This is a genomic window from Streptomyces sp. NBC_00400, from assembly GCF_036048035.1.
GTDB lineage: Bacteria > Actinomycetota > Actinomycetes > Streptomycetales > Streptomycetaceae > Streptomyces.
In genome coordinates, this window is the sequence record NZ_CP107940.1 from 801,074 (window position 1) to 912,691 (window position 111,618).

At 69.7% G+C, this 111,618-nt stretch carries 104 protein-coding genes and 10 pseudogenes (1 of these 114 running past the window's edge); 65 read left to right on the forward strand and 49 right to left on the reverse strand.

Features of this window, described 5'->3' with window-relative positions:
- The first annotated feature begins 146 nt into the window (after positions 1-146).
- From OHS81_RS03575 to OHS81_RS03590, 4 genes are all read left to right on the forward strand, one after another.
- On the forward strand, positions 147-1,115 hold the full coding sequence (locus OHS81_RS03575) for a hypothetical protein (protein WP_328382341.1): 969 nt from the start codon (positions 147-149) through the stop codon (positions 1,113-1,115).
- Positions 1,112-2,224, forward strand: coding sequence for an NAD(P)/FAD-dependent oxidoreductase (locus OHS81_RS03580; RefSeq protein ID WP_328382343.1), 1,113 nt, complete (start codon positions 1,112-1,114; stop codon positions 2,222-2,224). The genes OHS81_RS03575 and OHS81_RS03580 overlap by 4 nt, the downstream gene beginning before the upstream one ends.
- 99 nt (positions 2,225-2,323) lie before the next feature.
- Positions 2,324-3,382, forward strand: a complete 1,059-nt coding sequence (locus OHS81_RS03585; protein ID WP_328382345.1) for an AMP-binding protein — start codon at positions 2,324-2,326, stop codon at positions 3,380-3,382.
- On the forward strand, positions 3,382-4,743 hold the full coding sequence (locus tag OHS81_RS03590) for an aldehyde dehydrogenase family protein (protein WP_328382346.1): 1,362 nt from the start codon (positions 3,382-3,384) through the stop codon (positions 4,741-4,743). Before OHS81_RS03585 ends, OHS81_RS03590 begins: the two co-directional genes overlap by 1 nt.
- Before the next feature lie 46 nt (positions 4,744-4,789).
- On the opposite strand, the pseudogene OHS81_RS03595 reads toward OHS81_RS03590, so the two are convergent.
- The 5 genes and pseudogenes from OHS81_RS03595 to OHS81_RS03615 form a co-directional block, all read right to left on the reverse strand.
- Positions 4,790-5,410, reverse strand: a pseudogene (locus tag OHS81_RS03595) (histidine phosphatase family protein); the annotation flags it as partial.
- A 135-nt stretch (positions 5,411-5,545) separates the two neighbouring features.
- Positions 5,546-6,427: an LLM class F420-dependent oxidoreductase gene (locus OHS81_RS03600; protein WP_328382348.1), complete on the reverse strand. Its 882-nt coding sequence runs from the start codon at positions 6,425-6,427 to the stop codon at positions 5,546-5,548.
- 404 nt (positions 6,428-6,831) lie between these two features.
- Entirely contained in the window at positions 6,832-7,980 is a 1,149-nt protein-coding gene (locus OHS81_RS03605) for a DUF475 domain-containing protein (RefSeq protein ID WP_328382350.1), read from the reverse strand.
- A 48-nt stretch (positions 7,981-8,028) separates the two neighbouring features.
- Positions 8,029-8,302 (reverse strand): annotated as a pseudogene (locus OHS81_RS03610) (TerD family protein); the annotation flags it as partial.
- Positions 8,303-8,617: 315 nt separating this feature from the next.
- Positions 8,618-9,490, reverse strand: a complete 873-nt coding sequence (locus OHS81_RS03615) for an aldo/keto reductase (protein WP_328382352.1) — start codon at positions 9,488-9,490, stop codon at positions 8,618-8,620.
- 280 nt (positions 9,491-9,770) lie between these two features.
- On the opposite strand from OHS81_RS03615, the gene OHS81_RS03620 reads away from it, so the two are divergent.
- Genes OHS81_RS03620 through OHS81_RS03630 form a run of 3 tightly spaced genes read left to right on the forward strand, consistent with a single transcriptional unit; the run spans position 9,771 to position 12,032 of the window.
- Complete coding sequence (locus OHS81_RS03620) at positions 9,771-10,922, forward strand: hypothetical protein (RefSeq protein WP_328382354.1); 1,152 nt, start codon at positions 9,771-9,773, stop codon at positions 10,920-10,922.
- 7 nt (positions 10,923-10,929) lie between these two features.
- Entirely contained in the window at positions 10,930-11,850 is a 921-nt protein-coding gene (locus OHS81_RS03625; protein WP_328382356.1) for a phosphotransferase family protein, read from the forward strand.
- A 44-nt stretch (positions 11,851-11,894) separates the two neighbouring features.
- Positions 11,895-12,032, forward strand: a complete 138-nt coding sequence (locus OHS81_RS03630) for a hypothetical protein (RefSeq protein ID WP_328382358.1) — start codon at positions 11,895-11,897, stop codon at positions 12,030-12,032.
- Between the two features lie 177 nt (positions 12,033-12,209).
- Here the strand turns inward: OHS81_RS03630 and OHS81_RS03635 are convergent, their stop codons facing one another.
- A complete protein-coding gene (locus OHS81_RS03635; protein ID WP_328382360.1) occupies positions 12,210-12,458 on the reverse strand; it encodes a hypothetical protein in 249 nt (82 codons plus the stop codon).
- Between the two features lie 296 nt (positions 12,459-12,754).
- Here OHS81_RS03635 and OHS81_RS03640 point away from each other — a divergent pair, with 296 nt between their 5' ends.
- A complete protein-coding gene (locus OHS81_RS03640; RefSeq protein WP_328382362.1) occupies positions 12,755-13,633 on the forward strand; it encodes a COG4705 family protein in 879 nt (292 codons plus the stop codon).
- A 21-nt stretch (positions 13,634-13,654) separates the two neighbouring features.
- Here OHS81_RS03640 and OHS81_RS03645 read toward each other — a convergent pair whose 3' ends face one another.
- The 4 genes from OHS81_RS03645 to OHS81_RS03660 form a co-directional block, all read right to left on the reverse strand.
- On the reverse strand, positions 13,655-15,046 hold the full coding sequence (locus OHS81_RS03645; protein WP_328382363.1) for a sensor histidine kinase: 1,392 nt from the start codon (positions 15,044-15,046) through the stop codon (positions 13,655-13,657).
- The gene (locus OHS81_RS03650; protein WP_328382365.1) at positions 15,043-15,705 is read right to left on the reverse strand and encodes a response regulator transcription factor; all 663 of its coding nucleotides are present in this window, start codon (positions 15,703-15,705) and stop codon (positions 15,043-15,045) included. The genes OHS81_RS03645 and OHS81_RS03650 overlap by 4 nt, the downstream gene beginning before the upstream one ends.
- Positions 15,706-16,187: 482 nt before the next feature.
- On the reverse strand, positions 16,188-16,715 hold the full coding sequence (locus tag OHS81_RS03655; RefSeq protein WP_328382366.1) for a hypothetical protein: 528 nt from the start codon (positions 16,713-16,715) through the stop codon (positions 16,188-16,190).
- Positions 16,716-16,792: 77 nt separating this feature from the next.
- Entirely contained in the window at positions 16,793-17,635 is an 843-nt protein-coding gene (locus OHS81_RS03660) for a COG4705 family protein (protein WP_328382368.1), read from the reverse strand.
- A gap of 348 nt (positions 17,636-17,983) precedes the next feature.
- Here OHS81_RS03660 and OHS81_RS03665 point away from each other — a divergent pair, with 348 nt between their 5' ends.
- Together OHS81_RS03665 and OHS81_RS03670 are read left to right on the forward strand one after the other, a co-directional pair.
- Complete coding sequence (locus tag OHS81_RS03665) at positions 17,984-18,199, forward strand: hypothetical protein (RefSeq protein WP_328382370.1); 216 nt, start codon at positions 17,984-17,986, stop codon at positions 18,197-18,199.
- 184 nt (positions 18,200-18,383) lie between these two features.
- On the forward strand, positions 18,384-18,917 hold the full coding sequence (locus OHS81_RS03670) for a DUF1648 domain-containing protein (RefSeq protein ID WP_328382372.1): 534 nt from the start codon (positions 18,384-18,386) through the stop codon (positions 18,915-18,917).
- Between the two features lie 236 nt (positions 18,918-19,153).
- Here OHS81_RS03670 and OHS81_RS03675 read toward each other — a convergent pair whose 3' ends face one another.
- Together OHS81_RS03675 and OHS81_RS03680 are read right to left on the reverse strand one after the other, a co-directional pair.
- Complete coding sequence (locus OHS81_RS03675; RefSeq protein ID WP_328382374.1) at positions 19,154-19,618, reverse strand: ABA4-like family protein; 465 nt, start codon at positions 19,616-19,618, stop codon at positions 19,154-19,156.
- A complete protein-coding gene (locus OHS81_RS03680) occupies positions 19,615-20,520 on the reverse strand; it encodes a hypothetical protein (protein ID WP_443058648.1) in 906 nt (301 codons plus the stop codon). The genes OHS81_RS03675 and OHS81_RS03680 overlap by 4 nt, the downstream gene beginning before the upstream one ends.
- 230 nt (positions 20,521-20,750) lie before the next feature.
- Here OHS81_RS03680 and OHS81_RS03685 point away from each other — a divergent pair, with 230 nt between their 5' ends.
- The gene (locus tag OHS81_RS03685; protein ID WP_328382377.1) at positions 20,751-21,404 is read left to right on the forward strand and encodes a MerR family transcriptional regulator; all 654 of its coding nucleotides are present in this window, start codon (positions 20,751-20,753) and stop codon (positions 21,402-21,404) included.
- A 340-nt stretch (positions 21,405-21,744) separates the two neighbouring features.
- Here OHS81_RS03685 and OHS81_RS03690 read toward each other — a convergent pair whose 3' ends face one another.
- Both OHS81_RS03690 and OHS81_RS03695 read right to left on the reverse strand, forming a co-directional pair.
- On the reverse strand, positions 21,745-22,035 hold the full coding sequence (locus OHS81_RS03690) for a hypothetical protein (RefSeq protein WP_328382378.1): 291 nt from the start codon (positions 22,033-22,035) through the stop codon (positions 21,745-21,747).
- Entirely contained in the window at positions 22,032-23,213 is a 1,182-nt protein-coding gene (locus tag OHS81_RS03695) for a ParA family protein (protein ID WP_328382380.1), read from the reverse strand. The genes OHS81_RS03690 and OHS81_RS03695 overlap by 4 nt, the downstream gene beginning before the upstream one ends.
- Here OHS81_RS03695 and OHS81_RS03700 point away from each other — a divergent pair.
- Positions 23,137-23,871, forward strand: coding sequence for an alpha/beta hydrolase (locus OHS81_RS03700; protein ID WP_328382382.1), 735 nt, complete (start codon positions 23,137-23,139; stop codon positions 23,869-23,871). The two genes, OHS81_RS03695 and OHS81_RS03700, sit on opposite strands and share 77 nt — an antisense overlap.
- Before the next feature lie 76 nt (positions 23,872-23,947).
- The gene (locus OHS81_RS03705) at positions 23,948-24,562 is read left to right on the forward strand and encodes a LysR family substrate-binding domain-containing protein (RefSeq protein WP_328382384.1); all 615 of its coding nucleotides are present in this window, start codon (positions 23,948-23,950) and stop codon (positions 24,560-24,562) included.
- Positions 24,563-25,025: 463 nt separating this feature from the next.
- Here the strand turns inward: OHS81_RS03705 and OHS81_RS03710 are convergent, their stop codons facing one another.
- The 4 genes from OHS81_RS03710 to OHS81_RS03725 form a co-directional block, all read right to left on the reverse strand.
- Positions 25,026-25,760: a dienelactone hydrolase family protein gene (locus tag OHS81_RS03710; protein ID WP_328382386.1), complete on the reverse strand. Its 735-nt coding sequence runs from the start codon at positions 25,758-25,760 to the stop codon at positions 25,026-25,028.
- Between the two features lie 707 nt (positions 25,761-26,467).
- On the reverse strand, positions 26,468-27,451 hold the full coding sequence (locus tag OHS81_RS03715; RefSeq protein ID WP_328382388.1) for a quinone oxidoreductase family protein: 984 nt from the start codon (positions 27,449-27,451) through the stop codon (positions 26,468-26,470).
- Between the two features lie 44 nt (positions 27,452-27,495).
- The gene (locus OHS81_RS03720) at positions 27,496-28,365 is read right to left on the reverse strand and encodes a helix-turn-helix transcriptional regulator (RefSeq protein ID WP_328382389.1); all 870 of its coding nucleotides are present in this window, start codon (positions 28,363-28,365) and stop codon (positions 27,496-27,498) included.
- A gap of 307 nt (positions 28,366-28,672) precedes the next feature.
- On the reverse strand, positions 28,673-29,356 hold the full coding sequence (locus OHS81_RS03725; RefSeq protein WP_328390881.1) for a DUF7691 family protein: 684 nt from the start codon (positions 29,354-29,356) through the stop codon (positions 28,673-28,675).
- Between the two features lie 344 nt (positions 29,357-29,700).
- Here OHS81_RS03725 and OHS81_RS03730 point away from each other — a divergent pair, with 344 nt between their 5' ends.
- Positions 29,701-30,240, forward strand: coding sequence for a GNAT family N-acetyltransferase (locus OHS81_RS03730; RefSeq protein ID WP_328382390.1), 540 nt, complete (start codon positions 29,701-29,703; stop codon positions 30,238-30,240).
- Positions 30,241-30,384: 144 nt separating this feature from the next.
- Here the strand turns inward: OHS81_RS03730 and OHS81_RS03735 are convergent, their stop codons facing one another.
- Positions 30,385-30,516 (reverse strand): hypothetical protein, encoded by a 132-nt coding sequence (locus OHS81_RS03735; protein ID WP_328382392.1) that lies wholly within the window; start codon positions 30,514-30,516, stop codon positions 30,385-30,387.
- Positions 30,517-30,596: 80 nt separating this feature from the next.
- On the opposite strand from OHS81_RS03735, the gene OHS81_RS03740 reads away from it, so the two are divergent.
- The 3 genes and pseudogenes from OHS81_RS03740 (at position 30,597) to OHS81_RS03750 (ending at position 32,117) form a co-directional block, all read left to right on the forward strand.
- Positions 30,597-30,839, forward strand: a complete 243-nt coding sequence (locus tag OHS81_RS03740; RefSeq protein ID WP_328382394.1) for a DUF6207 family protein — start codon at positions 30,597-30,599, stop codon at positions 30,837-30,839.
- Between the two features lie 174 nt (positions 30,840-31,013).
- A pseudogene (locus tag OHS81_RS03745) lies at positions 31,014-31,178 on the forward strand (IS5/IS1182 family transposase); the annotation flags it as partial.
- Positions 31,179-32,117, forward strand: a pseudogene (locus OHS81_RS03750) (Tn3 family transposase).
- Positions 32,118-32,194: 77 nt separating this feature from the next.
- Here OHS81_RS03750 and OHS81_RS03755 read toward each other — a convergent pair.
- The gene (locus OHS81_RS03755; RefSeq protein WP_168482631.1) at positions 32,195-32,884 is read right to left on the reverse strand and encodes an SDR family oxidoreductase; all 690 of its coding nucleotides are present in this window, start codon (positions 32,882-32,884) and stop codon (positions 32,195-32,197) included.
- A complete protein-coding gene (locus tag OHS81_RS03760; RefSeq protein ID WP_328382396.1) occupies positions 32,881-33,783 on the reverse strand; it encodes an NAD(P)H-binding protein in 903 nt (300 codons plus the stop codon). Before OHS81_RS03760 ends, OHS81_RS03755 begins: the two co-directional genes overlap by 4 nt.
- 69 nt (positions 33,784-33,852) lie before the next feature.
- On the opposite strand from OHS81_RS03760, the gene OHS81_RS03765 reads away from it, so the two are divergent.
- The gene (locus tag OHS81_RS03765; protein WP_328382398.1) at positions 33,853-34,662 is read left to right on the forward strand and encodes a LysR family transcriptional regulator; all 810 of its coding nucleotides are present in this window, start codon (positions 33,853-33,855) and stop codon (positions 34,660-34,662) included.
- Between the two features lie 141 nt (positions 34,663-34,803).
- On the forward strand, positions 34,804-35,031 hold the full coding sequence (locus OHS81_RS03770) for an IPT/TIG domain-containing protein (RefSeq protein WP_328382400.1): 228 nt from the start codon (positions 34,804-34,806) through the stop codon (positions 35,029-35,031).
- Positions 35,032-35,423: 392 nt separating this feature from the next.
- On the opposite strand, the gene OHS81_RS03775 is transcribed toward OHS81_RS03770, so the two are convergent.
- Positions 35,424-35,642 (reverse strand): hypothetical protein, encoded by a 219-nt coding sequence (locus OHS81_RS03775; RefSeq protein ID WP_168482627.1) that lies wholly within the window; start codon positions 35,640-35,642, stop codon positions 35,424-35,426.
- A 678-nt stretch (positions 35,643-36,320) separates the two neighbouring features.
- On the reverse strand, positions 36,321-36,926 hold the full coding sequence (locus OHS81_RS03780; RefSeq protein ID WP_328382403.1) for a hypothetical protein: 606 nt from the start codon (positions 36,924-36,926) through the stop codon (positions 36,321-36,323).
- Between the two features lie 152 nt (positions 36,927-37,078).
- Between OHS81_RS03780 and OHS81_RS03785 the strand changes: the two are divergent.
- The 3 genes and pseudogenes from OHS81_RS03785 to OHS81_RS03795 all read left to right on the forward strand — a co-directional run.
- A pseudogene (locus tag OHS81_RS03785) lies at positions 37,079-37,294 on the forward strand (protein-L-isoaspartate O-methyltransferase); the annotation flags it as partial.
- Between the two features lie 171 nt (positions 37,295-37,465).
- Complete coding sequence (locus tag OHS81_RS03790; RefSeq protein ID WP_328382404.1) at positions 37,466-37,735, forward strand: hypothetical protein; 270 nt, start codon at positions 37,466-37,468, stop codon at positions 37,733-37,735.
- A gap of 170 nt (positions 37,736-37,905) precedes the next feature.
- Positions 37,906-38,454, forward strand: a complete 549-nt coding sequence (locus tag OHS81_RS03795) for a hypothetical protein (RefSeq protein WP_328382406.1) — start codon at positions 37,906-37,908, stop codon at positions 38,452-38,454.
- 26 nt (positions 38,455-38,480) lie between these two features.
- Here the strand turns inward: OHS81_RS03795 and OHS81_RS03800 are convergent, their stop codons facing one another.
- Positions 38,481-39,440, reverse strand: a complete 960-nt coding sequence (locus tag OHS81_RS03800; protein WP_328382407.1) for an NADPH:quinone oxidoreductase family protein — start codon at positions 39,438-39,440, stop codon at positions 38,481-38,483.
- Positions 39,441-39,598: 158 nt separating this feature from the next.
- Here OHS81_RS03800 and OHS81_RS03805 point away from each other — a divergent pair, with 158 nt between their 5' ends.
- The 4 genes and pseudogenes from OHS81_RS03805 (at position 39,599) to OHS81_RS03820 (ending at position 42,580) form a co-directional block, all read left to right on the forward strand.
- On the forward strand, positions 39,599-40,000 hold the full coding sequence (locus tag OHS81_RS03805; RefSeq protein WP_328382408.1) for a winged helix-turn-helix transcriptional regulator: 402 nt from the start codon (positions 39,599-39,601) through the stop codon (positions 39,998-40,000).
- Between the two features lie 2 nt (positions 40,001-40,002).
- Positions 40,003-40,131: pseudogene (locus OHS81_RS03810) on the forward strand (TetR family transcriptional regulator); the annotation flags it as partial.
- A 56-nt stretch (positions 40,132-40,187) separates the two neighbouring features.
- Positions 40,188-40,985 (forward strand): annotated as a pseudogene (locus tag OHS81_RS03815) (HAD-IC family P-type ATPase); the annotation flags it as partial.
- A 749-nt stretch (positions 40,986-41,734) separates the two neighbouring features.
- Positions 41,735-42,580 carry an NAD(P)H-dependent flavin oxidoreductase gene (locus OHS81_RS03820; RefSeq protein ID WP_328382410.1) on the forward strand — a complete coding sequence of 282 codons (846 nt, stop codon included), beginning with the start codon at positions 41,735-41,737 and terminating at the stop codon, positions 42,578-42,580.
- Between the two features lie 285 nt (positions 42,581-42,865).
- Here the strand turns inward: OHS81_RS03820 and OHS81_RS03825 are convergent, their stop codons facing one another.
- Positions 42,866-43,216 carry a three-helix bundle dimerization domain-containing protein gene (locus tag OHS81_RS03825; protein ID WP_328382412.1) on the reverse strand — a complete coding sequence of 117 codons (351 nt, stop codon included), beginning with the start codon at positions 43,214-43,216 and terminating at the stop codon, positions 42,866-42,868.
- Positions 43,206-43,526 carry a hypothetical protein gene (locus tag OHS81_RS03830; RefSeq protein ID WP_328382413.1) on the reverse strand — a complete coding sequence of 107 codons (321 nt, stop codon included), beginning with the start codon at positions 43,524-43,526 and terminating at the stop codon, positions 43,206-43,208. Before OHS81_RS03830 ends, OHS81_RS03825 begins: the two co-directional genes overlap by 11 nt.
- A 196-nt stretch (positions 43,527-43,722) precedes the next feature.
- On the opposite strand from OHS81_RS03830, the gene OHS81_RS03835 reads away from it, so the two are divergent.
- From OHS81_RS03835 to OHS81_RS03845, 3 genes are all read left to right on the forward strand, one after another.
- Positions 43,723-44,376 carry a VOC family protein gene (locus OHS81_RS03835; RefSeq protein ID WP_328382415.1) on the forward strand — a complete coding sequence of 218 codons (654 nt, stop codon included), beginning with the start codon at positions 43,723-43,725 and terminating at the stop codon, positions 44,374-44,376.
- On the forward strand, positions 44,361-44,873 hold the full coding sequence (locus OHS81_RS03840; RefSeq protein WP_328382417.1) for a hypothetical protein: 513 nt from the start codon (positions 44,361-44,363) through the stop codon (positions 44,871-44,873). Before OHS81_RS03835 ends, OHS81_RS03840 begins: the two co-directional genes overlap by 16 nt.
- A 125-nt stretch (positions 44,874-44,998) precedes the next feature.
- On the forward strand, positions 44,999-45,259 hold the full coding sequence (locus tag OHS81_RS03845; RefSeq protein ID WP_328382419.1) for a MazG nucleotide pyrophosphohydrolase domain-containing protein: 261 nt from the start codon (positions 44,999-45,001) through the stop codon (positions 45,257-45,259).
- A 379-nt stretch (positions 45,260-45,638) separates the two neighbouring features.
- Here the strand turns inward: OHS81_RS03845 and OHS81_RS03850 are convergent, their stop codons facing one another.
- Both OHS81_RS03850 and OHS81_RS03855 read right to left on the reverse strand, forming a co-directional pair.
- The gene (locus OHS81_RS03850; protein ID WP_328382420.1) at positions 45,639-46,727 is read right to left on the reverse strand and encodes a response regulator; all 1,089 of its coding nucleotides are present in this window, start codon (positions 46,725-46,727) and stop codon (positions 45,639-45,641) included.
- Positions 46,720-46,956 (reverse strand): hypothetical protein, encoded by a 237-nt coding sequence (locus OHS81_RS03855; RefSeq protein ID WP_328382422.1) that lies wholly within the window; start codon positions 46,954-46,956, stop codon positions 46,720-46,722. Before OHS81_RS03855 ends, OHS81_RS03850 begins: the two co-directional genes overlap by 8 nt.
- Before the next feature lie 107 nt (positions 46,957-47,063).
- On the opposite strand from OHS81_RS03855, the pseudogene OHS81_RS03860 reads away from it, so the two are divergent.
- A pseudogene (locus OHS81_RS03860) lies at positions 47,064-48,434 on the forward strand (alanine--tRNA ligase-related protein); the annotation flags it as partial.
- A gap of 219 nt (positions 48,435-48,653) precedes the next feature.
- Here the strand turns inward: OHS81_RS03860 and OHS81_RS03865 are convergent.
- The 4 genes from OHS81_RS03865 to OHS81_RS03880 all read right to left on the reverse strand — a co-directional run bounded on the left by OHS81_RS03865 (position 48,654) and on the right by OHS81_RS03880 (position 51,179).
- The gene (locus OHS81_RS03865; RefSeq protein ID WP_328382424.1) at positions 48,654-49,229 is read right to left on the reverse strand and encodes a hypothetical protein; all 576 of its coding nucleotides are present in this window, start codon (positions 49,227-49,229) and stop codon (positions 48,654-48,656) included.
- 475 nt (positions 49,230-49,704) lie between these two features.
- Positions 49,705-50,172 (reverse strand): hypothetical protein, encoded by a 468-nt coding sequence (locus OHS81_RS03870; RefSeq protein WP_328382426.1) that lies wholly within the window; start codon positions 50,170-50,172, stop codon positions 49,705-49,707.
- A gap of 128 nt (positions 50,173-50,300) precedes the next feature.
- Entirely contained in the window at positions 50,301-50,672 is a 372-nt protein-coding gene (locus OHS81_RS03875) for a recombinase family protein (RefSeq protein WP_328382428.1), read from the reverse strand.
- Positions 50,673-50,756: 84 nt separating this feature from the next.
- Positions 50,757-51,179: a YjbQ family protein gene (locus tag OHS81_RS03880; protein ID WP_328382430.1), complete on the reverse strand. Its 423-nt coding sequence runs from the start codon at positions 51,177-51,179 to the stop codon at positions 50,757-50,759.
- 145 nt (positions 51,180-51,324) lie between these two features.
- Between OHS81_RS03880 and OHS81_RS37345 the strand changes: the two genes are divergently transcribed.
- On the forward strand, positions 51,325-51,414 hold the full coding sequence (locus OHS81_RS37345; protein WP_361135822.1) for a putative leader peptide: 90 nt from the start codon (positions 51,325-51,327) through the stop codon (positions 51,412-51,414).
- Between the two features lie 196 nt (positions 51,415-51,610).
- Here the strand turns inward: OHS81_RS37345 and OHS81_RS03885 are convergent, their stop codons facing one another.
- A complete protein-coding gene (locus OHS81_RS03885) occupies positions 51,611-51,802 on the reverse strand; it encodes a hypothetical protein (RefSeq protein WP_328382432.1) in 192 nt (63 codons plus the stop codon).
- Positions 51,803-51,884: 82 nt separating this feature from the next.
- Here OHS81_RS03885 and OHS81_RS03890 point away from each other — a divergent pair, with 82 nt between their 5' ends.
- From OHS81_RS03890 to OHS81_RS03910, 5 genes are all read left to right on the forward strand, one after another.
- Positions 51,885-52,808 (forward strand): ABC transporter permease, encoded by a 924-nt coding sequence (locus OHS81_RS03890; protein WP_328382434.1) that lies wholly within the window; start codon positions 51,885-51,887, stop codon positions 52,806-52,808.
- A complete protein-coding gene (locus OHS81_RS03895; protein ID WP_328382436.1) occupies positions 52,781-53,722 on the forward strand; it encodes an ABC transporter ATP-binding protein in 942 nt (313 codons plus the stop codon). Before OHS81_RS03890 ends, OHS81_RS03895 begins: the two co-directional genes overlap by 28 nt.
- A 220-nt stretch (positions 53,723-53,942) precedes the next feature.
- Entirely contained in the window at positions 53,943-54,992 is a 1,050-nt protein-coding gene (locus tag OHS81_RS03900; RefSeq protein ID WP_328382438.1) for an ABC transporter substrate-binding protein, read from the forward strand.
- A 1-nt stretch (position 54,993) separates the two neighbouring features.
- The gene (locus tag OHS81_RS03905) at positions 54,994-56,199 is read left to right on the forward strand and encodes an LLM class flavin-dependent oxidoreductase (protein ID WP_328382439.1); all 1,206 of its coding nucleotides are present in this window, start codon (positions 54,994-54,996) and stop codon (positions 56,197-56,199) included.
- Between the two features lie 153 nt (positions 56,200-56,352).
- Positions 56,353-57,609, forward strand: coding sequence for an NAD(P)-binding domain-containing protein (locus tag OHS81_RS03910; protein ID WP_328382441.1), 1,257 nt, complete (start codon positions 56,353-56,355; stop codon positions 57,607-57,609).
- 524 nt (positions 57,610-58,133) lie between these two features.
- Here OHS81_RS03910 and OHS81_RS03915 read toward each other — a convergent pair.
- Positions 58,134-59,438, reverse strand: a complete 1,305-nt coding sequence (locus OHS81_RS03915; RefSeq protein WP_328390883.1) for an MFS transporter — start codon at positions 59,436-59,438, stop codon at positions 58,134-58,136.
- A gap of 133 nt (positions 59,439-59,571) precedes the next feature.
- Here OHS81_RS03915 and OHS81_RS03920 point away from each other — a divergent pair, with 133 nt between their 5' ends.
- The 5 genes from OHS81_RS03920 (at position 59,572) to OHS81_RS03940 (ending at position 65,106) form a co-directional block, all read left to right on the forward strand.
- Positions 59,572-60,351, forward strand: coding sequence for a (Fe-S)-binding protein (locus OHS81_RS03920; RefSeq protein ID WP_328382443.1), 780 nt, complete (start codon positions 59,572-59,574; stop codon positions 60,349-60,351).
- Positions 60,348-61,910 carry a lactate utilization protein B gene (locus tag OHS81_RS03925; RefSeq protein WP_328382445.1) on the forward strand — a complete coding sequence of 521 codons (1,563 nt, stop codon included), beginning with the start codon at positions 60,348-60,350 and terminating at the stop codon, positions 61,908-61,910. Before OHS81_RS03920 ends, OHS81_RS03925 begins: the two co-directional genes overlap by 4 nt.
- Positions 61,907-62,596, forward strand: a complete 690-nt coding sequence (locus OHS81_RS03930) for a LutC/YkgG family protein (RefSeq protein ID WP_328382447.1) — start codon at positions 61,907-61,909, stop codon at positions 62,594-62,596. Before OHS81_RS03925 ends, OHS81_RS03930 begins: the two co-directional genes overlap by 4 nt.
- A 305-nt stretch (positions 62,597-62,901) precedes the next feature.
- Positions 62,902-64,185, forward strand: coding sequence for a hypothetical protein (locus tag OHS81_RS03935; protein ID WP_328382449.1), 1,284 nt, complete (start codon positions 62,902-62,904; stop codon positions 64,183-64,185).
- Between the two features lie 15 nt (positions 64,186-64,200).
- Entirely contained in the window at positions 64,201-65,106 is a 906-nt protein-coding gene (locus OHS81_RS03940) for a hypothetical protein (protein ID WP_328382451.1), read from the forward strand.
- Here OHS81_RS03940 and OHS81_RS03945 read toward each other — a convergent pair.
- Together OHS81_RS03945 and OHS81_RS03950 are read right to left on the reverse strand one after the other, a co-directional pair.
- Positions 65,000-65,584 carry an NUDIX hydrolase gene (locus OHS81_RS03945; protein WP_328382453.1) on the reverse strand — a complete coding sequence of 195 codons (585 nt, stop codon included), beginning with the start codon at positions 65,582-65,584 and terminating at the stop codon, positions 65,000-65,002. The genes OHS81_RS03940 and OHS81_RS03945 overlap by 107 nt on opposite strands.
- A 116-nt stretch (positions 65,585-65,700) precedes the next feature.
- Complete coding sequence (locus OHS81_RS03950) at positions 65,701-66,111, reverse strand: Lrp/AsnC family transcriptional regulator (protein WP_328382454.1); 411 nt, start codon at positions 66,109-66,111, stop codon at positions 65,701-65,703.
- Here OHS81_RS03950 and OHS81_RS03955 point away from each other — a divergent pair.
- Positions 66,089-66,414: pseudogene (locus tag OHS81_RS03955) on the forward strand (SMP-30/gluconolactonase/LRE family protein); the annotation flags it as partial. The gene OHS81_RS03950 and the pseudogene OHS81_RS03955 sit on opposite strands and share 23 nt — an antisense overlap.
- An 84-nt stretch (positions 66,415-66,498) precedes the next feature.
- On the opposite strand, the gene OHS81_RS03960 reads toward OHS81_RS03955, so the two are convergent.
- Positions 66,499-68,316, reverse strand: a complete 1,818-nt coding sequence (locus OHS81_RS03960; RefSeq protein WP_328382456.1) for an ABC transporter ATP-binding protein — start codon at positions 68,314-68,316, stop codon at positions 66,499-66,501.
- A 173-nt stretch (positions 68,317-68,489) separates the two neighbouring features.
- Between OHS81_RS03960 and OHS81_RS03965 the strand changes: the two genes are divergently transcribed.
- Complete coding sequence (locus OHS81_RS03965) at positions 68,490-68,975, forward strand: MarR family winged helix-turn-helix transcriptional regulator (RefSeq protein WP_328382458.1); 486 nt, start codon at positions 68,490-68,492, stop codon at positions 68,973-68,975.
- A 32-nt stretch (positions 68,976-69,007) separates the two neighbouring features.
- Positions 69,008-71,423 (forward strand): annotated as a pseudogene (locus OHS81_RS03970) (FAD-binding and (Fe-S)-binding domain-containing protein).
- Here the strand turns inward: OHS81_RS03970 and OHS81_RS03975 are convergent.
- Positions 71,413-72,783 (reverse strand): alpha-amylase, encoded by a 1,371-nt coding sequence (locus OHS81_RS03975; RefSeq protein ID WP_328382460.1) that lies wholly within the window; start codon positions 72,781-72,783, stop codon positions 71,413-71,415. The pseudogene OHS81_RS03970 and the gene OHS81_RS03975 overlap by 11 nt on opposite strands.
- Positions 72,784-73,116: 333 nt before the next feature.
- Here OHS81_RS03975 and OHS81_RS03980 point away from each other — a divergent pair, with 333 nt between their 5' ends.
- Positions 73,117-74,583, forward strand: a complete 1,467-nt coding sequence (locus OHS81_RS03980) for a Gfo/Idh/MocA family protein (RefSeq protein WP_328382462.1) — start codon at positions 73,117-73,119, stop codon at positions 74,581-74,583.
- 65 nt (positions 74,584-74,648) lie between these two features.
- Here the strand turns inward: OHS81_RS03980 and OHS81_RS03985 are convergent, their stop codons facing one another.
- Positions 74,649-76,118 carry a cation:dicarboxylate symporter family transporter gene (locus OHS81_RS03985; protein WP_328382464.1) on the reverse strand — a complete coding sequence of 490 codons (1,470 nt, stop codon included), beginning with the start codon at positions 76,116-76,118 and terminating at the stop codon, positions 74,649-74,651.
- 194 nt (positions 76,119-76,312) lie between these two features.
- Positions 76,313-77,080, reverse strand: coding sequence for a hypothetical protein (locus OHS81_RS03990; RefSeq protein ID WP_443058649.1), 768 nt, complete (start codon positions 77,078-77,080; stop codon positions 76,313-76,315).
- Positions 77,081-77,310: 230 nt separating this feature from the next.
- Between OHS81_RS03990 and OHS81_RS03995 the strand changes: the two genes are divergently transcribed.
- Positions 77,311-79,113 carry an ABC transporter ATP-binding protein gene (locus tag OHS81_RS03995; protein ID WP_328390885.1) on the forward strand — a complete coding sequence of 601 codons (1,803 nt, stop codon included), beginning with the start codon at positions 77,311-77,313 and terminating at the stop codon, positions 79,111-79,113.
- Entirely contained in the window at positions 79,110-80,891 is a 1,782-nt protein-coding gene (locus tag OHS81_RS04000; protein WP_328382468.1) for an ABC transporter ATP-binding protein, read from the forward strand. The genes OHS81_RS03995 and OHS81_RS04000 overlap by 4 nt, the downstream gene beginning before the upstream one ends.
- 252 nt (positions 80,892-81,143) lie before the next feature.
- On the opposite strand, the gene OHS81_RS04005 is transcribed toward OHS81_RS04000, so the two are convergent.
- Positions 81,144-81,935: a metal-dependent hydrolase gene (locus OHS81_RS04005; protein WP_328382470.1), complete on the reverse strand. Its 792-nt coding sequence runs from the start codon at positions 81,933-81,935 to the stop codon at positions 81,144-81,146.
- An 855-nt stretch (positions 81,936-82,790) separates the two neighbouring features.
- On the opposite strand from OHS81_RS04005, the gene OHS81_RS04010 reads away from it, so the two are divergent.
- The gene (locus tag OHS81_RS04010) at positions 82,791-85,304 is read left to right on the forward strand and encodes a DEAD/DEAH box helicase (protein ID WP_328382472.1); all 2,514 of its coding nucleotides are present in this window, start codon (positions 82,791-82,793) and stop codon (positions 85,302-85,304) included.
- A gap of 52 nt (positions 85,305-85,356) precedes the next feature.
- On the forward strand, positions 85,357-86,226 hold the full coding sequence (locus OHS81_RS04015; protein WP_328382474.1) for an acyl-CoA thioesterase: 870 nt from the start codon (positions 85,357-85,359) through the stop codon (positions 86,224-86,226).
- Here OHS81_RS04015 and OHS81_RS04020 read toward each other — a convergent pair.
- Together OHS81_RS04020 and OHS81_RS04025 are read right to left on the reverse strand one after the other, a co-directional pair.
- The gene (locus OHS81_RS04020; protein WP_328382476.1) at positions 86,157-87,056 is read right to left on the reverse strand and encodes a DUF6397 family protein; all 900 of its coding nucleotides are present in this window, start codon (positions 87,054-87,056) and stop codon (positions 86,157-86,159) included. The two genes, OHS81_RS04015 and OHS81_RS04020, sit on opposite strands and share 70 nt — an antisense overlap.
- A gap of 79 nt (positions 87,057-87,135) precedes the next feature.
- The gene (locus OHS81_RS04025; protein WP_129292890.1) at positions 87,136-87,543 is read right to left on the reverse strand and encodes a roadblock/LC7 domain-containing protein; all 408 of its coding nucleotides are present in this window, start codon (positions 87,541-87,543) and stop codon (positions 87,136-87,138) included.
- 165 nt (positions 87,544-87,708) lie between these two features.
- Here OHS81_RS04025 and OHS81_RS04030 point away from each other — a divergent pair, with 165 nt between their 5' ends.
- Positions 87,709-88,137, forward strand: coding sequence for a PPOX class F420-dependent oxidoreductase (locus OHS81_RS04030; protein ID WP_328382480.1), 429 nt, complete (start codon positions 87,709-87,711; stop codon positions 88,135-88,137).
- Positions 88,138-88,205: 68 nt separating this feature from the next.
- Here the strand turns inward: OHS81_RS04030 and OHS81_RS04035 are convergent, their stop codons facing one another.
- The gene (locus tag OHS81_RS04035; protein ID WP_328382482.1) at positions 88,206-88,820 is read right to left on the reverse strand and encodes a GTP-binding protein; all 615 of its coding nucleotides are present in this window, start codon (positions 88,818-88,820) and stop codon (positions 88,206-88,208) included.
- A gap of 305 nt (positions 88,821-89,125) precedes the next feature.
- On the opposite strand from OHS81_RS04035, the gene OHS81_RS04040 reads away from it, so the two are divergent.
- Positions 89,126-89,749 (forward strand): class I SAM-dependent methyltransferase, encoded by a 624-nt coding sequence (locus OHS81_RS04040; RefSeq protein WP_328382484.1) that lies wholly within the window; start codon positions 89,126-89,128, stop codon positions 89,747-89,749.
- Positions 89,750-89,852: 103 nt separating this feature from the next.
- Here the strand turns inward: OHS81_RS04040 and OHS81_RS04045 are convergent, their stop codons facing one another.
- Together OHS81_RS04045 and OHS81_RS04050 are read right to left on the reverse strand one after the other, a co-directional pair.
- Positions 89,853-90,746, reverse strand: a complete 894-nt coding sequence (locus tag OHS81_RS04045) for an oxygenase MpaB family protein (RefSeq protein WP_328382486.1) — start codon at positions 90,744-90,746, stop codon at positions 89,853-89,855.
- 36 nt (positions 90,747-90,782) lie between these two features.
- Positions 90,783-91,172 carry a hypothetical protein gene (locus OHS81_RS04050; RefSeq protein ID WP_328382488.1) on the reverse strand — a complete coding sequence of 130 codons (390 nt, stop codon included), beginning with the start codon at positions 91,170-91,172 and terminating at the stop codon, positions 90,783-90,785.
- A gap of 89 nt (positions 91,173-91,261) precedes the next feature.
- Here OHS81_RS04050 and OHS81_RS04055 point away from each other — a divergent pair, with 89 nt between their 5' ends.
- Positions 91,262-92,044, forward strand: a complete 783-nt coding sequence (locus OHS81_RS04055; protein WP_328382489.1) for a hypothetical protein — start codon at positions 91,262-91,264, stop codon at positions 92,042-92,044.
- A gap of 193 nt (positions 92,045-92,237) precedes the next feature.
- Here the strand turns inward: OHS81_RS04055 and OHS81_RS04060 are convergent, their stop codons facing one another.
- Complete coding sequence (locus OHS81_RS04060; RefSeq protein WP_030077786.1) at positions 92,238-92,420, reverse strand: hypothetical protein; 183 nt, start codon at positions 92,418-92,420, stop codon at positions 92,238-92,240.
- 147 nt (positions 92,421-92,567) lie between these two features.
- On the opposite strand from OHS81_RS04060, the gene OHS81_RS04065 reads away from it, so the two are divergent.
- The gene (locus OHS81_RS04065) at positions 92,568-95,666 is read left to right on the forward strand and encodes a DEAD/DEAH box helicase (protein WP_328382491.1); all 3,099 of its coding nucleotides are present in this window, start codon (positions 92,568-92,570) and stop codon (positions 95,664-95,666) included.
- Complete coding sequence (locus OHS81_RS04070) at positions 95,663-97,069, forward strand: SWF or SNF family helicase (protein WP_328382492.1); 1,407 nt, start codon at positions 95,663-95,665, stop codon at positions 97,067-97,069. The genes OHS81_RS04065 and OHS81_RS04070 overlap by 4 nt, the downstream gene beginning before the upstream one ends.
- A gap of 109 nt (positions 97,070-97,178) precedes the next feature.
- Here the strand turns inward: OHS81_RS04070 and OHS81_RS04075 are convergent, their stop codons facing one another.
- A complete protein-coding gene (locus OHS81_RS04075) occupies positions 97,179-98,099 on the reverse strand; it encodes a LysR family transcriptional regulator (RefSeq protein ID WP_328382494.1) in 921 nt (306 codons plus the stop codon).
- Positions 98,100-98,350: 251 nt separating this feature from the next.
- On the opposite strand from OHS81_RS04075, the gene OHS81_RS04080 reads away from it, so the two are divergent.
- The 10 genes from OHS81_RS04080 to OHS81_RS04125 all read left to right on the forward strand — a co-directional run bounded on the left by OHS81_RS04080 (position 98,351) and on the right by OHS81_RS04125 (position 110,104).
- Positions 98,351-98,446, forward strand: coding sequence for a putative leader peptide (locus tag OHS81_RS04080; protein ID WP_328382496.1), 96 nt, complete (start codon positions 98,351-98,353; stop codon positions 98,444-98,446).
- Positions 98,447-98,716: 270 nt separating this feature from the next.
- Positions 98,717-99,880, forward strand: coding sequence for a dimethylsulfone monooxygenase SfnG (gene sfnG, locus OHS81_RS04085; protein WP_328382498.1), 1,164 nt, complete (start codon positions 98,717-98,719; stop codon positions 99,878-99,880).
- A gap of 46 nt (positions 99,881-99,926) precedes the next feature.
- Positions 99,927-100,481: an NADPH-dependent FMN reductase gene (ssuE, locus tag OHS81_RS04090; RefSeq protein WP_328382500.1), complete on the forward strand. Its 555-nt coding sequence runs from the start codon at positions 99,927-99,929 to the stop codon at positions 100,479-100,481.
- 144 nt (positions 100,482-100,625) lie between these two features.
- A complete protein-coding gene (locus OHS81_RS04095) occupies positions 100,626-101,831 on the forward strand; it encodes an SfnB family sulfur acquisition oxidoreductase (RefSeq protein ID WP_328382502.1) in 1,206 nt (401 codons plus the stop codon).
- A 161-nt stretch (positions 101,832-101,992) separates the two neighbouring features.
- Positions 101,993-103,156, forward strand: a complete 1,164-nt coding sequence (locus OHS81_RS04100; RefSeq protein ID WP_328382504.1) for an LLM class flavin-dependent oxidoreductase — start codon at positions 101,993-101,995, stop codon at positions 103,154-103,156.
- Between the two features lie 149 nt (positions 103,157-103,305).
- Positions 103,306-106,467: a glycoside hydrolase family 2 TIM barrel-domain containing protein gene (locus OHS81_RS04105; RefSeq protein WP_328382506.1), complete on the forward strand. Its 3,162-nt coding sequence runs from the start codon at positions 103,306-103,308 to the stop codon at positions 106,465-106,467.
- Positions 106,468-106,602: 135 nt separating this feature from the next.
- Positions 106,603-107,523, forward strand: coding sequence for a homocysteine S-methyltransferase (mmuM, locus tag OHS81_RS04110; protein WP_328382508.1), 921 nt, complete (start codon positions 106,603-106,605; stop codon positions 107,521-107,523).
- A 141-nt stretch (positions 107,524-107,664) separates the two neighbouring features.
- Positions 107,665-108,462, forward strand: coding sequence for a basic amino acid ABC transporter substrate-binding protein (locus tag OHS81_RS04115; protein WP_328382510.1), 798 nt, complete (start codon positions 107,665-107,667; stop codon positions 108,460-108,462).
- 20 nt (positions 108,463-108,482) lie between these two features.
- Positions 108,483-109,268: an amino acid ABC transporter permease gene (locus OHS81_RS04120; protein ID WP_129298223.1), complete on the forward strand. Its 786-nt coding sequence runs from the start codon at positions 108,483-108,485 to the stop codon at positions 109,266-109,268.
- Positions 109,265-110,104 carry an amino acid ABC transporter ATP-binding protein gene (locus tag OHS81_RS04125; protein WP_328382514.1) on the forward strand — a complete coding sequence of 280 codons (840 nt, stop codon included), beginning with the start codon at positions 109,265-109,267 and terminating at the stop codon, positions 110,102-110,104. The genes OHS81_RS04120 and OHS81_RS04125 overlap by 4 nt, the downstream gene beginning before the upstream one ends.
- A gap of 30 nt (positions 110,105-110,134) precedes the next feature.
- On the opposite strand, the gene OHS81_RS04130 is transcribed toward OHS81_RS04125, so the two are convergent.
- Complete coding sequence (locus OHS81_RS04130) at positions 110,135-110,983, reverse strand: hypothetical protein (protein WP_328382516.1); 849 nt, start codon at positions 110,981-110,983, stop codon at positions 110,135-110,137.
- A 133-nt stretch (positions 110,984-111,116) separates the two neighbouring features.
- On the opposite strand from OHS81_RS04130, the gene OHS81_RS04135 reads away from it, so the two are divergent.
- Positions 111,117-111,618 carry the 5' portion of an acetylxylan esterase gene (locus OHS81_RS04135; protein WP_328382518.1) on the forward strand. Its footprint extends 467 nt past the window's final position, so 502 of the gene's 969 nt are visible here — the first part of the coding sequence; the start codon lies at positions 111,117-111,119; its stop codon lies beyond the right edge, outside the window.

Genomic DNA, 111,618 nt, shown 5'->3' on the forward strand with positions numbered 1-111,618 from the left:
GCCCTCCCATTGCCGTCAGCCGAGGTGCGCGGATTGAACACACCCAACCAGATGGTCGCCATGATGACGCAGGAAACCGACTCCGTCCGTGACTCTATCGCAGAGAAATAGCAGCCACGACATCTCACCGAACGAAGGGGAAAGCCTTGACTGAAACATTTTCCGGTCGCCATGTCGAGATAGCCTGGCCCGACCTGGGTATCACCGTGACCGCGGAACTCGACGGCCGCAACACTGAACTTGCCGACGCACTGTGGGAGGCGTTGCCCTACCAGAGCCTGCAGGGACACGCGCTGGTGGCGGGGCAGCATCTCTATCACGCGGCACCGATCCCGTCGCTTCTGCATCTGTCCGCGTCCACGCGGATCGCAGATCGACGCGAGGCGCCCGATGGGACCGTATTCTGCTCCGCGCTACAGCATTTAGGCATCAAGTACGGCGCGTTAACCGAACCGATGCCGGCATCCCCGGTGGGCCGGATCCGGCAGGAAGATATGCCCGCACTACTGGAGGCCGGGCAGGCGATCTGGGATTCGGTCTATTCGACGAAGAAGCCGATCCTGGCGGAGGTCCGCAAGGCGGGAACAGAAGGCGGCCACCGTATTCCGCAATTGACCGCCTCAGATCCCGACGCGAATCGTCTCATCCACGACGTGTACACCGCGACCGAGCGTGCTTGGCTGTCCGGACCACAGGAGCTCGTTGATCTCCACGAAGGGGTGATCCCTTCCGGGGCAGGCAGTTTTGAGACGGTGTTGCCCACACTGTTGTTCGTCAACGGTGAGACCCGCCCGCTGGGGTATGCCACCTACGGTGGTCTGGTCCGGGCCGCGGTCCAGGACATGCCGATGGATTCATTGCGTCACATGACGCGCCTGCTGGTCGGTCTTCCGGCCGAGTTCCTGGGCTACTGCGGCCTGGAGCAGCTTTGGAGCTTCACCCAGCGCTTCCTGACCTGCCTCGACCAGCTCGATCGCGACGATTTCCTGAGTGTGGTGAGCCAGCTGGCCCTCTACGTCAACTGTTTGGGCGGTTGGAATCTGCACCTGTACCCGTGGGACACCGCAGATCACCTGCGCCAACTGCGCCCCGATGCATTGGTCCGCCAGTCGTGAGCCAACTGCCCGAACGCACGGACGCCGTCGTCATCGGCGGGGGCGTCATCGGCAACTCAATAGCGTGCCGGCTAGCCGAAGCAGGCGTCGGTACCGTCCTGCTGGAGCGTGGCGCGCTCGGATCGGGATCGTCCGGGACCACTGCGGGCGTTGTCCGTACCTACTTTCCCGGCAACCCTCTCATCAGCAGCCTTGCCGTCCGGAGCCTGGCGGCTTACCACGCCTTCACCGAACGGACCGGAACCGACCTCGGCTTGAAGCGTATCGGCCTCCTCGTGCTGTTCACCGACGAACACCAGGTGCAGGACTTCCGGGATACCCAAGCTGCCCAGCAGGCAGCTGGAGTGGACGTCGAACTCGTGACCGCTGCTGAAGCGGCGCGGCTCAACCCGCTGGTCGACGAGCGAACCATCCTGGCGGCAGCCTGGTCGCCCGAAGCCTACGCCTGCGATCCCGCCGCGATCGTGCGCGGCTATGCCACAGCCGCACAGCAGGCCGGCGCCCTTCTGTGCACGGAAACACCCGTCACCGGCATCGACCCGGACGGGCGGGTCCACACACCTGCGGGCAGCATCCGCGCCGACACCATCGTCTGCGCGGCAGGCCCCTGGGCGGGAACGGTCGCCGCTATGGCCGACGTGCACATTCCTGTGACCACATACCCCGTCGAAATGCTGCTGACCGACACCCCCGGTAGTGCCCCGCGCAACGCTCTGCCGATGACCATGCACCCGTCCAGCCTGCGGATTCGAAGCTGGGGAGACCGCGTCCTCGTCGGGATGGGCCGCCCCGCTCCGGACGAAACCCGACAGACCTGGCTACAAAGGGTGTCACACCACCTCGGCACGACCTTCCCGTCCCTAGCCGGCAACGGCCTCGGGAACGGGTGGAGCGGAGACCTCGATGTCAGTCCGGACGGGATGGCTTTCATCGGCCGCGATCACTCCCGCCCGTTCTTCTACGCGGCTGGATTCTCCGGTCAGGGACTGTGCCAAGCACCTGCCGCCGGAGAGATCATCCGAGACCTCGTGCTCGACAGGAGATCCTGGATCGACACGGCCGGCCTCTCCACCGCCCGCTGCCTCAGTGGTCCGGCCGAGACCGGGTAGGAACGCGCTTGCGTGCGGCGGAGAGCGGGGCGCGAACGGTGAGCCGACGTTGCGCGCCGGTTTCCTTGGCATTGTTCAATTCTTTCGAGAGGGAAATCCATGGTCGAGCACACCGGCGGAGAGTTCGTTCGGGAGATGATGCAGTGGCACTTCAGTCCGGAGACCGGGTCACCGTTCTGGCTGAAACGGGCCGAGACCCTCAACTTTGATCCGCTGACCGATGTCCGGGATTTCGATGATCTCGGCTTGTTTCCCAATGTGGTGGACGAGCTGCGCGATGTCGGCGTCCGTGAGCTGATTCCCCTTGGCTACGGCGACGAGCACAGGGCGGCCGTCTACGAAAGCGGCGGTACCACGGGGCAGCCCAAGCGAGTGATGTACGCCGCGGAGTGGCATCGGCGCAGCGTCGAATGGTTCAGTGAGCGACTGGATTCTCACGGCGTACCTCGAAATGTCGACTGGCTCAGTGCGGTTCCCAGCGGGCCGCACAATGTCGGAGCGATGGCGGCCGACGCGGCGATGGCTCGCGGTGGGCTGAACTTCAGCATCGATCTGGACCCGCGATGGGTGAAGAAGCTGCTCGCGCAGGGCCGGACGGACATGGCCGACGCCTACACCGATCATCTCATCGAACAGGTCGGCTACATTCTGGCCGGCCAGGATGTGGGCGTCCTCTTCGCCACCCCGCCGATGCTGGAGCGCCTCGCGCAGCACGACGATCTGGTCGAGCTGGTGAACCGGAAGGTTCGCGCGATCATCTGGGGTGGTACACATCTGGACGCCGACACCCGAGATCTGCTGCGCGACGAGGTGTTCGGAAACGCCAAGTTCGTCGGCGGCTACGGCGGCACGATGATGTTGGGGACATCGGTGGAACGACCCGGCCTTGGTGACGACGAGCCGTGCGTCTTCGACTCCTTCGCCCCGTACACCACGTTCCGGGTGATCGACCCCGACACCGGCCGGGTTGTTCCGTACGGTGAGCGCGGGCAGATAGTGGTGCATCACATGAGCCGAACTGCCTTGCTGGTCAACAACATCGAGCGGGACTACGCAACCCGGATCGCACCGGTGGACAGCGGCTTCGGTGATGCGGTAGCAGACGTCGCACCCGTGGCGTCCTTCGGCGATACGAAGGTGATCGAGGGCGTGTACTGATGTTGTCCCTGGACGTTCTCGGCCCCGGCGGCCCCTATCGGTCCCGGCGCCAGGAGACCATTCGGGATCTTGCCGGAAGCTCGGTCGCGACACTGAGTCTCGCACCCTCGCTCTACATCACCCGCGCGATAAAGGCCCTGCGCCGAGCGCCGGCGTTACCCGTCGACGCACGGATCGCGGCGTTCGCACAGGCGGGCCGGGCTTTCGCCACGCAGTCGATCGGGGGACTGACGGCGCAGGAATATCAGCACACCGTCAGCGCGGTCACCGGGATACCGATCACGGTGGTGCGCAATGCCACCGACGAAATCGCGCGGGCCGCCGAGCGGATCCACCACAGCCTGGAGAACGCGCGGCCGGCCGCTGCGGTCGGCTCGTGGCGCGATCCGCGGGCTCAGGGCGGTGCAGCGGTGTGGACCCGGCGCGGTGAGGTATTCGCCGTCCATGCGGCGGGCAATCACCCTGCGGTGCACCAGGGTTGGTTCGATGCTCTCGCGCTCGGCTACCGCGTTGCCGTGCGCCCCTCCCGTCGTGAGCCGTTCACCCCGCATCGGCTGGTGACTGCCCTGCGCGAGGCCGGTTTCGGCGACGAGGGAATCGCATTGCTGCCCACCGACCACAACGTGGCCGACGACATCCTCCGGCACGCCGACTTCGGAATGGTGTACGGCGGTGCGGATGTCGTGGGCAAATATGCGGGCGATGGACGCATTCTGCCGCAGGGCCCCGGGCGCTCCAAGATACTCATCACTGCCGAAACCGAGTGGGAGCCGATCGTCGACACCCTCGTGGAGTCGATCAGCAGTGGTGGGGGCGTCGGTTGCGTCAACGCCACCGGCGTACTGGTCGAGGGCGACCCTTCCCCCGTGGCCGAGGCGATCGCCGAACGCCTCGCCGCGCTGCCCAGCCTGCCCGTGACGGACGAACGCGCCGTCCTGCCCGTGATGCCCGTCGGTCCCGCCCGTCGGTGGGACGGGTATCTGCGGCAGCGGGCAGCGGGCACCAAGGCGTGGCTCGGCGGTGACGGTATCGTCGACGATCTCGGCGATGGTTCCGCGGTGCTCCGGCCGGCGGTGCACCAGCTCGACAGCCCGTTCGCCGAACAGCTCGGGATGGAATTGGGCTTCCCCTGTGCGTGGGTTGCACCGTGGGACCGCGACGCCGGGATCCGGCCGCTGCGCGACACCCTCGTCCTCACTGCCGTCACCACCGACGAGAACCTGATCGACGCATTGGTGGCCGAGCCGACCATCGCCAACGTCTACGTCGGTGACCATCCGACACCGTGGATGGAACACGGACTGCCGCACGACGGCTACCTTGCTGAATTCCTCATGCGCACCAAGACGATTCGACGCTGACCCACGAGGGCGCTGTGCCGGGCAGCGCCCTCGCCGGCTTCCGAGGTCAGCGGTGGTCCGCCAGGTGCGACGTGTCGTTCAGCAATTGCACCGACGCATTCCCCTCCCCGTAATAGGCCACGGCCGACAAAGAGGCAGCCGACAGCTCCATCCGGAACAGCGACGCGGGCGGTGCGCCCAGCGCCAGCCGAACCAGCGTCCGCAACACCCCGACGTGCGAAACGACCAACACCGTCTGTCCCTTGTACCGCGCCAGGAGCCGGTCCCGAGAGAGCGCGGCCCGGCGCGCAACCGCGGTGAATGTCTCCCCGGTTCCGCCCGGCACCGCCGCCGGGGAGGCGCGCCACGCTGCCAGCTCGTCCGGGTGGCGTTCGCCCACCTCGGCGAAGGTAAGTCCCTCCCAGGCGCCGAAATCCGCCTCAGTGAGCCCTTCGTCGACGTGGACTTCCAGGCCCAGCCGCCGTGCCGCAGTCCCGGCCGTCTGCTGGGCCCGGCGCAGTGGTGAGGACACCACCGCCTGCACCGCGCCGCGTGCCACGAGCGCCCTCGCGGCGGCCTCGGCCTGCCGTTGCCCGGCGTCCGACAACGCCGGATCGGAGCCACCGCTGCCGGACAACCGTTTCTCCGGTGTCAATGCCGTCTCACCGTGGCGTAGCAGCATAAGGGTCGTGGGGCTTTCCTGGTCGGCGAGCGCGGGATTCACGCCGGCCGTTCCACGACTGGTTCCGGCGCCGATGCGCATCGGGTCGCCCCTTTCGATCCTGGCCCCCGTCGTCGGCGGCATTGTGGCGCATTGTGTAGTTCAGCGCAGTGCGGCTATGACCGGTGCGAAGTTCTCCATGTTGTATTCCATGACCGTGAAATAGGTGAAGCCGTAGCGTTCGCGGCGTTCCTTGATTTGTTGCGCCATCTCCGCCGGGGTTCCCATCAACACGCTGGGCAGGTCCTCGGGGCTGTCCGCAGCGTCGGGCAGCAGCGGATCGAACCTGTCAGGTATCGCGCTGCGTTCGGCGGGCGGAATCACCTGCTGCACCAGGATATTGAGCTCCACAGCGTCGGCGCGGTCACCGAGCAGGCCGCGCACATAGGCGACCCGTTCTTCCATCTGCGCGACTCCGGCCAGATGGAGTACATCACCGGTGGTGTTGGCCCAGCCTCCGGTGAAGGCGATGATGTCCGCGTGCGTGGCGGCCAGCCGCAGCAGCCGGTCGCCCCAGCCCCCAATCAGCAGTGGTGGCCCTGATGGTTGGGCTGGACGCGGCTGATAGTCCGTGTCCTCAAACAGACGGCGCAACGTGGTGACAGTCCGTTCCAGCTGTTCAACCCGCTTTCCGCCGCTGGGGAACGGTATCCCCGCGGTGTCGAACTCGGCCTTCACGTAGCCGGCGCCGAGCCCGAGTTCCAGACGCCCGTCGGCGAATTGGTCGGTGCTCGCCACGTCACGCGCGAGAAGGGCGGGGTTGTAGAACGGTGTGTTCAACACGAACGTGGACAGCCGTACCCGTTCGGTCGATTCGGCTGCGAGCACCACTGCTGGAAACGGCGCGGAGGACCCCAGATGATCGACCACTCCGACTACATCGAAACCCAGTTCCTCGGCTCTGCGGCACCTCGCGATCCACTCGCGTCGCGATCCAGGAACGAACATGTTGACACCGAAACGGAAAGGGCGCTGTAAAGGCATTATTCCTGTATATCATGCGATGATTCTCCCGTCATTCCGCTGGGTGGAACGACATCATCTCCATCAGTTATCCATTGTGGTCTTCTCGGCAGCGCCATGGTTGCGGTGCGTGACACCTGTGGCTGGTCGAGATGTGACCTGGCGTCAAATATGCGTGAAACCGGGTTCACTGCCCCCGGGTGGGCGCTCTCGAACTCCCGGTGTCATTCACCTGAGGCTGAGTCAAACAGTGGGTACGGCGCCGAACGCCATCCGTAGTGCCGGGTGCCGGGATCGTGAAAACGTCTCGAATCTCTTCGCCTTCCTGGACGACCATCCCAGGGCGGTGGTCGGCCACCGGTGGAGTTTCGCGGAGAACACCGTCCGCCTGGCGGCGGCCCGGCGGCCCGCACCGGCGGCCCGGCTCAGACGCCGGAGGAGACCTCAGCCTTCTCGTGGGACCCGGTGTCCTTTCCCTCGGCCGCCGCCGGCGCACGGTTGCGGCGCACGGACGAGAAGAAGGACCAAGCGATCAGGAGGACACCGACGGAGCCGGTGATGACCTCGTGGATCTCGTACTGGATGGTCACCAGGAGGATCACGGCGAGGGCGCCGATCGCGTAGTGCGCGCCGTGCTCCAGATAGACGTAGTCGTCCAGGGTTCCCTGACGGACCAGGTAGACCGTCAGCGAACGCACGTACATCGCGCCGATGCCGAGTCCGAGCGCCATCAGAACGATGTCGTTGGTGACGGCGAAGGCGCCGATCACGCCGTCGAAGGAGAACGACGCGTCCAGGACCTCCAGGTAGAGGAACATAAAGAACGCGGCCTTGCCGGCCATCGCCATGCCGGTCTTCTTCTTGCCGGTGCGCTTGGCCTCTTCCTCGGCTTCGTGCTCGCGCTCCTCGTCTTCCTCGAGCTTGTTCTCGAAGAAGCCGGAGAGGCCGCCCACGATCAGATAGGTGATCAGACCGGCGATGCCGGCGATCAGTACGGTCTCGGCCTTGTTGACGTGTGTGCCGCCGTGCTGATGGGCGTTGACGGCGAAGGTCATCGAGGTGACCAGCAGGACGATCAGCGCAAGGCAGACCGACAGCATGTCCACCTTGCCGAGCTTGGCGAGCGGACGCTCCAGCCAGCCGAGCCACTTGATGTCCCGGTCCTCGAAGATGAAGTCCAAGAAGATCATCAGCAGGAACATGCCACCGAAGGCGGCGATCGACGGGTGAGCGTCGGTCACCAGCTGCTTGTACATGTCCTTGTCGGTCATCGCCAGGTCGACGGCCTCGATGGGCCCGATCTTGGCACTGATCGCCACGATGACGACGGGGAAGACCAGCCGCATGCCGAATACGGCGATGAGGATGCCGATCGTGAGGAAGATCTTCTGCCAGAAGGCACTCATTTTCTTCAGGATCCCGGCGTTGACCACGGCGTTGTCGAAGGACACCGAGATCTCGAGGATGGACAGGATCGCCACGATCCCGAAGCCGGTCCACCCCCCGTATAACACCGCCGCGACCAGGCCGAGCGCGGTGACCGCGAACGACCAGCCGAACGTTTTCAGAAGCACTGGCTACCCCATCGTTTTGTACGGGCCTCACCCGCGCCGTACCTGGCTTTACGAAACCTTGACCGCGAAGTCTAGAGTGATTACCTCGCAGCCCTGGCGCATATTCCGGGCCAACGGCGCAGAACCTCCACTCGCCGCCATGCCGGCAGACCTCACCGAAGATCATTTCCGGCTCCGTGGACGCCTCTTCGCTGAGGTCGCAGCGGGCGAGCTCCTGACCGTCGACCTGGTTCACCACGTGGATGAACCCGTTGCCGACTTGGCCGAAAGTCTGCCCGCGGTTGTCGGCGTCGTGGATCGAGACCGGGAAGATGATCTTGTCGCGGGACCTCGGCATCACCGCGGAGTCGCTGCGGTGATGGGTCCGTAAGGACGACACCGTCGCCTGCATCGAAGCCCACTCCCTCGGCGGCTGACGAATGCACGGAGGCCCCGCAGCCTGCGGCGGCTGCCGGGCCTCCTCCCGCTGATCGGGCCCTGATCCACACCCTGGAACACCTGACGGCGAGCCAGGACTCCCATGCGGCTTTGTGATCTACCCAGTGGGTTCGTCGACCGACCGTTGTCGGTAGCGGCTGCGGCGGGGCAACGGCGCGCCAGTCATCCCATGGCGCTCCGGCCTTGTCGTGCCGGTGGGTCAGACTGCGGCAGCCAGGGCGTCGAATTCATCGTCGGTGAGGGTGATGCGGGCGGCCTCGGCGTTTTCCTCCAGGTGGGCGGTCCGGGAGGTGCCGGGGATGGGGAGCATGACCGGGGAGCGGTGCAGTAGCCAGGCGAGGGCGAGTTGGGAGGGGCTGGCGCCGTGCCGTTGGGCGGCGGCATCGAGCGGGCCGCCGGAGCGGGCGAGCTCGCCGGTGGCTATGGGGAACCACGGAATGAAGGCGATGTTCTCGCTCTCGGCGTACTCAAGGACGTCTTCGGCGCTGCGGTTGGCGAGGTTGAAGAGGTTCTGTACGGAGGCGATCTCCGTGATCGTGCGGGCCTCCTTGAGCTGCTGGACGGTCACTTCGGAGACGCCGATGTGGTGGATTTTGCCTTCCTGCTGGAGCAGGACGAGCTCGCCCAACTGGTCAGCGAGCGGCACCTGCTCGTCGATGCGATGCAGCTGGTAGAGGCCGATCCGTTCGACGCCGAGGTGGCGCAGGCTCAGCTCGGCCTGCTGGCGCAGGTACTCGGGTCGGCCTACAGGTCGCCAGTCGTCGGGGCCGGAGCGGGTCAGCCCGCCCTTGGTGGCGATGAGTAGGTCGTCGGCGTAGGGGTGCAGAGCCTCGCGGATGAGCCGTTCGCTGACGAAGGGGCCGTAGGAATCGGCCGTGTCGATGAAGTTGATGCCCAGCTCGACGGCGCGGCGCAGCACTCGTACGGCTTCGGCTGGGTCCTTGGGCTCACCCCAGATGCCGGGTCCGGTGAGTTGCATGGCGCCGTAGCCGAGGCGGTTGACGGTCAGGTCGCCGCCGAGGGCGAAGGAGCCGGAGGCTTCTGCGGGGCGGGAGCTGTTCTGTTGGCTCATGTGATCCATTTCTTTCACTTGGAATCTGTGTACCAACTGTGCCCCGAAGCCGCGGGACAGTCAGGTGGAGTCTTGAAGTCCGTCTGCCGGGCGGCTCCATGTCCTGCTGCGGGGGCATGGGTTGACGGGTGTGAGGAGTGCGGGAGGCATGGGCGTGATGGTGGCGAAAGTGCGGCTGCTTGTAGGCCGGATACCGTTGTGGTGGGGAGAGAGCCGGTCCGGGTGTCGTCGGTAGTGCGTCAGGAGAGTCAGCGTTGAGTCAGCACGCACCCTGCCAGCGGTGGTGACAGGTGGCGACACCTGCACGCCCAACGCGCTCCGGAGCGCGGAGCATCTGCTCGACGGAGTGATCGAGGCGGCACCCTTCCCGGTCGGCGCACTCGACGCCTTGGAGCGGCAACTCCCTCACTCGGCACCGGAGTTCGGTGCCCTCGACGCGGACGGCGTCCGGGTGGTCGCCGCCACCGCCGCCCGGCACCTGGCCGTTCTGGCCGACCGGGACGGTGTGTGGCTGTCGCCGTTCGCCCGGGTACCGCTGTGTCATCTGCCCACCGGTGCGCTGTACGACATCCCGGAGTGGATCGCGTCGTGCGTCACGGCGGTCGCGGAGGGCACCGAGGGCGTCGAGGTGGCGTGGCCGCCCACTCAGCGGCCGGACGAGGTCGCCCCGGCCGTCGGCGCGGCGCTCCGGGAGTTCGCCGCGTCGGGCCTGGCCACGGACGGCGAGGAGCGGTTCGCCAGGTTCGCGCGGCTGCTCGACGACACCGCGCGGCTGTACCGGACGGAGCTGACGCGAGCATGTCTGAACGCGCTGCGGGCACCGGAGCGGGCCATGCGGGATCTCGTGGCGCGCAAGACGCCGTCGGCCCGCCGTGCGCACGGTACGTCCGCGGTGGACGGCACCCTGCTGGACAACTGTTTCGACCGGTCTCCGGAGGAGAGCGGCGACCTGCTGCGGGCCCTCGCCTCCTCTCTGAACGACTGCTTTACGACATCTACTGGGACGAAATCGGCAACGGCGAACCGGGCCGGAGCCACGGCGTGCTCGACGAGGATCTGCTCGCGGGGATCGGCCACCGGCTGCCGAAGTTCTGGACGCGGGAGTTCGTCGAGGAGTCGACTTGGCTCCGCAGGTATCTCCAAGGCCGACGATCTGACGGAGCTCGGGTACGACACGAGCTTCACCCGCCTCCACATCGCCGACGACAACGTGGAGATGGGGCACTCGGCCAAGTCCCGGGACGCCGTGGTGTTCCTCATGGCGCAGGCGGCCCGGCTCGGCGTCGCCGACCTCGTCTGGGAGCGGATCAGGCGTGGCGCAACGGCCATGCGCACGGCCTACGTTGTACTGATGCAGGGGCGCCTCAAGATCGCCCCCACTCAGGTGCCGAACCGGGCGCCGAACCGTACCCCCCATGCCCACAGCAGGTGATTTCCGCATGCCCACCAACCCCTCCAGCACCATCAGCGCCATCCTGGAAAGAGAGTTCCCACAGATCCGCGTCACGTCGGTCCATCCCCTCGACAAGGGCTACACGAGCAAGCAGTGGGTGGCCGACACCGACCGGGGCCGGCTGCTGGTCAAGGTGCCGCAGCGTGAACGGGACCCCGAGCACCTGCGGCGCCTGATGGCCGCAGCGCAGGTGGCGGCCGAGCACGGCATCCCGGTGGTCCGCTACCGGCAGCTCGTCCCCCACGAGCCGGCCGTGGACGGCCCGCTGGTCATCCAGGAGTTCCAGGAGGGCGACGCCGCGGGGGACGTGTGGGAAGCCCTCGGCCCGGAGCAGCGGCTGACGCTGGTCCGCGACCTCGGCGACGTCGTCGGACGGCTGCACGCCATCAAGGGCCCGCACTACGGCGACGTGCTCGGCGGCACCTCCGCGCCGACGCTGCGGCAGGCGGTCGAGGCGGAGGTGGAGGCGCTGCTGCCACAGGCCGACCTGACGCTGATCGGCGACGCCGACGCCCTGCGGACCGCCGTCGGCGCCGCTCTGGCGCGGCTGAACGACGCGGCGAACGTCCCGGCCCTCACCCATGGCGACCTGTGGCTGCCGAACTTCCTCGTCCGCGACGGACGGATCAGTTGCGTTCTGGACTTCGAACACGCCCTGTACGCCGACCGGTTCCGCGACTTCGGCAAGCTCGACGAGCACCTCTTCGACGGCTTCGCGGACGGCCGGGAGGTCTTCCTCGAGGCGTACGCCTCGGCCTGTCCGCTGCCGGACGACCACCGCGAGCGCATCTCCCTCGCCCATTTCCTGCACGCCCTCGCCATGCACGCCTACTTCCTGCGCTGGACCCCGCAGTGGGCCCCGCAGTACGCCGAGCAGGCCAAGGCGTGGCTGGTACGTCAAGCGTGAACCCGGCGCAGGGAAGACCTCCCGGACCCACAGCGGAGGAGACCATGCAGATCGATTCCGCACGCGCATATCTGCTGCGCATGCCGTTACAGGTGCCCTGGAAGACGTCCTTCGGCGCCCAGCCGGACATCGACACCGTGCTCGTCCGCCTGCGCGGCGGGGGGGACGACCGGATGGGGTGAGGCGGCGCCGGGCACCTGGCCGCTGTGCTTGGCGGCCCGCGTGTGCGCTTCGCCGAGACGATTCAGCGGAACGTCGTACGGGCACCAGACCCAGGCGCATGGCTGCGAAGCGCCACGGACACCTGTTTGGGGCAGTGAGCCCTGAGTGGTCGGCGCCGTCACTCCTTCGGGGGTTGTTCACGCTGCCGGTGCGACAGAGGATTCTTCGTGGTGATCGGCGGTGTGCCGGTCGAGCCTGGCCGGCAGATCGTCCAGGTCGGAGGTGGTGAACCTCCACTGGAACGGCTGTGCCGTGGCGTTGTAGCGGTCTTCGAAGGCTCGGAGCCGGTTCCTGACCTCGGTGAGGTCGGTGAAGTCGTCGGGCGAGAGGGCCTTGCGCTGGACGGCAGAGAAGTAGCCCCCGCAATGACCGGTGCAAGAGGCCACTTGGACAGGGAAAACGCAACTTCGACGTGGCCTGCAGAGGCAGCTACCTTCACCTGGTCTTCGGCGATCGCCCACGGTCGTCGCCGGGAACCGGAGATCCGGGTCTGCTTCGTGGGTGCGGTCGGCGGTGTTCAGGATGTGTTCAGGCTGCGGCTGGAAGCATCGGGCGGCGTGCGACGTCACCGCGGTACGCGGTGCACCTCGTACTCGCCGTTCGCCGCCAGTGTGCGTACTCCGTAGAACCCCCACGGCACCCCGTGCAGTGATGCGGAGGCGCCTCCCAGGAAGGATTGGCCTTGCCTGAGCCTGAAGTCCTGACCGATATGGACGTCACCGGCACCGACAGGTACGTGATGCGAAAGCTCCCCGAGGTCACGCTGGCCTTCTGGGTCATGAAGATCGCGGCGACGACCCTCGGCGAGACCGCCGGTGACCTCTTCGCCCAGACCCTCAAACTCGGGTACTTCCTGACCACCATCGCGCTGTTCCTGATCTTCGTGCTCACGCTGGTCGTGCAGCTCCGGTCCCGGCGCTACAACCCCTTCTTCTACTGGACCGTCATCCTGTCCACGAGCATGGCGGGCACCACGATGTCCGACTTCATGAACCGGGACGCCAGCGCCACGTTCCTCACCGACGGCGCGAAGTCGCTCGGCTGGGGACCACAGGGCCTGGGGCTGGGCTACCCCACAGGGGCTGCCATCCTGGTCTCGCTGCTGCTCGCCATCTTCGTCCTCTGGAAGTGCACCGGCCTGACGTTCGCCATCCGCGACATCGTCTCCTTCCGCGCGGAGGCCCTGTTCTGGGCGGCGATCCTCGTGTCGAACACGCTCGGCACCTCGATGGGGGACTTCCTCTCCGACAGCTCCGGACTCGGGTACGCGGGCGGCGCCCTGCTCGTCACCGGTGTGCTCGCCGTACTCGTCGCCCTGATGCGGGTGCCGGCCGTGCCGAACGTGGTCCTGTTCTGGATCGCCTTCGTGCTCACCCGGCCCCTCGGGGCGACCGCCGGTGACTTCCTCACCAAGCCGCTCGCCAAGGGCGGCCTCGACCTCGGCACGGCCGGCTCGTCGGCGGTACTCCTGGGGGTGCTGATCGGCCTCATGAGCTACGCCCACGTTCAGGAGCGCAGGACCGCGGCCTCCCAAGACGCGACGCTCACGGGCGTTTCCTGAGCGGCGCCGCGCGCGGCGTGATCATCCGGTGGGCAGGCTGACCACGAAGCGCGCGCCCGGGTGGTGCCCGCCGTCATGGGTCACATCACCGCCGGCGGAGCGGGCCAGGCGTCGCGCGAGCGGCAGTCCCAGGCCCGCTCCGCCGTGTCCGTCCTCGGGGTCGGCGCGCCGGCCCGGCTGGAAGAGGTCCGCGGTGAAGGCGGCCGGGACACCGGGACCGTCGTCGACGACCGCCACCCGTATGCCGTCGAGCCCCGTCGAGACTCGGATGGCAACCCGGTTGCAGGCGTAGCGCAGCGCATTGTCGACGAGCGGGGCGACGATGCGCTCCAGCAGCGCGGCGGGCACCCCGGCCACGAGGGTGTCCGGACCGGAAACCGTGAGCGTGGTCTTCTCGGGGGCTTCGAGCCGGACGGCGAGCCGGCGCAGCAGGGCCATGACGTCCGCCGTGCCGGGAACGGAGTGTGCGCCGGCCCGGGCGTCGTCGAGGACGGTCTCGCAGATGGTGCGCATGGAGGTGGCGGCATCGGCGATGGAGGCGTGCGTGGCGCGGGTTTCGGCGGTGGAACGGGGGCGGGTCTGCCACCAGTCGAGTTCGGCGGTGATCCGCGCCAGGGGGTTGCGCAGCTCATGGGAGAGCTCCCGGGTGAGCTGCTGTTCGTGGCGCAGCACGGCACGGATCCGGTCCAGCAGCTCGTCCAGTGAAGCCCCGAGCCGGGTGAGCTCGACAGGGCGGTTCCCGGCGCCGAAGCGCTGGTCGGAGGCGACCACGCTCCACCGGGTGGCCTGCTCCGTCATCGTCCGCACGGGCCGCAGGGCGCGCCCCACCGCCAGCCGGGTCAGGACATAGGTGCAGGCCAGGACACCGGCGTCCAGGGCAAGGGAGGCGATGAGCAGGGTGTCGGCCGAGGCGCGGTACGGCGCGAGGTCCATGGCGGTGACCACGGCGGCAGCGGGCCCGGCACCCGGCCGGACCCCGCCCACGGGCTCGGCACACAGGCGTATCCGATCACCAGCCGTTACCTCGGCACAGCGTTTGTCGCCGTGCGCGGCGAGACCCGTGGCGGTGCGGGTGATCATGTCGCCGGGCGGGGCGGAGGCAGGGTGCTCCAGCAGCCGGGGGCCCGCGTAGATCCACACGTTGGTGTCGAGGGCGGCGTCGCCCGGCGTCTCCAGGACGCGTACCGGGTGATGGCGGGTGTCGACGGTCGCAGCCACGGCGCCGGCCCGGGCGTGCAGTTCGTTGTCCGCCTGCTGCTGGAGGCGCTGGCGAACGATCGAGTTGAACACGACGGTGAGGACCACCATCACCAGAGCGGCGGTGGTCAGCGCAATAAGGGACAGCCGGCCCCGCAACGTACAGGGGCGGCAGCGGCCGGCCCACGCGGCGAGACGGTTGGGGGTGGCGCTCATGACAGCCGGTGTCCGATCCCCCGGAGGGTGCTGATCGTCAGGTTGCTGCCTGCCTCCCGGATCTTGCGGCGCAGCCGGCTCAGATACTGGTCGAGGGTGTTGTCGCTGACCTGCGCGCCCTCCGGCCAGCCGGCCCGGACCAGCTCCCTTCTGCCCACCACTGCCCCCAGGCCGGCCATCAGCGTGGCCAGCAGACGGAACTCGGTGGGCGTCAGCGCCACGTCGACGTCCCGTACGCACAGGTTGTGGTGCACCGGGTCCAGGGCCAGGTCCCCGGCGGTCGTGGGGGCGGTGGGCCCGGAACGTTTGAGGGCGGCACGCAGTCTGGCCGCGAGTTCGGCGAGGTGGAACGGCTTGGGAAGGTAGTCGTCACCTCCGGCGGAGAACCCGCTGAGGCGGTCGTGGAGTTGATGGTGCGCGGTCAGGAAGACGACCGGGCCGGCGAACCCCTGCGCCCGCACGGCCTGGCACACGTCCCGTCCGTCCGCGTCCGGCAACCCGACGTCCAGCACCACCGCGTCCACGCGGTCGCCGGTCAGCCGCAGAGCTGTGGCGCCGTCCGGGGCGGCCAGTGTCTCGAAACCCTCGTCACGGAGTCCGCGCACCAGCACGTCCCGCAGCTCGTGGTCGTCCTCGACGACCAGGATGGTGAGACGCAAACAAATTCACCTCATGGCTCGGGCGTTCGTTCCGGGGTGCAGCGCCGGCCGCAATTCGCCGGACCTGCGCCCACGGCGAACACGGCGGGAACGTCCCGTTCAGCGGCTGGTCCCCGGATGGCCTTCAGGACGGTTGTCCCCGTCGTGGTCACGCGCTGCGGGGACGTCCGGATAACCGGCACCACCCCAGTGTCTACAGTGACGTAGACGGTCTACTTTACCGTAGACGACAAAAGCGGGGGTGATGCGTGAGGGAGGACACACCGGCCGCAGGTGGCACCGGGCACGAGCCTCGGGCGGCCGGCGGGCGCCACGGCTGCGAGGGCGGCCTTTCCGGTCGCGCGGGCCGCGAGCTGCCGGCCGCCTACGGCTTCGACGCCCCTGGGCTCTGCGCTCAACGACACCCACCAGCGGCTCGGCATGGCGCTCCTCAGCGCCCGCCTGACGGCTGTCTGCCGTGCCGGACCGCTCCCTGCCGCCGCTCACCCGCACGAAGGCACTGAGACGACCATGAAGATGACGTAGTAGACGGCGGCGATGACCGGGGTGTCCCGGTCGGTCACCGCTCCGGCCGGCACCGTGCCGATGCCCGGGTAGCTGAGGAGACGTTTGCCCAGCACTGCGCCGATGCGCAGGGCAACGGCACCCGCCTGACGCGCGGCCGGGGCCGCCACGGGCTGCGTGGCGACCTCGGTGCCGGACTCCTGCTGGACGACCTTGACCTTGATGCCGGCCTCGCGGGCCTGGGAGGCGAACAGCGTCGCGGACTCGGCGAGCCCGGAGGTGTCCTCGGGGGTGACCAGTTCGTAGGTCTTGGAGAAGTCGAACTGCGCTGCCTTCAGCAGCTTCTTGGCCTCGGCCATGTCGCGTTGGCGCTGCACCAGCGCGAGATTGTCCCGGACGCTGAGGTGATCCAACAGGTGGCCGGACGGTAAGAGCACCCCGATGTGCCGTGCACCCAGGTCGACCTGCTCGCTTTCGGGGCGGTGGCTGAGCCTTCGGCCCGCCACCAGCACCGTTCACTACCTGGTTCGGCTCCCCCCGACGTACACGGGGGGCGCTCCCGCGTCGGGAGAAAAGCCCTTCGTCAACTTGTCCGCGGGGTGACACGCTCCGGCTCGGATACGTCCCGTCGGGTGACCGTCAAGAACACCACCAGACCGAGGATGACCGCCAGGAACAGCACACTGGTGATCACTGTGCCCATGCCGAGCCCGCCGTCGGCGGTCGGCTGGGACAGGTAGTCACCGATCGAGGCGCCCAGCGGCCGGGTCAGGATGTAGGCGATCCAGAAGCTCCACACCACATCCAGGCCGAGGGCGAAGTGCGCCACCGCGACGGCGGCAATCGCCAGGGCGAACAGGCCGGCGGAGACCCAGTACCCGAGGTCCATGCGTTCGGCGACCAGGTCACCGGCTGCGGTGCCCAGGGCGAAGGTGAACAGCACGGCGAGCCAGTAGAAAGACTCGCGGCGGGTGGTGTCGACGTGGTGGATGGACAGCGTCCTTTCGCTGCGGTACCAGGCCACGAACACCACGACGAGGGCCACCGCGAAGGCCACGGTGCTGGTCTCCAGCGGTACGCCCAGGTTGTCGGTGAGATTGTCGCTGATCAGCGTGCCCACGACGCTGATCAGCGCCACGGCCGGCCAGTAGATACCGGGCCGGTAGGCACGGGTGCGGAACTGCGCCACCAGGACCGCGACGAGCAGGACGCTCATCAGCAGCGACACACCTGTCAGACCCAGGCCGAGCTTCTCGTTCAGCAGGTCGGCCGCGGTCTCGCCGACCGTGGTGCACAGGATTTTGATGCCCCAGAAGTAGGCCGTGACTTCGGGAACCTTGTTCCAGCGGAGGTGCTTGCCGGTAGAGACGGAAGCTGTACCTGTCGGTTCGTGCGGCTCAACGGCCCCAGAGATTTCAGCTGTCATGGTGCCCGACCGTGCCATCCGCAACCTGAACACATCCTGAGCACGCACCGCGCAACGCTGCACACGAGCGAGGGGAAGACGACGACAGGAGGGGCGCACTGCCGCCCTCGAGCGGCCGGCGGACGCACTCGGCACCGTGATGCGCGGCGTGGTCCGCAGTCGCGGACACCTGTGGCTGTCCAGCCGCCCCCGACTCCGTCGTGACCTGGTGCTCGGCCGGGTCGCACCTGGAACTGCGCGAGGCAGTCCTCTCATGTCACGGCCCGACCAGGCCCGCTCGAATGTCTCCCAGCCCGCAGCGGCCGGCTTGGGCACTTTCACCTGTACTCGCCCGGCAGGCACGTGGGCGTGATCGCGATGGACTTCATCAACCACCACAGCGCGGTGACGGCCGCCGTCGTCAAGATGAACAAGACGGGCCGGTGCCCCGTCGTGCTGGATACAAGCGATACCACGGTGTCCGGTGTGCCGTATGGCGGTGGCGCGGGACAGAGTTTCAGGCTCGTCCCGCAGGCCGACGGTTCCACCGGCATCCGCAGCAGGTACTTCTGGACTGGCTCATAGCCGATTCCCGCCGAGGGTTTTCCCGTTCCTGTGGAGCTGGAAAAGCGCTCAGACCATGCAGGGCTCGGACAGGCCGGCGGGGTGCTGCGCACCGCATGCCTGCTGACCGCCGCTGGCGGGCCCCTGGTGGGGGTGCATCGTAAAGCACTACCCACCCCTGCGCGTTCGCCGGAGAATCGACCGCATGGTCCTGTCATCTCCCGTACGCCTGTGGCTCCTCCCCAACGCTGCTCTCCTGACCGCACTGGCCGCCTGGGGCATCGTCCGCTATCCGCACCTGCCGAGCCGGATACCGCAGCACATCGGCACCGATGGGGTGGACGCCTGGACGGACCGGTCTATCGGTAGCGCCTTCGCGCTCGTCTTCGTGCACATCGGCGCAACTGTTCTGCTGACCGCCTGCGCGGAGCTGACACTGCGGGTCACTCCAAGCGCCGAACTCCCGGACGGCGTTGCGCCCTTCGGCAACGGACTGGCGAGGTCGTCGCTCAACAGGCCTCGCACACGCGCCTCCGCCCTCTGGACCGCCCGGGCGTTGCTGACACTCAACGCCTGCGTGGGCATGTCGCTTCTGATCGGCTGCACGGTCCTGTGGCGTTCGGCGCCGGAGCGAGACGTATCCGGCTGGCTGTTCACCGCGATGATCGCGCCGATCCTCGCCGGGACCGGTCTGACGGTGGCGTCCGCCATTCGCGACCGCCGAGCACCTGCCCGCTGAACTTCGATTCCTATGCCATCGCGATGGCTGCTACGGCGCTGACCTTTACTTTCTCCTTGACGGCTGCCAAATGATTTTCGCAGCCGGAGCGACGTACGCCGGAACATGGACACCGCCTCTGGCTCAACTCCCGCCGCATACGGCCAGGTGGCGGCCGCTATCCGCTTCCGGGGCCCACAGTGGGCTCGCGCTGCTGATCAGCCGTCCGTGGCGGGCGAGGCGGGGCCGGGCTCGGCCTACGTGGCTCCGCGGGACGCGGCAACCGCGAGGTCGTCGCGGGTCGAACGACGTACCCTCGCCGATCGCAGCCCCAGGAACACCAGCAGCCCGAAGGGCGACAGCAGGATCGTGAAGGCGAGCAGGGGCCCCATCAGCAGGGCGGGGATCCTGAGCCGTCTGGCCTCCCGGTACATCCACTGCCCGATGAGGAGATCCCAGCCAATGACCTGCGACCAGATGGCTCCCGCGCCGTCCGCGAGTGCCGTCAGCTCGCGGAAGGTGCCGAGGTCCGGGCTGCTGACCGCGGTCCAGAGTTCGGGGAACACCGGGACAGCGAGCGCGAGATAGACGAACAGTACGGGCACCACGGTCACCGGCGACCCGGCGATGCGGGCGGTCGGGCCCCACGCGGGGGCGAAGATCATGAGCAGCCAGACGGGTGCGGCCAGCCAGAAGGAGAGCTCGAAGAGGAATCCGGTCATGACACGAGTTCCTTCGAGGGACTGACGCCGTCAGCAGTTGCCTTGCCCGCAAGGGGAGTCGGAACCCGCAGGGATCCGTACGTCCCGAGAATGACGGCCACCAGGATCAGGCCGGCCACCCCCAGCGTCACGCCGTCCGGCTGGATCAGCGGCTGGCCCCGCAGCGCCTGCCAGAGGACCAGAGCGAAGGCGGCGGCGTACACGCCCGAGGCGAGCAGCACCAGGCGCAACCGGACCCGGTCGTCGGCAAGGCGGACGAAGCGCGGTGCGAGGGCGGTCAGCACCATGACCAGCAGCGGCAGGAGCTGCAGTGCATGCATACCGACGAAGTGTGGGATCCGCAGATCTCCGCCGGTCGTCGACCAGCCGGTCAGCGGCATGGAAGGACCGCCGTCCGGCACGCCCACGCTGTGCGCGCCGACCACCTTGGAGACGCCGCGCCGCTGCCCCGGCGCGGGCTGTGTCATCAGGAATCCGACGGCGGCCCCGGCCAGCGCCAGGACGATGCCCGAGCGCATCGCCCAGGCGGACGCACGGTCGGCGATTCGGGCGCGGAGCAACAGCACGGCGACGGCGAGCGTGCCGAGCCACAGAATGACGACCGTGACGGCCATCGCGTTGAACAGCGCCTCGTCGAAGGGCGTTTCGTGGTTGAAGTGGCTGCGCTTCCCGCGCATCGCCTGCCCGGCGATGATCACCATCTCGACGAGGCTGGCCAGCGCGACGACCGTCCCCGCCCACCAGCCCACGCGTCGGCCTCGGCGGAGAAGCGAAAGCATCCAGGCCAGGGAGAGGCAGTACGCCACGAAGGAGACCGAGAACTTGAACGGCTTGAACCAGATCGGCGCGCCCACCAGCACGCGGTCGTCGGCGACGAGCCCCACGGCCGATATGGCTGCCATCACCACCACTGCCGCCGAGCACAGCACCAGCGGCCGATGCCACGACCGCCATGGAGCCGAAGACGACCACGACGGCACAGACCACGAAGACGGAAGTAACGAAGACACAGAGAACCCCCTTATGGATAGCGGCACTATCCGCTATCCGATAGCCCAACTATCTATGATGGGAGGCGAAGCCGGCAAGGGCCGGCGAGGCGAACAGGGCGAGGACAAGGAGTGAACCGGCAGTGCGAATCGGAGAGTTGAGCCGGACAACCGGAGTGCCGGTGCCGACGATCAAGTACTACGTCCGCGAAGGGCTGCTGCCTCCGGGGGAGCTGACCAGCCCGAATCAAGCGACCTACGGCGAGACGCACGAGCGCCGGCTGCGGCTCATCCGCGCCCTGCTCGATGTGGGCGGCATGAAGGTGGCCGACATCGCGGACGTACTGACCGCCATCGACGATCCGGCGCGTCCGCTGCACAAAGTGCTCGGTGCCGCCGCGGACCGCCTCGGCAACGCAAGCGTCGCGCACGAGGACACCGAGTCGGCGGCCGCGCATACCGCCGTCGCCGACCTCGTCTCCCGGCGTGGCTGGCGGACGCACGAGTCGGACCCCGCCGCGGCCGACCTGTCCAAGGCCCTTGCCTCCATGGCCCGGTTGGGGCACGGGGCGTTCGTCGAGGTACTCGACGACTACGCCGACGCCGCCGAGCAGGTCGCCCGCGCCGACCTCGTGTACGTGGACCGGCGGGTGTCGGTCGAGGACATGGTGGAGAGTGTGGTGATCGGAACCGTACTGGGCGAGGCGGTGTTCAGCGCGCTGCGCAGGCTGGCCCATGTGGACGCCTCAGCGAAGCTGTACGGCACGGACGGGCCGCCGGAGCAGAAGACGAGCTGACCCAACGCAAAGCGGAAGAGGCTCAGCGCCCGAGCCCAAGGAGATCTTTGAACGGCCACGCCGGGCCCGTGTGTCAGGGCTAGCATCCGCACCCCGTGAGCCTCGGCTCGGCCGGGGAAGGAAGCCGGCCGTACCGGTAGTGCCCCAAGAACCCGTCCTACCGGATCGCGGTGGGCGAGCACCGTGCCCGCGGCCGGACTGCACCCCAAGACAGCGCTGCAGGTGTCCCGATGGAACCGGTCCAGCGATGTCCTGATCGTCATGTCCGTACGTGACGCCAACCCCGCCCTGAAGCGCGCCGACCGTTCCCCACAGGACCCTTGCCGTGCGAGCCGGCTGGTCAGCGACCCGAATCCGGAACCTCGCGCGGGGCGGACGAAGCCTGGTCCCCGGGCCGAGCGACCCAGCCGGCGGTGACGGCCAGAGTACGCAGGACGGTAGCGCCGGCGAACACCACCGAGGAGACCGGCCATCCCATCCATCGCGTCAGATCACCTCGCAGGACGGGATCGACCTCGACGGTCACCCGGATGTATCTGCTCTGCAACCTGGTGACCTTGGCGGACCGAGGTGCCGAGACATCCGGCCCGCGCCGCAATGCCGCGCGGTAGCTCTCCTTGCGCTGGCTCATGCCTCATCCTGACGCTTGATCAGTTCCTCCGCGAAGTCCATGTACGCCGAACCCTTGGCCTGGACCGGGTTCCCGAAAGACTGGGCGTACAGATCGAGCCGCGCGATATGGGTGTCCAGCACCTCGAAACCCCGCTCGGTGAGTGCCTCGCGAGCGTCCGCATCGGGCCCGGTGCGCGTGGCATCGGGGCGGTTGGTGCGATTGAGCAGCACCGCCGAGCGGGCCGGCTCGGCACGCAGGGACTGCACGTCCGCCATCTCGCCCAGGATGGGTGCCATCCGGTCCAGTTCGATGGGGGCGGGGGTCACGGGCACGATCCACTCCCCGGCGTACCTCATGATGCTGCGGGCGATGCGGGGATGGTCCTCCAGCTGGGGCGCATCGAGCACGACGGCCTGCCGGTCACCGAGGAAGTCGTTCACGCGGCGGTGGACGTCCCCCACCGGCAGAGCGATCACCGGAAACGGAAAGCCATGGGCCAGCTCGCTCCAGCGCAGCGCGGAAGCGGCCGGGTCACCGTCGACCAGCAGCGGCGACATACCCGACTCATGAAGCGCATGGGCCAGCCACACAGCACTCGTCGTCTTCCCGACGCCGGGCTTGAGATTCACAAACGCACAACTCAAAGGCACAAGAAAGGACAATAAGGGGTGCAATCGCCCAGTTTCGGTCGGCACGACGGCGTGGTCTCGTGGTTCACCCGCAAGCAGTGAGAAACGCTCGGCCACTGGGCCGGCGTGAGTGCGGCGTATCGCCTCCGCGCCCCACGTGAGGTGCACCGGCACTCGGAGAGGCAACCCCCGAGAGCGGCCGGTCCGCCCTCCGCAGTCAGAGTTCCTTTTTGCGTTCAGAAGCTCACTGAACCGCGTTCCGGATGAAGACCGTGTCCTATGTGGTGAGGCGGCATCCGGCCACGGAGCCGCGGCAGAAACCCGTTGGCGGACCACGGCGACCACTGCTACCTTCCGGAAGGCCGTGCGAGAGAACGAGGAGGTGGTACCCGTGAACGCAGTATCGACATGGGTGCTCTCCTCCGGGGTCACGGTCGGGCGATAGGTCGTCCGGGAGCGCCGTTCAAGCGCACTCCCGAAAGGCACGACCATGCACTTCACTTCTGAACAGCACCTCGACGACGGCATCCTCGAACGCGAATTCACCCTCGGCGAGATCCCTGGCATCCTGTGGACGCCCGCATCCACACCCGCACCGGCGCCGCTGATCCTGCTCGGCCACCCTCCGCTCGGACTGCGCAGGATGCACCCCCGGCTGGCGGGACGGGCCCGGCACGCCGCGGCGGACGGGTTCGCCGCGGCCACCATCGAGCTCCCCGGGAGCGGTGACCGGCCCCGTTGGGCCGCCGCCGAGCAGGCCCGCGCCGACCTGCGCCGGGCCATGGAGGCCGGCGAGCCGGTCGGCGATGAGATCATCGACGCCCTCGTCCTCCCGCTCGTCGAAAAGTCGGTCCCGGAATGGCAGGCCGCCCTGGACGCCCTCCTGCAGCTGCCCGAGATCGGCGGCCCGGTCGGGTACTCGGGGGGAGTGATCTCCATCGGCATCCGGCTTGCGCTGGTCGAGCCGCGCATCTCGGCCGCCGTCCTGTTCGCCGGGAGCCTCGTGCCCTCTGCCATGTTCGGGGAGGCCCGCCGGGTCACCATTCCGCTGCACGTCCTGCTGCAGTGGGACGACGAAGGGAACGACCGGCAGACGGCCCTGGACCTGTTCGACGCCTTCGGCTCCAAGGAGAAGACGCTGCACGCCAACATGGGCGGGCACAGCGGCGTCCCGCAGTTCGCGGGGGACGCAGCGGCCCGGTTCTTCGCCCGGCACCTGCGCTGACCGCAGGCCGGCGCCGCCAGGCCAGTAGACGGCGGCCGAGCGTGAGCTCGCCGGCACCGTCCCGCGGACCGAACCGGTGCGGCTCGGGGTGGTCCTGAGCGCGGGCTCGGCGATCCTGCCCGCCGCACTCGCACACCTCGCGGAGGCCGACCCGCAGATCACGGTCACCACCGGTGAGGGCACCACACCCACCCTGATCCGGGCGCTGCGCGCGGGCTCGCTCGACCTCGCCGTGCTGACGTCCCGCCCACCCCACCGGCCCTTCGACGGCGACGCGCCGCGCCTGCACCTCGAGACCGTCGCGGACACCGAACTGGTCGTGGCGGTGCCGTCGACCGGAGACTTCGCCGGACGCACCACGGTGCACGTCGACGAGCTGGTCGACGCCGCATGGATCGCCACCCCGTCATCGAGCTCCGAGCCGCTGCTCGGCGTCTGGCCCGGCCTGCCCGGACGGCCGCGCATCATCCACTCCGTGCGCGACTGGCTGACAAAGCTCCAGCTGGTCGCCGGCGGCTTCGGCGTGACCACGGTGCCGTCCCGACTCTCACCGGTGCTGCCGCCCGGGGTGAGCCTGCTGCCCGTCGACGGCGCACCCCCCGAGATCCGCCGGGTGCTCGTGGCGCGCCTCCCCGGCCACCCCGCCCCGGCGATCACGGCCGTCACCCGAGCGATCACTTCGACCGCCTGAACCGCCGCCAAGGCCGCGCACCCGAGAAGTTCTTCTGCCCCTTGAACGCGATGAACTTCCGGACCGGGGCGGCACGTTCGAAAGGCTCGTCCCAGTAGCGAGCCAGTGATCCAAGTCGCCCGACTCCGTCGACGCTGACGAATCCCACCGGTACGTCCGACGCGTACTCCCAGGAGGACCCCGCCTCCGCAGGCTCGCCCACGACCACCTCCCCGACGCCCTCGCCCTTCACCGTGAGCGTCGGACACCCGGCGGGATGTCATGCCCCCCGCTTGCTGGGGACGCCCCGGAGGCGACGGCGCGCGAGCGATTCCGCCGCGCCGGCCGAGGGCTCCCGGACGAAGTCGGGTTGCTCGCCGGCCATCCAGCGTTCGGTGGCCAGGCGGGCCGACGGGTCAGCCGTGTCGGCATCGGTGCGGCCCGCCCAGCCGTCTGCTTCAGGTTCGGTTTCCGAGCCGGAGCTTCAGTTGTCGGCCAGTGTGCGGTCGAGGAGGGGGAGCAGGTGGTCCCAGTGGCGCTGCAGTCCGGCGGGGTCGAAGGCGTCGGTGTCGGACATGGTGAACCCGTGGACGGTACCGGGGTAGATCTCGGAGGTGTAGCCGACACCCGCGGCGTCCAGGGCCCGGTTGAGCTCGCCCAGGGCCTCGGGCGTCAGGTCGCTCTCGGCGTGGCCGAAGTGGACCTGGGCGGTGAGGTCAGCGAGAGCATCAGGCCCGTCCGCGCCCACGGGACCGTGGAATGCGGCGACGGCGGCCACCTGCCCGGGGTGGGCCGCGGCGGTGCGCACCGCCAGGAGGCCGCCTATGCAGTAGCCGGTCACCGCGACCGGTCTGGCGGCGACCTCGGGCTGGGCGGTGAGGAACGTCAGGTAGGCGTCGGCGTCGCTCAGGACACGTTCGGCGGTGTGCGCCTCGATCAAGGGCATCAGCTGGGCCATGAGTTCGGGCCGGACCTCTTCCCCGATGTGCTCGGGAAGGCCGATCACCGGTGCCGGGCCGTGCCGGTAGAAGAGGTTCGGGACGAGCACGTAGTACCCGTGTCCGGCCAGCTCGCGGGCCATCTCCCGCAGCACCGGCCGGATGCCGAAACCGTCCGGGTACATCAGCACCCCTGGGTGCCGTTCGCCCTGGCCGGGGAAGGCGACGAAGGCGTCGGCCCGGCCGTCCGCGGTGAAAATCTGGAGCGTCTTGGTGGGCATGGATTCTCCTGTCGTGGTGATGTGCCGAGCCTGTGATCAACACGACGGAGGCGGAGCCCGCGCAGCAGCGCAAGATCGTCGATCGAACAGCGGGCCCGTTCCGGCCCGTAGGGCGCTCAGGAGAGCACCGGGTCACCAATCCGTGCGTGGCGCAATGCCGTCCCGGTATTCATAACCGCACAGCCTAACCCACCGGGCAAAAGCCGTCGCCGCGCCGGGTTGGGGGCTGACCTGGCTGGCCTGTCTTCCGCGAAAGGGGTCGGCCTCCGCGGCGGTGTGCCAGGCGGGTCAGGGCTGCGACGAGCAACATCTCCCCCTCCTGACACTGCGCGAGGCCCGAGCGGCGAGCGAGTTACTGCAACTGCAGGACTCAGGAGGCGGCGAGAGAGCGTACGCGGCTCGGTATCTGGCCGGGAACCTGGCCCGTCGGATCCCGACCGACGGAACGCATGATCAGCTGCCCCTTGCCCAACCATGCACGGTCGAGACTCCTCAGCCAAGGTGCCGTCTTTCTCGTGAGCATCTGCGGAGGCTCGGCCCTTCCCTCGCCTCCCAAACCGGTGGACAAACGCTGCCACTGAAAGCGACGCAGCCAGGCAGCTGAGCGCTTGCAGGCGGCTGCGGCTTCGTACGGTGAGATGGCCGTTGCCGACAGGAAGGTGGGCGGATGGTTGCCCTTCGAGAACCTGTATGCGGGCAGCCCCATGTCACAGCGTCGCGACGGTGAGGACCAGCTTGCCGGTGGTGTGCCCGGATTCGATGCGGCGGTGTGCCTCGGCGGCCTGTTCCAGCGGTAGGGCCTCGACCTGTACCCGCAGAGTTCCCTGAGCTGCGGCCTGTACGGCGCGGCGCAGGGCCAGCCCGGCGTCTTGGGGGAAAGCCGCGGAGAAGGCGGCGAGGTTGAAGCCGGAGACAGTCTTGTTGGTGAACCACAGGTGGTTGGCGGGAATGTCGACGTCTTCGGCGCCCGAGGCGTTACCCATCACCACCAGCCGTCCCATGGGGGCCAGCCGGTCCAGGCTGGCGGTGCGGGAGGGGCCGCCGACCATGTCGACGACGATGTCGAACTCGCCTGCCTCGGCGACCTGGTCGCGCAGGATCACCTCGTCGTAGCCGAATCGCTTGGCGGTCTCGATCTTCGCCTCGCTGCCGACCGTCCCGACCACACGGCCGGCGCCCAGCAGCCGGGCGGCCTGGCCGAGCTGGCTGCCCACACCGCCCGCCGCGGCGTGGACCAGGACACGGTCTCCGGGCTCGATGTGCGCCACCCGGTCCAGGACGAGGAAGGCGGTGGTGCTGTTGGAGGGGAGCGCCGCGGCGACGCCGAGTCCGATGCCGAGACCGTCCAGCGGGGCGACCAGGTCCGCGGAGGTGACCACCACCTCGGCGTAGCCGCCGCTGTCGACGATCGTCAGCGCAGCCACCGGCTGGCCGACGGTCAGGTCCGTGACGCCCTCGCCGAGGGCGCGGATGCGGCCCGAGACTTCGATGCCGGGCACGAAGGGCAGCGGTACGTCCACCACGCCGCGCCGGTAGAGCACCTCGGCGAAGTTGGCGCCCGCATAGGCCACGTCGATGGCCACCTGTCCGGGGCCGGGCTCGGGGACCGGCACCTGCTCGACGCGGAGCACCTCGGCCTCGCCGAACTCGGGAATGGTCACTGCCTTCATCTGCGTGTTGTTGCTGTTCATGGCAGTGATCCTGCTGGGCTGTCACGATGCCCGGCAGTGTCCGCTCATCCTGGGTGTGACACCACCAGGCTGGTGTGCGTGCCCATGAGCTGCTCCAGCCTTTCTTGGGTGCCGGTACTCGGGCGGGGGTTGTGCAGGATCAGGTGGTGTCCGGGCAGTTCGGGCAGCGCCAGCAGGGTGGCATCGAAGACCAGCTTTCCGGCTTCGGGATGGTCGACCGCCTTGACCGCGCTGGTGTGCTCGGCCACGTCGTGGCGGTCCCACAGCTCGGCGAATTCCGGGCTGCTCTGCGCCAGTTCCTCGGCGATGCGGTCGAACTCCGGGTCCTCCGGATAACGGGCGGCGTCGGCGCGGAACCCGGCGACCACGTCTGGGGCGGTGTCGGCCCAGTGCCGTTGCAGGACCCGGTAGCGGACGTTGGTAAAGAACGAGACCAGGCAGTTGTGGTCGCTGTCGCCGTAGCCGAACACGATGCGGGCGGCTTCGTTGATGTCGGTGAAGTTCCAGTGGCGGTCGCGGATGTACCCGGGCCGCGGTGACCAGGCGTCCAGCAGCCTCTGCACCTGCGGCGGGGCGGGCACGGAAGGCGCGGAGGCGAACTGCGGTGGGTTGAGCCCGGCCAACAGGTACAGATGCACGTGCTCGGTGGGATCCAGCAGCAACACCCGTGCGATCGCGTCGAGGACCTCCTCCGACACCTTGATGTCGCGCCCCTGCTCCAACCACGTGTACCAGGACACCCCGACCCCGGCGAGCACCGCGACCTCCTCGCGCCGCAGCCCCGGCGTCCGCCGCCGCCCACCATCCGGCATACCGACATCAGCAGGCGAGACCCGAGCCCGGCGACTGCGCAGAAACTCACGAAGCTCGACGCGACGACGGTCACGAGATACGGCAGAACGATCGCTGGTCATGGCCTCCACCCTAAACAGCGCGCTCGCACGACTCCGGCCGACGGCCAGCGGTGCTGAGGAAAGGAAGCACGTTGGCCGCGCCGACGGCCCTCGCCTCACACCGCACCCCGCCACATCCGCGACCCTGGACGCCAGACGCTCGCTTTTCAAGCAACTCGAAGACGAAGACTGATCATCCGCCGGAAGGAGCCGGGAGAGCTGTCAGACCCCGCCTACGGCCTGATCGGCGGTGAGCTTCGGCCGGCGCCGGCGGCCGTTTTCCGATGTGTCAGCCGCTGGGCACTGCCGGTGGCCGTGTCTTTGCTGGTCAGCCCTTGATGGAGAAGAAGATCGTGTCCTGGGCATACCAGTCGAGGTGATTCGTGCCGTACTCCCACGATTCGTGCTCGACATCCAGCTTCTCGATGAGGACTTGGACGTCATGGGTGAAACCGTCGTCCATCCTGTCCAGGACCCCGCGGTAAGCCTCTGCGGCGGGCTTGGCCTTGTCCAGCGGGAACATACCGATGTGCGGGCCGTCCACGGGATACGGGATGTAGAAGGGGATCTCTTCTGGCGGCCCTGAAAACAGGTAGTCGTGCGGCAAGAGGTCAGCACTCACGCCCAGTCGGCGCAATTCGTCGTCCAGCAGCCCGAAGAAGGTGGAGGGCTTCGAGTACACGCCTAGCTCGTCGGGGTCGGAGCCGTTGCGGTCGATGATCAGCTGAAGGGCGCTGTAGTAGGCGGCGGCCGCATACTCGGCGTCTGAGCTGGCGTGCCCGGCTATCAGGTGGTCGAGCGCGTCCGGAATGGACAGGCCCCAGTCGATGCCCTGGTGGTCGAGGTCGAGTTGCCTGGCCTGCGCGAGCTCGCGAATGACGCCGAGGGTGCGCTGCTGGTCAGATGTGAGGTTTCCGGCAGCCCCGAGAAAAGCCACGACGTCGGCCTTGTCAGCGCTGTTGAACGAGATGATCCGGCTCATGATCGCCATGTTGTCGGACACCACTGACATCGGACTCTGCGAGCGGGGAGTGATGGAGCAACCCTCTGTGGTGGCCTGCCGCGTCATGAGGCAGACTCGGCATCTGGGCGTTCGGGCATGTGGTGATGGGGACCTTTGAAAACGGCCGGGGCTGCTCCTCGCCCCACTTGCTCGGTCTTTGAACTGTCTGGGGAAGATGGGGAGCGAGGAGCGGTCCTTGATCACCAAAATGTAGGTTCTGGCCATACCTGGTGACTGGCGGATGGATCGGATCGGGCTTGCACGGCCCCGGTGGTGATGGTGGGCCCCGGGCCGTTGGCTCGATCGGTCCGCGAGCCTTGATCGTTGCCGAGCCTGCTGATTAGTTGGTCGGCATGGCTGAACTCGGACCCGTCGCCTGGCCGCCTGTCCCGATCAACACCGAGCGGCTCGTGCTCCGAGAGCCCGAAGCCCGGGACCGTGCAACATTCATCGAGCTGCTGGCCTCGCCAGAGGTGCACACCTACCTTGGCGGCCCCCGGCCGCGTGACGAACTTGAGCGCGAGATGCCCGGGGTGCCCGAGCGATGGCCGGGGAGTTTCGTCGTTGATCTCGACGGAGCGATGATCGGCCAGATCCTGCTCAGGAGGCCAACGGAGCATCGTCGCCCGGCTGCCGCGGGGAAGGCCGATCTCGGCTACCTGTTCCTGCCGCGGGCGTGGGGATTCGGGTATGCCGCCGAGGCGTGCGCGGCGGCACTCGACTGGTTCGACGGCGTCCTTCCCGGCGAGCCGGTGGTGCTCACCACCCAGACCGCCAACGTCGGCTCGATGCGCCTCGCGGCAAAGCTGGGATTCACCGAGGTAGAGCGGTTCCACGCCTGGGACGCCGAGCAGTGGCTCGGTTTGCGGTCCTCGGTCGCGCGTTCCGCTTGAGCTCGTGCTGGACGGCGCGGAGCCCCAACGCGACAGGCACTGCTGGGACGGAGCCCAGCGCGTCGAGCCCGTGGACGAAGGCGCGTTGTGGCCCGCCGGCCGGCAGGTCGGCGGCCCCGGTGAGTGGTGACGGTCAGCCGATGCTCACTGGAGGCGTCTGAGCGGGGCGATGTCGGTGACGCGGTTGGTGATCGTGGAGCGGGCGGCTTCCTGGGTGGCGAGCAGGGCGACGATCGTGACGGGCTGGTCGCAGTGGGAACAGTTCCGGACGGCCATCGGTGCCAGGGGGTCGACGGTTGCCGGAGCCGCCGGCTGCGGGACGGGCCGAACGGCCCGGAGGTGTTCCCCGAGGCGGCGTGCTCGTTCTTCGTCGCGGGTCCGGTTGCGCCTTCCTTCAGCCGGGCCTGGTAGGCATCGACATCACCGCGGCCGACGTAGCGACTGCCACCGAAGCCGCGACGGCACTTGGCGGGCTATGGCTCTCCAGCGGTCCGTCCGCCCCCTGGCACAACCCCAGCCAGGCCGGCGTCACCGTCCGCGCGTATGCCGACCTGCGACGCGCACCCCTACCAGCGGCAATTGACCCCGGCACCGGTTGAACCACGGTGGCCGGAGGAGTTCACGTAGTTCCGCGGGCTGGTTTCGCCGCCCCGGTACGACCAGCCACTCCCCCGACTGACCATCTTCCCTGTTCCCGGGCGACGACCGACACTACGGCGCTATTCGCGGACAAGGGGGCATTAGCTTACAAGCGGTTGCTGGAGCCCGCACTCGACAGCCCGGCCCTCGAACCGCTCGTGCGAGGCATCCCACCCATTCGCTCCCGGCGCGGACCGCGCCGTCGACGGCCCGCCAAACTCCACGGCGACAAAGGCTACGACTACAACCACCTGCGCCGATGGTTACGCAGCCGCGGCATCCGGCATCGCATCGCCCGCATGGACACCTATCTCGACAACCTGCTCTCCGAGACGAGCGTCCGGTACGGCAAGCCGGGCGGCATCGCCTACCACCACGTCACGGACACCTACATCGCGCTGTTCACGCACTTCATCCCGTGCGGGGTATGGGAGGCCGTCTACATCATCGAGGGTCTGCTGAAGAACACCAGCGAGGTGCAGCCGACCACCGTGCACGCCGATACCCAAGGCCAGAGCTTCCCTGTCTTTGCGCTTGCCCACCTGCTGGGCTTCGACCTGATGCCCAGGATCAGGAACTGGAAGGAACTGACCTTCTACCGGCCCTCCAAGCAGACGGAGTACGTGCACATCGACACCCTGTTCGGCGAGCCGGGCAAGAACGTCATCAACTTTCATCTGATCGAGTCCCAGTTCCGCCACCTGATGCGCGTGGCCGTCTCCGTACGCGAGGGCGCCATCTCCTCCTCCACACTGCTCAAGCGGTTGCGCTCCGGGTCACGGAAGAACGCCACCTCCGCCGCCTTCCGCGAGGTCGGCCGCGTGATCCGCACTGTCCAGCTGCTGCGCTAACTCTCCGACGCTCCGCTGCGCCGACGGGTGACCGCAGCGACCAACAAGGTGGAGTCGTTCAATCGATTCTCCCAGTGGATCGGCTTCGGCAACCGCGGGGTCATCGCCGACAACGACCCGATCGAGCAGGAGAAGGCGATGAAGTTCAACGCTCTGCTCACGAACTCGGTGATCTTCCACTATGCCGTGGACATCGCGGAGATCGTGCGGCAGCTGCTGGAGGAGGGATGGGAGATCTGCCCGGAAGACCTGGCGCACATCTCGCCGTACCTGACCGAGCACATCAACCGGTTCGGCGAGTACAGCACCCACGAACTCGGCATCCGGCCCGAAGCGTACGACCCGAACTCGACGTCGGCTTCACCCCGCTGCGCGAGCAGGACCTGACCGCCGCCGGCCTCGGTCAGGCCGCTTGACCGCGAGCCTTCTTGTGTGAGCGCTGGCCGGCGTCACTCCGACGGCTTTTACCAGGGCACGGGCTGGTCCTCGTAATTGACGAATTTCAGGCCCGGTTCGCCGCTGTGGTGGTCGATCGTGCCCACCACGCCTGGGACGGACTGGTCGATGGTCAGCGGTGCGTCCGGCCCGCCGAGTTCGGTGCGGACATGGCCGGGGCAGATGAGCAGGAGCGTGTGCGCGGCGTCGGCGTACCGGGCGGCGTAGCTGCGCATTAGCTGGTTGAGGGCGGACTTGCTGGCTCGGTAGACGTCCTGGCCGCCGTTGGTGTTCAAGCTGATACTGCCCTGGCGCGAGGACATGACGCCGATGGTCCCGGTCGGCGCGACCAGCGAGCGGAAGGACTCGACGACGCGCATGGGGCTGAGCGCGTTCGTGACCATGACCTCGGCAAACATCTCCTCCGGGACGTCGCCGATCGGAATGTCGCCCCTCGTGATGGCGGCGTTGACGAACAGCAGGTCGAGGGTGTGCCGGGCCAGGCGCTCGCGCAGCGCGGTGACCTGTTCTGGCTTCGTCGTGTCCAGTGACTCGACCATGACCCGGCCCCTGGATGCCTCGGCCAGGTCGTGGAGAGCGGTGCGGCGACTGCCCCGGACGGTTCCGATGACGTCCCAGCCGCTTTGCGCGTACTCGGTGGCGAGGCCGAGCCCGAGGTTGCGGGATGCCCCGACGATGAGAGCGGTCCTGGCGCTCATGCCTGGACCCGGACCGCGGGCTCCAGGACCTTCTCACACCATGTGCGGAAGGTGGTCGGACTCGCGGTCTGAGGGGTGCGCTGCACGCCGTCGTCGAGGCCGTTGTCCTTGGCGCGCATCATGTCGACGTAGCCTTCGACGAGCGCGTCCCCGAAGCCGTGTCCGGTGAGTTGGGCGCGGAAGTCGTCGAGCGACTGCCGCTCATAGCGGACTGGGCGGCGCAGCACGTCGGTCATGATGCGCGCCATGTCGTTCGCCGAAAGGTCCTCGGGGCCCAGCACCGGAACCTCGCCCGTCCCCGTCCATGAGCGGTCGAGCAGCAGGCCGGCGGCGGCCGCGGCGATGTCCAGGGCGGCGGCCGCCGGTGCACTGCGGTCGGCGGAGACGGTGTCGGTGAACACGCCGTCGTCGCGGATCGAAGCCACCTGCCGCAGCAGGTTGTCCATGAAAGTAGGGTTCGCGAGCGCGCGGTAGGCCACGCCTGTACTCGCGATGAGGTCGTCCATGGCCAGCGACGCCGTGACATGTCCGGCGCGACTGGCGACGGGTGTGCCACGGCCGAGCGCCGAGACGCCGACCACGTGCCCCACCGCGTGGGCCGTGAACGCCTTTGCGGCGGCGCGGGTGAACCCGGAGTACGCGGCGTCCAGACTCGGCGCCCGCGGGTCTGGCGGAGCCAGCCAGAAGACGGCGTCCGCGCCGGCGAAGGCCCGATCGATGACCTCGGGGTCGTCGTGCGAGCCGGTGACGACGTCGACGCGGGCACGGACCGCGTCGGGGAGTTTTGCGGGGTCGCGCACGATGACGCGCAGTTCTTCGCCACGAGCGGGAGCCTCATTGAGCAGGGTGTCCAGGAGCCTGCTGCCGATCCGGCTGGTGGGGGCGGTGATGACGATCATGTTTCGAGTCTCGGGGCAGCCCGCCTGCGGCGTCCAATACCCTTCCTGGGCAATTGATACCGTAAAGGCATGGATCTTGATCTGCGCAAGCTCCGCTACTTCGTCGCGGTGGCCGAGCACCGGCACTTCGGCCGGGCGGCGCAACAGCTTTACATCGCCCAGCCGGTTCTCAGCCGTCAGATCAAAGCGCTTGAGCAGGAGTTGGAGTGCGCTCTGCTTGTGCGGACCACGCGACGCGTGGAGCTGACCGCCGCCGGGGAACAGCTCCACGAGGAGGCGAGAAAGATTCTCGCGGCTGTCCCCGCAGCGGTGCAGCGCGTGCACGACGTTGATCGGGGTGCCCAACGGCTCGTTGTCGCCTTTTCTCCCGGACTGCACGTGTCGGATGCGATCCGGGCGTTCTCGTCGCGCCGCCCGGACGTCGAGACCGACGTCGTCCCGGCGCGCTGGTGGGAGCAAGACGCGCCGCTCCGGGACGGCCGGGCCCAGGTCGGGTATCTGCGGCAGCCGTTCGACGACTCGGGGTTGCACACCATCCCCATCGGCCATGAGCCCAGGGTCGCTTGTATGCCCGCGGCGCACCCGCTGGCGTGCCGTGGCAAGCTTGCCTCCGCGGACCTCGGCGGCGAGCGGCTGCTCGACGCACCGACGCGGCGGACGTCTTCACTTGAAGAGAAGTTCGAGCTCATCGCCTCCGGGCACGGCATCGCGCTCGTCCCGCTGAGTGTCGCGCGCTCCTACTCCCGCCCCGACCTCGCCCACCTCCCCGTCACGGATGCCCCGAGGATCGGGACATGCCTGGCCGTCCTCGCGGACCGGCGGGAGAAACTGCTGCGCGACTTCCTGGAGATCGCCACCGCGACGCTGCGGCACACCTAAACGATCAGCGGGCAAGACTGCGTTCCGGGTGGCTTGGCCTTCCGGCTGGCCTTCCCGGGTGACCGGGTCCGCTGCGCCCAGACCGGCATGCCGGTCGCTCCGCGCTCGCGTTCTTGTCGATCACTGCCGGGAGGCGCCTCCATGCCCATGTCCCCGAACCGGGGCCCCACCGCTGGTGGCACCCTGGTCACGATCACTGGCGCGTACCTGGCCGGCACCCGCGAAGTGCTGTTCGGCTCCAGGCCCGCCACCCACATCACCCAGGTCTCGCCGACACAGGTCACCGCGGTGTCCCCAGCTGGCAACGGCGTGGCCGGCGTAACGCTGATCACCGCCGCGGGCGTCAGCAACGCGGCGCCGTTCCACTAATTCGGCCCACCCCACCTGTGTGGCATCAGCCCTGCCTCCGGCCCGCTCGCAGGTGGAGCCACCCTCGGTCGCGGGGTGTTCCTGCTCGTACGGGGCGCCGGCGGCCGGGTTCTGGCCGTCGGTCTCGGCGAGCTGGCGCTCCGGGGCCCTGGTCGGGGCCCGGCTGCTGCGGGCGGTGCGCACTCTGATCGTCCGGACGCTGCGCACGTGGTGTGTCGCCACCTGGGTCTTGGTGCCCGGCTTGCAGTGCTTGACGAAAACATATTCCCCGGGCCGCCGCGGAGGCCCGGGGAATATGTTCGTTCTGCTCAGAGCCCGCCGCAATGCGATGCGGAACATTCGGGCCCGATGGGCTCCAAGAAGAGCGCAGGGGCACTCATCACGAGCCGTCTTCAGTCGTTGCCCACCTCGAGCAGCCAGCCATCGCTCTGCTCGGTGCACATGTAGCCGGCCGTGTGACCGTTGTCCGTCAGCGCTGCCCCCTTGTCCATGCACGCCTTCTGGGTGGGGAAGCCACGGTAATCCGCTGCCTGTGCCGCCCCCATGCTGATCGTGGTGGCCGCCGCTATACCGGCCAGGACGACAGCTGCCTTGCTGAGCTTCTTCCGCATATCCTCGCTCTTCCGAAGTGTTTCCGTGGACGATCACCACGCTGCCCGGCCCCGCTAATGGATCACTAAATGATCACTAACGTTCGGCGCAGGGCCCACGACGAAGGCGGCCCGCCCGAGTGATCCACCCCGGGGCGCCGGGGGGGCACACGCAGATCAAAGGCGGGAGCCAGACTGCCTGCGCCTCCGATTCGGATCGTGCTGCACGACGGCACAGGAGCTGGTCGGACGGCTGCACCGCAGCTGGCAGGGCAATACCGATATCTGGTAGGCCCACCTCAGCAACGGCACCGGCCGGCCGTTCGCTGCTTGCAGGTCAGGGGCGGTACCCGCTGCGGTCCAGGTCTGCGTCGAGGACGGCCAGGTCCGGGTGGTCTCGGAGCTGCTGCTCGCGCGCCCATTCGTCGAGTCGGCTTTGTGGGCGGCCTGCCCGGCCTCGATGGCGGTGTCGGCGACGGTGGCGAGAAAGGCGAAATCCTCGCGGCTCAGGCCGTGGTAACGGTTGGCGGGGCGTAGCTGAAGGCCATGCTCGCAGTGGCGCCGGCCGCGGTGAGTTCTCGAACAGCCATCGCCGGAAGGAAGTGTCCTGGGTCTCCCCGGCGGGGTCGTCGTTGTCGTACTCGGGATCGTCGTAGCGGGGGCCGATGATGGGCTGAGATCTCTTCTGAATGTCGGTGATCAGCGGTAGGGGCTCCAGCCGCCGAAGCGGGCCATCAGCTTGCGGGCAGCGTCCTCGTTCAGGCCGGGGGCCGCGGCGGCCTGTTCGGCCGTCGTGTCCTGCCGCGCATCGTGGGCCGGCCAGTACCCAACGTGTTCGGCAGTCACCTCCAGCCGGTGCGCTGCCCGTACAGCCGCCAGCGGTGAAGTCTTCGCCAGCTTCTCGATCTCCTCCTGCACTTGGGCCGGCAAGACAGTGACCGTCTCCGGCAAGGGAATGGCCGCCTGTTCGACGTCGGCGGTGTGCGTGTCCCAGTCCTCCATGCAGGTGTCCGCCGTACCGTGAGCTGCCTCGGCCAGCTTCTGCTCGCCGATCATGTCCCAGTCCAGGCGGTGTTCTGGGCCATTCCAGCCGCAGGAGCTCACCGCGCGCAGTGCGGCCGCCCGCGGCCCGTACGCGATCTGGCCGTCGTAGACGCTCCCCTGCGACACCGACTGGCCGTCCGCACCAGAGCCCGTATCGAAGAAGACGGAGGCCGGGACAGTGCCGTCGGCCAGGAGCACGCCGACCGCGCCCTCGTGGGAAGAGCCGAACTCCTCCGTCGTCCACATCTCCCGCTCACCCATGACAATTCTCCAGCCGCTCTGCCCACACCCTTGGCGCCCCGCGCGGGCCCCGAAACGGCGATGCCGCAGCACTGACAGGCCCACTACCGGATTCACCGAACGCGTGAAGCCAGTGTTCAAACCGGTGGACCGGCTCGCGGGCTCCGTGCGCCCCGTACGACCGGATCTTCGTCTCCTTCGCCCTCCCCTGCGTGCCGGGGGCGTTGATGGATCAACTCGCCCCAGGAGGGCGGATGCTGATGCACATTACGACGACGACGCCGTCGTGGCCCGCGCTGGCGGTGATCTCCCGGTGCCCGGACGGGCGGGTCACCTCGCACCTGCGGGCGGTGGAATTCGCCCACCGGGCGGGGCACGGCCGGAAGTAGATCTTCCTGTCCGCAGCGTTCCGCGAGCGCATCGCAGCGCGGTCCGCTGGTAGCGCGGAGGCTCGGGCCTTCCGATCCGCTGGGGTACCGCCGTCGGATGAGGCCCGCGGCTTCTGGCTCGCGCTGGACGCCCTGCACCCGGGCCTGGTGCGGCACAGGGGGGTCGACGACTTGGTGATCGGCGCGCCCGGCTGCGGTTCCTGGATGGCCGCCCGCCCGGACGGTGCCGGCACGTGGACGGTCACGGCCAGCGGCCCGCGGGACATCTGGGCCGAGATCCGCGAGACGACCGTCCGGTGGCGGGCCGCCGGGGAGCCGGAGGTCTATCGGCTCGATTTTGAGTCCGACGGCGAACAGCGGGTGAGCGCCGGCCGCGGGCAGGGGGCCTTGACCTGGCGGTTGCCCACGCCGCACACCGTCACCGAGGAGGCAACGCAATGACCACACCACCACGGGGAGACGAGCCAATGGGCATGAGTGCCGCCAGCCCCCTGCGGTCCGGCGGGTGCTTGTGCCGGAGGATTCGCTTCATCATCAACGGCGAGGCCGACTATCCCCACGTGTGTTTCCCTGATGATTGAGTGAGTTCAAGCGACTCACAGGGGTGGAAGTTGGACGAGTGGTGGCTGGTGTTCGTGCCGGATCCGGAGCGGTGGGGGCCGCTACCGAAGTACGGGGTGCTGGGGGTCCGCGACCTGCCGGCCGCCTTGGACGCGGTGGGACTTCGGCCGGGCGATCCGGTCTTTGTACGGCCTGATTTCGTCGTGGACGCGGAATTGTTGCAGTTCACCCTCTCTCCAGATTTCCGCAACCTGGAACGGGAATCGCGTCGGAATTACGCGATAGACATCCGTTTGCTGCTGTCGTGGCTTTGGCGGCGGGGTGTTCCCTGGCGGGCGGCGACCATTACGGATTTGCGGGCGTACAAGGAATTCCGCGTCGACTCGCCGTTGAATCCACAGCGGATCGGTGGAACGAAGTGGAACCGTGAGGCAGCCGCTCTGACCCAGCTCTACAAACACCGCATGAACGCCCGGCACGCGACCACCCTCCTGCGGGCCCTGCTCGTCCTTGCGACCAACGAAGTCCAGCGATGGCGGACGATCACGCTCCCGATCAGCACGAGCACCGCCACCCGAACATCACACCAGCCCCGCTGACCAGCAAAGACCACGATGGCGGTCTCTCACTGGACGTCCAACAGCACCTTCCCTTGCGCGCGGCGCTCGTCGAGTTCGAGCAGAGCCTGCGATGCCTGCTCAAGCGGGAAGCGCCGCCCAATCACGGGCTGAAGCTTGCCGGCCCGCAGGAGAGGCAGTAGCGCGGCCCACTGCTCCTGCAGATAGGAAGGCTGCTCCACCCAGAACGCGCCCCAGCCGACTCCTGAGACGTTGAGGTTGTTGCGCATAAGGCTGTCGACCTTGATCTGGGCAACGTCGCCGCCCGTTGAGCCGACGACCAGAAGGCGGCCCTCGCGCGCGAGGATGCGCAGCGAGCCGGAGACCCGGCCGGCTCCGACCGGGTCCACGACGATGTCAACGCCGCGATTTCCGGTCAGTTCCAGCACCGCGTCCTCGAAGGCGTCGGCCAAGACGACCTCATCGGCGCCGGCAGCCTTCGCCGTATCGATTTTTCCCGATGCGGACACGACCGCGACCACCCTGGCATCCAGTGCGGCGGCCAACTGCACCGCGGCGGTGCCGACGCCGCCGGCTGCTCCGTGCACCAAAACCGTCTCACCCGGCTTCAGCTGCGCCCGGCGCACCAGGGCGAAGTGCATGGTCAGATAGTTCATGGGCAGGGCCGCGCCCGTGTCGAAGGACACGTTGTCGGGGAGCGGGAAGACCGCCGTCGGCGGGGCGGTCACCGTCTCGGCGTATCCGCCGACCCCGGGGAAGGCCGCGACCCGCTGCCCGGCTGTCAGGCCGCTGTCCGAGGGGGCGGACCTGACGACTCCGGCGACCTCGGTGCCCGGGATGAAGGGAAGGGTCCGCCGCAGGTGGTACTCACCGCGGCTCTGTGAAACCTCCGGAAAGGTCACGCCGGCGACGTGCACGTCGATGACGACCGACTCGGCATCGACCGTCGGTTCATCGACTTCGACGAGCTCTATGGCGTCGGGACCCTTGAGGGTGGTGATGTGCATAGCACGCATGGGGGGCTCCTGGGATGGGGCAACAGGAAGGAACGGCACGGTTACTTTTCGCGCCTCGGTACTCTTTAAGAACCGTGACCAGCATGGTGTACCAGCCGCATCCCGATCAATAAGGCACTTTTTGGTGTCCCGGTTCTCTGGAGGTAACGATGACCCCGACTGATAGCCAGTCGCAGCAGGACGCGGGCCGGGCCCGCGTCGTCCTCGGCATGGTCGGGGACAAGTGGTCGCTCCTGGTCGTGTGCCGCCTCGATCTGGGGCCGCGCCGTTTCACCGAACTAAAGCGAACCGTCGACGGAATCAGCCAGCGCATGCTCACCGTGACCCTGCGGAGCCTGGAACGGGACGGCATCCTGATCCGCACCGTCCACAACGTGATGCCGCCTCACGTCACCTACGAGCTCACCCCGATGGGCAGAACGCTCTACGAAGCCACCGCGCCCCTCCGGAAGTGGACCATCGAGCACCTGGCGCACATCGACGACGCCCGCGCGGAATACGACGCCCGCGCCAACGCCCAGCCCGCCGAGGCCGTCAAGAGTCACAGCTGATCGTTCCCGACCCGACCGCGCATCTCGCGGGTGAACTGGGAGTCCTCGCGTTCAAGCGAGGCTACGCCCAGTGGTCCGAAAGCCATCGTGATGACGCGGAAGGGCTCGCACCACACGCACTGGCAGCCTTGAACGCGCGCTTCTTCGGGTCGGACTCGTTGTCCTGGACGTGCACCCCGGTGAGGCGATTGCCGCGTCCGGCGGGACCCCGCTGCTGGTCGCGATGCACGACCCGTACGGGGCGCGGGTGCTCGGCGTCATCCACCTGAAGGATGTCGTCAAGGACGGCATCCGCGAACGCTTCACCGAACTGCACCGGATGGGCATCCGTACGGTGATGATCACCGGCGACAACCCGCTCACCGCCAAATCCATCGCGCAGGAAGCAGGCGTGGACGACTACCTCGCCGAAGCCACCCCTGAGGACAAACTCACGCTGATCGTCCAGGAACAGGAGGGCGGCAAGCTGGTCGCGATGACCGGCGACGGCACCAACGACGCCCCCGCACTGGCCCAGGCGGACGTCGGTGTCGCCATGAACACCGGGACCTCGGCCGCCAAGGAGGCCGGGAACATGGTGGACCTGGACTCCAACCCGACCAAGCTCATCGAGATCGTCGAGATCGGCAAACAACTCCTCATCACCCGCGGCGCGTTGACCACCTTCTCCATCACCAACGACGTCGCCAAATACTTCGCGATCATCCCGGCCATGTTCGCCGGCGCCTACCCGGGCCTGTCCGACCTCAACATCATGGGCCTGCACAGCCCGACCTCCGCCATCACCTCCGCGATCATCTTCAACGCCCTCATCATCATCGCGCTGATCCCGCTCGCCCTGCGCGGCGTGCGCTACACCCCTGCCTCCGCCCATGACCTGCTCCGGCGCAACCTCACCCGCTACGGACTCGGCGGCCTCATCGCCCCGTTCATCGGCATCAAACTCATCGACCTGCTCGTCTCCCAGATCCCCGGCCTCGGCTGAGCAGCGCCCCGGGCCTCGGGAGGCGCAGCCGGGGCCGTACTCACACCCGGGCCTACGCCTGCGGGGCAGAGCTCCATGCCGAAGCCGGAGGCCTGGGAAGCAAGCCTGAACGGCGAGGTCAGCAGGGGCTGTTCGTCGAAACGTGGTGCGCACGTACAGCCCATCGGATTTGAGTCGGGGTCGCATCATCCGCCTTCGGGGTCGGTCATCCGCTATCCGGCCCCGATGTGTCATCGGACCACCGGACCCGGCGTCGGAACATGCAGTCGGTCGGGGCCCAGCCGAGTATCGGGGCGGCTCGGGACCATGTCTTCACGGTCGGGCACAGGACTGACCACAGGTTCCGGTCGCCGCCGGTCTCACGGGGCGCGCCCGGACCCGCCCGAACGCCCGGCAGAGGATGAGATGCCCTCGCCACCTCGCACACGTCGCCTCGCGCTCCTCGCCTCGTGCAGGGCCATGGGTTTTCCGGGACTGCCGGCCCGCATCGTGCACCGCGTCTTCCTCCGTCACGAGGTGAACCGAAGCGGGATGGCCGGTGGCGTAGAGGCCGGCGGTCCGGGGGCGGCAAACGACTGGCGTGGAGGAACGGGCCATGCGCTCAGTGCCCGTGTGAGGCCGCTCAGTCGGCGTGATCGGGCGGATCGGCGAAGTGGGCCCTTTTCCTGAGCTGGTGGCCGGGGACGAGTCGGGGCGAGCGTTGGATCGCCACCGGGGCCGCGTCATCGGTCAGTGGTCCTCCGACATGGGTGGAAGGGCCCGACTGGATCCGCGCGGAGATCGCGACCATCCGCGCCACGACGGACCGCCCGTTCGGAATCGGCTTCATCACGCCGTTCCTCTCCTTCACCGAGCCACTTTTCGACGCCGCACTGGAAGAGCGACCAGAGATCATCGCGCTGTCGTTCGCCGACCCCCGGCCGTGGCTTGCTCGCGCCAAGGACACGGGAGCCCGGGTGATGTGCCAGGTCCAGAACTACGGCGACGCGGAGGCGGCCGTCGCCGCGGGTGCCGACGTCCTCGTGGCGCAGGGCACCGAGGCCGGTGGCCACACCGGGACGATGGGCCTGCTGCCGTTCCTGGCCGGAATCGTGAAGCGCTATCCCGATGTTCCGGTGCTCGCCGCCGGGGGCATCGGCGACGGTCGAACTCTCGCGGCGGCTCTCACCGCAGGTGCGGACGGCGCCTGGTTGGGCACGGCATTTCTCGCCACGCCCGAAGCGGTCGAGGTACACGATGCCCACAAGCGCCTGATCGTCGAGAGTGACGGCAGCGACACCGTATGGACACGGACCTACGACATCGTCTCGGGGCTGCCGTGGCCGGCGGCCATCGGCGAACGCGTCCGCCGCAATCGGTTCACCGATGAGTGGTCAGAGCGTGAGGCGACGCTGCGGGACCGCACAGCGCAAGACGCGCCCTCGGAAGCCTCCGGCCCCGTCGACGCCCCACCCGACCCCGACACGAGCTCGGTCCTCTACGGTCAGTCGGCGTTCTTCGTCGATGCCGTCCGCCCCGCTGCGGACGTGGTCCGGACGATCAGTGACGACGCCGAGGCAATCCTCGCCTCGCGGCCTCGATCGCTGCTGAGCTGACCGGGAGTGTGAACGGCGAGACCCGGCCGATGGGACGGTGTGTCGGGCGGACCTTCCCCCGGTCACATCCGGCCGTATGTCAGACCGCCTACAGCCCGGGAAATCCATCGAACAGGTGTGGGCTCTCCCCCAGCAGCGAGCAGGTGGTCGCTTTCAAGCAGCGGTATCAAGCCGACTGAGTGCACCTGACCGCCAGCAATCTGCGGCGGCCCTGCGGCCCTACGACCCATGCGCGTTGTAGTGCACTTCCCGGTGAAGCGACACCCGCCGTCGATTGCGGCACCATCAGCGCGGTCGTGTGTCTTGCGGTGGCGTCGAGGGAGGCCTGTTCTCCCGGCTGCCGGCGGTGAGCATGGTCCGGGCTCGGCGTTCGACCAGAATCGGGACGTAGGTTCTGATCCTGGCCTGGTGCAGTTGGTCGTAGGCCGTTTTGACCAGTGCGTCGACGGTGGCCGGATCTACGGACGGGTACGCAGACCTTAAGCGCGCGATCACGTTCTGGACGGCGGTGAGTTCATCCTGCTGAACGCGCATAGCGGATCCTTCGGGAATCGCCGAATGAGCTTCGCGGTGCCGGGCCTCCCGCCCGGGTGGAATGCGATCACCGGTCACATGCGGCTGCTCGTCAGCCGTCATGAAAAGTATCCCCGGGTAGGACAAGGGTCACCACAGCGAACAGGCCATCGCCTTCCCCCGCGTCATAGCTCGACCAGGAGAGCAGGCCGGCATCGGAAAGGCGCTGCAGAGCGGAGCAGAGGAGGTCGGGGGACACCCCCAGGGCGGTGGCTGCGGCCGAGATCGGGAACGCCGCTGGGTGGGACAGGTGCACCTGCCGCGGATCGGCCACGAGATCGATGAGCAGTCCGGCGGCCACGTGCCCCTGCGGTACCTCGCGCGCCCGCAGCGCCCAGTTCACTGCCCAGTTCTCCGATATCACCGGCTGCACGGTTCATGACCTCCAGGCTCCACACTCCCGAGGCAGCCCATCGGTTCGCCGAGTCCGCCGCGTTCATTCTCCGGCAGCCCGGCCATGATCGCTCGGCCAGATCCTGCGCACACTCAGTCAGGGGTTCACCCACCACGCGTGGGCAATGCGCTCGCCCCGCCTCGTCCACGCGCCGGGAGCTGACCGAGGTAGCTTGATGGTTCAGCAGGAGAGGAGTGATGGCGATGCCCATGCCGACCCACCCGCCGAAAACCCATCAAGCCCCTTTTCGTCCTTCAGCGGTCATCATGTTGGTATCCGCGTTCCCGACTACGATGCGGCGAAGGCTTGGTACACGGAGAAGCTGGACTTCCGAGTGCTCCAGGAGTGGCCCTACGGCGAGCTGAAGCTCGCCTACCTCTGCCCGCAGGCCCTGCTGGAGCTGCCGGCCTCCGGCTTGCAAACGACGGCCCATCGTGAGGACGGACTCATCTACGTCGAGGAGTCTCCGTACGCGGCATGCGGGCACGACTACCTTGCACCACTCTGCCTAGACGCCAACCACAGGGCGGTGCTACCCCAGCGGTTCAGTGCCACCGGCCCAATCACTGGCGCCCTAGACGATCTGACCGCGGCGTGCGGGGCATCGTGGCTCCTGGCGGACGTCTCCGGGCCGGAGACCCCTCCCGGTACGGCTCTCCTGATCGGTGCCGCCCTCGCATCCGGTGTCCAGATCGCCGCGTTCCACCCGAAGCCGACGTTCACCCACGCCTCCGGCCGCGAGCCGAACTGGCGCAACCTCATGATCCAGTACGCCGTCCACGCTCACCTCAAGGACAGGGAGGCGGTGCAGGCATGGCTGGCGATGTGAACCTCGACGAGATGGCCACCGCCTACGACACGCTCGTCCTCGAAGGTCCCGACGGGGTAGGCAAAAGCACCCTCGCGGAGCGCTTATCGGCGCAGCACGGCTTCCAGGTGATCCACTCCCCGAAGACGCCGGATCATCTCGACCTGGCCACCCGGTACCGCGAGATCCTCAACGGTGCCGGCCGCATCCTCTTCGACCGCTGCTTCGTCAGTGAGCTGGTCTACGGACCACTGCACCGCGGTAGGTCACGCATCACCTGGAGCGAGGCGCTCGATCTGGCCGAGAGCATGATAACCCGCGTGGGCATGTTCGTCCACCTGACCGCGCCCCCGCCCGTCATTCGCCAGCGGCTCCTCGCCCGCGACGGGGAAGTCGCCAGCCTGGAGGAGGTCGCCGCACTCGTCACCGGCTACCAGCGGGTCTTCTCCACGCTCGCGGACTACACCAAGGTGCTCACCCTCGACACAACGGTCCTCGAACTCCCGTCAGCCGGGTGAAGGCGACTGGAAGCCGGCACGCCGGATCCACGGCTCCCGCTAGGCTGCGGCAGCACCCGCTGTACCGCTCCGGAGGAGTCGTGGACATCTCATAGGCCCAGAAGCTCGCCTGGGAAAACAAGCTCATGAAGAACTTCAACACCCGCGACGTGGCCCTGGAGTTCGGACTCCTCACGGCCGAAGTGGGTGAAGCCTTCACCGCCTGGCGCAAGGGCCTTCCTGACCTCGGAGAAGAACTGGCCGATGTCTTCCTCTACCTGACCGCGGTGGCGGAGATGAACGGGCTGGACCTCGATTCGGAGGTCGAGCGGAAGATCGAGAAGAACGAACGGCGTACGTACGAGCGCAACGAACACGGAGCGCAGATCAGGACGAGCAGCGACTGAAGGCTGGCCCCGCGTCCATCGCGAGGGTTCCGCATGAGGGCGGCCCCTGGCTCATGCCAGGGGCCGCCCTCATCTTCCTGTGCTCCGCAGTGACCACCATCAGGCTGCGAGAGCATGACGCTCGGCTCTGTCGCCCGTCACGTCATCCCCGCTGTCCGCCTGCGGGCTCTCCAAGCCGAGCCCGCAGGCCCGACGCCTCACTACGCACGTGGCGGCGAGCCGGGCCTATCACCCCGCCAGCTGAGGTCTGGCGGGTTTCCCAGGGGCTGCTGCGATTGCTCGCCGCCTGCGGCGGTCGCGCCCTCCGTCTTCGCAGACCAGGACACGGGCGTCCACCAGCGAACGGAGGTCACCGCATTTGGAGCGCAGAGGCAAGTGGTCACGGTGATGGCACGCGCAGGCGGCGTTCGAGGTAGATCGCAGTGAAGACCGCGACCTTGGCTCGCAGGGCCCAAGGGTCGAAGGGTTTGCTGATGTAGTCGACTGCACCGGCGGCGTAGCCGCGTGCGGTGTGCTCAGGGTCGGTGCCCATGGCGGTGAGGAAAATGATGGGGACGTCGCGGTTGCGGGCACGGCGCTTGATCTGGGCGGCGGTCTCGTAGCCGTCCATCTCAGGCATCTGCACGTCCAAGATGATGACCGCAAAGTCGTCGTGATCCAGCAGGGCTTTGAGTGCATCCCGGCCAGATCTCACCGTAACGAGCTCCTGGTCGAGCGTTCCCAGCACCGCGGTCATCGCCAGGAGGTTGTCGGACTGGTCATCCACCACGAGAATCTTGGGCATCCCCGTGTCTGTCGCAGTCGGAAGCGCGACGGTCGGCAACTCGACAGCTTCAAGCTGCCGCTCCAGCAGCTCGCACCGGGCTTCGGCGGCCGCGCGCTGCTCCCTCACAGTCTGGAGCTCCTCCCCCAGCTGGAACACCTGCTGTTGCAGAGCTTCGCGCTCGTCCAACAGCTGAGAAAGGTCGGGGTGGGCCGCCGCAAGCTGGTCAGCGCGGGCGCGCTCGACCTTCCAATCCGCCTCCAGCTGCCCCAGCCGCACTTCCAGATCGGCGATGCGGTGCGTGCGGTCCAGGAGAGCATCACCCAAGACGTCTCCACGCACACTGGAGCGCCGGGAGACCCGGTCCGCATCGGCCAGCTGCTCCTCCAAGACCTCCACCGCGTGCTTCGGCATCGAACAGGCGTCGACCGCAGACCTGTAGAGCTCGCGTACGAGTTCCACAGCATCACTCGTCACCGCAGTGCCTCGATGCTCGGCGAGGTCGGCGAGCAGATCGGTGACGACTCGCCACGGCGGTAACCGTGTGCCGTTGAGGTAGCGCGAAAGCGTACCGGGGTCACGGCGGCGCCGAGCCGCATAGCGACGCACCGACACCTCCAGGCCCTCGAACAGCTCCCGGAGCGCTTGGGCAAGAGCCCGCGATTCCTCCGGAAGATCACTCCCCAGCGGCCGCAGTTCACCCACGCTCCGTCCCCTGCCCGTGCTGGACCGCCTCAGTCTTGCCTCGTTCGGACTCGGCGACGATAAGCCGGTTGAAGAACGACACCGCCGCGCCTGCTGCAGCGAGCCCGACGAGCACGCTCTGCGGAACGCCTTCGCCGGCCGTCCAGGACAGCAACGCCGCGACCGCCCCACCGAGCACGGCCAGCAGGAACACCAACGTCGTTCTGAGCGATAGCAGGGGCCGATCCACGGCATCTCCATCCATCCGCCCCGCGCAGGGCGGGAGGATTCTCACTCGTGCGGCCGATTGCCGAACGGTTGGCACACAGCATGGAGGGCGACAGCACCGTTGCATGCCGGGAACGCCCGTGCAGGGCATCGAAGTTGTGCGCTGCCCACGGTCACCCACGCGTGCCACCCGTCCTTCGCGCAGCTCACAGCCCTGAGGTTCCATGGCGTTGGCGCCGTGTTGCCGCGCAACGTGGGCGACACGAACATTTGCGCGAACTCGGTTCCTCTGCACCAATCCCGTGTGCTGGGCGTGCTCGGGCGCCGACCCGGTCCACGTGGGCCAGTGAAGGCGAGATCGTCACGGTCATCCTGGACCGCTCACCGTTCTATGCCGAGTCCGGTGGCCAGGACAGCGACGCGGGCCGGATCTCCGGCGCGTCGATGGAGGGCGAGGTCCTTGATGTGCAGCGGCCGTTGTCCAGTCTGGTCGCCCATGAGGTCCGCCTCACCGCAGGTGAGTTGTCCGTCGGCGACAGCGTGGTGGTCGCCGTCGACGCCGAATGGCGGCTGGGAGCCCGGCAGGCCCACTCCCCCACCCATGCCCTGCACGTGGCACTGCGCGAGATCCTCGGACCGACCGCCTTGCAGTCCGGTTCCTGCAACCGGCCCGGCTACCTGCGCCTGGACTTCCTCTGGCGCGGTGCCCTCTCCCTCATGGTGCGCAGCGAGATCGAGGAGGCGGCCAACCGGGCCCTGCGCCGAGATCTGCCGGTCGGCTTGCGCTGGATGACCTTGCCCGAAGCCAAGGAGATCGGGGCTCTCGCGCTGTTCGACGAGACGTACGGCGAGAAGGTCCGGTTGTGGAGATCGGTGGGGCCTGCTCGCGGGAGCTTTGTGGCGGCACCCATGTCGAGTACGCCTCGCAGATCGGCGCCATCGCCCTGACCGCCGAGTCCTCGGTCGGCGCCGGAATGCGGCGGCTGGAGGCCGCTGTGGGCCTGGAGGGCTTCGGCCACCTGGCCCGCGAACGCGGCCTCGTCACCCGTATCGCCGAGCAGCTCAACGCGCCGCGCGGCGAGCTGACCGACAAGTTCGCTGCCCTGCTGGACCGGCTCAAGGCCGTCGAGCGGGACAACGCCCGCCTCAAAGCCCAGGCCACCGCCGCCCGAGCCGCCGAACTGGCTGCTTCAGCAGAACCCGCCGACGGTACGACCGTGGTCGAGGGCAGCCCCGACGAAGCACGCGCCCTGGCCCTGGCCGTCCGCGACCACCTGCGACGGAAGTCGTCGGCGGGTGGTCGCGGCGTCTGCCGGTGTCCTGGTGCTCGCGCTCAACCGGACCGGCACCACCACCGGGCTTAACGCCTTCACCTTGGTCAAGCAGTTGCTGGACGGCCGCGGTGGCGGCTCCGCGGACATCGCCCAGGGAGGCGGCATCCCGCGCGATCGACTGGACGGCGTGCTGGCGGATGTGCCGCGTCTCACCGGACGCAGCTGAGCCCACGAGCAGCGGTTGGGGCTGCCTCAGCCCCAACCGCTGCGGGGTCGCGATGTCATAGAAGCGCTTGGCCACTGGGCCAGCGTGAGTGCGGCGTATCGCCTCCGCGCCGCACGTGAGATGCACCGACAGCCGGAGCGGAAATTCTCAAGAGTGGCCAGTCTGCCCTCGTGAGGTGGCCTTTCTACGTTAAGAAGCTCACTGAACCGATCTCCGGAGTTATGCCGCAAGTTGCAGATGGCCTGGGGTGACGAAGTCAGGTTCAGCGACTGAGAGGATCGGATGCACATAGCTGACAGCCATGCCTGACCTCGTGGTGACGACCTTCCGCTGTAGAGATATCTCCATCCGCGCCCCGCTGGCTCCACGCTTCATACCGACAACTGCGGCGCTCAACGAGTCGGAAAATGCCCACGACGACGAAGCCAGGAAGAACATCCCCACGTCGGATGCCGCGGCGAGCCTGAAAGCGAGACGGGCATCCAGTTTGGGGCCCTGACCGGACCGAGCAGCGGCTTTTCGGTCGAAGACCGACTCGGGACAGCCACAAGGGTCACCTGCGTTGTCCATCGGCTCAAGGACGTTGGATCCATCGCAGACATGAATCGGTCCGCGCCCATCTCCCTGCTCCAGCACCATACGGTTGATCACAGACCTTGGACCATCGATGTTCACCGCGATCGCATCCCTGTCCAGCATCAGTTCAAAGGCTTCCTGTCGTCGACCACGACTTCGAGGCCGGCCACCGTAGAGCCCGGCAACTGTGGCTGCCACTTCCTCGTTCGTTGTAGTCATCAGCCATGACGACAGGGCCACCGAGCCCCCTCCACATCGTTCCTCTTCGGCCCAAAAGGTGCCGACAGCCGTCCCAGCTCGGATTCCCTCAGCCACCACGTTCCACGTCACTCCTCTGCACAACCAAGAGTCAGGGATCCGATGGTCGATGAAATCCGCAGCTTGGCGCAGCCGGGAAATTGGTGTAGCGCCCCTACCCGATTCCGGAAGGATTCCGATCCGGCGCGTGCATGACGCCGACCACGCAACGGACGGGAGCCCCAGCCGGGAAGGGAGTGACCCGCACGCCGAAGTCCAGGAGGATCTCTTTGCGAGCCTGGGCATCGAGTGCCTTGTGCCAGCGGTCCGCGACCGTCTCTCCCGTCGGCCGTTGGACCATCCCTGGCGGACGCTGCGGCTCGGACTCCAACACGGCCAGTTCACGCCCCAGGGCGGCATATCGTTCCCGAAACCACTGGGCATCATCAGCCGCGTCTTACAGGCCTGCCTCCCAGTCGGCCCGGAACCGCTCCCTCGTTGCCTGCACTTCGGCAATGCGTTCCGGCACTCCGTTACCAGGGTCGTAGACGGTCTCGAAGATCACGCCGTCACCGAACTTCTGCAGAAACCACTCCTCGACATGCCCATCGAGGAAATGGGTGCGGATAAGCGGCGCGGGGCGGCAGTCCTTTGCGCTCAGCCATCCCTTGTTCCGGGCGGTGCATGCATAGCGGGGTGGCATAGCTGGTGAGTTCTGTGTCTGCGTGTACACCCTGTTATGGCACTGCCCGCACAATGCCACTTCTGTGAGCAGGTAGCTGCGGTTGGTACGGCGGCCCTTCCACGGAGTGGCCCCGGCGGTGAGAACCTTCTTCAATGCCTCGGGGGTGGCCCGGTCCCACGGGCCCTCGCAGACCCGTACCGGATTCCCTTCCTGGTCGATGACGGGCTTTCCGTTGTGCATCAGGTATCCCAGGGCTGCCTCGGAAAGAAGTATGTTCCGCAGGCTCGTCGGATACCACGGCCGGCCGCGCGACGGCTTCCCGCACATGACGGCCAAGTGATCGATAGGAGCCTGTTCCCCTGCACGATTCAGGCGGGCCGCTTCGCTACTGGGCGTGTTGCGCTCGGGATCGGCTTTCCCTCGTCACGCATCTTGTAGCCGGTGTTCAGGCAGTCAACGACGTTGCGGCCAAGCCGGTCCACCGCTGCGGCGACGAGGCCGTCGTACGGCCCCCGCTCGTCACGAAGCCACGGGCCGAGCTTGGGCCGGGTGACTGGGTCCGTGGCTCCCGATACCTCCCAGTCGTCAGCCCAGCCGATGATGTGCCCGCCGACAGATGCTGCGGCTGTCAGCACGTCCTCCCGTTGGCGCTCCGGGGACGACGTGGCCAGCTTCATGCGGGACAGCCGCCGCACGCCGAGCAGGCACTTTCCGTATCCGTCGTAGGGTCGTTCGATCATGTTCAGGTCCGTACCGCGCAAGGTCTCTCCGTTTCGGGCACGCAGGGTACGGAGAATTCACGGCCACCCCCAGGACGATCTTGGTCAGCCCAGGAAGCTCAGTCGAACCTGACGGTTGACATTAGAGATGTTGGTGTCGACCAAACAGACGGACTGCCAGGTACCGAGTGCCATCCTGCCCGCCACGACCGGGAGGGAGGCGTGGGGTGGGACGAGGGCGGGCAGGACGTGGTCGCGGCCGTGGCCGGGGGTGCCGTGACGGTGGCGCCAGCGGTTGTCGGCCGGGAGGAGGTCGTGCAGGGCCGCCAGAAGGTCTTCGTCGCTGCCAGCGCCGGTTTCCAGGACGGCGATGCCGGCAGTGGCGTGCGGAACGAAGATGTTCAGCAGGCCGTCGCGGCCGTCTGCCGTCTCTCGGAGGAAGGCTGCGCAGTCGGCAGTGAGGTCGGCGACGGTCTCCGACGAGCCTGTGGTGACGTCGAGGACGCGGGTGGTGAATGCGGTGCTCATGCGTTCATTTTGGTACGGACGACCTGCCCCGGTCCGCAACCCCCCGGGTCTCTTCCGCAATGCTGCCTCAATACTCCGGCAACAATGGTCCACGAGCCGAGATGACGTTTGACCCCTCTCGCGGCGCACCGCTACGTTCAGCGACATGCCCACATCAGCCCTGCTCACCACGCGCGGTCATATCGACCTGCTGCGGGTGGCGTCTGCCGCGTGTCACCGCGGCGGCTGTTGTTGATGCCTTTGCGCTGTCGCTGTCATTGCGGTTGTCGCTGTCGTTGCGGATGCCGTTGCCGTGGTTCAGGGCGTTGTTGAGGGCGTTCCCCTTTCGCGTTTCGCGGTGCTTTGCGGTCGGCGATCGGCTCGCTGTGGCTGTGCGCGGCCGTTTTGAGGCTTTCTGTCTTTCTTTCCGTCTTGGTGGGACCTGAATTCCTTCAGGGCCTCTCCAGGGCCTCTCGAGTGATTGCCGCGGATCGTTTGCGTTGGTGCCGGCTGCCGGTCTGGCGCGCGGTCGTTTCGGCGGTCGTTTCGGTGGTCATCTCGGGGGTGATGGCGGCGATGCTCTTGTTGTTGCCGCCGGCTGGGCGCTGATTTTCGTAGTGCGGGCGGGCGTGCGCGGCATTCATCCCTTTCCGCCCAGTTCCCTCTCCCTCTCCCTCTCCCTGTTCTCTTCTCCCCCCTCACCCGTCCCCCCCTCGTGGAGTATTGATGACTGTCGATCAGGCCGTGGCGCGCCATGCACCGCCCGATACATCCGCTGAAGCAGCAGCCTCGTCACTGGTGAAGGGGGTGGAGGCGGGGCTGAATTCCGAGGCCGGGTCCGATGGGCCTGAGTTGGTGCGCGTCGATCCGGTTTCCGGACGGCGATGGTCGGTGCCGCGGTGGCTGCGCCGAACGGTGGGGCCGGTCGCGCTGCTGGTCCTGTGGCAGGTGCTCAGCGCGAGCGGTGCCCTGGAGGCCCAGATCCTGGCGTCGCCCGGGACCATCGCTGCGACCGCCGGAGACCTGGTGTCGGACGGAACACTGCCCTCCGCGATGCTGGTTTCCCTTCAACGGGTCGCGGTCGGGCTGTTGTTGGGTGGTGTGGCGGGTGTGGCGCTGGCGCTTGTGTCGGGGCTTTCTCGGCTCGGTGAGGATCTGGTCGACGCGACCGTGCAGATGCTGCGTTCCATTCCCTGGGTGGGTGTGATTCCGCTGTTCATCATCTGGCTGGGCATCGGAGAGGCACCCAAGATTGCGTTGATCTCGCTGGGTGTGGCGTTCCATCTATATCTGAATGTCTATGCCGGAATCCGTGGCGTCGACGCCCAGTTGGTGGAGGCCGGGCAGTCGCTCGGGCTGAGCCGGTGGGGGCTGATCCGGCATGTGGTGCTGCCCGGTGCGCTTCCGGATGCGATGACCGGGCTGCGCTATTCGCTGGCCACCGCGTGGCTCGCGCTGGTCTTCGGCGAGCAGGTCAACGCCGACGACGGCCTCGGCTTTCTGATGAACCAGGCCAGGGAATTCTTCCGCACCGACGTGATCGTGGTGTGCCTCGTGGTCTACGCGATTCTCGGGCTCATTGCCGACTTTCTCGTCCGTACCTTCGAAAGGCAGCTGCTGCAATGGCGACCGACGTTCACGGGTCAGTGACCGACACCGAGCAGGGACGGCAGGTCACGCGTGCCGGGCTCTCCGGTTCCGCCGTACGGGTCGGCGGATTGGTGCGGTCCTTCGGCGGACGGGCCGTTATCGACGGTCTTGACCTGTCCATTCAGCCGGGCGAGTTCGTGGCGTTGCTCGGGCGCAGTGGTTGCGGTAAATCGACCTTGCTGCGGGTGCTGGCCGGGCTCGACCAGGAAATCGACGGCGAGGTGCTGGTGCCGCGCCGCAAGGCCGTGGCGTTCCAGGCGCCGCGGCTGATGCCCTGGAAGCGGGTCTGGCGGAATGTGCTGCTGGGGCTGCCGGGCCGCCCGGAACGCGAGGTCGCCGTAAGGGCGTTGGAGGAGGTCGGGCTCGGCCATCGGGCGGACGCCTGGCCCAAGACACTCTCCGGCGGCGAGGCCCAGCGTGCGTCACTCGCCCGTGCGCTGGTGCGGGAGCCGGACCTGCTGCTGCTCGACGAGCCGTTCGGCGCCCTCGACGCACTGACCCGGATCACGGCACAGCGCCTGGTGGCCGAGCTGTGGCAGGAGCGCGGATGCGCGGTGCTGCTGGTGACCCATGACGTGGAGGAGGCCCTGCTGCTCGCGGACCGGGCGCTGGTGATGGAGGACGGCCGGATCGCGTACGAGACCACGGTGGATCTGCCGCGGCCGCGCACTCTTTCCGATCCACGCTTCGGTGCGTTGCGCGCCCGGTTGCTCGACCGCCTTGGGGTGGAGGACGAGGACGGCGAGGAGGGAGAGGAGCCCGACGAGGCAGACGAGGCAGACGAGGCAGACGAGGCAGACGAGGCAGACGAGGGAACGGAGAGCGCGGAGGGGAGTGAAGGTTCTGGCGATGTCGGGGGCGAGTCGGAGGATGTCCGCTCCCGCACGGCCGGCGTCTCCCCCGCTGCCGCCTGACCCTGCCACGGAGGGGACGGCCGACAACCAGCCGTCATAGCTGCACAGTCGGCGGCCCTCTCCCCCGATGCCGACCCCCGACCTCCGACCCCCGATGTCCGTTGCCCGACACCCGCTGCCCGACACCTCCCCCTCCCCCGCACCACCCGCTCCCCTCACCCCTTCAAGCCCAGCCCACCCCACACCGCCCCACCTCACCCCCGAAGGAAACGGACGCCCCATGAGAGCACGACCTATCGCACCGGCCGCCGCCCTGCTGCTCCCGCTCACGCTGCTGCTGGCAGCCTGCGGAGGTGCATCGGGGGCCAAGGGGGCCGGTGGGGGGACCGGCAGCGGGACCGACGGCAAGGGGTCGCTGACCCTCAACGTCGGGGACCAGAAGGGTGGTTCGGAGGCGTTGCTGCGGGCCGCCGGCGAGTTGGACGACCTTCCGTACAAGATCAAGTGGTCGACCTTCACCTCGGGGCCGCCGCTGCTGGAGGCGATCAACGCGGGAGCGGTGGATGTGGGCGGGGTCGGCAACACTCCGCCGGTGTTCGCCGCCGCCGCGAAGTCGAAGATCAAGGTGATCGCCGGGACACACAGCCGGTCGGACGGCGAGGCGATCCTGGTGAAGAAGGGCTCCCCGCTCAAGCAGCCGTCGCAGCTGAAGGGCAAGTCGATCGCCGTGGCCCAGGGCAGCTCCGCGCACTACCAGCTCATTGCCTCGCTGAAGAAGGCCGGGCTGACGCCGAAGGACGTCACGCTCAACTACCTGCAGCCGGCCGATGCGCTCGCCGCGTTCACCCGGGGCAAGGTGGATGCCTGGGCGGTGTGGGACCCGTACACCTCGCAGGCACTGGATCAGGCCGGTGCCCGGGTGCTGACCACCGGGCAAGGGGTCGTGAACGGGCTGAGCTTCCAGGTGGCAGCGCCGGCCGCGCTGGACGACAAGAAGAAGACGGCGGCGCTGAAGGACTACACGGACCGGTTGCGGCGGGCGCAGAACTGGGTGTTCAAGCACCCCGACGTCTGGGCGAAGGCCTGGGCGAAGGAGACCGGGCTGCCGGACAAGGTGGCGCTGGACGCGGTCAAGCGCACCCGCGGTACGGCGGTCACGGTCGCCGTGGACAAGGCCGCCATCGCCTCCGAGCAGCAGATCGCCGACTCGTTCGCGGCGGTGAAGCTGATCCCCCGCTCGTTCCGCTTCGGGGACTTCGTCGACCCCCGTTTCAACGGTGGCCTGCAGCCTTCGAGCACGGCGCCGCGTACCTATGGAAAGGCTCACTGAGATGTCCGTACACCTGCATTGGTTCCTGCCGACCGGCGGCGACGGGCGCACCCTCGTCGACCGCCACGCCTACACCGACGGCGGTATCCGGCGTGACCGCATCACCCCGGTCAGCGGGGTACGGGCCCCGGACATCGAGTATCTGGCGCAGATCGCCAAGGCTGCCGAGCAGTTGGGGTTCGAGGCGGTGCTCACACCGACGGGCACGTGGTGCGAGGACGCCTGGCTGACGACGGTGGCGCTCACCCAGGTCACCGAGCGGCTGAAATTCCTGGTCGCCTTCCGTCCGGGGGTGATCTCGCCGGTGCTGGCGGCGCAGATGGCCGCAACCTATCAGCGGATCTCGCGCGGGCGGCTGCTGCTGAATGTGGTGACCGGGGGCGATTCGACCGAGCAGAAGCGGTTCGGCGATCATCTCGACCATGACCGGCGGTATGCCCGTACGGATGAGTTCCTGCAGGTCGTCCGCGGGGTGTGGGGCGGCGCGCCGTTCGACTTCAAAGGCGAGCACTATCAGGTCCAAGGCGGTCTGACGGCACTGCCGCCGGATCCGCTGCCGCAGATCTTCTTCGGCGGCTCGTCCGCTGCCGCGGGGCCGGTCGCCGCCCGGAATGTGGATGTGTACCTCACCTGGGGAGAGCCGCCCGAGGAGGTCAAGCAGAAGATCGACTGGATTCGCGGGCTGGCGGAGAAGGAGGGGCGTACGGTCCGGTTCGGCATCCGGCTGCACACCATCTCCCGGGACTCGTCCCAAGAGGCCTGGGCGACCGCCGACCGGCTGCTCGACGACCTCGATCCGGCGACGGTCGCGGCCGCGCAACAGGCGCTGGGCAAGAGCGAGTCGGTGGGGCAGCAGCGGATGCTGGCGCTGCACGGCGGCTCGCGCGACAAGCTGGAGATCTCGCCCAATCTTTGGGCGGGGGTCGGTTTGGTGCGGGGCGGGGCGGGCACCGCGCTGGTCGGCAGCCATGCCGAGGTGGCCGACCGGATCGAGGAGTACCACTCCCTGGGCATTGAGCACTTTGTGCTCTCCGGCTATCCGCATCTGGAGGAGGCGTACTGGTTCGGGGAGGGCGTACGGCCGGAGCTGGCCGCCCGGGGGCTGCTGGATGCGGGTCCCGCTCCGCTGGACGGTGTTCCGGCGGCCAACGGCCGGCCGGCCTCCGCGCCGGGCGGGGCGCCGCTGCTGATCGCGGGCGGTCGCTGAGGTTGTGTTCCCGTGGGGCGTGGGGCGTGAGCCGTCGTGGGCCGCGGGCCGTGAGCCGTGGGCCATGGGCCGTGGTGGGAAACGGCCCGCACCTCGCGGGAGTCACCTGTACCTCGCGGGAAGACAACCGCCCCTCACCCCGTTAGGTGAAACATGAACTACACCGGGGTGCGTGGGGTCGATGCCAAGGTCGAGGCCAATGCCGATGCCAAGGTCGAGGCCGATGCCGATGCCGAGGCCAAGGCCAAGGTCGACGTCGTAGTGATCGGTGCCGGGCAGGCCGGGTTGGCCGCCGCCTTTCATCTGCGACGGGCCGGCTATGCGCCGGACCGGGACTTCGTGGTGCTCGATCACTCCCCGCGCCCCGGGGGCGCCTGGCAGTTCCGGTGGCCCACGCTGACGTACGCCACGGTGCACGGGATGCATGCGCTGCCGGGCATGGAACTGACCGACGCCGATCCGCGCCGCCCGTCGTCCGAGGTGATCGGGGCGTACTTCGACCGTTACGAGCAGACCTTCGGGCTGCGGGTGCACCGGCCGGTGAGCGTGACAGCGGTGCGCGAGAGCGGTGGGGCCCCCTGGACCGAGCCTGGCGGGGACGTTGAGGGAAGGCGGCTGCTGGTCGAAACGTCGGAGGGGGACTATGCGGCGCGGGCGCTGATCAATGCGACCGGTACTTGGGACCGGCCGTTCTGGCCGCGGTTTCCCGGGCAGGAGACATTCGCCGGCCGTCAGCTTCACAGCTCTTCGTACAACGGGCCGGAGAGCTTCCGTGGTATGCGGGTTGTGGTCGTGGGCGGCGGGACCTCTGCCGTACAGCAGCTGATGGAGATCGCACCGGTCGCGGCCGCCACGACCTGGGTGACCCGCCGGCCGCCGGTGTTCCGCGAGGGGCCGTTCGGTGCGGAGCAGGGCAGGGCCGCGGTCGCCCTGGTGGAGGAGCGGGTCAGGCAGGGGCTGCCACCGCGGAGCGTGGTGAGCGTGACCGGGCTACCGATGACCGAGGCCATCCGGCAGGCCCGGGAGACCGGCGTACTGGAGCGGCTGCCGCTCTTCGAGCACGTCACGCCCACGGGCGTGCGCTGGCACGACGGACGTACGGTCGAGGCCGATGTGATCCTTTATGCCACGGGCTTTCGTGCCGCCCTCGACCATCTCGCCCCGCTGCACCTGCGCGAACCGGGCGGCGGCATCCGGATGGACGGCACCCGCACGCTGCGCGATCCGCGGGTCCATCTCGTCGGTTACGGGCCGTCGGCGAGCACCATCGGCGCCAACCGCGCGGGACGTGCCGCGGTCGGCGACCTCCGTCGGCTGCTCGCCACACCTCCTCGGCCCCGAGCCCTACCACGACCACGACCACGACGAGCCCATGCGGAGGCGGAGGTTGCCGGCAGCCTCGTCTCATAGGGCGAGTCCGGATGGGCGGTTGGGCCGGCAGGCCCGGAGTCACGGCCGAGGCACTGCCGGAGAACGGGCGAAGGCCGGCTGAAGCCCGGCCGAAGTCCGGGAACCGCCGAAGCGCCCATGCGGCACAACACCACAACCGCCCTCCCCACGGACCACTTCCCGCACACCTTCAGGCGAACGGACGTCCCCATGAGCACCTGTTCGCCGGTGCGTATGATCGAAAAGGGAAGGGCTTCAATTGACTCATAGCAACGGGCGATGATAACGGGGCGCGAGCGGCGGGCTGCAGGCCGTTACCACGCCTTCGGCCCAAACCCCTTGCTGGGCCGGAGAGTTGAGTCCCACAACTTCAAGGAGAAGATCCCGATGGACATCCTCACCTCTCTCTTGGCCCACATCCTCCACCTCGTGGGCTGGCTCGTCTGACAGACCTCGTCCCCAAGGCGCCGCCCCTCCCTGTCCCGGGAGGGGCGGCGCTTTTCTGTGGTCCCGTTCTCACCACCGCACTCCCGCCCCCGCCCGGGCTACTTCTCCAGCTTCTGCCGAGAGGTCTCCGGCAGCGTCAGATAGACGAGGAACGAGACGAGGCAGAGCACGGCCACGTACCAGGGAAAGAGGTCGGCGTGGCCGGCCTGCTTGAACCAGGTGCCGACGTAGGGGGCCGTGCCGCCGAAGAGGGCCACGGTGAGGGAGTACGGGAAGCCGATACCGGCGGCACGCACCCGCGCGGGGAACACCTCGACGTTCACGGCCGCGGCGACCGCGGTGTAGCCGGTGAGCAGCACCATACCCGCGCACTGCACCAGCAGCAGCGAGAAGAAGGCGTCGGTGACCAGGTGCAACAGCGGTACCGCGAGAACGGCGAAGCCCAGCGAGAAGCCGAGCAGCAGCGGTTTGCGGCCGATGCGGTCCGAGAGCATGCCGCCGAGCGGCTGGAGCAGGGCGAAGAAGGCGAGCGAGAGGGTGCCGACGGTGAGCGCATCGCCCTTGTCGAAGCCCGCGTTGACCTGCGCATACGTGGGCAGGTAGGTCGTCCAGGTGTAGTAGGCGATGGTGCCGCCCGCGGTGATGCCGCAGATGAGCAGGGACTGGCGGGGGTGGCGGCGCAGTGCCTCGAAGAGGCCGGGGCGGTCGGCCGCCTGCTGTTCGAGGCTCCGGGTCTCCTGGGCGCCACGCCGGATCCACAGCCCCAGCAGGCTCAGCAGCGCGCCGATGAGGAACGGCACCCGCCAGCCCCACTGCCCCATCTGGTGCTCGGTGAGCAGCGCGACGAGCAGCGCCGCGGTCCCGGAGGCCAGCAGTTGGCCGAGGGTCGTGGACACGTACTGGAAGCTGGAGAACAGGCCGCGCCTGCCGGGTCCCGCCGATTCGACGAGGAAGGTCGTGGAGGCCGCGAACTCACCGCCCACCGACAGTCCCTGCACCAGGCGGGCGATGACCAGGACGAAGGGCGCCAGCAGCCCGGCGGCCTCGTAGGTGGGGGTGAGCGCGACCAGCAGGCTGCCGCCGCCCATCAGCAGGATGGTCAGCGTCAGTGCCGTCCGCCGGCCGCGGCGGTCGGCGATCGCGCCCATCAGCAGTCCGCCGATCGGGCGCATGAAGAAGCCGACGGCGAAGACGGCGAAGGTGGAGAGCAGCGGCACCAGCGAATCGCCGGCGCCTTCGGGGAAGACCTGCCCCGCGAAGTAGACCGCGAGGAAGGAGTACGCGTACCAGTCGTACCACTCGACGGCGTTGCCGATCGAGGCGGCGGCCAGTTGCCGCAGCCGTGACGGCGGGCGGGCACCGTTCGGTGCCTGTTCCTCGGCTATGTGCTCGGCGCTCGACATGGTCCTCCGCTCCTGGTTCTTCTCGTTGGCCTGCTGCTGGGGCAGGATGAGCCGCCAGGTGATCATGTACCGCGGAAGCGGGTGGCCGCCAGGGGCTGTGGCAGTCGAAAGGCAGCCGAAAGGAGAGGGCAACGTGCGCGTAGCACTGTTCGTCACCTGTATCAACGACATGCTCCATCCGCGGACGGGGCAGGCGGTGGTGGCGCTGCTGGAGCGGCTGGGGGTGGAAGTCGGTTTCCCCGCCGGGCAGAGCTGCTGTGGCCAGCCGCAGTTCAACACCGGATACCGACAGGCGGCCGAGCCGCTGCTGCGCCGCTTCGACCGGGCGTTCCAGGACTACGAGTATGTGGTCACCCCGTCCGGTTCGTGTGCGGCGATGGTGCGGGACAACTACCCGCGGATCGCGGCGAAGGCGGCCGCCGAAGGGCGCGGCCGGGGACTCGTCGACGCGGCGGCGGTCGCCGTGCCCAAGACGTACGAACTGACCGAGTTTCTGGTGGATGTGCTGAAGGTGGAGGACGTCGGTGCCTACTTCCCGCATACCGTCACCTACCACCCCACCTGTCACGGTCTGCGGATGCTGGGGCTGGGCGACCGGCCGCGGCGGTTGCTGGAGCACGTCGAGGGGCTGGAGCTGCGGGAACTGCCGGACGCCGAGGAGTGCTGCGGGTTCGGCGGCACCTTCGCGGTGAAGAACCCGGCGGTCTCGGCGGCGATGGGCGCCGACAAGGTCCGCCACATCCTCTCCACCGGTGCCGAGGCGGTCTGCACGGTCGACAACTCCTGTCTGCTGCACATCGGCGGCACCCTCAGCCGCCGGGGCGCGCCGGTCCGCCCGGTCCATATCGCCGAGATCCTGGCCAGTACGGCCGGTACGGCCGGTACGGCCGGTACGGAAGGAGGTGTGCGGTGAGCGGCACCTACCTGGGTATGCCGGCCTTCCCCCGTGCCGCGGCCACCGCCACCCGCGACACCCGGCTGCGCGCCAACCTCACCCGTGCCACGCACACCATCCGCGACAAACGGGCCAAGGCCGTAGCGGAGCTGGACGACTGGGCGGAGCTGCGGGCCGCGGGCGCCGCGGTGAAGGACCGTACGCTGCGCCATCTCGACCACTATCTGGAGCAGCTGGAGGCCGCGGTCACCGCCGCGGGCGGGCAGGTCCACTGGGCCCTCGACGCCGACGAGGCCAACCGGATCGTCACCCGGCTGGTGCGGGAGACCGGCGAGAGCGAGGTCGTCAAGGTCAAGTCGATGGCGACGCAGGAGATCGGGCTCAACGAGGCCCTGGCCGGGGCCGGTATCCGTGCGTACGAGACGGATCTGGCCGAGCTGATCGTGCAGCTCGGCCACGATCTGCCGTCGCACATCCTGGTCCCGGCCATCCACCGCAACCGCTCCGAGATCCGCGACATCTTCCGCCGTGAGATGGCCTCTTGGGGCCGCCCGGCACCCGAAGGGCTGGCCGACTCCCCCGCCGAGCTCGCCGAGGCGGCGCGGCTGCACCTGCGGGAGAAGTTCCTGTCCGCGAAGGTCGGGATCTCGGGGGCCAACTTCATGGTCGCGGAGACCGGCACCCTGGTCGTCGTGGAGTCCGAGGGCAATGGCCGGATGTGCCTGACCCTCCCCGAGACGCTGATCTCCGTCGTCGGCATCGAGAAGGTGGTGCCCGACTGGCAGGACCTGGAGATCTTTCTGCAGTTGCTGCCCCGCTCCTCCACCGCCGAGCGGATGAATCCGTACACCTCCACCTGGACGGGCACCACGGACGGCGACGGGCCGCAGACCTTCCATCTGGTGCTGCTCGACAACGGGCGCACCGACACCCTTGCCGACACCGTCGGGCGGCAGGCGCTGCGCTGCATCCGCTGCTCGGCGTGTCTGAACGTCTGCCCGGTGTACGAGCGGGTCGGCGGGCATGCGTACGGATCGCCCTACCCCGGCCCGATCGGTGCCATCCTCACCCCGCAACTGCGCGGACTGGCAGGCCCCTTGGAGGCGTCGCTGCCGTATGCCTCGTCGCTGTGCGGGGCCTGCTACGAGGTGTGCCCGGTGGCCATCGACATCCCCGAGGTGCTGGTGCATCTGCGGGAGCGGGTCGTGCAGGGCGGGCCGGTCACCCTGGGCGGGACACGCACCGTTCTCCAACCGGCCAAGGGGCATGCCGCGGAGCGGGCCGCGATGCGCGCGGCGGGCTGGGCCTTCGATCACCCGGGCGCACTGCGTACCGGGATGCGGCTGGCGGCTCGCACCCGTCGGCTGCATCCACGGCGGCTGCCGGGGCCGGGCCGCGCCTGGTCGCAGACGCGCGATCTGCCCGAGGTGCCGGCCGAGTCCTTCCGCGACTGGTGGCAGCGCACCCGCGGCATGTCGTCGGGGCGCGGTACGTCATCGGAATCCGGTACGTCGTCGGGACGCGGTACCACGTCCGGGACCGATACGTCGTCGGAGCAGCGAGGAGAGGCCAAGTGAGCAGCCGGGACGTGGTGTTGGCGCGGGTGCGGCAGGCGCTGGCCGATGTGCCGCCCGGTGCGGGGCCGGGCGGCGAAGGACCGGCCGGCGAGGGCCGGGGCGGTCCGCCGGTGGCACGGAACTACCAGCGGGTGCACGGGTCCCGGACGCGCGAGCAGACCGTGGATCTGCTCGCGGAGAATCTCGCGGACTACCGGGCGATCGTGCACCGGACCGATGCCGAGAGGCTGCCCGGGCTGATCGGCCGGCTGCTCGCGGAGCGCGGGGCGCGGTGCGTGCTGGTGCCGCCGGGCCTGGATGCCTCGTGGACGACCGGCACCGACGTCCCCCTCGTCGAGGACCGCGCATCGAGCACGGCCCGTGAACTCGACCTCGTGGACAGTGTGCTGACCGGCTGTGCGGTGGCCATCGCGGAGACCGGCACCCTGATCCTGGACGCGGGCCCCGACCAGGGCAGACGCCGGATCACACTGGTGCCGGACCACCACCTCTGTGTCGTCCGGGTCCCTGACCAGGTGGTCGGCTCGGTGCCGGAGGCGCTGCCACGGGTGGCACCGGACCGCCCGCTGACCTGGATCTCCGGCCCGTCCGCGACCAGCGACATCGAACTCGACCGGGTGGAGGGGGTGCACGGGCCGCGGACGCTGGAGGTGATTCTGCTGGCGGCGGCACCGGAAGCGGACTGAGCGGGCAGCGGGGAGCGCGGGGGCGGGGCGACCGTGGCCGCGGGAGGCTGCGACAGGTGTGCGACCCCGTTGTCAGTGGGGATTCCTACACTGGCCGGGATGCTGTTCGCACACGCTGTGCGAGGTGCGCGCCCGGGGGGAGGAGGGAGCAGATGGTGCTGCGGCAGGGTTTACCACCACGGCGTTCCGGCACGGCCGGCCGCTTGCCCTCACGGCGTTCCGGCCCGGACCGCCGCTTACCCGCACCGGATCCCGGACGGCCGCCTCTTGCCCCTCCGCCGGACTCCGCCCCTTCCCGGCTGCTGATGTGGCTGGGGCGGCTGGGCGTCCCGGCCGCCGCGTTCGCCGTGTTCCAGACGCTGCTGGGAATCCTGCCGCAGAATCTCGCGGGCGAGGCGGCGCGTTACTGCGTGGCGGCGACCGCCGGCGTCGGCGTGGGTGCGGTGGTGTGGCTGGCCGCGGCCCTGCTGCGGACGCGTGCGGCGGCCACGGATGCCGTCGCGGCAGCGCCGACCGGCCCCGCGCCCTCGCCCGCCGGATCACTCCCCGAGCTGATGGACGGCACGTACCAGGCGCTGCGGCGCGGCCTCTCGGTGATCGAGGTGTCCGGGCACGGACCACTCACCGGATGGCCGCACTCTCTCGCGGAGAGCGATCCACCGGTGCACCCGACGGCGTTCGGTACGGCGTACGGGCTGCACCTGCTGCTCGACATCGCGCCGTACGACGGCCGCATACGGGCGGGGCAGGTGGCCGAGACGCTGTGGCGGCTGCGGCTTCCCGGCGGCGGGTGGGCCGCCCGCTCCCAGGGCAGCGGGGCGCGGCCCGAGGTGTCCGCGATCGTGCTGGGTGCGCTGGCGCGGGCCGGCGCCGATCCACGACTGCTGGAGGCCGAAATACGCTCCTGCGAGGGGTTGTGGAACCCCGACCATGACGCGTCCGGGCTGGCCAACACCTATGTCGTGACGAATGTCCTGCGCGGACTGCTGCGGGCGGCGCCCGGCGCCACCGCGCTGGAAGGACTGCGCGAGGTGCTGGTCCATGGCGCCACGGCCGACCCGGCGCGCGGCAACCACCGCTGCTGGGGCGCGGCGCTGGCCGGCGGCCGCGGTAACCCGGCGCCGTCCGCGGCGCACACCGCGCGGGCGGTGGTGGCGCTGGACCGGGCCGCATGCGTACTGGGCGAGGACGAGCGGCAGCGTACGGTGCGCGAGGAAGGGCTGCGCTGGCTGCTGGCCGGCCCGGCGACACCGGCGGGTGACATGACCGATCTGCAGAACTGCCAGGAAGAGGTACGGCGGCCGGACCAGGAGGATCCACTGCATCAAGAGCTGCTGTCGGTACGGCATTTCGCCGCCGCATGGGTGGCGCGTGCGCTGATGACGGACGGAGCCCGCAAGGTCGCGGCCGAGGACGTGGGCCTGCCGGTGTGGGAGGCGCAGCTGACCACTGCCATGGCGCGGGTCCACGGCATGCAGCGGAGCGGGGTGTGGCGGTGGGACGACGGGCCCATGGGACACCCGGTGTGGATGGCGTATCAGGGTCTTTCGGTGCTGCGGCGGCATGCATTGATGGTCTACCGGCCATGAAGAGGAGTCGGACTCATGCAGATCGAGGAAGCCCGGCGGCTGCTGGCGGAACGGCTGGGCGGCGGGCCGGGGCTGCCGTCGCCCGAGTCGGCACGCGCGGTGACCGCCCGACTGGCACAGCCGGACACGCTCGGTCCGCTGGTGCGCCGGCTGTCCGCCGGCGATCTGGATCTGGCGGAGTGCACCCGGCTCTCGTACCGCCATGTACTGGGCTTCGACAAACTGTTGCTGCTGGCCGGCGCCCCGCGGTTCATGCTGCGGGTCCATCTCTGGCACGGCGGGGCCGGCCGGGCCCCCGAGGACATCCACAACCACCGGTGCGCGATCGCCTCGGCGGTGGTGCGCGGGCGCGTCCGCATGGAGTGCTACGAAACGGCCGCGAACGGCGTGCCCGCGACCGCCTACCGGGAGACGATCGACGGCCCCGGCGGCGCCTGGCGGCTCCGGCGGGTCGGGCCCGCACGCCTGCGGCTCATGTGCACCGAGCAGTACGGCCCGGGCCGGAGCTACGGCCTGGCCGCCCATACGCTGCACCGGGTGGTGAGCGAGGAGCCGACGGTGACGCTGTTCCTGGAGACCGCCCCACAGCGCTCGGTGACCGATGTCTACGTCAGGGACGGCAGCCGCGTCACGGGCTACGCCGGGGAGCACAGCAGCTCCACCACGGACGCCATCCCCGCGGCGAACGGCTCCGCCACCAACGGCAACTCCGCCACGGGCAGCCGCTCCGTCACGGAGGGCTCCGTCACGCACGGCTCCGCCACGAACAGCGGCTCCGTCATGGACAGCGGCAACGGCCGGAGCAGCGGCGCCCTCAGGGCCGGCGGCGCCGAGCGGGCGGATCCGCCGCCCAAGACTCCGCTGTCACCGGCCGTCTACCTTGCCGAACTCGACTCTCTGGCAGGCTCTTTGGGCTACTGAAAGGGGGTGGCGCCAGGCGCCCGAAGCGGGCCGTCATGGCCCGGATTCCCGTGGCGTCGAGCCGGCCGCCGAGTGCCTGGCGGATCACCCCGAGGTTGTAGGCGTCCACCCCGATCCCGGCCAGGTCGGCGGGCCGTGCCCACACATGGGCCTGATCCGCGCTGGGCAGGACGACATCCAGCGTCAGGGGTCGGACGATGAAGTTCTCCTGGTGGTTGTGGACCCGGCGGCCCTGATAGTCGCTCAGGAAGCCGGAGGATCCGGTGTGCGCGACGATGGTGCCGAGGATCCCGGTCTCTTCCTTCAGCTCGCGCAAGGCGCCGCTCTCGGCGGACTCCCCTCGATCGAGCTTCCCGCACGGCACACCCCACGCGCCGGGCAGAAAACGCTCGCGGTAGCTACGGCGCACGATCAGCACACGAGCATCGTGCACCACCACCGCCGCGGCCAGATAAGTGTCTGCTGCAGTCTGGTTCATCGGACATCTCGCAATCCGAAGAGACGGGCGCAGGCCCGTGGCGGAGGTCCACCGTACCGGCGATGACCCCACGAGGGGCCGGTTCCGCGGTCACCTGCCGCAGCACCGTGAGATGGCTACTGCTGTGGGGAGACCGGGCGCTCGAAGAAGGTCTCCAGCGAGGCCGTCGCCTGGGTTCCGCTGACGCCCTCGATCGCATACAGCCTGCGCAGGACGTCCTGGAGCGCCTCGGTGGTGGCGGTTCGCACCTTCACCAGGACGCAGGCGCTGCCCGCGATCACATGTGCCTCCTGGATCTCGGGGATGGCCAGGAAGGCGGCAGCCGCATCGCCCATCCATGCCGAGGACTCGACCATGACGAACGCAAGCACTCCGCGGCCGAGGGCAGCGGGGTCCACGTCCACGGTCGTACGGCGAATCACTCCGCGCTTCCGGAACTTGCGGACCCGCTCATGGGCGGCACCGGCCGAGAGGCCGACCGCCCTGCCGAGCGCCGTATAGGCCTTCTCCGATCCGGACTTCGGCATCACCAGTGACTACGAGGGCTACCGCGCCGAGAGCGAGATCGGCGCCTGCCATGTCTACCGGATCGATCCGTCGACGGGCGCCGTCACTCTTGCCGCAGACGGATTCAGCGGGCCGAACGGGCTGGTCCTCTCCCCCGACGAAGAGCAGTTGTACGTCTCGGACACCCGCGCCGGCCAGATCCGGGTCTTCGACGTACGTACGGAACGGTCACTCTCGGAGGGCAGAGTCTCTCCGACATCGCCTTCGGCGGCCCGAAGAACAACCGCCTCTTCATCACCGCGACGACCACGCTGTACTCCCTCGCAGGCCGCGGCCGGGGAGTGGGTGCGGCGGCCACCCCGACCAGTGAACTGGCCGCCGCGCATGCGACCTTACCCGTGGGTCACTTACGGGGCCATCACCTGATCGTCCGCGGGGGTGAGGTGTGCGTCACGCCGTACCAGCGCCGCGTAGCGCCCGTCGGCGGCGAGCAGTTCGTCATGGGTGCCGCGCTCGGCGATCCGGCCGGCGTCCAGCACGACGATCTGGTCGGCGTCGCGGACCGTGGAGAGGCGGTGCGCGATGGTGAGGGTGGTGCGGCCCGCGGACAGCTCGTCGATGGCCTGCTGGACGGCGTGTTCGGTGTGGGTGTCCAGGGCGCTGGTCGCTTCGTCCAGAACGAGGACGGGCGGGTCGCGCAGGATGGTGCGGGCGATGGCGAGGCGCTGTTTCTCACCGCCGGAGAAGCGGTGGCCGCGCTCGCCGACGAGGGTGTCGTAGCCGTCGGGCAGGGCGGCGATGTGGTCGTGGATCTGGGCGGCCCCGGCGGCGCGGGCGATCTCCTCGTCGGTGGCGTCGGGCTTGGCGAAGCGGAGGTTGTCGGCGACCGAGGCGTGGAAGAGGTAGGTCTCCTGGGAGACCACGCCGACCGAGCGGGCCAGGGTGTCGAAGTCCAGGTCACGGACGTCCGTGCCATCGAGGGTGACCCGTCCGCCGGTCACGTCGTAGAGCCGCGGTACGAGGTAGCTCAGGGTGCTCTTGCCGCTGCCGGTGGGGCCGACGACGGCGAGGCTGGTGCCGGCCGGGACGGTCAGGTCGATGCCGTCGAGGGTGGGGGCGGCCTCGGGGTCGTAGCAGAACCGGACGTTCTCGAAGCGGATCTCGCCGCGCGGCGCCGGGATACGGACCGGCTCGGCGGGCTCGGTGATGGCGACGGGCAGGTCGAGGTACTCGAAGATGCGCTGGAAGAGCGCCAGCGAGGTCTGCATCTGTACGCCGGTGGACAGCAGCGAGACGGTCGGCCGCAGCAGGCCCTGCTGGAGCGAGACGAAGGCGACCAGGGTCCCGAGGGAGAAGACCGGGCCGCCGAGCTGGAGAACCATGCCCGCCGCCCAGTAGATCAGCGCGGGCATGGCGGCCATCACGATCCCGATGGTGGCCATCCGCCAGCGGCCGGCCATGTTGGCGCGGACCTCCAGGTCGACCAGGCGCTCGGACTCGCCGGCGAAGTTCTTCGTGAGGGAGTCGGCGCGGCCCATCGTGCGGCCCAGCAGGATGCCGCTGACCGAGAGGGATTCGGTGACCATCGCGGACATCGCGGCCATCTGCTTCTGCCGCCGGGTGGTGATCTTCTTGCGTTCGTTGCCGACCCGGCGGCTGATCCAGACGAAGAGCGGAAGCAGCAGCAGCGAGACGACGGTCAGCCGCCAGTCGAGGGCGAGCATCGCGCAGACGGTGGCGATGACGGAGGTCAGGTTGGAGACCAGGGAGGTGGCGGTGGAGGTGACCGTCGCCTGCATCCCGCCGATGTCGTTGGCGATCCGGGACTGGACCTCGCCGGTGCGGGTGCGGGTGAAGAAGGCCAGCGGCATCTGCTGGAGTTTGGCGTAGACGGCGGTGCGCAGGTCGTGCATGACGCGCTGGCCGACGGTGGTGGACAGCAGGGTCTGCAGGACGCCGAAGACGCTGGTGGTGACGGCGGTGGCGATCATGCCGAGGGCGAGCAGGGTCAGCAGTCCGGTGCGCCGGCCGGGTATCGCCACGTCCAGGATCTCGCGGAGGAGAAAGGGAGAGGCGACCGAGACCAGTGAGGAGGCGCCGACGAGCAGGCCGACGAGGGTCAGCCGGGCACGGTAGGGGCGGAAGAGCGCGAGGATCCGCCGCAGCTGGACCGGCTTTTCCGGGTCCTTGGGCGGTGCGGTCCACTGGGGTTCGTCGCTGCGCATGGGCTCCTTCGAGGGGGGTGCGGATTTCGCGGGGCAGGAACTGCGGGCGGGCAGGGAACTACGGACGGGCGGGAGCTACGGACGGTCAGATACGGAACGAGCATCGTGGAGCTTAGCTCATTGTTACCTATGCTCACAATGAATGAAGTCCTGTTATCCGCTATCCTCGCGCCATGCCCTCCCCCGAGCCGACGGTCAGCACCACCAACCTCGCCGAGCAACTGGTACGGCTGACCCGACGGATGCACCGCGCCCAGAAACACCACCTGGAGCACCTGGACATCGTCTTCACCCCCGCCCAGTCCCGGCTGCTGCGGATCGTCGGCCACTACCGCGACACCCCGCCGCGGATGGCCGACCTCGCCGAGCGGCTGGAGGTGGTGCCCCGGGCGGTGACCACCCTGGTGGACGCGCTGGAGGCGCACGGCGCGGTGCGCCGGGTGCCCGATCCGGCCAACCGCCGGGTGGTACGGATCGAGCTGACCGACACCGGCCGTTCCACGCTGCGCGCGTTGCGCAGCGCGCGGCGGGCCGCCGCGGAGGAGATCCTGGCCCCACTGACCGCCGATCAGCGCGACGTATTCGGCGGCCTGCTGTCCACCCTGGTCGACGACCCGGATCGACCGCATCGACCGGACCGAACGGACCGACCGCATTGAGCTGACGCGGAGTCAACCGGAGGAGTGCCGCCATGCCCCTGCTGGAGCCGGACCCACAGATCCTGCGACCCACCGCGACCGGCAGCCCCGCACACGACCGGGTGGCGGACCGGCGGGCCTTCGGCACCCCCGAACCGCTGCGCGGCGAACTGATCGCGCTGCTCGGCCCGGACAAGGTGCTCCACCAGGCCTCCGACCTGGTCCGCTACGCCTCCGACGCCAGCCCGTACCGCTTCGTCCCGCAGGTCGTGGTGGTGGCCGAGGACCTCGACGACATCTCCGCGGTCTTCTCCTACGCCCACGGCAAGGGCCGCAACGTCGTCTTCCGGGCCGCCGGGACCTCGCTCAACGGCCAGGCGCAGGGCGAGGACATCCTCGTCGACGTCCGCCGGCACTGGAGCGGGATCCAGGTGCTCGACCACGGCGCCCGCGCCCGGATCCGGCCCGGCACCACCGTGCTGCGCGCCAACACCGCCCTGGCCCGCCACGGCCGGCTGCTCGGGCCCGATCCGGCCAGCGCCGTCGCCTGCACCCTGGGCGGTGTGGTCGCCAACAACGCCTCCGGGATGACGGCCGGCATCACCCGTAACTCCTACCGGACGCTGGCCTCGGTCACCCTCGTCCTGCCGTCGGGCACGATCGTGGACACCGCGCAGCCGGACGCCGACGCGGAACTGGCGCGGGCCGAGCCGGGGCTGTGCGCGGGCCTGCTGGCGCTCAAGGCGGAGATCGAGGCGGACCGGGAGCTGGTGGCCCGGATCCGGGCCAAGTACCGGATCAAGAACACCAACGGCTACCGTCTGGACGCCTTTCTCGACGGCGCGACGCCGGTGGAGATCCTGCGCGGCCTGATGGTCGGCTCCGAGGGCACGCTCGGCTTCATCGCCGAGACGGTCTTCGACACCCTGCCGCTGGACCGGCACACGTCCAGCGCGCTGCTGTTCTTCCCGACGCTGAGTGCCGCGGCCGGGGCCGTACCGCGGTTCAACGAGGCGGGGGCGCGGGCCGTGGAGCTGATGGACGGCAATACGCTGCGCGCCTCGGTGAGCGTGGCCGGGGTACCGGCCGACTGGGCGGCGCTGCCCCAGGAGACCACCGCGCTGCTGGTGGAGTTCCGGGCGCCCGACGAGGCCGCCCAGGAGGAGTACGAACGAGCCGCGGCACAGGTACTGACGGAGCTGGAGCTCATCGCTCCGGTCGCGTCCGTCACCAACGCCTTCACCCGGGACCCGGCCGCCATCGACGGCTACTGGAAGGCCCGCAAGGCGTTCGTGACCGCCGTGGGCGGCAGCCGGCCGTCCGGTACGACGCTGATCACCGAGGACTTCGCGGTACCGCCGGACCGGCTCGCCGAGGCCTGTACGGCCCTGCGGGAACTGCAGGCGCGGCACGGCTTCGAGGCGGCGGTCGCGGGCCATGCCGCACACGGACCTCCGGCACCGGCGCCACTCACCGCGCGAGGAGTGGGCCGCCGCACAGTCCGCCCGCCACTTCAAGGCCGTCGAGCGGGCGGCACGGCTGGCGGTGGCCGCCGCCGACCGGATCGGCGACCGGCTGACGGCGTCGCTGACCCGCGCCGCCCGCAGGGCCGTACGCCCCGACCTCGTGCCCGAATGGCTCCCGCGCATGCCCGGCGCGGCGGCCCGTACGCTGCCCGCGACACGGAAGTCCGGGGCGGCGGCGGTCTACTACCCGGCGTGTGTGAACCGGATCTTCGGTGAGCCCACGGGGTATCGGGGGCCGTCGCTGCCGGAGGCGGTGGTGGCGGTGTCGCAGCGGGCGGGCCGGCCGGTGTGGATCCCGTCGGACGTGGCCGGGACCTGCTGCGCCACCCTCTGGCACTCCAAGGGGTACCGGCGCGGCAACGTGGTCATGGCCAACCGCATCGTCGAGGCGGCCTGGGGGTGGACGGCCGGCGGCAGGCTGCCGCTGGTGGTGGACGCGTCCTCGTGCACTCTGGGGCTGGGCAGTGAGGTGGTGCCGTATCTGACGCCGGACAATGCCGCACTGCACACCGGGCTGACGCTCGTCGACTCGGTGGTCTGGGCCGCCGAGGAGCTGCTGCCGCGGCTGGAGATCCTGCGCACGGTCGGCTCCGCGGTGCTCCATCCCACCTGTTCCCTGCAGCACTTGGGGGCCGAGTCACAGCTGCGCCGGGTCGCCGAGGCGTGTGCGCGGGAGGTGGTGGTGCCGGACGACGCGGGCTGCTGCGCCTTCGCCGGTGACCGGGGGATGCTGCACAAGGAGCTCACGGAGTCGGCCACCGCGAAGGAGGCGGCCGAGGTGACCGCACGGCACTTCGACGCGTATCTGTCGGCGAACCGGATGTGCGAGATCGGCATGGACCGGGCAACGGAGGGCCGAGGCTACGGCTCGGCCCTCCTGGCCCTGGAGCGGGCCACACGCCCGGCCCGTCAGCTGCCTTCGGGGGTGCGCCTCAGCGGGTGACGTGCAGCGCGACCGCTCCCTTGGCCGGGACCGGGAGCTGCGCCTTACCGTCACCCCCGACGGTGACCGTGTGGCCGTCGCACGAGGACGGCGCGGCGGCGACGACGTTGCAGTACGTGCCGGCGGGCAGTGAGGTGGCAAAGGTCCGGTGCAGCTCTGCGTCGCCGTTGTTGAGGGCCACGAATCCCTTGCCGCCCCGGCCGAAGGCGAGGGCGCTGCCCCCGTTGTCCCACCAGTCCGTCAGCTCCGCGGAGCCCACCGCGTTGCGGAAGCCCACCATCCCGGTGATCGCCTGCTTGGCGTGTTCGTTGGTCCAGCCGTCGCTGCCGCCGGGCGGTCCGGCGTCCTTGTCGGTCCACTCGTAGCCGGAGTAGATGTTCGGTGAGCCGTACGGCGAGGCCAGCATGAAGACGTTGGCGAGGGTGTAGGCGGCGCCGTCCTTGTAGGTCAGCGAGGAGCCGTTGCGCTCGGTGTCCCAGTTGTCGACGAAGGTGCGGGCCTTGTCGCTGCCGAGCTTGCCGTCGGCGACGGACTTCAGCTGAGCGAGATTTCCGCTCTGGAAGGCGCTCTTGAGGTGGGTGCCGTAGCGGAACTCGTCGACATCGCCGACGCCGGTGTACTCCTCGGGCTGCACCGCCTCGCCGGCACCGTGGATGACCTCCTGCACCCAGTAACCCGGGTCGCGCATCGCGCCCTTGACAGCGGCGAGGTCGGTGGCGGAGATGTGCTTGGCGGCGTCCACCCGGAAGCCGTCCACGCCCAGCGACCGCAGGTCGTCGAGGTAGTGGGCGATCGTGGTGCGGACGTGGTCGCTGCCGGTGTCGAGGTCGGCGAGCCCGACGAGTTCGCAGTTCTGGACGTCGTCGCGATTGGTGTAGTCGGAGATGCTCTTCCGGCAGCTGTGGAAGTCCTTGTCCTCGTAGGAGCCGGGGTAGCGGTACTTGCTGTACCGGGTGCCGCCGGTGCCCGTACCGGAGCCGGCCGCCATGTGGTTGATGACGGCATCGGCGATGACCTTGACGCCTGCGCCGTGGCAGGCGCTGACCATCGAGGCGAACGCGCTCCGGTCGCCCAGCCGTCCGGCGATCCGGTAGCTGACGGGCTGGTACGAGGTCCACCACTGGTCGCCCTGGATGTGCTCCGAGGCGGGCGAGACCTCGACATAGCCGTAGCCGGCCGGGCCCAGCTGAGTGCGGCAGGCCTTGGCGACCTCCGCGTACTTCCACTCGAACAGGGTGGCGGTGACGGTCTTTTCACCGGGTGGGGCGGCCTGGGAGGGCCACGGCGCGAAGGTGGCGAGGCCGGCCGCGGCGAGCACGCCGGCCAGCGCCCCGCCCAGCACACGGGAACGTTGCTGCATCTTGCGGCTCCTTGGTCATGGGGCACGGCAGGACGCACCGCGCCCACGAGTGCAGCCACGCGCCGGGCCGCCATGGGGGGATTTCCGCATCGGAGCCTGCCGTTTGCCTTGTGGACACGTCAAGGTTTTCCGCAAGACTTTTCAGCGGCTTGCGAAAGGTACCGGTGGCGGCATCTCCGGTGTTGCCGCAGGCCGTCCGGTATTGCGGCAGAGAGTCCAAGAGTGCCGTCTCAAGAGTCCAATCGGCCCTCTTGTGCCTCGGGCCGTCGGCCGACAGGGTCCTGACCGAGGTTCACGTATGCCCCGGCACACCGCCGCTCCCCTGGAGGACCGATGAACGAGGCACCCTCTCAGAACCACGACCACGACCGCGACCGCGACCACGACGAGGCGGGTCCGAGCCGCCGTTCGGTGCTGTGGACCGCCGGTGCGGCGGGCGCCGGACTCGGGCTCGGCGGCCTGTCGTCCGGGCCGGCCGCGGCGGCCGCACCCGCGACGACCGCGGCAGCCGCATCCGCTGCGGCCGCGTCCGCGTCCGCGTCGGCCGACGCCAAGGCCAGAACCATGATCGGGGTGCCGTTCGAGCGGCGCAGCACCGTTCGCGTCGGCATCATCGGACTCGGCAACCGCGGCGGGACCATGATCGACCTCTTTCTCGCGATGCCGGGCGTCCGCGTCGTCGCCCTGTGCGACCCGGTGAAGGACAAGACCGCCAAGGCCGCCAAGAAGGTCACCGCCGCGGGACAGCCGGCGCCCGCCGTCTACACCAACGGTGACCAGGACTTCGAAAACCTCTGCAAGCGCGGCGACATCGACTTCGTGTACGCGGCCACGCCGTGGGACCGGCACTTCGAGATGGCGAAGACCGCGATGCTCAACGGCAAGCATGTGGGCGTGGAATGCCCCCTTGCGCTGCGTCTGGACCAGCTGTGGGAGCTGGTCCACCTCTCGGAGCGCACCCGCAGACACTGTATGCAGCTGGAGAACTGCTGCTACGGCAGGAACGAGATGCGGGTGCTGCGGATGGCGCATGCGGGCCTGTTCGGCGATCTGCTGCACGGCGCCGGTGCCTATATCCACGATCTGCGCGGCCTGATGTTCGACCCCACGTACTACGAGGGGCCGTGGCGGCGGCTGTGGCACACCCGGCTGCGCGGCGACCTCTACCCCAATCACGGTTTCGGCCCGGTCGCCAACTACATGGACATCAACCGCGGGGACCGCGCCGTGCGCATCTCCAGCATCGGCACGCCCGCCCTCGGCCTCGCCAAGTACCGCAAGGAGCACATGCCGGCGAACGACCCCAGCTGGAAAGAGTCGTACATCGGGAGCGACCGGACGATCAGTCTCGTACAGACCGCCAAGGGGCGGGTGATCCGGCTGGAGCACGATGTCTCCACCCCGCACCCCTACAGCCGGATCAACAGCCTCGGCGGCACCAAGGGCCTCTTCGAGGACTACCCCGAGCGGATCTATCTGGAGCCGGACCAGAGCAACGACCAGTGGGGCGACTTCGCCAAGTACGCGGAGTGGGATCACTGGCTCTGGAAGGAGCACGCCAACCCGCCCGGCGGGCACGGCGGCATGGACTACATGCTGGTCTTCCGGCTGATGCAGTGCATGCGGCTCGGCCTGGTACCGGACTTCGACGTCTATGACGCGGCGACCTGGACCGCACCGGTGCCGCTGAGCGACCTCTCGATCAAGGCGAACGGCGCCCCCCAGGAGATTCCCGACTTCACCCGCGGGCTGTGGAAGAAGGCGCGGCCGGGGATGGATTCGCCCAAGCCGGAGGGGTAAGCGCCCGCAACGGTGCGGGGCCCGGGCCCGGCGGGTGGTGGTGCGCCGGGCCCCGGTCCGTGGGGTCAGGTGTCGCGGGTGGTGGCGGAGGCGGCGGTGCCCGGCCCGGGGGACGTCTCCCGTGACGTTGCCGGATCGGCCGTCGCTGGATCAGCGGTCGCCGGATCAGTCGTCGCCGCATCGGCCGTTGTCGTCCCCGCCGCCCGCGCCTGCTCCCTCGGCAGGCTGGTCTGCGCGGCGACCGGGGGCTCGCCGTTCAGGACCTTCTTCGCCGTCACCCGGTCCAGTGCGCCCTCCCAGCGGGAGACCGCGAAAACCGCGACGCAGTTGCCGAGCAGATTGGTCGTCACCCGCATCGAGTCCATGATCCGGTCGACGCCGAGCAGCAGGGCGACCGCGCCGGCCGGGATGACGCCCAGCGCGGAGGCCGTGGCGGACAGCGCAAGGAACGCCGAACCCGGCACGCCCGCCATGCCCTTGCTCGTCAGCATCAACACCAGCACCACGGTGATCTGCTGTCCCGGCGACAGATCGACGCCGATGGCCTGGGCGATGAAGAGCGTGCCGAGGGAGAGGTAGATCGAGGCGCCGTCGAGGTTGAAGGAGTATCCGGTCGGCAGCACCAGCCCCACCGCATCGTCCCGGCAGCCGGCCGCGCGCAGCTTCTGCATCATCCGCGGCATCACGGTCTCGCTGGAGCCGGTGCCGAGCGCCAGCAGCAACTCCTCGCGGGTGTAGCGGACGAACTTCCACAGGCTCAGCCCGGTGACGGCCTTCAGCGCGCAGCCCAGCAGCACCAGGAAGGCCAGCGCGACCCCGTAGCAGACCGCGATCAGCTTCCCGTAGGTGGACATCGCGCCCAGGCCGTACTCCCCCACCAGGTGGGCGGTGGCACCGAAGACCGCGAGCGGGGCGAGCTTCATGAGGAAGCCGACGACGGTGAACACGACGTCCTGGGCCTGCTCGATCAGCGGCAGGATCTGCGGCACCTTCTTCTGCCCCAGGTGCAGCAGCGCGGCGCCCACCAGGCAGGCCAGCACCAGGACTTGCAGCAGCGAGTTCTCGGCGAACGCGCCGACCGCGCTGTCCGGCAGCGACTCCAGGACGAAATGGGCGGCGGAGGGCAGCTGACCGCTGCCCGTCTTGGCGTCCACCGCGCCCTTGTCCAGGGACGCCGGGTCGATATGCATGCCGGCGCCGGGCGCGAAGACATTGCCGGCCAGCAGGCCGACGACGAGCGCGATGCCGGTCGCCACCTCGAACCAGATCAAGGCCTTGACCCCGATCCGGCCGAAGGACTTGAGGTCGCCCGCCTTGGTGATCCCGGCGACGACCACGCAGAAGACCAGCGGGGCGATCATCGCCTTGATCAGGCGGACAAAGCCGTCACCGAGTGGCTGGAGCGAGGATCCCGCCTGCGGCCACAGGCGTCCGACGAGAACACCGAGGACGAGGGCGATGAGTACCTGCGCGAACAGGCTGGTGCGCAGAGAGCGGCCTGCGCGGCGGGGGAAGCTTCCGGTGGCGTGCGGCACGAGCACTCCTCCATGGACGGATTCTGTGATGCGGAAGTGGACTTCCACAATCCGTCACTATGGCCGCTTGTTGTTCACCACGAAAGAGGTCGGCGTAACTTCCCGGGAAATCTTGGAGCATGACCCAAGGGGAGGCGCGGACGCTCCGGATGCGGGCAGGGCCTGCCTTTCAAAGCCCCGCCCGCCCCGGGCGCTCAGCCCGCCAGGTGCGCCGCGTCCCCCATGACCACCACGGGGTGCCGCGCGGGATCGAGGGCGCGCAGCAATGCCTGCATCCCGGCCTTCGGGACGCTGACGCATGCGGATGTTCCGCTGCCGTGGTCCAGGTGCAGCCAGACCCCGCCGCCCTTGGACTGGCCCTGCGGACGAGTCGGGTCCAGCGGGGAGGTCCCCTTGACGCGGTTGTAGTTGATCGCGACGACATAGTCGAAGTCGTGCCGGGTGTTCTTGGACCAGTACGACGGCGGGGTGAACGCCGAGGAGTGCGTATAGGGCAGGTTGGCGCCGGGATCCTGGAGCACCCCGCCCGCATCGGTCAGCGGGAACACCCCGACGGGGCTGCGCTTGTCCCCTTCGTGGTGATCCACCGTCCAGCCGCGCCGGCCGTTGTGGGCGGCCCAACTGCCCTTGCGGTCCCAGCCCTTGGCGCCCTTGTCGTAGAGGACGACCGTGGCCTCGGCGGAGTTCACGCCCTTGCCGTACACCGCCACGACCTGCCGGGAGCCGGCCGGGATGCGCGCGCGCAGGGCCGCGCCGACCTCGGGGATGTTCTTGAGGTGGGTGGTGGCCGATGCACCGCGGGCCGGCCCGCCGGGGCGCTCCCCCTTGCCTGCAACGTCACCCTTGCCGTCGCCGCCCTTGCCGCCACTCGCACCGCCGCCGCAGCCCGCCAGAAGGACCAGTCCCGCCGCGACCACCGTCGCCGTCCGCATCGCACTGCCCGCTGTTCGCATGACGCCCATGGTCGCACCGCCGGCCTGACGGCCGGCCGGCACCCGACCGCCGCCTACGGGCCGTCACCGCACGATTGTCCGGTTCGCGTGGCCACAGCGGAAAAACCGTTTGAAATCCACCCACGCCGCGGGTCAGTCTTCCAGGACCTCCGCCGAGACGAGACGAACGAGAGGGGCATTTCGCCTGCCGCAACGGCCTGTTGCCGCCCACCACCCGCCACGACTTCGCCTGGGACATCATGCACATTCGCGACCTTCCGCACCCCGACCCGGGCGTCCCGGACGTCCGTACGGGCGGGGCCTTCCTCCGCTGGCTGTGCGCACAACAGCTCGGCGGGCAGCTCAAGGCCCTCGCCTGGGGGCTGGTGAACTTCGGCGCCATCGCCGCCTCGCCGGTGCCGGTGGGTCTTGCCGTGCAGGCCGTGGTGGACCGCGACGCCGGCCGGCTCTTCCTGGCCGGCTCCCTGGTCATGGCCTTGGGTGCCCTGATCGCGATCGGCGGCACGATGCTGCACCGCGCGGCCGTCACCAACTGGATCACCGCCGTCGCCCGGATGCAGCAACTGCTCGCCCGCAAGACCACGGAACTGGGCTCGGCCATGACGCGGCGGGTGGCGGCGGGCGAGATCGTCGCCGTCAGCACCGGCGACCTGGAGAAGATCGGCTGGTTCGTCGAAGCACTCTCCCGGTTCGGTGCCGCCGCGGTCACCGCCGCCGGCGTCTCCGTTGCCCTGGCGCTCTACCGGCCGGAGCTCGGCGTCCTGGTGGCCGTCGGCGTGCCTGTCATGGCGCTGGCCGTGCTGCCGTTGCTGCCGCACGCCACCCGACGCGCCGACGCACAGCGCGAGAAGGCCGGCCAGGCCACCGAGCTGGCCTCCGACACCGTCGCCGGACTGCGCGTCCTGCGCGGCATCGGCGGCGAGGAGCTTTTCCTCGGCCGCTACCGCAGCGCCTCCCAGGAAGTGCGCAAGGCCGCCGTCCGCAACGCCCGGATGTGGTCGCTGATCTCGGCCGTGCAGGTACTGCTGCCGGGCCTGCTGCTCATCGCAGTGGTCTGGTACGGCACCCGGCTCGCCCTCGACGGCACCCTCACCGTCGGCGATCTCGTCACCGTCTACAGCGCGGTCACCTTCCTGCTCTTCCCCCTCAGACACTTCGAAGAGATCGCCCAGGCCTATTCCTTCGCCAAGCCGTCCACGAAGCGCACGGCCCGCGTACTGGCACAGAGCCGCCCGGCCGGCGGCAGCGACACGGGCCGGGAGGCGACTCCCACCGGCGATCTGCACGACCCGGTCAGCGGCCTGACCGCCCCGGCCGGCCGGCTGACCGCGGTGGTCTGCGGCGACCCCGACAGCGCGGGCCGGCTCGCCGAACGCCTCGGCGGACACCCGCCGCAGCGGGACGAAGGCGGCGGTGACGGCGCCGTGCCGGTCTCGGTCGTGCTCGGCGGCACCCCGCTGGACGACCTGGCACGCGAGACGGCCCGTGGTGCCGTACTCGTCCAGGACAAGGACCCGATGCTGCTCTCGGGCACGCTCGGCGAACTGCTCGACGTACCGGCGTCCGGCCGGGTGGGCGCGCGGGAGGCGCTGACCGCGGCGCAGTGCGGCGATGTACTGACCGCGCTGGCGCAGGCGTCCGCCGACGACTCGGGAGACCCGATGCACGCCCACATCACCGAGCGCGGCCGCTCGCTGTCCGGCGGGCAGCGCCAGCGGCTCGCCCTCGCCAGGTCGTTGGTCGCCGACCCGGAGGTGCTGGTGCTCGACGAGCCGACCAGCGCCGTCGATGCGCACACCGAGGCCCGGATCGCCGAGGGCCTGCGGGAGATCAGGAAGGGGCGTACGACCGTCGTGCTCACCTCCAGCACGCTCCTGCTGGACCGGGCCGAACAGGTGGTGTTCCTCCAGGAGGGGAAGGCCGTCGCCGAGGCGACCCACCGCGAACTGCTGCACAGCCACCCCGCCTACCGCGCGGTCGTCACCCGCGAGCCGGACCCCGAGCCGGCGCTACCGACCGCCCGGATCGAGGAGACCGCATGATCGGCCTGGCGCCGCCGGAGCACGATCCGGACGCCCCGCAGACCCTCACCACCCTTCCCGTCGGCTCGCCGGCAACGGTGCGCAGCTATGTCGGCGGCCTGATCCGCCGTCACCGCAGAGCGTTCGCCCTGCTGGTCGCCGTGAACGCGGCCGCGGTGATCGCCTCCATGGCCGGCCCCTGTCTGCTCGGCGGAATCGTCGAGAAGCTGTCCACGGGGGCCCGTGACCTCCCCCTGGAGCGCACCATCGGACTGTTCGCCGCGGCACTGGCCGCCCAGACGGTGTTCGTCCGCATGGTCCGGCTGCGCGGGGCGATGCTCGGTGAGCGGATGCTCGCGGACCTGCGCGAGGACTTCCTCGTACGGTCCGTGGCGCTGCCGCCGGGCGTCCTGGAGCGGGCCGGCACCGGCGACCTGCTGTCGCGGATCACCACCGACATCGACCGGCTCTCCAGCGCGATGCGCGAGGCCGTACCGCAGCTGTCCATCGGTGTGGTGTGGGTGGCGCTGCTGCTCGGCGGGCTGACGGTGACCGCACCGCCGCTCGCGCTGTCCGTCCTCATCGCCCTGCCGCTGCTGGTCGTCGGCTGCCGCTGGTACTTCAAACGGGCACCGAGCGCCTATCGCTCCGAGGCGGCCGGTTACGCGGCGGTGTCCGCGGTGCTCACCGAGTCCGTGGACGCGGGGCGTACGGTCGAGGCCCACCGGCTGGGCGCCCGCCGGATCGCCCTGTCGGAAGACCGGGTGCGTACCTGGACTCAATGGGAGCGCTACACGCTCTCGCTGCGCTCGGTGCTCTTCCCCGTCGTCGATCTGACGCATGTGCTGCTCCTGGCCTCGGTGTTGCTGCTCGGCGGAGCCTTCGTCATCCAGGGATGGATCACTCCGGGACAGCTGACGACCGGGGCGCTGCTGGCGCAGATGATGATCGAGCCGGTCGGCATGGTCCTGCGCTGGTACGACGAACTGCAGGTGGCCCAGGTGTCCATCGCCCGGCTCGTCGGCGTGCGGGAGATCGAACCGGAGGCCACGACTGCGGAGCGGTTCCCGGACGGCCGGGACGTCCACGCCGACGGGGTCAGCTTCGGCTACCGCACGGGCGTCGATGTGCTCCGGGAGGTCTCGTTGCGGGTCCGCCCGGGGACCCGGCTGGCGCTGGTCGGGCCCTCCGGCGCCGGCAAGTCGACGCTGGGCCGGCTCCTGGCCGGCATCTACGGTCCCCGGGTGGGCAGCGTCACGCTCGGCGGGGCCGAACTCTCCGCGCTGCCGGCCGAGCGGATCCGCGAACAGGTGGCACTGGTCAACCAGGAACACCATGTCTTCGTCGGCTCGCTCCGCGACAATCTCCTGCTGGCGCGCGGCGGTGCGGCCGATGCCGAACTGTGGGCGGCGCTCGGCGCGGTGGACGCCGATGACTGGGCGCGGGCCCTGGACAAGGGACTGGACACCGAGGTGGGCTCGGGCGGCCATACGCTGACGCCCGCCCAGGCCCAGCAGATCGCGCTGGCCCGGCTGGTGCTCGCCGATCCGCACACGCTGGTGCTGGACGAGGCGACGTCCCTGCTCGACCCGCGGGCGGCCCGCCACCTGGAACGCTCGCTGAGCCGGGTGCTGGCCGGCCGTACGGTCGTGGCGATCGCGCACCGGCTGCACACCGCCCATGACGCCGATGTGATCGCGGTCGTCGAGGAGGGCCGGATCAGTGAGCTGGGCAGCCACGACGAACTGGTCGCGGCCGGTGGCGCGTACGCGGCGCTCTGGCGGTCCTGGCACGGCTGATACGGGACGGGCACGACGCGGCCGATGCGGAACCCGGCACGACGCGGCTGATGCGGGACGGGGCACGGCGCGTGCCGGCGGCGGGAAGGCAGCTGAGCACCCGCTGAGCACCCGCCCGGGCGTCGTCGCGGCGGCTTACGGGGGCGGGCAAGGCCAGGGCCCGCGAGCGCGCACGCCTCGCGGGCCCCCGGGGAAGAACGCAGGACCTCCCCGATATCTCTGCATCAGCCTCCGGTGACCGGGCCGCGCACCTCAGAGATAGCCAAGCGCGCTCAGACCGCCGACGCCGCCCAGCAGCATGAACACCGGCATCAGGATCCTCAGCTCCACCCAGCTGCCGGCCTTGAAGCGCATGCCCTTGGGCGGGCCGACCGGGTACCAGCGCTTGCGGCCGATCGGGATGGGCCACAGGACGGGGCAGCCGGAGACGGTGAGGGCATCGCCGATGTCGTGGACGAGCGCTCCGAGAACGACCGGGAGCCCCAGCCAGAGGTACTGCTGCCCCGGTTCACTGAACAGCCAGCTCGCGCCGTTGCCCGGCTGGTCGAGAACGCCGGCCAGGATCCAGGCGGAGGCGGCGCCCAGCAGCCACACCAGCACATCGCTGGAGACTCGTGCCGCCCGCCACAACAGCCCTTCGATGGCGAGCACCATATGGACGAAGAGGATGCCGAGGACCGCCCAGCGACCGCCCTGCATCGCCAGCAGCGACATCCCGGCGCCGACCAGCACGGCCCACACCCAGGTATGGGTCAGCGTGCGGTGGCCTCCATTGCGGTTCGAGTCGCCGCGCATCTTGGTCGCCTTGTAGACCGCGTGCGAGATCGCGTCGACCAGTTCGCACAGCCACCGCGAGAGCGGCCCGAAGGCCCGCGAGATGGTCGCGGACTTGTGGTCGAGGTCCGGGGCGAGCGCCGCACCGGCACAGATCAGAGCTCCGCAGACGAGCACCGGCCAGGGCATGGGATGTCCGGCGGCAGCGGCCGCCGCGCCCACCCCCAGCCAGGCCGCGGCCCCGGACAGTGAGTGCGCCGGTCCCATCATGGTTGTTCCCACCCCTTGTTCTCTTGGTTCTCTTGCGCTCGTTCTCCGGCGCGGACGGTGTGCCTCTCGTACTGCTCGTACTGCTGAGCCACGCCTCTGACGCCCGGTCGGCGACTCAGCGTAGCGTCAGATGATCTCCCTACGAGGAGGGGGTGAGCCCACGTCCCGCACGGGCGCACGGCCGTACGGGCACAACCTCCGCAGGACCGGCCGCCGGACAGACGCCCGGACCCACGGCACCGGCACACGGCACCGGCCCACGGGTCAACTGCTCGCCCCGCGCCCCTTCCTGTCCGTCGTCCCGGACGACGCCATCGGAGCGCGCCCGGCAGGCGGAAGCAACTGCCCTGAAGGGCAACGCCGTTGGGATGGCGCTCCCGCCTGCCCCCCCACTACGGAGGCCGTCTCATGGCCTCCTCCCCCACGGTGACCGGTGACCGGTGGCCACCCTGGCCGGTAGCCGGTGGCCGCTGACGTGCGACCGGCGACCGGCGACCACCCGAACGGGCCGAGGCGCCCACTTCGGCGCACGCCGCGTGATCTGCGCCACGCATCCGCCGGGCGCCGGCGCAGAGGGTGATAGCGCAGAGGGTGATGACTGACGGCAACCACGCGCCCTTGACGCTGCACGCAGAGTGAGGGAGCCGAATCCCGCCCACCGCGGGCCGCGCCGCGACGGGGTATGTTTCCGCAGGCCGGGGCCGCCGGAACGGCATCCCGAGCCGCTGCCGGGGCCGGGGCAGCGGGGTCCGGGGGCCTTCCGGGCGGGCGACCACGGGCCTCGTCGATCTTGAACCGGCCTCCCTCCGGGTCGCCGGTTCCCTGATCCGGGCCGAAGACAGGCAGTATGGGGGCGTGACCCTCATCGATCATCTCCCGAACGACGCCGACCCCGATGCCCTCTTCGAAGCCTTTTCGGGCTGGGCCGAGCAGCAGGGCATTTCGCTCTACCCTGCCCAGGAGGAGGCGCTGATCGAGGTGGTCTCCGGGGCGAACGTCATCCTGTCCACCCCGACCGGGTCCGGCAAGAGCCTGGTGGCGGCCGGCGCACACTTCACCGCGCTCGCCAATGATCAGGTCACCTTCTACACCGCCCCCATCAAGGCGCTGGTCTCGGAGAAGTTCTTCGACCTGTGCAAGCTGTTCGGCACCGAGAACGTCGGCATGCTCACCGGTGATGCCTCGGTCAATGCCGATGCCCCGGTCATCTGCTGCACTGCCGAGGTCCTTGCCTCGATAGCGCTGCGGGACGGGAAGAACGCCGACATCGGCCAGGTCGTGATGGACGAGTTCCATTTCTATGCCGAGCCGGACCGTGGCTGGGCCTGGCAGATTCCGCTGCTGGAACTTCCGCAGGCGCAGTTCATTCTGATGTCGGCGACGCTCGGCGACATGTCGCGCTTCGAGGAGGATCTGACCCGGCGCACGGGGAAGCCCACGTCGGTGGTGCGCTCGGCGACGCGGCCGGTGCCGCTGTCGTACGAGTACCGCACGACGGCGATGACGGAAACCCTCACCGAGCTGCTGGAAACCCGCCAGTCGCCCGTGTACATCGTGCACTTCACCCAGGCCGCCGCCGTCGAACGGGCGCAGGCACTGATGAGCATCAATATGTGCACGCGCGCCGAGAAGGACCAGATCGCCGAGCTCATCGGGAATTTCCGGTTCACCACGAAGTTCGGCCGGAACCTGTCGCGGTATGTCCGTCATGGCATCGGCGTGCACCATGCCGGCATGCTGCCGAAGTACCGCAGGCTCGTCGAGAAGCTGGCCCAGGCAGGTCTGCTGAAGGTCATCTGCGGCACGGACACCCTCGGCGTGGGCGTCAATGTCCCCATTCGTACGGTTTTGTTCACTGCGCTGACCAAGTACGACGGGTCGCGGGTGCGGACGCTGCGGGCGCGGGAGTTCCATCAGATCGCGGGCCGCGCCGGCCGGGCCGGCTTCGACACCGCGGGCTTTGTGGTCGCACAGGCTCCCGAGCATGTCGTGGAGAACGAGAAGGCGCTGGCCAAGGCGGGCGACGACCCCAAGAAGCGCCGGAAGGTGGTGCGCAAGAAGGCGCCGGAGGGCTTCGTCAACTGGGGTGAGAACACCTTCGAGAAGCTGATCGCTTCCGATCCGGAACCGCTGAACTCCCGCTTCCGGGTGACCCACGCGATGCTGCTGTCCGTGATCGCGCGGCCGGGCAATGCCTTCGAGGCCATGCGCAAGCTGCTCGAGGACAACCATGAACCGCGAAAAAATCAGCTCCGGCACATCCGGCGGGCCATCGCGATCTATCGCTCGCTGCTGGACGGCGGGATCGTGGAGCGGCTGCCGGCACCGGACGCGGAGGGCCGGATCGTCCGGCTGACCGTGGATCTCCAGCAGGACTTCGCGCTCAACCAGCCGCTGTCGACCTTCGCCCTGGCCGCGTTCGACCTGCTCGACCCGGAGTCGCCGTCCTACGCGCTGGACATGGTCTCGGTCGTGGAGTCCACGCTGGACGATCCGCGCCAGATCCTGGCCGCGCAGCAGAACAAGGCCCGGGGCGAGGCGGTCGCCCAGATGAAGGCCGACGGCGTCGAGTACGAAGAGCGCATGGAACGGCTCATGGACGTCGAGTACCCCAAGCCGCTGGAGGAACTGCTCTTCCATGCCTACGGCCTGTACCGCAAGAGCCACCCGTGGGTCGGCGACCATCCGTTGTCGCCGAAGTCGGTCATCCGCGATATGTACGAACGCGCCATGACCTTCACGGAGTTCACGTCCTTCTACGAGCTGGCCCGCACCGAGGGAATCGTGCTGCGCTACCTGGCGAGTGCGTACAAGGCACTGGACCACACCGTCCCGGACGATCTGAAGTCCGAGGACTTCGAGGACATCATCGCCTGGCTGGGCGAGATGGTGCGCCAGGTCGACTCCAGCCTGCTGGACGAGTGGGAACAGCTTGCCAACCCGGAGGTGGAGACGGCCGAGCAGGCCGCGGAGCGGGCCGATCAGGTCCGGCCGGTCACGTCCAACGCGCGGGCGTTCCGGGTGCTGGTGCGCAATGCGATGTTCCGGCGGGTGGAGCTGGCGGCGCTGGACAAGGTCGAGGAACTCGGCGAGATGGATGCCGATTCCGGCTGGGACGTGGACGCCTGGGGCGAGGCGATGGACGCCTACTGGGACGAATACGACGAGCTGGGCACCGGTCCGGACGCGCGCGGCCCGAAGCTGCTGCAGATTCAGGAGGATGCCGAGCACGGACTGTGGAAGGTGCGGCAGACTTTCGCCGACCCGAACGGTGATCACGACTGGGGCATCTCCGCGGAGGTGGACCTGGCCGCCTCCGACGAGGAGGGGCGCGCGGTCGTGCGGGTCACGGATGTGGGTCAGTTGTGAGGCGACGGCTTCGACCGAGGCCGCCGAAGGATCTGACGGAGGGCCACCGGTCATGACCAATCCCGCCGAAAAGCTGGTCGATCTGCTGGATCTGGAGCAGATCGAGGTGAACATCTTCCGGGGCCGCAGCCCGCAGGAATCGTTGCAGCGGGTCTTCGGCGGGCAGGTCGCCGGCCAGGCGCTGGTGGCTGCCGGGCGGACCACGGAGGGGGACCGCCCGGTCCACTCGCTCCATGCGTACTTTCTGCGCCCGGGCCGGCCCGGGGTGCCGATCGTGTACCAGGTCGAGCGGGTCCGCGACGGGCGGTCCTTCACCACACGCCGGGTCGTCGCCGTCCAGCAGGGACGCACGATCTTCAATCTGACCGCCTCCTTCCATCAGCCGGAACCCGGCTTCGATCACCAGTTGCCGCTGCGCCGGGTGGTTCCCGACCCGGAGGAGCTGCCGACGGTCGCGGAAGAGGTCCGCGAGCGCCTGCGCAGCCTGCCCGAGTCGCTGGAGCGCATGGCACGCCGGATGCCCTTCGAGATCCGTTACGCCGACCGGCTGCGCTGGACCCCGGAAGAGATCGAGGGTGCGGAACCCCGCAGCGCGGTGTGGATGCGCGCGGTCGGGCCACTGGGTGACGACCCGCTCGTGCACACCTGCGCGCTGACCTACGCCAGCGATATGACGCTGCTGGACGCCGTCCGCATCCCTATCGAACCCCTCTGGGGCCCGCGCGGGTTCGACATGGCCTCGCTCGACCACGCGATGTGGTTCCACCGTCCGTTCCGCGCGGACGAGTGGTTCCTCTACGACCAGGAGTCGCCCATCGCCACCGGAGGCCGCGGCCTGGCCCGCGGACGGATCTACGACCGCGAGGGCAGACTGCTGGTCTCGGTCGTCCAGGAAGGGCTGTTCAGAAAGCTCGGGGACTGACCCGGGCGGGCGATGGCGGAGGATACGGCAGCCGGTGTCCGGGGGCGGCCCGGGTCTTCCCTACGGGCCTTTTCCAGGCAGCGGGAGAGGTGGACGCGGTACCACAGCACTTCGTCGAACTCATCCGCCGTCAGGACGCGTTCGAAGGATTCCCTGGCGGCCGGGGTCACCGTGATCACTGAGGCCAGGGTGGGCCTGAGCCGGCGCAGCAGGGACCGCTCCAGCGGGTTCTCGGCCACCGAGGCCAGTTCCTCCGGCGGCAGGACGGCGGCGATCACCGCTGCCGCCTCCCAGGGGTCGTCGGTCTGCCCCATGAGCTGGGCGATCCGCCGGCTGCGCCACTGGCGGGCCCGCCAGTCCTGTCCGCTGTCGAGCATCACCCGCATCGCCGCCGGGGTGTTGCCCCGCATCAGGTCGGGTTCACGGTCGGCGAAGTCGGCGACCTCGGCCGCGAGATAGAGCCAGACCACCGCGCCGAAGCGGTTCACATAGAACCGGACGGGGCCCAGACAGCCTGCCCGGGTCAGACGGACCGCCCGGCCGGGCCCGATGCCCATCAGAGCGGCGGCCTCGGTCGTGCTGACTGCGCGGATCCGCTCGCGGAGCGCGTCCGGGAAGCCCGGCTCGGCCTGCAGCCGGGTGATCTCCTCCGCCGGCACCCGGCGCCGCCCGAGCGATCCGGCTCCGGCCGGCCTTCCGTCAGCCCCGGCCACGACCGTTCGCACTTCTCCGAGCTGGGTGGCGAGCTCCAACTCGCCCGTCCTCAGCTCCAGTTCGCGGGCCGCCCGCCCCGTCGTGAGCGTCTGCCGCCCGTCGCACACCACTGCCATATCGCTTCCCCCGCAACTCGGTCGATCACTGACAGTGACGACGATAGCCGCTGGTGGCGACAGCGGGTCAACCCCCGCCTCAGACCTGTGGATAACTTTCCGGCTGGCGGGCCGCGACGCCCAGATGCTCCCCGACGCGATTGACCAGCAGCGTCATTTCGTAAGCGATCTGCCCCATGTCGGCGTCGGCGCCCGCCAGCACGCACAGACAGCTGCCGTCTCCCGCGGCCGTCACGAACAGCACTCCGTCGTCGAATTCGACCATGGTCTGACGCACCCGGCCGATCCGGAAGTGCAGCCCGGACCCCTTCGCGAGGCTGTGCAGTCCCGAGGCGACCGCCGCGAGATGTTCGGCGTCCTCCCGCTCGAGCTTCTCGCTCGCGCCGGTCACCAGCCCGTCGTTGGAGAGCACCAGCGCGTGCCGTACCTTCTGCACCCGCTTGGTCAGATCGTCCAGCAGCCAGTCGAGTCCGCTGCTCAATGCCATTGCTGCTTCCTCCCCGTGTCCCCGTCCGCATTCCGGGCCGGACGGCAGTCCGCGGTCCGCGAACTGCTGTGCCAGCCTGTCCCACCTCCGCCGTCACGGCAAGCGGCCCCACAGCCCGGCGTGCCACGCGGCGCGTGCGCGTGCCGCATGGATGAGGATGTCGGCATGGCACACAAGATGACGAAGGATGAGTGGCAGAGGTTCCTTTCCGAGGGCACGCGTACCGGCAAGCTGGCGACCGTACGGGCCGACGGCAGCCCGCACCTCGCACCGGTGTGGTTCCTCCTGGACGGCGACGCGCTGGTGTTCAACACCGGCGCGGACACGGTCAAGGGCCGCAATCTCGCCCGCGACGGCAGGGTGGCACTGTGCGTCGACGACGATCGGCCACCGTTCGCTTTCGTGTCCGTACAGGGCACGGCGGAGATCAGCGACGATCTGACGGACGTCCGCCACTGGGCGACGCGGATCGCGGCCCGCTACATGGGCGAGGACCGTGCGCAGGAGTACGGCGCGCGCAACGGCGTTCCGGGCGAGGTGGTGGTCCGGGTCAGGATCGACAAGGCCGTCGCCCTCGCGGATGTCGCGAGCTGAGGGGTACGGGTGCGTGGCGCGCGCCGTCCGGCATCCGCGCCGCCTCCGCCCGCCGACTCGGCCCCGGCTCAGCCCACCGAATCCAGCACCCGGGCGGAGTGCTGCCGCCCCGCGTGCTCGACGAGCCGGACCAGCACTTCCTTGCCGGAGTCCCGGTCCCTCGCATCACAGAGCACAACCGGGGTACCACGGTCCAGGTCCAGTGCGCGGGAGACCTCGTCGGCTCCGTAGGACCGGGCCTCCGCAAAGCAGTTGACGGCCACCAGGAACGGGATCGCACGGCGCTCGAAGTAGTCCACGGCCGGAAAGCAGTCCTGCAGCCGCCGGGTATCGGCCAGCACCACGGCGCCCAGCGCACCCTCCGACAGGTCGTCCCACAGGAACCAGAAACGGTCCTGTCCGGGGGTGCCGAAGAGATAGAGGGACAGGCCCTGCCTGATGGTGATGCGGCCGAAGTCCATCGCCACCGTGGTGGTGGCCTTGCCGTGCACTCCCCCGGTGTCGTCCACCGTCTCGCCCGCCTCGCTGAGGCGTTCCTCCGTGCGCAGCGGGTGGATCTCGCTGACCGAGCCCACCAGGGTTGTCTTGCCCACGCCGAAGCCGCCCGCGACTAAGATCTTCAGGGTCAACTCGGCGTCGGGGTCCGGGGCTGCGCCCTCCGGGGCCCCTTGTGCGGCGTTCATCGGCCGTCTCCTCCAGGATGCAGGGTCCTGCGCGTCACGGGGTATACGGATCCACGGCTCGACGAGGGGAGCCTTCGGCGGCGGAGGGCCGTCCGAAATCCATGGCGTGGACCGTACCCCCCACCGAGGGGGATTTCCCCGGATTCACCAAAGCCGCCAAGTCTTCGGATCAAGAAGCCCATCAGCCGTCCCCTTCATGATAGTTGGCCCCTGTGCGGCCGGTTCGGCAGGCATAGTGGAGAGCAGCGCCTCGTACACCTGTACCGTCTCCCTCCCGCCGACCGTTCCGCCCCCGGAGGAGCCCGATGACCGGCCAGCACGGTGACCACCACGCCGACCGCCCGCACGAAGTCCGGGCGTTCTTCGCGCCGCGCGCCGCCGGCTGGGACGCGAAGTTTCCCGGCGACGGTCCCGCCTACGCGGCGGGCACCGCCGGACTGGGCCTCCGGGAGGGCGACCGGGTGCTCGACGCCGGCTGCGGTACGGGGCGCGCGCTGCCCGCGCTCCGGGAGGCCGTGGGACCGCGCGGGGCGGTACTGGGCGCCGATCTCACGCCCGAGATGCTGCAGGCCGCGGTACGGGCCGGGCGCGACCGCTACGCGGCGCTGCTGCTCGCCGACGTGACCCGGCTGCCGCTGCCCGACGCCGCGCTGGACGCGGTCTTCGCCGCCGGGCTCCTCTCCCACCTCCCGGACTCGGCGGGCGGTCTCACCGAACTCGCCAGGACCGTACGTCCCGGTGGCCGGCTGGCGCTCTTCCACCCCATCGGGCGGGCGGCCCTCGCCGCCCGCAAGGGCCGCCCGATCACCCCCGACGACCTGCGGGCCGAGCCGAATCTGCGGCCCCTCCTGGCGGCGTGCGGCTGGGACCTGGTCCGGTACGAGGACCACGACGCCCGCTACCTGGCGCTGGCGGTACGCCGGGCATAGCGGGCCATCGGGCGAACCGGGTCACCCGCGTCCCGAGCCACCCGGAGGGGGCGACCTGCCCGGGTACCGGCTACCCCTGCGAAAGGCCCCGGGGCTCCGCCGCTCAGGATGCCGGCGGACCGTCCCCATGGGGCACCGGGCAGCTGCCCGTGCGGCGGGCGGGGAAGGTGCCGAGCTCGGCCACCCGGAAGCCGTTCGGGTAGCCCTTGATCTCGGGGTTCTGGCGGGCGTAGTGGGGGGTGCGGCGGGGCGGCAGCAACCGCACGGCTTTGGCGCGCAGCTTCAGCGCGGTGCGAACCGCCGTCCTGACCGCCGGTTTGGGCGGCTCGTACCGGAACGCCTCCAGCAGGGTGTCGTCCAGGAGGGCCATGCTCGCTCCGCGCACCACCGGAGCGAGCGGGCCGTACCACCCCGCCATCAGGTCCAGCGTGGCGTCCGACACCCTGCGCGCGCCCTCGTCCCAGCCGAAGTGCGCCTCCTCGTAGGCGTCGAGGCACTGCTCGAAGTCCTCGTAGACCTGCGGAAGTTCAGCGATCCCCATATGGCGGCCCAGGGTGCGGTAGTAGACGGCGACGGCATGCCGTTCCCGCGCGGTCAGGCGTCGCCAGCCGTAGGCGTCGAGCCACCGCTTGGGCATCACCACGAACGTGCACAGGACATAGCGCATGTCCTCGTTGCTGATGTCGTAGCTGCGGTGCATCTGGTTGATACGGCGGATCGCCGTCCGGCCGTCCTCCCCGTCGAAGCCGTGCTCGACGACGGCGTCCAGGAGGAGAGCGGTGTCGTCGTAGCGCTTTTGCGTACGGCCCGTCAGTTCGGCGGTTCCGGCCAGCAGTCGGCCGATGCTCGGCACGGCGTAGGTGCGGTAGAGCGCCAGCTCCAGGGCCCTGGTGATGTCCCAGGGGAACTCATGGGTCGCGATGATGCGGTAGATCCGCAGGAAGTCACGCTCCGGGTCGAGCCGCCGGATCTCCCGCAACCAGTCGTAGCGACGCACCTGACATCCGTCCCTTCGTTCGCCGACGGGCCAATTTTAGGGGCGTGGGCGGTCGTTGAGGGGCGTGACGCCCGCAGAACGGTCCGCGCACGTGGGATCCGCCGCGGCCGGCGCCTTCGTGAGCGGCATCCCGGTGCGGCGGGCGAGCGCCGGCCGTTCCCGGACCTCGCGCGGGGTGCGCGGGCGGTAGCCGGGCCCCGTACCGCAGCAGCCGCCGTGGAAGGTCAGCCCCGCACGCAGGACGGCCTCCAGGGCGCGCCGGGCTGCTGTGTCGTGCCGCCCGGGGACCGCGAGGCCGGTGCCCGCGTCGATCAGCTCGGCGCCGCACTGCGGGCAGCGGCCCGGCCCCCGCGACGTTGCCGTCGTCTTCCACGCGGCCCGGCAGCAGCAGGCACACGAAGTGCATCCGCTGCTGTAAAAACACATCCGCGCAGCGTACGGCTGGTGACAAGGCCGTACCAAGCCAATTAGGGTGCGCCGACATACTCCGCGATGGATGGGATGGGGAGGCACGCGTGCCCACGACCGAGAGCGCCGACAACGACCAGTTGTTCGTGCTGACGGCGGTGCTGCTGACGCCCGCGCAATTCCCGAGCGTGCTCGGCGACGACTACCCCGAGGTGTGTGCGGGTCTCGGCCTCGAACCGTACGCGGAGGGCTACGGGCTGGTCCTCGGTCAGGACAGTGACGGTGCGCGCTGGACCGTGGCGACGGAGGATGTGTCGCTGGTGGCCTGTGCGATCGCGGCCTGGGACTGCGGGATGGAGTACGACCTCTCCCCCGGGGAGCAGAGCATCGTCGGAGCGCTTCCCGGCTGGCCGCTCTCGCTCGCGGTGGCGGCGCCGGGTGTGCCGCAGCCGCACGATCCGGAGCCGCAGGAAGGCGACCCGGCGCCGCTCGCACCGCCGGATGCCGAGGAGTGGGGGCCTGCGCAACGGCGGCTCGGCGCGGACGAGATCGCCATGCAGTGGGCGGCGTGGCGCGAGCAGGTGGATGACGAGGACACCTTTGCCGAGCCGGGGGATCACACGCACAAGGGGGTGCGGAGGGTGCTGGAGGAAGCGCGCGGCTATGTGAGCGAGCCGCCGCCGCCCGGGCGGGTGCGGTCGTCGTTCGCGGCCGGTGAGGCGCGGACCCTGCGGGTCGACGGCCCTGGCTGGAGCATGGTCGCGCGTACCGATGACATTGCGTTCGTGCTGCTGGACGACGAACCGGGTGAGGTGCATCCGGTGGGCCGGGGGCCTGCGCTTCCCGCGCTGCTGTCGTCGCTCGACGAGTTGGCGGCACGGCCGGTCTGAGGCGGGCTGCTTCGGCGGTCTGTTGCGCGAGGGGACGGGCGGGACGGGCGGTGCGGCGGGAGACGGCGGGGCGCGCCGGGCCTGTCCCCCCTCCCGCCAGGGCCCTTCCCCTTGCGCCGGGGCGAATGCGCCGCCGGTCCCGGTGCGGCGGGGCACGAGGACGACGGACGGCGCGGCGCCGGAGTCCGCTCGGTCAGCGGCCGATCTGCTTGCGGCTGACGCGGCGGAGCCGGCGCCGTTGGGAGGAGTCGAGCGTCAGATACGCGACGGCCGGGACCCCGACCATGACCAAGAGGGCCGCCCAGAAGGGCAGCAGCCACAGCAGGATCACTCCCACCGCGACGCCGCCGACCGCGACCTTCGCCTGTGTGGACATCCTTCACGCCCCTTCCGCGGCGTACGCCGCGCTCTGTGTACTCCATTGAACGCCGTTTTCGCGCAGCAGGTTCCAGGTATCCGCGTGCCGTCCTGTACTCTCGGGCGCTTCAGGCGCCAGTAGTCAAACTTGAGGAGTCCTGATCCAGTGACACCACTCGCGGCGATCACGCCCGCTCGGCTCTCTGCTCTGTCCCGCTGTGCAGCGGTTTTCCTGCCGTCGGATCCGCCACGTACCGGGCGGGTGGCCTTCTGGCGCCCCGATGGCGCACCCGTGGAAGAGACCCGCGGCGCGGACGGTGCGACGGACGGGGAGGGCGGGGCGCAGGACAAGGACAACGGCGCCACGGACGGGGAGGGCGGGACGGCGGAGCGGCTGGAGGTGGTCCTGCCGGACGAGGACGGTGGGGTATCCCTGTGCGAGGTCCCGGCGCTCTTCCTGACGGTCGCCGAGGCGGTGCCGGTGCTCACCCGCGCGCGGGCCGCACGGGGCACCCATCCGGCCGCCGCCTTCTGGGGGGCCGCGTCCGTGCTGGCGCTGCAGCTCGCGGCACGCGGCCGGCTGCTGCCGGGGGTGAGTCCCGACGGGTATGACGCCTGGCGGCTGGGGCCGCTCGACCCGGTGGACATCGAGCGGCTGCGCGATCTCGCCGCCGCCATGCCGCCGTACGCGCACGCCGTCCCGCTGCCGGGTTCCGCACCGCCGGCGCTGCCGGACCCCGAGCGGCAGGTCCGGTCCTTCCTCGACGCGGTGGCGGACGGGCTGCCGCGCTCCCCCGGGGCGGCGCTGGTCACCGGAGCGCCGGCCTTCGCGGTGCCCGCACCCCAGCAGATCCCCGAACAGCGCGCCTGGGCAGCTGATGTCGCCGCGGGGCATGACGCGGGCGTACGGATCTCGCTGCGGGTGGATGTGCGGGGCACGGAGGTGGCAGGAAGCACCGAGACCCCGGAGGCCACCGAGACCACCCAGGCCGGCCAGGCCACCAGGACCACCCAGGCCACCGAGACCGCGGACCCCACGGAGACCGCAGCCCCCACGGACGCCGGCATCACCTTCACCGCCGTGCTCCAGTTGCACAGCCTCACCGACCCGACGCTGGTCGCCGATGCCTCCGAGGTATGGGCGACGGCATCGCCCGCCGGACAGGCCTTCGGGCCGCAGGCGCGGTTGGACACGCTGCTGGCCTTGCGTCGTGCGGCGGATGTCTGGGCGCCGCTCACCCCGTTGCTGTCCGCCGCGGTGCCCGGGGCGCTGGATCTGGCCGAGGAAGAGGTCGCCGAACTGCTCGGCCCGGCCGGCCGTGCGCTGGCCGCCGCCGGGGTGCAGGTGCACTGGCCGAAGAATCTGGCGCGCACGCTGACCAGCCGGGCCGTGGTGGGGTCGCCCGAGGCGGGCGACGGCGGCGGGTGGGAGGGACCGGAGCCGGGGCTGCCTTCGCTGTTGTCGGCGGATGCCTTGCTCTCCTTCAGCTGGCGGTTCGCGGTGGGCGGCCAGGAGGTGGACAGGGACGAGCTGGACCGGCTCGCCGAGGCGGGGCGGCCGCTGGTGCGGCTGCACGGCCAGTGGGTGCTGATCGACCCGGAGACGGTGCGGGCCGCCCGGGACCGGCCGGACCGTAAGATCACGCCGCTCGATGCGCTCGGCGCCGCGCTCACCGGATCCGCCGAGACCCCGGACGGCGGGCGGGTGGAAGTGACGGCCTCCGGGTGGCCGGCCCGGCTGCGCGACCTGCTCGCCGACCCGGAGAACGACGGTGCCGCACCCGTCCGGCAGCCGGCCGCGCTCACCGCGACGCTGCGCGACTACCAGGTGCGCGGACTCGGCTGGCTGCACCGGATGACGTCGCTGGGGCTGGGCGCCTGCCTCGCCGACGACATGGGGCTGGGGAAGACGATCACGCTCATCTCCCTGCATCTGCACCGGCAGACCCACCCCGCCTCGGCCGGCCCCACGCTGGTCGTCTGTCCCGCCTCCCTCATGGGCAACTGGCAGCGGGAGATCGAGAAGTTCGCGCCGGGCACACCGGTGCGCCGCTTCCACGGCGGGCGGCGCAGCCTGGCGGAGCCGGCGGACGACGAGTTCGTGCTGACCACCTACGGAACGATGCGGCTCGACGCCGGGAAGCTGGCGCAGGTGGGCTGGGGGCTGGTCGTCGCCGACGAGGCACAGCACGTCAAGAACCCCTTCTCCGCGACCGCCAAGGCCCTGCGCGCCCTGCCCGCCAAGGCCCGGGTGGCGCTGACCGGCACCCCGGTGGAGAACAATCTGTCGGAGCTGTGGGCGATCCTGGACTGGACGACGCCCGGCCTGCTGGGGCCGCTCAGCCGGTTCCGGACGCGCTATGCGCAGGTCATCGAGGGCGGTGCGGCGGCGTCCCCGGAGGCGGGCGCGGCGGCAGAGCGGCTTGCCCGGCTGGTGCGGCCTTTCCTGTTGCGCCGCCGTAAGTCCGATCCGGGGATCGCGCCGGAGCTGCCGCCCAAGACGGAGACCGACCGTGTGGTGGCGCTGACCAAGGAGCAGGCCGGGCTCTACGAGGCCGTGGTGCGCGAGGGGCTTGATGAGATCGCCGGGACGGACGGGTTCGCCCGCCGTGGGCTGGTGGTCAAACTGCTCACCTCGCTCAAGCAGATCTGCAACCACCCCGCGCAGTACCTCAAGGAAGGCGGCGGCCCGGCGGACCGCGGGCAGACGGCGGGAGCGGTGCGGATCGCGGGCCGTTCGGGGAAGGTCGAGCTGCTGGACGAACTGCTCGACACCGTCCTGGCCGAGGGTTCGAGCGTGCTGGTGTTCACCCAGTATGTGCAGATGGCACGGCTGCTGGAGAGCCATCTGGCGGCGCGCGGGGTGCCCACGCAGTTCTTGCACGGCCAGACGCCGGTGGCCCGCCGCGAGGAGATGGTGCAGCGCTTCCAGGACGGCGCGGCGCCGGTGTTCCTGCTGTCGCTGAAGGCGGCGGGTACGGGTTTGAACCTCACCCGGGCGTCGCATGTCGTCCACTTCGACCGCTGGTGGAATCCGGCCGTCGAAGCGCAGGCCACCGACCGCGCGTACCGCATCGGGCAGACCCGGCCGGTGCAGGTCCACCGGATCGTCACGGAGGGCACGATCGAGGACCGGATCGCCGACATGCTCTCCCGTAAGCAGCAGTTGGCCGATGCGGTGCTGGGGTCCGGCGAGGCCGCGCTGACCGCACTCACCGACGCCGAGCTGGCGGACCTGGTCGCACTGCGAGGGAGCGAGCGATGACAAGGCCCGGAGAGGAAGAAGCGATGGATCCGGAGCAGGAGTTGCCTCGGGACGAGAGGGACCCGGCAACGGAGAGGCACCCGGACGAGAGGAGCCCGGAGCAGGAGAGGCACCCGGACGGCAGCGACCCGGCGGCCGGCGAGCGGACGTTCGGTGCCTTGCCCCCGGCACGCGGGCGGGCCTTTGCGCGGAGTTGGTGGGGGCAGGCGTGGCTCAAGGCGCTGGAGGACACCGCGCTGGACGGCGGGCAGCTGAAGCTGGGCCGGCGGCATGCACGGGCCGGTGCGGTCGGCGCGGTCTCGGTGCGTCCCGGCCGGATCACCGCGGTCGTCCAGGACAGCGACCATACGCGGCACCGGTCCGATGTCCTGTTGCAGCAGTTGGGCGCGGCGGACTGGGACCGCCTTCTCGACCTGGTCGCGGACCGGGCCGGGCATATCGCGGCGCTGCTGGACCGTGACATGCCGCCGGTACTCGTCGAGGACGCGTCGGCCGCCGGGATCGAACTGCTGCCGGGTATCGGCGACCTGGAGGCGGAGTGCAGCTGCGGCGCATGGGACCACTGCGCACATACGGCCGCCCTGTGTTACCAGTTGGCGCGGCTGCTCGACCAGGACCCGTTCGTCCTGCTGCTGTTGCGCGGCCGGGGTGAGCGGCAGCTGCTCGACGCCTTGCAGGCACGCAGCGCGGCGCGGGCGGCAGGGCCGGCGGGCGGGGCCGGAGCAGCAGGTGGGGAGCGTCCCGGTGCGGGGGTGCCGGCGGCGGAGGCGTATGCGGCGCGCGACATCCTGCCGCCGCTGCCCGCCGCACCGCCGCCGGTCGCCGCACCGGGCGTCCCGCCGGTGCTCGGCGGTGCCACCCCGCCCGCGCCCGGGGTGGCGGTGGCGGCGCTGGAGTTCCTGATCGGGGACGCGGCGGGGCGCGCCCGGGGCTTGCTGGCGGATGCGCTCTCCGCCGGGCATCCGGACGACCCGCTGCCGCCGGTGCTCACCCCCGCCCAGGACGCGGTACGGCTGGCGGCGGCCGGCCCCGGGGAGGCCATATCGGCGCGGCTGGCAGCCGGTTCGGGGCGTGATGCGCGGGCGCTGGCACTGGCCGTACGGGCCTGGGAACTGGGCGGCCCGGCCGGGCTCGCGGTCCTGGAGGAGGACTGGACACCGGAGCCGGAGGCACTGGCGCGGGCCACCGGGCGGCTCGCGGCCGCCTGGGAGGACGGCGAGGACCGGCCACAGATGCGGGCCACCCGCAACCGGTGGACGGTCGCCGGGGGCGGGGCCCAGCTGCGCCACGGACGGGACGGCCGCTGGTGGCCGTATCGCAGGGAGGACGGGCAGTGGGCACCCGCGGGCCCGGCCACGGACGATCCGGCGGGCGCCTGGGCGGTGTTGTCGGCCGAAGGGTGAGGTGAGCGGCGAGCTGGGAGGTCCGGGGTGAGGGGAGGGCGGGGGAGCGGGGAAGGGCCCGCCAGGGCGGCGGGAGCGGGATCAGGTCCCGCCGCGGCGGCGGAGGGGGTCAGGGCCCGCTGTCGGCCGCCGTCCGGTGTGCGGCGGCCCGGCGGACGAAGAGCTCGTAGAGATCGCGGGCGGCCTTGGGGAGGGAGCCGGAGCGGCGGCGCTGGATCACCATCATGACGTCGGTGCGGTCGGCGGCCAGGGGCCGGTAGGTGATGGTGCCGCTGCGTTCCAGCGGGTCGCCGATGATGCTGAAGTCGGGCAGGACCGTGGCGCCCAAGCCCTCGGCGACCATCAGCTTGCCCATTTCGGCGCCGTCGGTGGAGTAGGAGAAGGAGGGCGTGCGGCCCTTGAGGAGCCGGTGGACGAAACGGTGCATGACATAGCCGGACCGCATCACGATCAGCGGCTGGGCCAGCAGCTCGGTCACCGAGACCTCGCTCAGCTCCGCCAGCGGACCATCCGGCCGGATGCACACCACCGGCCGGCCCCGCAGGAGTTCGGTGGTGTGGAGGTCCGGCGGGAGGTCGTCGCCGCGCAGGTAGTTGACGAGTCCCAGGTCGAGGCTGCCTTCCAGCAGCGCGCGGTGGATCTCGGCCTGCTGGGCGCCGATCACCTCGACCTGGGTCAGCGGATGCCCGGACCGGAACTCGCGGATGGCCGGGACCAGCAGCGGAACCGTGGCGGCGTTGACCGTACCCAGCCGCACCATCCGGCTGATGTGGTGCTGGTCGTCCGCGGCCCGGCGCAGCTTGTCGACCGCATCGAGCACCCCGACGATATGCGGCAGCAGCTCCCGGCCATCGTCGCTGATCTTCGCTCCGGAGCGCTTGCGGTCGAGGATGTCCACACCGAGCTCGCGTTCCAGATTGCGGACGGTTTCACTCAATGCGGGCTGTGACAGATGGAGTTCTTCGGCGGCTCTGCGCAGTGACCCGAGGCGGGTGACGGCCGCTATGTATTCGAGTTGTTCGATCCGCACGGAATGCGCACCCCCGGCGATCCGGTACCGCGGGTGAACCTCACTGGATTCACCCGCCTTTGAGGACTTCCCCGGGGAATCTTCCCCCTGTTCAAGGGCGACCCTATCACCACCTCGCTTCTGCCGTATCGACGCTTCGTATCCCGCCCGCTAAACTCGACGGCGAGGCGGCTGCATTGACCGGAAAGAGCGGCAAGAGCCGTCCCCAATTGGCCGGCACGGCACATTTGTTGCGAGGAGGTGACGCGTTCATGAACGGGCAACGAAAGCAGCTCACCCAGCGGCGTCACATCGATCTCGCACGGATCTCCAGCTCACTCTGTCGCGGTGTCGCCGGCGAGCGCTGACGGCGGAGAGCACTGACGGCTGAGCGCACTGACGGCTGAGCGCACTACCGCACCGGTCTTTGCTTTCTTTACCGGAAGACATTCCGCGGTGATCGCCGGGCGTCGCATCACCACGTCGTCGCATCACTGCATCACCGGACGGGGTGGACGCCCTTTTCGCCAGCTGCTCCGCACCCTTTCGTCACCATCTCCGCGCCTTTCCGTACGGACTGCGCGCGATTGCTGTGATTCGCCTTCTTGCACGGTTTTCTTCACCACCGGGAGATCCTGATGTCCGACCTGCCCGCCCCCGGGCCCGCACGTTTCGCCTATTGGGTGCCCAATGTCAGTGGCGGCCTGGTGACCAGCACCATCGAGCAGCGCACCGACTGGGGTTACGATTACAACCGCAAGCTGGCAGTGCTGGCCGAGAACAACGGGTTTGAGTATGCGCTGAGCCAGGTTCGCTATATGGCCAGTTACGGCGCTGAATTCCAGCACGAGTCCACGAGTTTCAGCCTCGCGCTCCTGCTCGCCACCGAACGGCTCAAGGTGATCGCCGCCGTGCATCCGGGGCTGTGGCACCCGGGTGTGCTGGCGAAGCTCGGCGCCACCGCCGATCAGCTCTCCGGCGGGCGGTTCGCGGTGAACGTCGTCAGCGGCTGGTTCAAGGGCGAGTTCAGCGCGCTCGGGGAACCCTGGCTGGAGCACGATGAGCGCTACCGGCGTGCGGAGGAGTTCATTCAGGCGTTGCGCACCATCTGGACCGAGGACCATGCCGAACTGGCCGGGGACTTCTACCGGATCCGGGCCTTCTCGCTCAAGCCGAAGCCGATCGGCTCCACCGGGCGCCCGCATCCCGAGATCTTCCAGGGCGGCAACTCCACCGCCGCTCGGTCGATGGCCGGCCGGGTGTCCGACTGGTACTTCAGCAACGGCAAGGACTTCGCCGGCGTCACCGAACAGCTCGCGGACGTCCGGGCGTCGGCCGCCACCGCGGGCCGGCCGGCCCCCCGCTTCGGGCTGAACGGCTTTCTGATCGCGCGGGACACCGAGGCCGAGGCCCGGGAAGTGCTGCGGGAGATCATCGCCAAGGCGGACACCGAGGCGGTGCACGGCTTCGGTGCGGCGGTCAGGCAGGCCGGGCAGTCCACGGCCGATGGCACCGGTATGTGGCAGGACTCCTCTTTCGAGGACCTGGTCCAGTACAACGACGGCTTCCGTACGGGCCTGATCGGCACTCCCGAGCAGATCGCCGAGCGGATCGTGGCGTACAAGCGGCTGGGCGTGGACCTCTTCCTGCTCGGGTTCCTCCACTACCTGGAGGAGGTCGAGTACTTCGGCGAGCGGGTGCTCCCGCTGGTGCGCGAGCTGGAGGCACAGGAAGAGGGGCAGGACTCCGCACCCCCCGGTCTCCCACACTCCGCACTCCCCTCACTCCCCCCACTCCCCTAACTCCCCCACTCCGTACTCCCTCTCGTACTTCGAGGTGATCCCCTTCATGGCCACCGTCCTGTCCGTCTCCGGCAGCCCCTCCGCGACCTCACGTACCGCCCGTCTGTTGCGGCATCTGGACGCCCGGCTCACCGAGGAGGGGCACGACGTCCTTCCGCTGGACGTCCGCACCCTGCCCGCCGAGGCGCTGCTGGGTGCCGACTTCGGCCATCCGGCGATCGTCGAGGCCACCGAGCTGTTCGCCCGCGCCGACGGTGTCGTGATCGGCACCCCGGTCTACAAGGCCGCCTACTCCGGTCTGCTCAAGTCGCTGCTGGACCTGCTGCCGCAGTACGCGCTGACGGGCAAGACCGTGCTGCCACTGGCCACCGGCGGCAGCACCGCCCATGTCCTGGCGATCGACTACGCACTGCGGCCGGTGCTCTCGTCCATGGGAGCCGCGCATATCGTCCAGGGCTGGTTCGTCCTCGACCGGCATCTGGCCGTACGGGAGGACGGCGCGCTGACCGTCGAACCGGGCGCGCAGGAGGGGCTCGACCAGGTTCTGGCCCAGTTCTCCGGTGCGCTCGGGCGCAGCCCGCTGCTGTCCGTCGCGAGCTGACCGCCGCTGCCCCGCCCAGCCCTCCTGCCCTCCTGCCCTCCTGCCCTCCTGTCCCCTTCCCCCTTGTCCCCACCCAGCCCTCCTGTCTCACCATCCCCTTCCCCCCTGTCCCCGCCTCTTCCACACTCCCCTGGAGGCAGCACCATGACCGCTCCACCGCGGCCCGCCACCGCTCATGTGATCGCCGATGACGCCGAGGCCCTGGCGGTCGCGACGGAACTGGCCGAGGAGTTCCGGGCGGGTGCCGCGGAGCGGGACGCCGCCCGCCGGCTGCCGCACGCCGAGCTGGCGCGGCTGTCGGCGAGCGGGCTGCCGGCCATCACCGTGCCGCGGTCCCACGGGGGTGCGCAGGTGCGGACCGAGACGCTGGCCGAGGTGGTGCGGCTGCTGGCGACCGGGGACGCCAGCCTGTCCCAGATCCCGCAGAGCCACTTTGTGTACCTGGAGGTGCTGCGCCGTCAGGGCACCGCTGAGCAGCAGGACTTCTTCTTCGGCGAGGTGCTGGCGGGACGGCTGCTGGGCAATGCACAGTCGGAGGCGGGGACCCGGCATGTGCAGGACATCCGTACCCGGCTGGTGCCGTCGGCGGACGGGGCGTATGTGCTGAGCGGGGTGAAGCACTATGCGACCGGCGCGCTGTTCGCCGACTGGATCCCGGTGCTGGCGCGCGGCCGGGACGAGGCGCTTCATGTGGCGTATGTGCCCAAGGAGGCACCGGGGGTGCGGATCGTCGACGACTGGGACGGGATGGGGCAGCGGACCACCGCCAGCGGCACGGTGCACCTGGTGGACGTGACGGTGCCGGCCGACCGGGTCGTCCCGCATCACCTCACCTTCCGGGGCCCTCAACTGCACGGTGCGGTGGCCCAGTTGCTGCATGCCGCGATCGACGCCGGGATCGCCTCCGGTGCGCTGACCGAGGCCGCCGTCTTCGTACGCACCAAGAGCCGGCCGTGGTTCGAGAGCGGCCTCGACAGCGCGGCCGAGGATCCCCTGCTGATCCAGCGGTTCGGGGAACTGGCGGTACGGGTGCGGGCCGCCGGGTCACTGCTGTCCTCGGCGGCGCGGACGGTGGACAGCGCGGCGCAGGTGCTCACCGACGACTCGGCGGCGGAGGCGTCGATCGCGGTGGCCGCGGCGAAGGTGGTGGCCGCAGAGGCCGCGGTGGAAACCGGCAGTGCGCTGTTCGAGGTGGCCGGAACCCGGGCCGCCCTGGACGGACTGAACCTTCACCGGCACTGGCGGGACGCCCGCACCCACACCCTGCACGACCCGGTCCGCTGGAAGGTTCAGCACATCGGCCGCTACGTCCTCAACGGCACCCGCCCGCCCCGGCACGGTCTGCTCTGACGTCCGACGGCCGATGCCCAACACCCGGCCCCGGCCCGCCCCCACACCCCCGTAGTCCTCCCCTCCCCTGTTCCCCCTTCCCCCTTCCCCCTTCCCCCTTCCCCCTTCCCCCTTCCCTGCTTCCCCTCTCGCCTCTTCTCCCCCTCGTCTTCGGAGCCCGTATGCCCTCCCTCACCTTCCACTGGTTCCTGCCCACCTACGGTGACAGCCGGCATGTCGTCGGCGGCGGCCATGGCGTGCCCACCGGGTCCGCCGGCGGGGAGCGGCCCGCCACCCTCGGCTACCTCACGCAGATCGCCCGCGCCGCCGAGGACCTGGGCTTCGAAGGGGCGCTCACCCCCACCGGGGCCTGGTGCGAGGACGCCTGGCTCACCACGGCCATGCTGGCCCGCGAGACCGAACGGCTGAAGTTCCTGGTGGCATTCCGGCCGGGGATCATCGCGCCGACGCTGGCCGCCCAGATGGCCGCCACCTTCCAGCGGCACTCCGGCGGACGGCTGCTGCTGAATGTGGTCACCGGGGGCGAGAGCCATGAGCAGCGCGCGTACGGAGACTTCCTGGCCAAGGACGACCGGTACGCCCGGACCGGTGAATTCCTGGACATCGTCCGGGAGTTGTGGGACGGGAAGACGGTGGACTTCACCGGGGAGCAGCTGCGGGTGGCGGGCGCCCGGCTGGCCCGGGTGCCCGATCCGGTGCCTGCGGTGTACTTCGGCGGGTCCTCCCCGGCCGCCGGAGAGGTGGCCGCGCGCGCCGCCGACGTCTATCTGACCTGGGGCGAGCCGCCGGCCGAGGTCGAGCGGAAGATCGCCTGGGTCCGGGAGCTGGCCGGCCGCGCCGGGCGCCGGGTGCGGTTCGGCATCCGGCTGCATGTGATCACCCGGGACACCGCGGAGGCGGCCTGGGCCGAGGCGCAGCGGCTGCTGGACGGCTTCAGCCCGGAGGCGATACGTACCGTGCAGGCGGGGCTGGCCCGCAGCGAATCGGAGGGGCAGCGCCGGATGCTGGCGCTGCACGGCGGCCGCACCGACGGGCTGGAGATCGCACCGAATCTGTGGGCCGGAATCGGGCTCGTACGGGGCGGGGCGGGCACCGCGCTGGTGGGCAGCCATGCGGAGGTGGCGGAGCGGATCGTGGAGTATCAGCGGCTGGGAATCGAGGAGTTCATCCTCTCCGGGCACCCTCATGTCGAGGAGGCGTACTGGTTCGGGGAGGGGGTGCTGCCGGTGTTGCGGGACGCCGGGCTGTGGCGGCATCCGGCAGCTCGGGACGAGGGTTCCACGGCCGCCGCCCAGATCCCGTTCGCCGCCGGGGCGGGCCGCTGACCCCTGGGCACCTGGGCCGGGCGGCCGCTGGGCAGCACCCCGCGGCGCCCCGGCCCCATCCTCCTCATCCGGCTGCGCCGTGCCGCCGCACATGATTCGCTGGGCTGATCCCCCCACCGCCAGGCACGTCGCCCGCAGCAGGAGGACCAGTGACCGGCACCTCGCCGCACGCGCCGCACCACACGTCGTACGGACCACCACCCCGGAACGCCGACGCACCGCCGACCCGCTCCACTGACGCACCGTCATCCCGGAGCGCCGACGGAACGGACACCACACCGCACCACACCGCCCAGGACCAGCACCCCCCGTACTACGAGGACCGCTCACCGGGAAGCGGGGCCCTGCCGCCGCGCGCCTGGTACCCGAGGTCGGATGCCGCCCGCCTGTCGCTGCACGGGCGCTGGCGGTTCCGGCTCTCGGCGGGCGCCACCGCCGAGGACGACTCGTTCGCCCGCCCGGACTTCGACGCTGCGCACTGGCCGGAGCTGCGGGTGCCCGGCCACTGGGCGCTCCAGGGACGCTTCGCCTCCGACGGCTCCTACGAGGGCAGCGGCACCGCGCGGCCGATCGGAACACCCGCGTACACCAACACCGCCTACCCCTTCCCGGTCGATCCGCCGCGGGTGCCGGACGAGAACCCGACGGGCGATCACCGGCAGGTCTTCGATCTGCCCGAGGGGTGGGGCGAGGGCCCCGCGGTGCTGCACTTCGCCGGGGTGGAATCCTGCGCCCGGGTCTGGCTCAACGGCCAGGAGCTGGGCCACTTCAAGGGCAGCCGGCTGCCGCATGAATTCGAGGTCGGGCCGCTGCTGCGGCCGCGCGGCAATGTGCTGGCGGTACGCGTCCACCAGTGGTCGTCGGGCAGCTATCTGGAGGACCAGGACCAGTGGTGGCTGCCGGGCATCTTCCGGGAGGTCATGCTGCACCGCCGTCCGGAGGGGGCGGTCGCCGATCACTTCGTCCACGCCGGGTTCGATCACGTCACGGGCCACGGCACGCTGCGGGTGGAGTCCGAGCCGGAAGGCCGGGTGACGGTCCCGGCGCTCGGCCTCGACCTGGCGACCGGCCAGAGCGCGACGGTACCGGTGCGCCCCTGGACGGCCGAGGCGCCGCACCTCTACGACGGGGAGCTGGTGACCTCCGGTGAACGGGTCCCGCTGCGCATCGGGTTCCGTACCGTCTGCGTCGAGGACGGACTGCTGAAGGTCAACGGACGCCGGATCCTGCTGCGCGGCGTCAATCGCCATGAGTTCCATCCGCGCTACGGACGGGCCGTCGGCCCCGAGACGATGCGCCACGATCTGCTGCTGATGAAGCAGCACCACATCAACGCGGTGCGCACCAGCCACTATCCGCCGCACCCCGCCTTCCTCGGCCTCTGCGACGAGCTGGGCCTGTGGGTGGTCGAGGAGTGCGATCTGGAGACCCACGGGTTCGGCGGGCAGGGCTGGCGGGACAATCCGGTGGATGACGCGCGCTGGGAACCGGCGTTGCTCGACCGGGCCCGGCGGATGGTCGAGCGGGACAAGAACCACCCCGCCGTCGTGCTGTGGTCGCTGGGAAACGAGTGCGGTACGGGGCGCGGGCTGTCCGCCATGGCCGCCTGGATGCGTGAGCGCGACCCGTCCCGGCCGCTGCACTACGAGGGCGACCCCAGCTGCGCCGACACCGATGTCTACTCCCGGATGTATGCCGACCACGCCGAGGTGGAGCGCATCGGGCGGCGCGCCGAGGCGCCGCTGTCCGATCCGGGGCTGGACGCCCGACGGCGTCAACTCCCCTTCCTCCTCTGCGAGTACGCGCATGCGATGGGAAACGGGCCGGGCGGGCTGAGCGAGTACCAACGGCTGTTCGAGCGCTATGAACGCTGCCAGGGCGGTTTCGTCTGGGAGTGGATCGACCACGGGCTGCGGCAGCGTACGCCCGCCGGTGAGGTGTTCCACGCCTATGGCGGAGACTTCGGGGAGGAGCTGCACGACGGGAACTTCGTCTGCGACGGCCTGGTCTTTCCCGACCGGGTGCCCTCCCCGGGCCTGCTGGAGTTCAAGAAGGTCGTCGAACCGGTACGGATCGAGGCCGGGGCCCACGAGGCCGGGGCCGGGGCCGGGGCCCACGAGGCCGGCACGGCGAGCGCGCTCCGGATCACCAATCTGTACGACTTCGCCGGCCTGAGCCACCTCGGCTTCCACTGGAGCTACGAGGTGGACGGTGAGCCGCGCGGTCACGGCCGGCTCACCGTGCCGCCGTTGGGGCCCGGCGAGTCGGCCGTGGTGGCGCTGCCGGCGCCGCCGGTCGGGCCGGACACCGAGGGCACCAGGGGCACCAGGGGCGACGAGGGCGAAGCGCTCTGGACCATCCGGGCCGTGCTGGACGAGGACACCCCCTGGGCCTCCGCCGGGCACGAGATCGCCTGGGGCCAGCTGCCGGCCGCCCCGCGCCCCGCCGTCACTCCCCCGGCCGCCACCGCTACGCCGCGCCGTGGTGAGGGCAATGTGATCGTCCTCGGCCCGGGGACCTTCGACGCGGGGACGGGGGCGCTGGCCTATCTGGACGGGGTACGGATCGGCGGCCCCCGGCTGGATGTCTGGCGGGCGCCGACCGACAACGACGAGGCCGCGCCCTGGCAGCCGGGGCCGCGACCGGCCACCGAGTGGCGGCGGATCGGCCTGCACCGGATGCGGCACCGCGTCGATGCCGTCGAGACCGGCCCGGACACCGTGGTCGCACGGTCCCGGGTCGCCCCGGCCGGGTCGCCGCTGGCGCTGCACACGGTCTACCGCTGGACGGCACAACGGGAACTGCTGAGGCTGGAGTTGAGCGTCGACCCCGAGGGTGACTGGCCGGTGCCACTGCCCCGGCTCGGGGTGCGGATGCGGGTGTGCGGCAGCCTGGGTCTGGTCCGGTGGTTCGGCGGCGGGCCGGGCGAGGGCTATCCGGACACCCTGGCGGCCGCCCGGGTCGGCCGCTGGTCGATGCCGGTGGACGCCCTGCAGACGCCGTATGTGCGGCCGCAGGAGAACGGTGCGCGGCCCGGTGTGCGCTGGGCGGAGCTGACCCGTTCGGACGGCTCGGGCCTGCGGATCGAGGGCGATCCGGACTTCTTCCTCACCGCCCGCCGGTGGACGACCGAGGAGCTGGCCGCGGCCCGCCACACCACGGATCTGCGGCCCGGCGAGGACCTGTGGCTCCATCTCGACCATGCCCAGCACGGCATCGGCAGCCAGTCGTGCGGGCCGGGGGTACTGCCGCAGCACCGGTTGGAGGCGGCGCCGGCGCGGTTCTCGTTCGTGTTCTCGTCGCTGCACTGAGCACGCGCCGGACGTGGCGCCGGCCGGACACCGGCCGTGCGCCACTGCGGCCAGGGGCGTTGTCACCGGTCGGCGATACGATCCGGGTGAGGCGTGAGCACCCACGCGTCCCGCAGCACCGAGAGGCTTCGCATCATGGTCAGCACGTCCCCGCCGCTCGCCGACGCCCTCGCCGCGGGGCCGGTGGTCCTCGACGGCGGGCTGTCCCATCAGCTGGAGGCCGCCGGGCACGACCTCGGCGACGCGCTGTGGTCGGCCCGGCTGCTGGCCGAGGAGCCGGAAGCCGTGGTGCGGGCGCATCTGGCGTACTACGAGGCCGGGGCGCAGGTCGCGATCACCTCCAGCTATCAGGCGACGTTCGAGGGGTTCGCGCGGCGCGGTATCGGCGAGGAGCGGGCCGCGGCGCTGCTCGGCCGGAGTGTGGAGCTGGCCCGCGAGGCGGCCCGGCGGGCGTCGGCCGCCGGCGTTGCCGGGCCGCTGTATGTGGCCGCTTCGGCGGGCCCGTACGGGGCGATGCTGGCGGACGGGTCCGAGTACCGCGGCCGGTACGGCCTGTCGGTGGACGAGCTGGAGCGGTTCCACCGGCCGCGTCTGGAGGTGCTGGCCGCGGCGCGGCCCGATGTGCTGGCGCTGGAGACGGTGCCGGATGCCGACGAGGCCCGTGCGCTGCTGCGGGCGGTGCGCGGACTGGGTGTGCCGGCCTACCTGTCGTACAGCGTGGCGGGGAACCGTACCCGGGCCGGGCAGCCGCTGACGGAGGCGTTCGCGGTGGCGGCCGAGGCGGATGAGGTGATCGCGGTGGGGGTGAACTGCTGCGCACCGGAGGATGCGGACCGGGCGGTGCGGTCGGCGGCACAGGTCACGGGCAAGCCGGTGGTGGTCTACCCCAACAGCGGGGAGAGCTGGGACGCCGGGGCGCGGGCCTGGCGCGGCGAGGCGGCGTTCCGCGCGGACCGGGTCGCGGCCTGGGCGGCGGACGGTGCCCGGCTCATCGGCGGCTGCTGCCGGGTGGGCCCGGACGCCATTGCCGAGCTGGCGGCCGGGCTCGGCCGCTGACGCGGCGGCCCGGATGCGGGCCGAAGGCGTTACACAGACGCAACCGACGCGGCGGCGACAGAGCCCCGGGCCGATGGCAGGATGCAGCCACATCGCAGCACGCACGGCTTGGTTGATGTTCATCCTGCCCCTGGAGGGCCTGTGTCCGCTCGCTCCGCGTTGCCTGTCATAGCCGTCGCCACAGCCGTCGCCGTTCTGGCGGGGTGCAGCAGCACCACGTCCGGCGGGAAGAAGGGTTCCGGCGGCCTGGAACTGGTCTCCTCCGGGACCTTGAAGACCTGCACCCACCTTCCCTACGCGCCGTTCCAGGTGAAGAAGGACGGCAAGGTCGTCGGGTTCGATGTGGATCTGGTGGACCTGGTCGCCAAGGATCTGGGCGTGAAGCAGGAGATCGTCAATACGCCCTTCGAAGGCATTGAGACCGGCCAGGATTTCACGATCCGCAAATGCGATCTGGCCGCCGCCGGCATGACGATCACGCCCGCGCGGGACAAGGTCATGGATTTCTCCGACCCGTATTTCAATGCCACCCAGGCGCTGCTGACGAAGAAGGGCAAGCCCTTCAAGAAGGTCGAGGACCTCAAGGGCAAGAAGCTCGGTTACCAGAAGGCCACCACCGGCGGGATCTACGCCAAGAAGCACGGCACCGGCGTCGAGCTGGTGGAGTTCGAGGATCTGGGGCTGCTGCTGACCGCCGTGAAGTCCGGCCAGGTCGATGCCGGCATCAATGACAACGGCGTGCTCTTCGACTATGTGAAGCAGAATCCGGACACCGCGGTCACCGCGGAATTCAATACCGGCGAGCACTACGGCATCGGTGTGCGCACCGGGAACGACGCACTGCGGAAGAAGATCAACGCGGTGATCAAGAAGGCGAAATCCGACGGGAGTTACGACCGGATCTACAAGAAGTGGTTCGGCACCACCCCGCAGAGCTGAGGCCCGCCGTCATGTCCGTCATGTCCTTGTCGAAACGACAGCGCGCCCGGGTGATCCGCGGCGTGCAGTACGGCGTCCTGGTCCTCGCCGTGGTGGTCTTCGCGCTGATCGCCGACTGGCATCAGCTGCGGATGGCGTTCTTCGACGTGGAGGTCGCGAAGGCGCTGTTCCCCGACATCATCACCACGGCGCTGGTCAACACCGTCCTCTACACCCTGCTCGGCTTCGGTTTCGGTCTGGCGCTGGGGCTGGTGCTCGCCCTGATGCGACTCTCCTCGGTGCCGCCCTACCGCTGGATCGCGGTCACCTATATCGAGTTCTTCCGCGGGATCCCCTGTCTGCTGGTGTTCATCGCGCTCGGCTTCGGTGTGCCGCTGGCCTTCGAGGTCGCGCTCGATATGAACGTCACGGTCATGCTGTCGCTCGGGCTGGTGGGCGCGGCGTATATGGCGGAGACCATCCGGGCGGGTATTCAGGCGGTCCCCAAGGGGCAGACGGAGGCGGCGCGTTCCCTGGGGATGTCGCACGGCCGGGCGATGATCTCGATCGTCATTCCGCAGGCGTTCCGCATCGTGCTGCCGCCGCTGACCAATGAACTGATCCTGTTGACCAAGGATTCGTCGCTGGTGTATCTGCTGGGGCTCTCCCTCACCCAGTTCGAGCTGGCCAACTTCGGGCGCGATGCGCTCAATGAGCACAAGAGCCTGACCCCGATCCTGATCGCCGGGCTGCTCTATCTCGTGATCACCCTCCCGCTCGGCCAACTGGTCCGTCGGCTGGAGGCCCGTACGGCGAAGGCCAGGTGAGCGGCGTGACGACCGACCAGGCGGCACCGGGGACGACCGATGCGAAGGCCATCGACGTCCAGAGCCTGCGCAAGGCGTTCGGTGAGCTGGAGGTGCTGCGCGGGATCGACTTCTCGGTGGCGCGCGGTGAGGTGGTGTGTGTCATCGGGCCCTCGGGGTCCGGGAAGTCGACCCTGCTGCGCTGTGTGAATCTGCTGGAGGAGCCGAGCGCGGGCCGGGTCATGGTGGCCGGCACCGAGGTGACCGACCCGGACGTGGACATCGACCGGGTCCGGCAGCGGATCGGGATGGTCTTCCAGGCCTTCAACCTCTTTCCGCATCTGACCGCGCTGGAGAATCTGACGATTGCCCAGCGGCGGGTGCTGCGCCGTGACCGCGCCGAGGCGGAGCGGATCGCCCGCGCCAACCTCGAACGGGTCGGGCTCAGTGACAAGGCGGCTGCCTATCCGGCGCAGTTGTCCGGCGGGCAGCAACAACGGGTGGCCATCGCCCGTGCGCTGTCCATGGACCCGGAGCTGATGCTCTTCGACGAGCCGACCTCGGCGCTGGACCCGGAGCTGGTCGGCGATGTGCTGGCGGTGATGCGGGGGCTGGCGCAGGAGGGCATGACGATGCTCGTCGTCACCCATGAGATGAGCTTTGCGCGGGAGGTCGCCGACCGGGTGGTGTTCATGGACGGCGGGGTGATCGTCGAGCAGGGCACTCCCGAGCAGGTGGTGGGCGCCCCTCGGCACGAGCGGACCAGGACGTTCCTGGCGCGGGTGCTGGATCCGGCCGCCGCCGAGGTCGGCGAGGTCACGGACTCCGGCGCGGCCGGCAAGCGCATCGATCGCTGACCGGCCGATGACGGCGGTTGCGGTGCCGGCTCAGGAAAGCGGCTTGGTGAGCTTCCTGGTGCCGGTGCTGTTGCCCGCCAGACTGCAGCTGATGGTCCTGATGCCGATCTTGTAGCCGTCGAGGGTGGGGTACTGGACGAAGGTGCCCTCGGCGGTCCCGGCGGGCTGCCGGGCCGCCTTGCTCTCCAGCTCGTTGCGGCACAGCGAGGACGCCTTGGCCCTGATGCCGGCTTCGTTCGTCAGGCCGGATGCGAGCCGGTGGGTGGTGACGACCTCGGCGTCGTGCGGGCCGTTGCAGGAGGCCTTGTCGTTGTTGCCGCCACCGCCCGGTGGGCGGTCGTAGCAGTCGCCGGCCGTCAGCAGATAGAACGGGATCTTGGTGTCGGTGGGCGTCGGCGTACTGCTCTCGAAGGCGCTGTCGGTGGGCGTCCCGGCGGGGGTGGGAGTGTCGGAGGGCGTCGCGGACGCGCTCTCGGACGGCGAGGCGCCGGCACTCGAACCGGGCGACTGGGCACGGTTGTTGCTGCTGCCGCCGCCGGTGTTGACCACGATGACGGTGATGACGGCGGCCAGCACGACCACACCGGCCCCGATGATCGCCGCGATGGTCTTGCCGTTGCCGCCACCGCCGGGCGGGCCGGGCGGCTGCTGCCAGCCGCCGGGGCCCCCGGGGCCGCCCGGGCCCGGAGGACCGTAGCCGCCCGCGGGCGGGCCGAAGCCACCGGGGGGCTGGTTGCCGCCCGCGGGCGGACCGTAGCCACCCGGGCCGTAACCGCCCTGGCCCTGACCGCTCGGGACGTAGCCACCAGCCGGTGGGCCATAGCCGCCCGGGTTGCCCTGCGGCGGCTGACTCGGCGGCGGAGGCGGAGGAAAACTCATGGTGAAATGATCGCTTCTTTGCTCGGTTTTCAGGGACTCGGTGACCAACCCGGAACATTCCGCGTCTGAAATCTCCGGCTCGTGGGCACCGTTGGCGACAGGCAGCAAGCCACCCTACGGCGCGGAGGTTTTCGTGTTCACCGACCTGCCCCTGGACGAGCTGCACCGCTACCGCCCGCCGCGCCCCGAGCCGGCCGGTTTTGACGCCTTCTGGCAGCGCACCCTCGACGAAGCCCGTGACCGTGACCTCGATGCACGCTTCACCGAGGTCGATGCGGGGCTGGCGCAGCTGCGCACCCATGACGTGACGTTCTCCGGCTTCGGCGGGCACCGTATCCGCGGCTGGTTCCTCCTCCCGCGCGCGGCCGGGGGGCCGCTGCCGTGCGTCGTGCAGTACCTCGGTTACGGCGGCGGCCGCGGGGCGGTGCACGACTGGCTGCTGTGGCCTTCCGCGGGGTACGCCACCCTCGTCATGGACACCCGTGGGCAGAGCGGCCCCAACCGGCCCGGTGATACCCCCGATCCGGTCGGCTCCGGCAATCCGGGCGTGCCCGGCAAGATGACCCAGGGGCTGCTCGACCCCGAGGACTACTACTACCGGCGGCTGTTCACCGACGCGGTACGGGCCGTGGAGG

What these genes read in the sequence shown, in the direction of transcription:
- OHS81_RS03585 (WP_328382345.1), top strand. Translation starts at nt 2,324, where the DNA reads ATGGTCGAGCACACCGGCGGAGAGTTCGTTCGGGAGATGATGCAGTGG.
- OHS81_RS03590 (WP_328382346.1), top strand. Translation starts at nt 3,382, where the DNA reads ATGTTGTCCCTGGACGTTCTCGGCCCCGGCGGCCCCTATCGGTCCCGG.
- OHS81_RS03600 (WP_328382348.1), bottom strand. Translation starts at nt 6,427, where the DNA reads ATGCCTTTACAGCGCCCTTTCCGTTTCGGTGTCAACATGTTCGTTCCT.
- OHS81_RS03615 (WP_328382352.1), bottom strand. Translation starts at nt 9,490, where the DNA reads ATGAGCCAACAGAACAGCTCCCGCCCCGCAGAAGCCTCCGGCTCCTTC.
- OHS81_RS03625 (WP_328382356.1), top strand. Translation starts at nt 10,930, where the DNA reads ATGCCCACCAACCCCTCCAGCACCATCAGCGCCATCCTGGAAAGAGAG.
- OHS81_RS03630 (WP_328382358.1), top strand. Translation starts at nt 11,895, where the DNA reads ATGCAGATCGATTCCGCACGCGCATATCTGCTGCGCATGCCGTTACAG.
- OHS81_RS03645 (WP_328382363.1), bottom strand. Translation starts at nt 15,046, where the DNA reads ATGAGCGCCACCCCCAACCGTCTCGCCGCGTGGGCCGGCCGCTGCCGC.
- OHS81_RS03660 (WP_328382368.1), bottom strand. Translation starts at nt 17,635, where the DNA reads ATGACAGCTGAAATCTCTGGGGCCGTTGAGCCGCACGAACCGACAGGT.
- OHS81_RS03670 (WP_328382372.1), top strand. Translation starts at nt 18,384, where the DNA reads ATGGTCCTGTCATCTCCCGTACGCCTGTGGCTCCTCCCCAACGCTGCT.
- OHS81_RS03675 (WP_328382374.1), bottom strand. Translation starts at nt 19,618, where the DNA reads ATGACCGGATTCCTCTTCGAGCTCTCCTTCTGGCTGGCCGCACCCGTC.
- OHS81_RS03680 (WP_443058648.1), bottom strand. Translation starts at nt 20,520, where the DNA reads ATGGCAGCCATATCGGCCGTGGGGCTCGTCGCCGACGACCGCGTGCTG.
- OHS81_RS03690 (WP_328382378.1), bottom strand. Translation starts at nt 22,035, where the DNA reads ATGAGCCAGCGCAAGGAGAGCTACCGCGCGGCATTGCGGCGCGGGCCG.
- OHS81_RS03700 (WP_328382382.1), top strand. Translation starts at nt 23,137, where the DNA reads ATGCACTTCACTTCTGAACAGCACCTCGACGACGGCATCCTCGAACGC.
- OHS81_RS03695 (WP_328382380.1), bottom strand. Translation starts at nt 23,213, where the DNA reads ATGCCAGGGATCTCGCCGAGGGTGAATTCGCGTTCGAGGATGCCGTCG.
- OHS81_RS03710 (WP_328382386.1), bottom strand. Translation starts at nt 25,760, where the DNA reads ATGCCCACCAAGACGCTCCAGATTTTCACCGCGGACGGCCGGGCCGAC.
- OHS81_RS03715 (WP_328382388.1), bottom strand. Translation starts at nt 27,451, where the DNA reads ATGAACAGCAACAACACGCAGATGAAGGCAGTGACCATTCCCGAGTTC.
- OHS81_RS03720 (WP_328382389.1), bottom strand. Translation starts at nt 28,365, where the DNA reads ATGACCAGCGATCGTTCTGCCGTATCTCGTGACCGTCGTCGCGTCGAG.
- OHS81_RS03725 (WP_328390881.1), bottom strand. Translation starts at nt 29,356, where the DNA reads ATGTCAGTGGTGTCCGACAACATGGCGATCATGAGCCGGATCATCTCG.
- OHS81_RS03730 (WP_328382390.1), top strand. Translation starts at nt 29,701, where the DNA reads ATGGCTGAACTCGGACCCGTCGCCTGGCCGCCTGTCCCGATCAACACC.
- OHS81_RS03735 (WP_328382392.1), bottom strand. Translation starts at nt 30,516, where the DNA reads ATGGCCGTCCGGAACTGTTCCCACTGCGACCAGCCCGTCACGATCGTC.
- OHS81_RS03755 (WP_168482631.1), bottom strand. Translation starts at nt 32,884, where the DNA reads ATGAGCGCCAGGACCGCTCTCATCGTCGGGGCATCCCGCAACCTCGGG.
- OHS81_RS03760 (WP_328382396.1), bottom strand. Translation starts at nt 33,783, where the DNA reads ATGATCGTCATCACCGCCCCCACCAGCCGGATCGGCAGCAGGCTCCTG.
- OHS81_RS03765 (WP_328382398.1), top strand. Translation starts at nt 33,853, where the DNA reads ATGGATCTTGATCTGCGCAAGCTCCGCTACTTCGTCGCGGTGGCCGAG.
- OHS81_RS03770 (WP_328382400.1), top strand. Translation starts at nt 34,804, where the DNA reads ATGCCCATGTCCCCGAACCGGGGCCCCACCGCTGGTGGCACCCTGGTC.
- OHS81_RS03775 (WP_168482627.1), bottom strand. Translation starts at nt 35,642, where the DNA reads ATGCGGAAGAAGCTCAGCAAGGCAGCTGTCGTCCTGGCCGGTATAGCG.
- OHS81_RS03780 (WP_328382403.1), bottom strand. Translation starts at nt 36,926, where the DNA reads ATGGGTGAGCGGGAGATGTGGACGACGGAGGAGTTCGGCTCTTCCCAC.
- OHS81_RS03800 (WP_328382407.1), bottom strand. Translation starts at nt 39,440, where the DNA reads ATGCACATCACCACCCTCAAGGGTCCCGACGCCATAGAGCTCGTCGAA.
- OHS81_RS03805 (WP_328382408.1), top strand. Translation starts at nt 39,599, where the DNA reads ATGACCCCGACTGATAGCCAGTCGCAGCAGGACGCGGGCCGGGCCCGC.
- OHS81_RS03825 (WP_328382412.1), bottom strand. Translation starts at nt 43,216, where the DNA reads ATGACGGCTGACGAGCAGCCGCATGTGACCGGTGATCGCATTCCACCC.
- OHS81_RS03835 (WP_328382415.1), top strand. Translation starts at nt 43,723, where the DNA reads ATGGTTCAGCAGGAGAGGAGTGATGGCGATGCCCATGCCGACCCACCC.
- OHS81_RS03840 (WP_328382417.1), top strand. Translation starts at nt 44,361, where the DNA reads ATGGCTGGCGATGTGAACCTCGACGAGATGGCCACCGCCTACGACACG.
- OHS81_RS03845 (WP_328382419.1), top strand. Translation starts at nt 44,999, where the DNA reads ATGAAGAACTTCAACACCCGCGACGTGGCCCTGGAGTTCGGACTCCTC.
- OHS81_RS03865 (WP_328382424.1), bottom strand. Translation starts at nt 49,229, where the DNA reads ATGACTACAACGAACGAGGAAGTGGCAGCCACAGTTGCCGGGCTCTAC.
- OHS81_RS03870 (WP_328382426.1), bottom strand. Translation starts at nt 50,172, where the DNA reads ATGCACAACGGAAAGCCCGTCATCGACCAGGAAGGGAATCCGGTACGG.
- OHS81_RS03875 (WP_328382428.1), bottom strand. Translation starts at nt 50,672, where the DNA reads ATGATCGAACGACCCTACGACGGATACGGAAAGTGCCTGCTCGGCGTG.
- OHS81_RS03880 (WP_328382430.1), bottom strand. Translation starts at nt 51,179, where the DNA reads ATGAGCACCGCATTCACCACCCGCGTCCTCGACGTCACCACAGGCTCG.
- OHS81_RS37345 (WP_361135822.1), top strand. Translation starts at nt 51,325, where the DNA reads ATGCCCACATCAGCCCTGCTCACCACGCGCGGTCATATCGACCTGCTG.
- OHS81_RS03885 (WP_328382432.1), bottom strand. Translation starts at nt 51,802, where the DNA reads ATGAATGCCGCGCACGCCCGCCCGCACTACGAAAATCAGCGCCCAGCC.
- OHS81_RS03890 (WP_328382434.1), top strand. Translation starts at nt 51,885, where the DNA reads ATGACTGTCGATCAGGCCGTGGCGCGCCATGCACCGCCCGATACATCC.
- OHS81_RS03895 (WP_328382436.1), top strand. Translation starts at nt 52,781, where the DNA reads ATGGCGACCGACGTTCACGGGTCAGTGACCGACACCGAGCAGGGACGG.
- OHS81_RS03900 (WP_328382438.1), top strand. Translation starts at nt 53,943, where the DNA reads ATGAGAGCACGACCTATCGCACCGGCCGCCGCCCTGCTGCTCCCGCTC.
- OHS81_RS03905 (WP_328382439.1), top strand. Translation starts at nt 54,994, where the DNA reads ATGTCCGTACACCTGCATTGGTTCCTGCCGACCGGCGGCGACGGGCGC.
- OHS81_RS03910 (WP_328382441.1), top strand. Translation starts at nt 56,353, where the DNA reads ATGAACTACACCGGGGTGCGTGGGGTCGATGCCAAGGTCGAGGCCAAT.
- OHS81_RS03915 (WP_328390883.1), bottom strand. Translation starts at nt 59,438, where the DNA reads ATGTCGAGCGCCGAGCACATAGCCGAGGAACAGGCACCGAACGGTGCC.
- OHS81_RS03935 (WP_328382449.1), top strand. Translation starts at nt 62,902, where the DNA reads ATGTGGCTGGGGCGGCTGGGCGTCCCGGCCGCCGCGTTCGCCGTGTTC.
- OHS81_RS03940 (WP_328382451.1), top strand. Translation starts at nt 64,201, where the DNA reads ATGCAGATCGAGGAAGCCCGGCGGCTGCTGGCGGAACGGCTGGGCGGC.
- OHS81_RS03945 (WP_328382453.1), bottom strand. Translation starts at nt 65,584, where the DNA reads ATGAACCAGACTGCAGCAGACACTTATCTGGCCGCGGCGGTGGTGGTG.
- OHS81_RS03950 (WP_328382454.1), bottom strand. Translation starts at nt 66,111, where the DNA reads ATGCCGAAGTCCGGATCGGAGAAGGCCTATACGGCGCTCGGCAGGGCG.
- OHS81_RS03960 (WP_328382456.1), bottom strand. Translation starts at nt 68,316, where the DNA reads ATGCGCAGCGACGAACCCCAGTGGACCGCACCGCCCAAGGACCCGGAA.
- OHS81_RS03965 (WP_328382458.1), top strand. Translation starts at nt 68,490, where the DNA reads ATGCCCTCCCCCGAGCCGACGGTCAGCACCACCAACCTCGCCGAGCAA.
- OHS81_RS03975 (WP_328382460.1), bottom strand. Translation starts at nt 72,783, where the DNA reads ATGCAGCAACGTTCCCGTGTGCTGGGCGGGGCGCTGGCCGGCGTGCTC.
- OHS81_RS03980 (WP_328382462.1), top strand. Translation starts at nt 73,117, where the DNA reads ATGAACGAGGCACCCTCTCAGAACCACGACCACGACCGCGACCGCGAC.
- OHS81_RS03990 (WP_443058649.1), bottom strand. Translation starts at nt 77,080, where the DNA reads ATGGGCGTCATGCGAACAGCGGGCAGTGCGATGCGGACGGCGACGGTG.
- OHS81_RS03995 (WP_328390885.1), top strand. Translation starts at nt 77,311, where the DNA reads ATGCACATTCGCGACCTTCCGCACCCCGACCCGGGCGTCCCGGACGTC.
- OHS81_RS04000 (WP_328382468.1), top strand. Translation starts at nt 79,110, where the DNA reads ATGATCGGCCTGGCGCCGCCGGAGCACGATCCGGACGCCCCGCAGACC.
- OHS81_RS04005 (WP_328382470.1), bottom strand. Translation starts at nt 81,935, where the DNA reads ATGATGGGACCGGCGCACTCACTGTCCGGGGCCGCGGCCTGGCTGGGG.
- OHS81_RS04015 (WP_328382474.1), top strand. Translation starts at nt 85,357, where the DNA reads ATGACCAATCCCGCCGAAAAGCTGGTCGATCTGCTGGATCTGGAGCAG.
- OHS81_RS04020 (WP_328382476.1), bottom strand. Translation starts at nt 87,056, where the DNA reads ATGGCAGTGGTGTGCGACGGGCGGCAGACGCTCACGACGGGGCGGGCG.
- OHS81_RS04025 (WP_129292890.1), bottom strand. Translation starts at nt 87,543, where the DNA reads ATGGCATTGAGCAGCGGACTCGACTGGCTGCTGGACGATCTGACCAAG.
- OHS81_RS04030 (WP_328382480.1), top strand. Translation starts at nt 87,709, where the DNA reads ATGGCACACAAGATGACGAAGGATGAGTGGCAGAGGTTCCTTTCCGAG.
- OHS81_RS04035 (WP_328382482.1), bottom strand. Translation starts at nt 88,820, where the DNA reads ATGAACGCCGCACAAGGGGCCCCGGAGGGCGCAGCCCCGGACCCCGAC.
- OHS81_RS04040 (WP_328382484.1), top strand. Translation starts at nt 89,126, where the DNA reads ATGACCGGCCAGCACGGTGACCACCACGCCGACCGCCCGCACGAAGTC.
- OHS81_RS04050 (WP_328382488.1), bottom strand. Translation starts at nt 91,172, where the DNA reads ATGTGTTTTTACAGCAGCGGATGCACTTCGTGTGCCTGCTGCTGCCGG.
- OHS81_RS04060 (WP_030077786.1), bottom strand. Translation starts at nt 92,420, where the DNA reads ATGTCCACACAGGCGAAGGTCGCGGTCGGCGGCGTCGCGGTGGGAGTG.
- OHS81_RS04070 (WP_328382492.1), top strand. Translation starts at nt 95,663, where the DNA reads ATGACAAGGCCCGGAGAGGAAGAAGCGATGGATCCGGAGCAGGAGTTG.
- OHS81_RS04080 (WP_328382496.1), top strand. Translation starts at nt 98,351, where the DNA reads ATGAACGGGCAACGAAAGCAGCTCACCCAGCGGCGTCACATCGATCTC.
- sfnG (WP_328382498.1), top strand. Translation starts at nt 98,717, where the DNA reads ATGTCCGACCTGCCCGCCCCCGGGCCCGCACGTTTCGCCTATTGGGTG.
- ssuE (WP_328382500.1), top strand. Translation starts at nt 99,927, where the DNA reads ATGGCCACCGTCCTGTCCGTCTCCGGCAGCCCCTCCGCGACCTCACGT.
- OHS81_RS04095 (WP_328382502.1), top strand. Translation starts at nt 100,626, where the DNA reads ATGACCGCTCCACCGCGGCCCGCCACCGCTCATGTGATCGCCGATGAC.
- OHS81_RS04100 (WP_328382504.1), top strand. Translation starts at nt 101,993, where the DNA reads ATGCCCTCCCTCACCTTCCACTGGTTCCTGCCCACCTACGGTGACAGC.
- mmuM (WP_328382508.1), top strand. Translation starts at nt 106,603, where the DNA reads ATGGTCAGCACGTCCCCGCCGCTCGCCGACGCCCTCGCCGCGGGGCCG.
- OHS81_RS04120 (WP_129298223.1), top strand. Translation starts at nt 108,483, where the DNA reads ATGTCCTTGTCGAAACGACAGCGCGCCCGGGTGATCCGCGGCGTGCAG.
- OHS81_RS04130 (WP_328382516.1), bottom strand. Translation starts at nt 110,983, where the DNA reads ATGAGTTTTCCTCCGCCTCCGCCGCCGAGTCAGCCGCCGCAGGGCAAC.